This window comes from Mycobacterium sp. SMC-15, assembly GCF_045310925.1.
GTDB lineage: Bacteria > Actinomycetota > Actinomycetes > Mycobacteriales > Mycobacteriaceae > Mycobacterium.
On record NZ_JBJIAJ010000006.1, the window covers coordinates 1 to 114,355 of the forward strand.

Consider the following 114,355-nt stretch of genomic DNA (forward strand, 5'->3'; position numbering starts at 1 on the left):
CCCCCCCCCCCCCCCCCCCCCCCCCCCCCCCCCCCCCCCCCCCCCCCCCCCCCCCCCCCCCCCCCCCCCCCCCCCCCACCGTTAGCGCTTGAGCCGGATCTTCCACCACACCAGCACGGTGTAGAACACCGACAACAGCGCCAGCATCCCCATGTCGAGCAGCCAGATGCCCTTGGTGTGGTCCCACAGGTGATCTTTGGGGATCTGCGGGACGTTGACCAGCTTGTTGAAGTCGATCGCCGAGGCGCCCGCGGCATATCCCCACCGGCCCGGTGTCACCCAGGCGGCCTCGGCCAGCCCGGCGCGCCCGGTCACCGGGATCATGCCGCCGGCCAGCACCAGCTGCGACATGATCGAGACCACCAGCATCGGCATGATCTGCTCATTGGACTGCGCGAACGCCGACAGGGCCAACCCCAGCACCGCCGAGGCCACACAGGTCCCGGCCACGGCCAGGAACAAGTCGAAATTGGCGCTGCCGAACATCACGGCGCCCTGCGTCGGCCCGCCCTTGCCCAGGATCACGATGGTGGTGGCGACCGCCCCCTGCACCGTGGCGAATGCGCAGAACACCGTGACCTTGGCCAGCAGATAGGCCACGGTCGACAGGCCCACCGCCTGTTCTCGTTTGAAGATCGGGCGTTCGCCGATCAGATCTCGAATGGTCAGCGCGGTGCCCATGAAGACCGCGCCGATGATGAGCAGCACCATGATGTACTGCGGCTCGGTCGGCGCATCAGGCCCGGGCATCCCGAGCCCACCGTTGCCCTTCACCGTCAGTGACAGTGCGCCCACGATGAAGGGAAGCACGGCCAAGAAGACCGAATAGCCGCGGTCGGAGATGATCAGCCGGACTTGACGGCGTGCGATTGTCGACAGCTGCTTGCGCAGGCTTTCCGGGGGCGGGCTGCCCAAGTCGGCCGGGGGCGTCGAGGGGACCGCAGCGGCCGGGCCCTTGGGGCCGCCGTCGCGCTCCAGGAACCGCCGGTTGGCTTCGTCCGGGTCGGCTCCGACGTTGGCGAAGATGTCGGCGTAGTTGTCCGCCCCCATCGCCGGAAAGACCTCTTTGGGCGGGCCGGAGAACGCAGTCTTGCCGCCCGGGGCGATCAGCAGAATCTGGTCGCACACGTCGAGGTAGGACACCGAGTGGGTGACCACCATGACCACGCGGCCGGCGTCTGCCAGACCGCGCAGCATCAGCATCACCTGACGGTCCAGGGCCGGATCCAGCCCCGAGGTCGGCTCGTCGAGCAACAGCAGGGACGGTCCGGTCAGCAGCTCCAGGGCCACCGAGGCGCGCTTGCGCTGGCCGCCGGAGAGCTTGTCCACTCGGGTGTCGGCGTGCTTGGTCAGCTCGAGTTCCTCGAGCACCTGCGCCACTGCCTTGTCCCGGTCGGCTTTGCTGCTGTCCGGCGGCAGGCGCAGCTCGGCGGCGTAGCCCAGGGCCTGGTTGACGGTGAGCTGCCGGTGCACCACATCGTCCTGCGGCACCATCCCGATCCGGCTGCGCAACGAGGCGTACTCGGTGTGGATGTTGTGGCCCTCGAAGGTGACCGATCCGGCGGTGGGCTTGGTGTAGCCGGCGATCAGTCGTGACAGCGTCGTCTTGCCGGCACCCGAGCCGCCGATGATCGCGGTCAGGGTGCCGGGGCGGGCCGTCAGTGTGATGTCGTTGAGCAGTCGTTTGCCGCCCTCGACGTCGAAGCAGACATCCCGAACCTCAAGCCCTCCAGTCCGCGAGGCGGCTTCGGTGCGGCGTAGCAGGGTTCCGCCGGTGAATTCCAGGTCGACGTTGCCGATCGTGACTAGGTCGCCTTCGGACAGGATCGCCGAGCCGATCCGGACGCCGTTGACGAATGTGCCGTTGATGCTTCGGCTGTCGCGGATCTCGGTGCCCAGCGGCGTGGCGATCAGCATGGCGTGGTGGCGCGAGGCCAGCACATCGGAGATCACCACGTCGTTGTCGGTGGCGCGGCCGATGGTCAGGGCCCCGACCGGGGCGTCCGGCGCGGAGCTGGAGGCCGGCCGCAGGATGTCGATCATGCGGGTGGCGATGTTGCCGACTTCGGGCGGCGTAGCCGACACCGGGGCCATCCGAGTGGAGGGCTGGTGCGGGGCGAACACCTCGGCGGGTGCCACCGGGGGCGCGGGCGGTTGGGCGGGAGATTGGTAGCCGGGGCGCAGTCCTGCATCGGAGGCAGGGCTGGGGGGACCGGACTGATATGCCGGCGGCCGGTGCGGGGCGGGCGGCGGTGGATACGGCGCCGGTCCGGATTGCGGCCGGTAGGGCTGTTGCACGCCGGGGTGCCCGGCCGACCGCAGGTCCGGGTGGTGCCCGAGATCGGGAGCAGCCGCATACGGCGCGGGTTCGGGCGGCGATGGCCAGCCAGACGGCTGTGGCGGCCGGCTCGGTCGTGCGATTCCTGGCTGGCCGGGCTGCGGCACCTGGATCGAGACGGTCTGCGGCGGCCGGCCGGCCTGGCCCTGGTGCCGTCCCACCTCGAAGGAGACCCGCGGTCCGTCCGGGTTGCCGAGGTTGACTGCCTGCCCGTCGCGGATATCGACGACGGGCACCCGCTGGCCGTTGACGTAAATGCCGTTCAGCGAGCCGTTGTCGATCCCCAACCACCGACCCTGCTCGAAGCGCAGTAGTAGGTGAGCGCGGGATACCAAGGGGTGCGGGATGCGGACGTCGGCCCGCAGGTCGCGCCCGATGACCACGTCGTGGCCTGCGGAGAACGTGCCTTGTGACCCGTCGTGGCGGACGGTCAGCACCGGCGGGGCTGGGTGACTCATTGACGTCAACTCTAGCGAGTTGCGTCCGGGGCGCCGGTAACGACGCAGTGCGTGCGCCGGTAGATCGTCGGCATGCACTGGTTGCAGTGCGTGCACTCCGACAGCGTCATCGAGTCTTCGGCGATCCGGTTGACCAGGTCCGGTTCGGCCAGCAGCGCCCGGGCCATCGCGACGAACTCGAATCCCTCGGCCATCGCCTGATCCATCGTCGCTCGGTTGGTGACACCGCCCAAAAGGATCAGCGGCATCGACAACTCGGCGCGAAACAGCCGGGCGTTGTCCAACAGGTAGGCGTCGGTATAGGGGTACTCACGCAGGAATCTGTTGCCGGTCATCCGCATGCCCCAGCTCAACGGCGGAGGGAATACGCTGGCGAACTCCTTCACCGGGGCGTGGCCGCGGAACAGGTACATCGGGTTGACCAGCGAGCTGCCGGCCGTGAGCTCCAATGCGTCCAGGCCGCCGTCGTCCTGCAGCCACCTCGCGGTGGTCAGCGACTCGTCCAGACTGATGCCGCCGCGGACTCCGTCGGCCATGTTCAGTTTGGCCGTCACCGCGATCTGTCCGCCCACCGCGCGATGCACGGCCGCCACGATGCCGCGGGCCACCTTGGCCCGGTTGGCCAGCGATCCGCCGAACTCATCGGACCGGCGGTTGATCAGCGGACTGAGAAACGAACTCGCCAGATAGTTGTGGCCGAGATGGATCTCCACGGCGTCGAACCCGGCGTCGACGGCGTAGCGGGCGGCGTCGGCGTGCTGGGCGATGACCTTGTCGATGTCGTCGCGGGTGGCCTTCTTGGCGAAGCGCATGCCGATCGGGTTGAAGAACCGCACCGGGGCCAGGGCGCGGGCCTTGTTGGAGCGCGCGTCGGCGACCGGGCCGGCATGGCCGATCTGAGCGCTGACCAGGGCGCCCTCGGCGTGTACCGCGTCGGTGAGTCGGCGCAGCCCCGCTACCGCCTCCGGGCGCATCCACAGCCCGTCGTTGGAGGTGCGACCGCCCTGCGAGACCGCGCAGTAAGCCACGGTGGTCATGCCCACTCCGCCGGCGGCCGGCAGCCGGTGATACTCGATCAGATCGTCGGAGGCCAGTGCACCAGGCGTGCGGTTCTCGAACGTCGCAGCCTTGATGATCCGGTTGCGCAACGTGATCGGGCCGAGTTTGGCGGGACTGAAGACGTCGGGAACTCCCATAGCGGGAGCCTACAAGCGGCGCGCTGCGAACAGGCGCCCTGCCGCACCGCAATATCTGTGCCGTCGCCGCCAACCGGCCGGAACTCGGCGGCTACATGCCACAATGTCCGGCGTGGGTGCGATGACGTTGGACGGCAAGGCCACGCGCGACGAGATCTTCGTCGACCTTCAGGCACGGGTGGCGGCGCTGACCGCCGCCGGGCGTACGCCCGGTCTGGGCACCATCCTGGTCGGTGACGACCCCGGCTCACACGCCTATGTGCGCGGCAAGCACGCCGACTGCGCCAAGGTCGGCATCACCTCGATCCGCCGTGACCTGCCCGCGGACTGCAGTCCGGCCCAGCTCAACGACACCATCGACGAGCTGAACGCCAACGACGAGTGCACGGGCTACATCGTGCAGCTGCCGTTGCCCAAACACCTGGACGAGAACGCGGCACTTGAGCGCGTCGATCCGGCCAAGGATGCCGACGGGCTGCATCCGACCAACCTGGGCCGGCTGGTGCTGGGCACGCCGGCGGCGCTGCCGTGCACCCCGCGCGGCATCGTGCACCTGCTGCGTCGCTACGAGGTGCCGATAGCCGGCGCCCATGTCGTGGTGATCGGACGTGGGGTGACGGTCGGGCGCCCGCTGGGACTGCTGCTGACCCGTCGGTCGGAGAACGCCACCGTCACGCTCTGCCACACCGGGACCCGCGATTTGGCGGAGCTGACTCGCCAGGCGGACATCATCGTCGCCGCGGTTGGGGTGCCGCACATGCTCACCGCCGACATGGTGCGTCCGGGTGCGGCCATCGTCGACGTCGGTGTTTCGCGTACCGACGCCGGACTGGTCGGCGACGTCCACCCCGACGTGTGGGAGGTGGCCGGCCACGTGTCCCCCAACCCCGGTGGGGTGGGTCCGCTGACCCGGGCTTTCCTGCTGACCAACGTCGTGGAACGAGTCGAGAGCACGCTGTGAAGGTTGCCGACGTTCGCCGGGTGATCGCCGCACAGTGGCCGATCCTGGTGGTCGGGCTGATCTTCACGGCGGCGTTCGTGCTGGCCGGAGCGAACTTCTGGCGGCGCGGTGCGCTGCTGATCGGGATCGGGACCGGGGTGGCTGCCGGGCTACGCCTGGTGTTGTCCGAGGACCGGGCCGGGCTGCTGGTGCTGCGGGACCGGGGGCTGGATTTCGCGACGATGACGACCGCGGCGACGGTGATGCTCTACGTGGCCGCGACGATCGACCCGCTCGGGACCAGCTAGTTCGTTTTTGACCGGCCCGACAATTGTTCGGCCGGGCGCGACGACGCGTATTCGCCCATCTCCCAACCAGATCGCGCCCCGTGTTTGATAGCCCTGCTCTGGGGGAACACGTGTGCGGTCGGCTGTGTCGCGGAGGGGGCGTTGCCCACAATGAGTTCATCGCAAAAGCAGTCCTCGTGAAATCGCTTGGTGCAGCGGAGGAACAGATGAGCGACGTCGAACTGATACCGGATGTGGATCACATTCGGTCGCACTACGACCGGTCCAACGAATTCTTCCGGCTGTGGCTGGATCCGACGATGACCTACAGCTGCGCATATTTCGAACGCGACGATATGACGCTGGAACAGGCTCAGATGGCCAAGGTGGACTTGGCGCTGGGCAAGTTGGGCCTGCGGCCCGGGATGACGTTGCTCGATATCGGGTCTGGCTGGGGCTCCACCATGCGGCGGGCCATCGAGAAGTACGACGTCAACGTCATCGGGCTGACGCTGAGCGAAAACCAGTTGACCCACTGCGAAGAGAAGTTCGCCGAGATGGACAGCCCGCGCCGCAAACAGGTGCGCCTGCAGGGCTGGGAGGAATTCGACGAACCGGTGGACCGCATCGTATCGCTGGGCGCCTTCGAGCACTTCGCCGATGGCGTCGGCACCTACGAGCGCTACGACGACTTCTTCACCATGTGCCACCGAGTGCTGCCCGACGACGGCGTCATGCTGCTGCATTCCATCGTGGTGCCCACCGCAGAAGAGGGCGAGCGGCGGGGGCTGAAGAAGACGATGTCGCTGCTGCGCTTCATCCACTTCATCCTGACCGAGATCTATCCAGGCGGGCGGTTGCCGCAGATCTCGATCGTCGACGAGCATGCGACCCGCTGCGGCTTCTCGATCACCCGTCATCAGTTGATCGGGTCGAACTACGTACGCACCTTGGACACCTGGGCAAAGGCACTCGAAGCGCACAGGGCCCAGGCGATTGAGCTCAAAGGCGAGCAGACGTACGAGACGTTCTTGAAGTACCTGACCGGTTGCCGGGAGCTGTTCCGGGACGGTTACACCGACGTCTGCCAATTCACGATGGAAAAGCCAGTGGCATAAGAGAACTCGAAGGGAGAGGGGTGGCGCGGATGACCGATCTCAAGCCGTACTACGAAGAGTCGCAAGCGGCATATGACATCTCCGATGACTTCTTCGCGTTGTTCCTCGATCCGACGATGGCCTACACCTGTGCGTACTTCGAGCGCGACGACATGACCTTGGAGGAAGCGCAGAACGCTAAGTACGACTTGGCATTACGCAAACTCAATCTCGAGCCGGGCATGACGGTGTTGGACGTTGGCTGCGGCTGGGGGGCGGGGCTGGCCCGGGCGGTGACCAAGTTCGACGTGAACGTCATCGGTATCACGCTCAGTCGCAACCATTGCGCGCGCAGCGCGGCCACGCTGGCGGCGATCGACACCGAGCGTCATGCGGAGGCTCGACTACAGGGCTGGGAGGAGTTTGACGAGAAGGTCGATCGGATCTTCACCATCGAGGCGTTCGACGCGTTCAAGAAAGCCCGCTATGCGGCGTTCTTCGAACGTGCCTACGAGATCCTGCCCGATGACGGCCGAATGTTGTTCCACAGCATCTTCACCTACCCCCAGACCTATTGGCGCGAGCACGGCATCAAAGTGACGATGAGCGACTTGCGCTTCGTCCGATTCCTCGGCAAGGAGATCTTTCCCGGCGGGGAGATGGCAGGCCGCGACGACATCTACGAATACTCCCAAGGCGCCGGATTTCGGATCCAGGACGCCCTTTTGATGCCGGAGCACTACATCCGGACCTTGGACATGTGGGCGGCCAATCTGCGGAACAACCGCGAACGTGCCATCGCCACCCAGTCCGAGGAAGTGTACGAGCGCTACCTGCGCTATCTGACCGGCTGCGCAGACCTCTTCCGCAGAGGGATCAGCAATGTCGGGCAGTTCATCCTGACCAAGTAGCGGCCCGAAGCGAGGCTTGGACATGGCTAGACGGACTCGGCTCTCCACCGGGAACGGCCTTCCCGAGGTCGTCGTCACCGGTGTCGCGATGACGACTGCGCTGGCGACGGACGCCGAGGACACTTGGAAGAAGCTGCTGGATGGACAAAGTGGCATCCGTAAGCTCGACGACCCCTTCGTCGAGCGGTTCGACCTCCCGGTACGGATCGGCGGGCATCTGCTCGAGGACTTCGACCACGAGCTGAACCGCAAGGAACTCCACCGGCTGTCATACCTGCAGAAGATGGCGGTGATCCTGGGTCGACGGGTCTGGGCGAATGCCGGCTCGCCGGAGGTGGATCCACGCCGACTGCTGGTGTCGATCGGCACCGGGCTCGGCTCCCCGGAGGAACTGGTCTGGGGCTACCAAGGCATGGTGGAACGCGGCATGAAGGCGGTCTCTCCGCTGGGCGTGCAGAAATACATGCCCAATGCGGCTGCCGCTGCCGTCGGCCTGGAACGCGGCGCCAAAGCAGGTGTCTTCACCCCGATCTCGGCATGTGCTTCCGGTGCCGAAGGTATCGCTCAGGCCTGGCGCAACATCGTCTACGACGAGGCTGACATCGCCATCTGCGGCGGAGTCGAGACCAAGATCGAAGCGGTCCCGATCGCGGGATTCGCCGCGATGCGTATCGTGTTGTCCACCCACAACGACGACCCGGCCGGTGCCTGCCGGCCGTTCGACGTCGACCGCAGCGGGTTCGTGTTCGGCGAGGCCGGCGCCTTGTTGGTCATCGAGACTCTTGAGCACGCAAAGGCGCGTGGCGCAACCATTCTCGGCCGGTTGATGGGCGCTGGTATCAGCTCGGACGGCCACCACATCGTGGCGCCCGATCCGCAGGGGGAGCGCGCGGGCTACGCCATGACCCGGGCGATGGACCTTGCGGGTCTGGCTCCGACCGACATCGACCACATCAATGCCCACGCCACCGGAACCCGGATCGGGGATCTGGCCGAGGCCCAGGCGATCAACAACGCCATGGGCGGGCACCTCGCCGCGGTGTATGCACCGAAATCCGCTCTCGGTCATTCGGTCGGGGCGGTCGGTGCGGTGGAGGCGATTCTGACAGTGCTGGCGCTGCGGGACGGCGTGGTTCCGCCGACGCTGAATCTGCACCGCATCGACCCAGAGATCGACCTGGATGTCGTGGCCGGTGACGTACGGGTGGGGGACTACCGATACGCGATCAGCAATTCCTTCGGATTCGGTGGCCACAACGTGGCCCTCGCGTTCGGAAAATACTAGAAGAGGGGGGGTGCTTTCGGCCGCCAGCCGAGAGCACATTGTCATGCCGAAAAATCTGACACCGCATTTCAAAGACGTGCAGGCGCACTACGACCTGTCCGACGAGTTCTTCCAGCTCTTTCTCGACCCGACCCAGACCTACAGCTGCGCCTACTTCGAGCGTGACGACATGACGCTGGAGCAAGCCCAGATCGCCAAGATCGACCTTGCCCTGGGCAAGCTGGGCCTGCGACCGGGTATGACGCTGCTCGACATCGGCTGCGGCTGGGGGGCCACCATGCGGCGAGCCGTTGAAACCCATGACGTCAACGTCATCGGACTGACCTTGAGCAAGAATCAGGCGGTCCATGTGGAGGCCATGTTCGCCGGCATGGACAGCCAGCGCACCAAGCGCGTTCTACTGGAGGGCTGGGAGAACTTCAGCGAGCCGGTCGATCGGATCGTGTCCATCGGCGCTTTCGAGCACTTCGGGCATGAACGCTATGAGGACTTCTTCACCATGGCCCACGCCGTTCTGCCGGCCGACGGAGTGATGCTGCTGCACACCATCTCCGGATTGACGCTGCCGCAGATGGCCGAACGTGGCATGCCGCTGACCTTCGCGATGGCCCGGTTCATCAAGTTCATCGCCACCGAGATCTTTCCCGGCGGCCGGCTGCCCACCATCGAGATGGTTGAAGAGCACTCGGCCCAAGCGGGTTTCACCCTAACCCGACGGCATTCGCTGCAGCCGCATTACGCCAGGACCCTGGACTGCTGGGCGGCAGCGCTGGAAGGCAACAAAGACAAGGCCATCGAGATCCAAGGACAAGAGGTCTATGACCGCTACATGCATTACCTGACCGGGTGCGCCAACGGCTTTCGCACCGGATACATCGACGTCAACCAGTACACGTTGCAGAAGCAGGTCGGCGATGACTGATACTCCGGCTGCCCGGACCTTACGGCCGCATTTCGCCGACGTCCAGGCTCACTATGACCTCTCCGATGACTTCTTCGCGCTGTTTCAGGACCCGACCCGTACCTACAGTTGTGCCTATTTCGAGCCACCGGAGCTGTCACTGGCACAGGCCCAGATCGCCAAGATCGACCTCAACCTCGACAAGCTCGACCTGAAGCCCGGAATGACGTTGCTCGATATCGGCTGCGGCTGGGGGTCGACGATGAAGCGGGCGCTGGAGAAGTACGACGTCAACGTCGTCGGCCTCACCCTGTCGAAGAATCAGCACGCCTACACCCAGCGACTGCTGGACACCGTCGACACCGATCGTGAGCGCCGAGTACTGCTGCACGGGTGGGAAGAGTTCGATCTGCCGGTCGATCGGATCGTTTCCATTGAGGCGTTCGAGCACTTCGGCCATGAACGCTACGACGACTTCTTCGCGCGGTGTTTCGACATCCTGCCCGCCAACGGGCGAATGACGATCCAGAGCAGCGTGAGCTATCACCCCTATGATCTGAATGCGCGAGGTAAGAAGCTGACGTTCGAGACCGCGCGGTTCATCAAGTTCATCCTCACCGAGATCTTCCCCGGCGGGCGACTGCCCACCACCGACATGATGGTGGAGCATGGCCAGAAAGCCGGTTTCGCTGTTCCCGAAGCGCTTTCGCTGCGGCCGCACTACATCAAGACCTTGCGGATCTGGGCCGATGCGCTGGAAGCCAAGAAGGACATGGCCATCGCGATTCAGTCCGACGAGGTGTATCAGCGCTACCTGAAGTACCTGCGCGGGTGCGAGTACTACTTCATCGACGAGGTACTCGACGTCAGCCTGGTCAGCTACCTCAAGCCGGCCGCTGCGACGGCCGGTTAGAACCCGGGGATGGCCGGAATTGCCGGAACCCCGCCGGATAGGCCGGGGATACCGACCGACATCCCCGGGATCTGCGGCAGATCCGGCACCTGACCGCTGGCCAGCTGAGACAGCATCTGCGGGCAATAGATCTGTACGGCGATCTCGGTGAACAGCTGCGCCATCTGCGGCGACATGGTGGGCCCGCCGCCCAGGCCGGCTACCGGGGCCGCCACGGACGCGGCGGTGCCCGCGGGCTCGGACAGCATGGGACACACTGACTGGCCGAGGGCCGCCGTTGCGGCTGGGTCGGCGACCGGGATGCCCGCCCCGGTCAGATCGGACAGGAACGAGGTGTCGACCGGGCTCGCCTGCGCAGGTGCCGCGAATCCGGTGACGGCCATCAGGCCTGCGAGTCCCACCCCGGTGCCCGCCTTGATCATGAAGCCTTGCATGCATCCCCCTCGTCGTGGTCCGGAGCCGAGCGGTTACCCGGGACGTGTCCGAACGTTCTGGTTGAAATCCTGCATCAAAGCGGTAACACCGGCGAGTCGGCCGGGTCACGGTTTGCCTACGACGCTGTCTCGCCCTGGCCAATGCCGCGGTTTCGGCACTTTGAGCCGAACCCGCCACTCCGACCGCTAGGTTGTTGGAATCATTCATTAAGCACACATGCAACGCTCAGTTTTTATGGGGACGAAGAGAGGCCCACGGCAGATGGCTCGACGTCGCAGCGGCAAGGTCAATCGTCGGGTGGTCGGGCTGGGCGCCGCAATGGGCTCGGCCTTGGTGTTCGGCGTGGCATTGCCGGCCCCGGCGGGCGCCGAGGTGTTCGACGACGTGCTGGAGCAGGCGATGGCCCCGTTCGTGGACGCGGCAACGCACACCGTCGACTGGTCCGCGCTGTCGAGCCTGGCGGCTTGGGACGCGTTCTTCGATCCGGCGCACTGGAACGATGTCCTGACCGGGATCGCCGGAGCGCCGAGCGTGGGCGCAGCCGATGCGACGGAGTGGATGCAGCAGCTCATCTACACGCCGCTGCACACCGGCATCGAAAACTGGATCCATGCCGCCGGACCCACTCCAATCCTGGACGGGCTCAACGAGTTCAGCAGGGCACTGGGTTGGGGCGCGATGATCGCCGACGGCACGGCAGGAACCGAGGCCCACCCTGACGGCGGTGACGGGGGCTGGCTGTTCGGCGATGGCGGTGCCGGCTGGGACAACACCGCTGGCGGTGGCGGCGGGGCCGGGGGAGCGGCCGGCATGTTCGGCAACGGCGGTGCCGGTGGTGCCGGGGGCGAGGGTGGACTCGGCGGAAATGGCGGAGACGGCGGTGCCGGCGGCTGGTTGATAGGCGTCGGCGGTGCCGGCGGCGACGCCGGCAACGGGGTCTATAGCGGTGCCGGAAGCTTGCCCGCGCTGGGCGGTGCCGGTGGAGCGGCCGGCATGTTCGGCATCCACGGCGCGGTCGGGCACTTCGGCACCCTGGCCGGCGCCCCGGACGGCGGCCCCTACACCGGCCTGTCCACCGCGGGCTCTTGGATCACCGACAGCGACGGCAAGGTGGTGATCCTGCACGGGGTCAATCAGGTCTACAAGATCGCGCCCTACACCCCGGGTGCCGACGGGTTCGGCGACGACGACGCGGCGTTCCTGGCCGCCAACGGCTTCAACGCCGTTCGGGTAGGAGTGCTCTGGGCCGGAGTGGAGCCGCAGCCGGGTGTCTTCGACGCCGACTACCTCGCCGCGATCAAACAGACCGTGCAAACCCTGGCCGACCACGGCATCTACAGCGTTCTCGACTTCCATCAAGATTTCTACAGCGCGGGCTTCGGCGGTGACGGCGCGCCGGACTGGGCGGTGCTGACCGGTGGGCTGCCCAACCCCGACGTGGGTCAGATCGGCACCTACCTGTTCAACCCCGCGCAGCTTCATGCCTGGGATGCGTTCTGGTCCAACGCCAAAGCCGAAGATGGGATCGGTCTGGCCAACCACTACGCGCGGTCGTGGCAATACGTCGCCGACTACTTCAAGGACGACGCCAGCGTGGCCGGCTACGGCATCATCAACGAGCCGTGGCCGGGTTCGCCGTGGCTGTCGAGCGTGCTGGGAAGCCCGCAGTTCGACGCCCAGACCCTGACTCCGTTCTACAACCAGATGGCCGCGGCGATTCGCTCGGTCGACCCGAACACGCCGGTGCTGTTCGAACCGACTTTCCTGTTCAACACGGTGGTACCGACGTCGTTGGGCGCCGTGGACGATCCACACGGGATCTTCGCGTTCCACAACTACTGCCTGGCGAATTCGGTGCTCGAGATCGACTTCGGTTGTGGGCTCAACTTCGACATCCTGTTGAACAACGCCGCGACATATGCCGACTCACACAACATTCCGGCGCTGATGACCGAGTTCGGTGCCACCGCCAACGTCAGTGTCATCGCCAATACCCTGGCGCACACCAATCCCTTCCGGTACGGCTGGCTGGAGTGGGCCTATACCGGCGGTGATGTCGCCAGCAGCTCTCCGGAGGGCCAGGCGCTGGTCTTCGACACGAATCTGCCGCCGGTCGGCGACAACGTCGACGCCGCCAAGCTGGCAGCGCTGGCCGAGCCGTACCCGCAGACGATCGCCGGCGTGCCGAATGCCTGGTCGTTCGCGGGCGGGATCTTCCACTTCAGCTACTCCACCGCGATGGCTGACGGCTCGGGCAGCTTCGCCGCCGACGCGCAGACCCGAATCGTGGTGCCGGCTCTGCAGTACCCGAACGGCTATCAGGTGGACGTCATCGGCGGGCACGTGGTGTCGGGACCGGGGTCCTCGGTGTTGGTCATCGCGGCCGACCACGGCGCCACCATCGTCGACGTACAGGTGAAGCCGGCGTAAGGCCGGTGGGCGCGGGCACTCCGGGGCCCGCTGGTCAAACCTTGGCGTTTCCTCTCAGTGCGCGGACGGCTATCAACATAAGTCGCATCATGGACATTAGGCCGGAGAAAATGCCTGTTCGGCGGAAGTTTCTACAGTAGAAAGTTTGAATTATTCAGAATTGCTTCAGGTTTTCATCATGTCGGCGTTAAGGTGCTGCGAGCAATTAGCAGTCCCGCGTTCGCTGCCGGAGGTCGCCATGAAGGTCAACCCCACATTCCACTCCCTGGGCGTTGCGGCAGTGGCCGTGACCAGCGCCGCGGCGGTGGTTGCCCCGCCAGTCATGACGCCGGCCTTGGCGTCCTCGATCGCTGGGGCCCGCACGGTGGTCGCCGACGTGGCGCTGCTCGACAACGTCGCGCTGGTCATGGGCGGCAGCGGCACGCCCATCCCGGGGACGTGGGACTTTCACTGGGCCGATCAATACCTTTCGCACCTCGGGTACGACGGCTACACCATGCAGGGCGTCTTCACCCCCGAAGGCCTGTACCCGGGCACCGGCGTCAAGAGCCTGCCGCTGGACACCTCGGTCGACCAGGGTGTGCGGATGCTCGACTCGACCATCCGCGATCACATCGCGGCCGGCGACAACCTGGTGGTCTACGGCGTCTCGCAGAGTGCCGTTCTCTCCTCGATCGAGATGAATCAGCTGCTCGCCTCCGGCAACGCCCCCGACCCCGACCAGCTGTCGTTCGTCTTGATCGCCAATGAGATGTTCCCCAACGGCGGCCTGTTGTCGCGCTTCGCCGTCCCCGAAGTCCCGCTGTACATCCCGTCGATGGGCATCGACTTCTACGGGGCGACGCCCGACACCCCGTACGCGACCGACATCTACATCGCCGAATACGACGGATTCGCCGACTTTCCGCGCTATCCGCTGAACTTCCTGTCGGTGCTCAACGCCGTGCTGGGAATCGCGCTGGTCCACGGCCCCGGCTACAGCCGGCCGGACTCCATCGACAGCGCACAGCTGTTGCTGGGATCCACCAACTACGACGGGCCCCTGACGCTGCCCGACGGCGCCTCGGCCGCCCTCAACACCGACTACTACATGATCCCGACGGAGATCCTGCCGCTGCTGCAGCCGTTGCTCGGCATCCCGGTGTTGGGCGAGCCGCTCTATGACCTGCTGGAGCCCGTCACCCGGATCCTGGTCGATCTGGGCTACGGCAACGTCGACACCTACGTCGACGGAGAACTGACCCATGGCGGCTGGGACATGGGTCCGGCCAATGTGCTCACCACCTACGGCGTGCTGCCGGATATCGATGTCATGACGTTGCTGAGCTCGCTGTGGCAGGGAGCGCAGCACGGATTCGACGACTTCATCTACGACCTCGGGCACCTGTCGCTGGGGAGCCCGGCGGACGCGCTCGGTTCGGGGATGGACTTCTCGCTGCCCAGTCTCCTCGACGTGGTCAACACGTTCTCGAGCGCGGCCGCCACGCTGTATTCGGTGCTGCTGCCGACCGCGGACATCATCAACGCCTTGCTGACCACCATGCCCGCCTACGACATCAGCATGTTCTTCAACGCATTCGGCAACGGCGACGACCTGCTGACCACACTGACGAACGCCATCGGAATGCCGATCGCGGCCGACGCCGGGCTGATCCCCACAGCCATCGGGTTCGAGCTGATGAGTGTGATGAGCGCCTTCCAGTCGATCGCCAACGACTTCACCGACCTGTTCAGCGCGTAGCGGGGAATCGCTGGCGCGGGAACGGCTTTGGCTTCGGTTACTTGGCCAGCGTGAACTGGTTGACGTCGAAGCGGCCCTCCCGGAATTCCTCGGCGCAGCCGGTCAGGTAACGCATGTAGCGCTCGTAGACCTCCTCGGACTGAAGCGCGATGGCCTCACACTCGTGCGCTTCCAATGCCTGCGCCCAGTGGTCGAGGGTCATTGCGTAGTGCTGCTGCAGTGACTGGATGCGGTTCACCGTGAATCCGGCTTTGACGGCGTGCTCCTTGACCAGCGCCACCGACGGCAGCTGCCCGCCGGGGAAGATCTCGGTCATGAGGAAGATCTGAAAGGCGGCCAGTTCGGCCGTCAGCTGCATGCCGTATTCGACTATCTGTTGCGGGGACAAGCCACAAATGGTGTGCAGCATCATCACCCCGTCGCTGGGCAGTGCCCGGTGGGCCATCGCGAAGAAGTCGTCGTAGCGGTCGTAGCCGAAGTGCTCGAACGCCCCGATGGACACGATCCGGTCGACCGGCTCGTCGAACTCCTCCCACCCGGCCAACAGCACTCGTCGGCTGCGCGGGGAGTCCATCGCGGCGAACATCGATTGCACATGGATGGCCTGGTGCTTGCTCAACGTCAGACCGACCACGCTGACGTCGTACTGTTCGATCGCCTGCTGCATGGTGGCGCCCCAGCCGCAGCCCACGTCGAGCAGCGTCATACCCGGGCGCAGGCCGAGCTTGCCGAGCGAAAGATCGATCTTGGCGAGTTGAGCCTCCTCCAGCGTCCAGTCGTAGTGCCGGAAGTAGGCGCAGCTGTAGGTCTGAGTCGGATCCAGGAAGAGCCGAAAGAAATCATCGGACAGGTCGTAATGGGCTTGTACATCAGCGAAATGTGGAGTCAGGCGGTGAGTCATGCGGATCGGCCCTTCGGGCAGCCGGGGCCTTGATGGATGCCAACCGTAGGGCCCCCCGGTTCCGGCCGACCGGAGCCGCATACCCGATGTCGGCGGGCATAAACACCTGCCGGTGTTAAGAATCCGAAAGTGTGGCGCGCGCGCACACCGTGATGTAGGGCAGCGCAAGCCCGGTGGACCCGACCAACGCCGGATGGGTGGCCAGTAGGTTGCGGACCTGGTCCAGGGTCTTGGTGCGTACCGCGTCCGGTGAGGTGATGCAGTAGCTGCGGGACGCGACCAGATCGATCAGGGCCTGCGGCGTCAGGTAGTTGGTCCACTCCACGTGGTGGCTTTCGATGTCACCGAAGGGCGCGGGCAGGCTCACCCCGGCGTCGACCACGTCGCGGGCATCTTCGCGGCCGATGATATTGCCGAGTTCCTTGACCCAGCCCAGCCGCTCATCGCGGGTGTTCCACACCAGCCCCAGCCGGCCGCCGGGGCGCAGCACCCGCACCAGCTCCGGGATGGCCCGGGCGGGGTCGAACCAATGCCAGGCCTGGGCCACCAGCACCGCGTCGACGCTGTTGTCCGGCAGCGGGATCTGCTCGGCCGACCCGAGCAGTGCCGGGGTGCCGGGCAGGGCGGCCGCCAGGACCTCGAGCATCTCGGCGATCGGGTCCACCGCCACCACGTCCAGGCCGCGTTCTACCAGGCGTGCGGTGAGTTTGCCGGTGCCGGCGCCCAGGTCAAGGACATCGCGGGCGCCCGGCGGCAGCAGCCAGTCGATGGCCTCCGGCGGGTAGGACGGACGACCCCGCTCGTAGGCGGCGGCTTGCGAACCGAACGACAGCGAACGGTCGCGGCGGCCCTGCTCGGACGGGCTCACCGCCGGCGGTCCCGCGCCGAGCTCGCCAAGTCCAGGGTCTGGCGGATCAGCTCGCCGACTCGGGCGGTGTCCAGCAGGAAGCCGTCGTGCCCGCAGTCGGAGTCGAGCACCTGCAGTCCGTCGCAGCCGGGCAGCAGCTCGGCCAGCTCGGCCTGCAACCGCAGCGGGTACAGCCGGTCCGAGGTGATCCCGGCGACCACCGCGGGGACCGGGCAGCCACGCAACGCCGCGGCCACGCCGCCGCGTCCGGCGCCCACGTCGTAGCTCGACAGCGAGTCGCTCAGGGTCACGTAACTGCCTGCGTCGAACCGCGACACCAGCTTGGCGCCCTGATGCTCCAAGTAGCTCTGCACCGCGTAACGCCCACCGTCGGCCGGGTCCTCCCCGTCCTGGGCGGCATTGCCGAAGCGCTGGTCCAGCTCGGCCTCGCCGCGGTAGGTCAGGTGCGCGATGCGCCGGGCGATCGCCAGGCCGGCCTCGGGACTGCGGCCGGTGCCGTGGTAGTCGCCGCCCTGCCAGTCCGGGTCGGCCTTGATGGCCGCGATCTGGGTGCTCTGCGTGCCGATCTGGTCGGCGGTGGCCCGGGCGCCGACAGCCAGCAGCAGGCCCGCGCCCACCCGGTCCGGGTGGCCGACCATCCACTCCAGTCCGCGGGCGCCACCCATCGAACCGCCCAGCACGGCGGCCACCTCGGTGACGCCCAGGGCGGCCAGCGCGGCGATGTCGGCCTGCACCTGGTCGCGAATCGTGATCGCGGGAAACTTTGAGCCCCAAGGCTTCCCGTTGCGGGCCAGGGATCCCGGACCGGTAGACCCGCGGCAACCGCCCAGCACGTTGGTGGCCACCGCGCACCAGCGATCGGTGTCGATCGGAGCGCCGGGGCCGATCACCCCGTCCCACCAGCCCGGAGTGGGATGGCCCGGCCCGGCGGGCCCGGTGACGTGGGAATCCCCGGTCAGTGCATGCAGCACCATGACGACGTTGTCGCGCTCGGGCGAGAGTTCGCCCCAGCGCTGCACAGCGATGTGCACGTCATCGAGCACCGCGCCGCTCTGCAGCGTCAGCGACCCGATGGCGACCACGCCGGTCTCTCCCTCGGCGGGCAATAGCTGCCTGGACACGTCGGAGATTGTCACCGGGGACCGCCTCAACGGGCCGCCAGCGCCGACGAGCCGCCGAGCTGTGTCGATGCCGCGGCGAAACCGAGCTCCAGGTCCGCCAGGATGTCCGCGATGCCCTCGATGCCGACCGCCAGCCGAACCAGGCCCGGGGTCACACCGCTGGCCAGCTGCTCTTCGGCACTGAGCTGGCCGTGCGTCGTCGACGCCGGGTGAATCACCAGCGAACGCACGTCACCGATGTTGGCGACGTGGCTGTGCAGCTTCAGTGCGTCGACGAAGGCCCGGCCGGCCTCGATGCCGCCGGCAAGCTCGAACGAGAGCACACCGCCGACACCCTTCGGTGCCAGCTGCTGCGCCCGGGCATGCCACGGCGAGCTGGCCAGCCCGGCGTAGTTGACGCTCAGCACGTCGTCGCGGGCCTCCAGGAACTCCGCAACCCGCTGGGCGTTGGCCACGTGCCGCTCGACCCGCAGACTCAACGTCTCCAGGCCCTGGGCGATCAGGAAGGCATTGAACGGCGAGATCGCCGAACCCAGGTCACGCAGCAGCTGCACGCGGGCCTTGAGTGCGAACGCCGGTGCTCCCAGGTCGGCGAAGACCACCCCGTGGTAGCTCGGGTCGGGAGTGGTGAAACCCGGGTGGCGGCCCTGCGTCCAGTCGAAGGTCCCGCCGTCGACGATGACGCCTGCGATCGCCGCGCCGTGCCCACCCAGGTACTTGGTGGCCGAGTGCACCACGATGTCGGCGCCGTGGGCCAGTGGCTGGATCAGGTAGGGGGTCGCCACGGTGTTGTCGACGATCAGCGGCACCCCGTTGTCGTGGGCCACGCCCGCCACGCCGGGAATGTCGAGCACGTCGATCTTCGGGTTCGAGATGGTCTCGGCGAAGAAGGCCTTGGTGTTCGGCCGCACCGCCGCCCGCCAGGACTCCAGGTCATCGGGGTCCTCGACGAAGGTGGTTTCGATGCCCAGCTTGGTCAGCGAGTAGTGGAACAGGTTGTACGTGCCACCGTAGAGCCGCGGGCTGGAAACGATGTGGTCGCCGGCGCCGGCGAGATTGAGGATCGCGAAGGTCGCCGCGGCGGACCCGGAGGCCACCAGCAGCGCCGCGACCCCGCCTTCGAGTGCGGCGATCCGCTGCTCGACGACGTCATTGGTCGGGTTCATGATCCGGGTGTAGATGTTGCCCGGAACCTCCAGCCCGAACAGCTTGGCCGCGTGATCGGTGTTGTCGAACGTGTAGGAGGTGGTCTGGTAGATCGGCAACGCGCGGGCATTGGTGGTCGCGTCGGGAACCTGCCCGGCGTGGACCTGCTTAGTCTCGAACGACCAGTGCGAACTTGGGTCGATGTTGTTGTCGGCGGTCATTGCTGAATGGTTTCCTCGGGTTTGTTGTCGCTGGTGACGAGCGGATTAGGCCTGGGTTCAGCGACAACAGCAACGGGTGAGCGGGCGCAAGGAGGCACGCATCAGGTTCCCCTGTCTACTCGGGGGGCCCGTTGTGGCGGACCCGCGCTTGCCGCGTAGCCGATTATGGCTACTCAACCCGGTCATCACCCGGGGCACCCCACCGCGGTTGGAGGGTTGCCGGCCAGCAAGCCGGGGCTTCGCGCTGGCACTCATGACCGTCACGCAGCCTATCGCATCCCGTATAGCTGTCGCCACCTGCTCACCGGCGGTGAACGCCGTGGACCGGTACGCGATACTGATGCCGCCGTGTACAACGCGGGACAATCGAACACCTAAGAACCTGACGCCGGGAGAACAGCCATGTGCGCCGACCAGCCGACCATCATCTACACGCTGACTGACGAGGCGCCGCTGTTGGCGACGTACTCGTTCCTGCCGATCGTGCAGGCCTTCACCGGGCCCGCGGGTATCGACGTCCAAGCCAGTGACATCTCGCTTGCGGCCCGCATCCTGGCCGCCTTCCCTGACTGTCTGACCGACGAGCAGCGGGTGCCGGACAACCTGGCCGAACTCGGCCGGCTGACCCAGCTGCCGGACACCACGATCATCAAGCTCCCCAACATCAGCGCTTCGGTGCCGCAGCTGGTCTCCGCCATCAAGGAGCTGCAGGGCAAGGGCTTCAAGCTGCCGGACTACCCCGAGGACCCCAAGTCTGAGCAGGAGCGAGACGTTCACGACCGCTATGCCAAGTGCCTGGGCTCTGCGGTGAATCCGGTACTGCGGGAAGGTAACTCGGACCGTCGTGCGCCCAAGGCGGTCAAGGAGTACGCGCGTAAGCACCCGCACAGCATGGGCGAGTGGTCACAGGCCTCGCGCACGCACGTGGCGACCATGAAGCACGGCGACTTCTACCACGGTGAGAAGTCGATGACGCTGGACCGCGACCGCGACGTCAAGATGCAGCTGACGACCAAGAGCGGCAACACGATTGTGCTCAAGGAGAAGGTGTCGCTGCTGGACGGCACGGTCATCGACTCGATGTTCATGAGCGTGGCAGCGCTACGTGAGTTCTACGAGGAGCAGATGGAGGACGCCCGCAAGACCGGCGTGATGTTCTCCCTGCACGTCAAGGCGACCATGATGAAGGTCAGCCACCCGATCGTGTTCGGCCACGCCATCAAGGTGTTCTACAAGGACGCATTCGCCAAGCACCAGAAGCTCTTCGACGACCTGGGCGTCAACGTCAACAACGGCATGGTCGACCTGTACAGCAAGATCGAGACGCTGCCGGCCTCCCAGCGCGACGAGATCATCGAGGACCTGCACGCCTGTCGGGAGCACCGTCCGGAGCTGGCGATGGTGGATTCGGCGCACGGGATCACCAACTTCCACTCGCCTTCGGATGTCATCGTGGACGCCTCGATGCCGGCGATGATCCGGGCCGGCGGCAAGATGTACGGCGCCGATGGACGGACCAAGGACACCAAGGCGGTCAACCCGGAGTCGACGTTCGCCCGGATCTACCAGGAGATCATCAACTTCTGCAAGACCCACGGGCAGTTCGACCCGGCCACCATGGGCACCGTCCCCAACGTCGGGCTGATGGCGCAGAAGGCCGAGGAGTACGGCAGCCACGACAAGACCTTCGAGGTCCCCGAGGCCGGCGTCGCCGACATCGTGGACCTGGCCACCGGTGAGGTGCTGCTGACCCAGAACGTGGAGGCCGGTGACATCTGGCGGCTGTGCACGGTCACCGACGCCGCCATCAGGGACTGGGTGAAGCTGGCCGTTCAGCGGGCCCGGGCGTCGGGCATGACGGTGGTGTTCTGGCTCGACACCGAGCGTCCGCACGAGGCCGAGCTGCGCAAGAAGGTCAAGGCCTACCTGTTGGATTACGACACCGAAGGCCTGGAGATCCAGATCATGCCGCAGGTGTGGGCCATGCGGTACACCCTGGAGCGGCTGATCCGCGGTCAGGACACCATCGCCGCCACCGGCAACATCCTGCGCGACTACCTCACCGACCTGTTCCCGATCCTGGAGCTGGGCACCAGCGCCAAGATGCTGTCGATCGTGCCGCTGATGGCCGGCGGCGGCATGTACGAGACGGGTGCGGGCGGTTCGGCCCCCAAGCACGTCAAGCAGCTGGTGGAGGAGAACCACCTGCGCTGGGACTCGCTCGGCGAATTCCTGGCGCTGGGTGCCAGCTTCGACGACCTGGGTGCCAAGACCGGCAATGTCCGCGCCAAGATCCTGGGCGAGACGCTGGACTCGGCGATCGGCAAGCTGCTGGACGCCAACCAGAGCCCGTCGCGCAAGACCGGCGAGCTCGACAACCGCGGTAGCCAGTTCTACCTGGCCAAGCACTGGGCGGATGAGCTCGCGGCGCAGACCGAGGACGCCGAGCTGGCCAAGCACTTCGCGGGGCTGGCGAACACGCTGGCCAAGAACGAGGACGTCATCCTGGGTGAGCTGAATGTGGTGCAGGGCAACGCGGTGGACATCGGCGGCTACTACGCGCCGGACCACGACCTGACCTCGGCAGTGATGCGGCCCAGCGCGACGCTGAACGCCGCGATCGACGCCAAGGACTGAGGTTCCCCGCCGAGTGTGAATCCGCCGACGGAAACGCCGGAGGATCCGTCGTAGATTTCACACTCGGCGGCGCTCAGGGCGCCTGGCGTGCGACAATTCGCCGGTAAGGCGATGGCGATGTAGGAAGCCGGTGCGAATCCGGAGCGGTCCCGCCACTGTGATCGGGGGAGTGAACTCGCCCGAGAGCCAGAAACTCACGTCGTTGCAACCTCCGATTCGGGGCGGGTAACCCGAGAGAGCTGACGACCGTGACCGCTCCGATCTGGATCGCGTCTCCACCCGAGGTCCACTCGACCTTGCTGTCGGCCGGTCCTGGGGCAGGCCCGCTGCTGGCGTCGGCGGCGGCGTTGACCACGCTGAGCACCGAGTACGCCGAGATCGCCGACGAGCTGGCAGCGCTGCTGGGTGCGATGCAGGCCGGAGCGTGGCAGGGCCCGAGCGCCGAAGCCTATGTGGCGGCGAATGTGCCGTATCTGGCCTGGCTGCTGCACGCCGGCATCACCAGCGCGGTGATGGCCGCCCAGCAGCAGACCGCGGCCGCTGCCTACAGCTCGGCGTTGGCGGCAATGCCGACCCTGGCCGAGCTGGCGGCCAACCACGCCACCCACGCGGTGCTGGTGGCCACCAACTTCTTCGGCGTCAACACCATCCCGATCACCCTCAACGAGGCCGACTACGGCCGGATGTGGTTGCAGGCCGCCACGGTGATGACCACATATCAGGCCGTCGCGGGCACCGCGGTGGCGTCGAGCCCGCAGACCTCTGCGGCGCCGCAGATCGCCAAGGCCCAGTCCGCCGACGCCAGCCAGCCGCAGCTCCCGCCGGATCGGCAGAACGAGATCATGGAGTGGCTGCAGAACAGCGGCTACACCGACTTCTACAACAAAGTGCTGCAGCCGATGATCGACCAGCTGGCGAGCAACCCCTTCTTCCAGTCGATGTTCGGCGGGTTCGATCCCTGGCTGCCGGTCCTGGGCAACCCGCTGAGCTTTCTGAGTCCCTACAACCTCGCGTTCGCGATCGGTTATCCGATGGACTTCGGATCGTTCGCTGCCTACCTGTCGCAGACGTTCGCATTCATCGGCGCCGACATCGCCGCGGCGTTCGCGTCCGGCAATCCCAGCACCATTGCTTTCACGCTGATGTTCGCCGCGGTGGAAGCGGTCGGCACGATCATCACCGACGTGATCGCGCTGCTCAAGACGCTGCTGGAGCAGGCTCTGGTGTTGATTCCGGTGGTGCTGCCGATGCTGACTGCCGCTCTGGCGCCACTGGCCGCGGCACCGTTGGCCGGACTGGCGGGGTTGTCCGGGCTGGCCGCGCTGCATGCCGTTCCGGTGCCGGTGGTTCCGATCATGCCCCCGCCGTTCGCCGGGGTGACGGTGGCCCCCACGCCTCCGGTTCCCGCGCCGGCCCCGGCTCCCGCGCCGGCGCCCGCTCTGGCGCCCGCGCCGCCCGGTGCGCCGCCGGCGCCCCCTCCGCCGCCCGCGCCGCCGTTGGCCCCGGGGGACAGTCTGGCCGCCATGTATCTGGTCGCCGGCGCGAGCCAGCAGTCCCGCCGGGCCGCGGGCACCAGTGCGCGTCGACGCAAAGCGCCCGAACCCGACGCCGCCGCGGCACCGGCGGAGGCCGCCGTCGCCGAGGAGAAGGCCAAGGCCCGTCGGCGACGACGTGTGAAGGCCGACATGCTCGGCCGCGGGTATGAGTACATGGACCTAGAAGACGATGTCGAGCCGAGCGGACTCACCGCCCTTGCCGCCGACGCATTCGGTGGCGGTGCCACCACCCCGATGACGCCGGGCACCTGGATGCCGGAGTACGGCAGGCAGGCGACGTAGGTCACCGCGCTAACTCACCGCGGCCTGCGGTAGGACTCCAGGTAGGGCGGCAGCGCGATGGCCGGGTCGAGGTCGGCGGCCGGCTCCGGGCACCCGGCGACCATCCGCAGCGGAACCACGCCCGCCCAGTGCGGCAACGCGATGTCTTCGGGTTCGTCGTTGGGTCCGCCGTCGCGCACTGAGGCGGACACCTTCACGAGGTCGAGGGCCAGCACCGCGGTGGCCGCCAGCTCCCGGCGGTTGGGTGGCCGGGCATCGGCGGCCCGGCCGGGTGCGACGTGATCGAGCAGCGCATCGAGCCCGAGCCGCTTCTCGGCCTCGTCCTGGACCAGGCGGGCGGCGCCGATGACGACCACCGAGCGGTAGGCCATCGAATGGTGTAGCGCCGAGCGGGCCAGCACCAACCCGTCGACCAGGGTGGCGGTGACGCAGACCGGTAGCCCGGTGGGGCCGGCGGCCAGCACCGGGCCGCTGCCGGTGGAGCCATGCAGATACAGCGTCTCGTCGACTCGGGCGTGCGTGGTGGGCAGCACCACCGGATGGCCGTCGCGGGCGTAACCCAGATGGCAGATCAGCGCCTCGTCCAGGATGTGGTGCACGGTGTCGCGGTCATAGCGGGCCCGTTCCCGATACCGGGTGGGGGTGGTCTGCGGCGTCGGTGCGTAGGACACGAGCTTGCCTCCGTTAATGTACTAGTGCAATATTGGAGTTGTGTCAGTACAATACAGCATTGCCGGCGAGGGTGCCGAGGCCATCGCGGCCAGCGTTGAGGAGGGCATCGCGCAAGGTGCGTTGGCGCCGGGGGCCGCGCTGCCGCCGATTCGCGCGCTGGCCCAGCAACTCGGGGTGAATCCGAACACCGTGGCTGCCGCCTACCGGCTGTTGCGCGACCGCGGCGCTGTCGAAAGCTCGGGACGGCGAGGTACCAGGGTGCGCGATCGGCCGGCGACCACACCGCGGTCGCTGCGCGGGCTGGCGGTGCCCCCAGGCGTGCGAGACCTATCCACGGGAAACCCCAATCCGGCGCTGCTGCCCGTAATCGCCGCAGCTCCGGGACCCGTTGTGCTCTACGGGAACCCGCCGATCACGCCGGCGCTGGCCGAGCATGCCGCGGCCGAACTGGCCGCCGACGGTGTGCCGGCCGATCACCTGGCGGTCACCTCCGGAGCGCTGGACGGAATCGAGCGGGTGCTCTGCGCCCACCTGCGTCCCGGCGACCGGGTGGCCGTCGAAGATCCGGGGTGGCCCAACCTGCTCGACCTACTCGGTGCGCTGGGCCTCACTCCGGAGCCGGTCGCGGTCGACGACGACGGTCCGCTGCCTGCCGAATTGGCTCGCGCGCTGGGGCGCGGAGTGCGCGCTGTGGTGGTGACCAGCCGTGCTCAGAACCCCACCGGCGCCGCGGTTTCCGCGGATCGTGCGAATGCGCTATGGGCATTGCTGGCCGATTCGGAGGTGCTGCTGGTCGAAGACGACCACGGTGCGGCCATCGCCGGGGTGCCGCTGCACTCGCTGGCAGGGGTGACCCGGCACTGGGCGTTCATTCGGTCGGTGGCCAAGGCGTATGGCCCGGATCTGCGGCTGGCGGTATTGGCCGGTGACCCGCGCACCGTCGAACGGGTGCAGGGTCGCCAGCGGCTGGGGCCGGGCTGGGTCAGTCACCTGCTGCAGAACCTGTCGGTCGAACTGTGGCGCGACGCCGCGGCGACGCAGCGGGTGACCGACGCCGAAGCCGCTTACCGTGCGGCCCGCGACGGGCTGTGCACGGCACTGGCCGACCGGGGCGTGCTCGCGCACGGCCGATCCGGGCTCAACGTGTGGATCCCGGTACCCGACGAGGCGGTGGCGATGACGGCGTTGTTCGCCGCGGGCTGGGCCGCGGCGCCGGGCGCGCGGTTCCGGATCCGGGCCGCCCCGGGCCTGCGGATCACCATCGCCGAGTTGGCCCCGGCCGACATCGAACCGCTGGCCGATGCGGTCGCCGAAGCCGTGCACGGCCCCGGCCGCGCCAGCGTGTAGTTGCGCTTTAGGGGCGTTACGCGTCGCAGCGTGCGATAATGCACCAGTACGGCAACGATGGTGCAGGAAGCCGGTGTGAATCCGGCACGGTCCCGCCACTGTGATCGGGGAGCGACCCTCAACTGCCACGGCTCTGACGGAGCTGGAAGGCGAGGCGAGCGTTGATCCGAGAGTCAGGACACTCACATCGTCGCATCCTGCGACCCGGGGCGGTGTACCCCGAGAGAGCTGACAAACTCCCATGTTGCGCCCTTTTCGGGTGGCATCCGGTGGTCTGCGATGACTGCGCCGATCTGGATGGCCTCTCCGCCAGAAGTACATTCGACGTCACTGTCGGCCGGCCCGGGTGCCGGTCCCTTGCTGTCATCGGCCGCCGCGTGGAGCGCGCTGAGCACTGAATATGCCGCGATCGCCGACGATCTGACGGCGGTGCTGGGCGCAGTGCAGGCCGGGTCGTGGCAGGGGCCGTCCGCCGAGGCGTTCGTGACCGCCCACGCGCCGTATCTGGCCTGGCTGCTGCGCGCCGTCGCCAACAGCGCCGCCACGGCGGCTCAGCAGGAGACGGCTGCCGCGGGGTACACCGCCGCGTTGGCGGCGATGCCGACCATGGCCGAGCTGGTCGCCAACCACGTCACGCACGCGGTGCTGGTGGGCACAAACTTCTTCGGCGTCAACACGATTCCGATCGCGTTGAACGAGGCCGACTACGCACGGATGTGGGCGCAGGCCGCCGCCGTGATGACCGCCTATCAGGCGGTGGCCGGCGCAGCGGTGGCGACCGCGGCGACAGCTCAGACCGAACCGGCGCCAGTGGTGCTCAAGACACCCGGCAGTGCGGCGGACACCGCGCCGGCGCCACCGCAGTGGTTTCTGGACTTCGCCAAATGGCTCGAAAGCCTGGTCCCGCATCCGCCCTATCCCGATGTCAGTCAGTATCCGGCGTATGTCGAGTGGCAGGAGTTCTTCACCAAGATCGGCTTCACCGGCTTCGCGGACCCGCTGGCTGAGTTCTTCGCCGGCCTGCAAGGCGGGTCATCGTTACTGCCACCGCCGGGGGTGCCCGGGTCGTGGCTGGCGTGGACGGGGAACCCGTTGAGTTTTTTCAACCCGGCGAGCCTGGCCTACGTCTTCTCGGTGCCGCTGGACCCGGGGTCCTACTTCGCCTTCACCAGCATCGTCATCATCGACGACCTGATCGCGATCATGTACACGGCCCTGTTCAACCCTCAGGGCCTGGGCCTGGTCGTCCCGCTGGCGATGGTCGAGATCGTCACCTCGACGATCGGCAACACCATCCAGGCAATGAACTACCTGATCACCCAGACGGCGCTGCTGCCGGCGCTGGCCGCCACGATGGCCGGCACGACCGTGCTCGGATCGGCGGGAGTGATCGGCGGTCTGGGTATCGGGGCGATGGCACATCATGCGTTAGCCGCTGCGGTGCCGCCGCCTCCCGCGCCCCCGCCGGGACTGGCCCTAGCCCAGCCCCCGGCACCGGCTCCCGCACCGGCGCCTGCCCCGGCTCCTGCGCCCGCCCCGGCACCGGCACCGGCAGCAGCTGCCCCACCGCCGCCCGCCGCCCCGCCGCCGACTCCGGCGGGACCGCCGTCGGTCACCATGCCGGCCTACATGTACATGGTCGGTGGCCTGGACATGGGCGCTCGTCGGGGCTCGGGTACCAGCTCCCGCAAGAGGGCGGCGTCGAAACCGGCCAGCGCGGCGGCACCCGCAGAGGAGCCGGTGGAGCAGAAGGCCGCGCAGCGACGTCGGCGTAAGGCCAAGGTCGGCATGCTGGGCCGGGGCTACGAGTACATGGACTTGGAGCCGGATCCGATGGAACTTGCCGGGGCGGTCGCCTCGAGTAGAGGCGCTGGATCGCAGGGCTTCGCCGGTGCTACCCACCGGGTGACCAGTGCGCGGCCGAGCGGGCTGACCGCCCTGGCCGACGATGGTTTCGGCGGTGGTGCGGTCAGCCCGATGATGCCCAACACCTGGCCGGTCGAACCGGACTAGCCGGGCTGGCCGGACCTCGGCCATGTTGATTTAGGCTGCTTCATCTAGGTCAGTGTCGCGGGGAGGTAGATGGTGAGGCGTGAAGGAGCGTCGCGCCATCCCGTGCCTGGGGTCGTGTCGATCTGATGGGTCATCACTCCCGCGTTGGAAACCGGTCGTGAGACCGTTGTCGACAACCGCAGCGAGTGCACAGCCGCGCACCAATCACAATGCAGACCGATGACATCCCGCTCAGCCCGAATTGATTTCATCCGGTTGACTGAGGTTCCGCTCTGGGAAGTGTTGTCGCTGCTCAACGAGCCGCGGAACGCCCGGCACATGCCGCTGGCCGGAACCTTCAGTGACGAGTCCGCCGCCGCCTGGGTGCAGGAGAAGGACGCCCAGTGGGAGTTGCACGGCTACGGGCCGTGGGCCGTGCTGGTGGACGGCCGGTTCGCCGGCTGGGGCGGCTTCCAGAAGGAAGATGGCGAGGCCGACTTCGCGTTGGTGCTGCTGCCCGAGCACTGGGGCGCGGGTGCCGGGATTGCCCGGGCGGCTCTGGACCGGGGCTTCTCCGTGCTCGGCATCGACGTGGTCACCATCGCTCTCCCCTTCTCGAGGAGCCCGACCCGCGCGGTCGCTCGGCTCGGGTTCGTCCCCGACGGCGAGGTCTCCTACGGCGGGTCGTCGTTCCGGAAGTACCTGCTAACTCGGGAGGCGTGGAACGCCGTCAGCGCGGGCGACTCTCACAGCCAGGGTTGCTGATGAGCGGTGCCGCACAGTGAGGTCCCGAACTGTGGGTGGACTGCGATGGTTCGGCTGGTGCCGACGGCGTCCGGACGCTCACGGCCACGGACAGCTCACCGATGCTCGACGACGTGCAGCAGCAGGCCGATGCGTCCGTCACCATGATCAAGTTCAAGATCGAACTTGATCAACACCACCTAACCGCCGCAGCGGATCCGATTCCCGCCGCGGTCCAGCGGGTCCGGCCCCAGGCCGAGGTACTTGTCGCGCAGCTTGTCCCACAACTCCAGCTGGCCCCACTCGGGCTCGTCGCGCATCTGCTGGTCGTTGGTGAGGAACGGGTTCGGCAGCATCACCGTCATCATCTGCTCGTCACGCCCGTTGAACAGGCGCACGCCCCACGACTGCGGGTTGCCGTCCTTGCCGATTCGGCGGTACAACTCGGCCCGGGTGCAGCGGCGAATGCGTCCCAGCTCCGAGCCGCTGGCCCGGTGCTTGCCGATGCACAGGTGGAAGTGCCAGCGGCCGAAATCGATGGTGGCGTAGCCGTCGAGCATGGAGATCTTGCGTGGTGCGCTGGGGGCCGCCACTTCCCAGGCCGCGCCCTCCATGATGATGCCGAACCAGATCTCGTCCCAGTACTCGTCGAAGCACAGGTGCAGCAGATCCAGCAGGCTCTGCTGATCGGTCGGCAGCGGCCAGCGTTGTTCGCGGCCGCGGTCTTCGGTGTCGACGATCGGGGGATCGGCGACGACGGTTCCGGTGTTCTCGGTCATGGGAATCCCTTCCTTCATGGGTTCAGGCGAACCTGGGGCTTGTGGGTCAGTGCGCAGTCGCCGCACAGTCCGCCGCCGGGCGTGCGGTAGAACAGGCAGCAGCTGGCTCGGCGGTAGTCGGTCCCGGAATCGCTGAAACATACTGCGCCAGCGAGCCGCTCGTCATCGCAGATGGTGCGTGCGAGATCCCAGCTCGGCTGGTCTGCAAGGTCCCCGCCGTGATGCCAGCGCAGGGCACGGGCGGCGCCCAAAGCTGCGGAGGCGATATTGCCGCGCAGCAGCCCTTCCGATATCGGGCCGAGCCGGCGTACCGCGGCGGCCAACGGCTCCAGGTGGCCGGTCAGGATCATGTCGGCCAGCGCCGGCTCCAGATCATCGATTGTCGAAGACCCCTGCCAAGCAACTGGATTCGGCAGATGCAGGCGGACTGGACCGCCCGAATCGGTGTACCAGAGCTGATCGGGATCCAGATCGATCAAGAGTCGGTGCTCGGCGAGTCCGCCCAGCCCGACCGACCACAGTCGTGCCGCGAATCCGAGGTAGAAGGTGGACACCGCCACGCGAAGATCCGCTGTTCCGATGCGGTCCTGCACTCCGGCGATAGCGTCCGCGAGCAGATCGGGGTCGGTGTAGAGCTGTGTCACCGGATGCCAGTCGGCGTCGTCCGCCACCCCGGTGTTGACCGCGAAATAGGCACTGACAGATGACAACTCGGCCAGCGCCGCGATCGTCTGGTCCTGAGAGGCGCAGCGGTGGGTGGTCGCCGGCAGGGCACGCAGTCGCTGCGGTAGGTCGCGTAGCGCCATGACCTGATTGCCGGAAGTGGAACGCAGCATGACGGCGGCCGGATCGGTTGCCGTGAGCACGATTTCGGCGGAATCGCCGAGCCCCCAGCCCTCCCGGGACAGCACCCGGGTCAGTGCCGAGCGCAACGGCTCCTCGGCGTCGACCCGGGCGGTGCGCTCGTTGGCGTCCCCGACGAAGGTGAACATGCCGCTGGCCGGGTCGAAGCGCAGGGTGTCGTTGCCGAACATCTCCCCGATGCGCCCGGACACCATCAGCTCTTCGCCGACCGTATCCACCAACGTCCCCGCTGGATCCATCAGCCACACCCGGTCGGCCACCCGCAGCGCCAATTCCAGATCGTGGGTGCTCAACACCACCGCCAACTGCTGGTCGCGGGCGAGCTCGCGCAGCAGCCCGAACAGTGCTGCCCGCGAGGACACATCCAGGAACGCGGTCGGCTCGTCAAGGATCAGCAGGCCCGGCTGCTGGGCCAGCGCCCGGGCGGTCAGGACCCGTTGGCATTCGCCGTCGGACAGTTCGGTGGCCGGCCGTGACGCCAGATGCTGGGCGCCGGTCGCCGCCAGCGCCCAGTCGATGATCTCCTCGTCGGCCGGGCGCAGCCGGCCACCCAAACCCAGGTGTGGGATGCGGCCCAGCCCGACGAGCTCCCGCGCCGACAGCAGGCCCGGATCGACGCGCTCGGTCAGCACCACCGCGACCCGGCGGGCCAGCTCGTCTCGGGGCAGTGCGGTCAGGTCGGTGCCGTCCAGCAGGACACTTCCGCCGAGCGCGGGCTGCAACCCGGCCAGTGTGCGGATCAGGGTGGACTTACCGGCGCCGTTGGGCCCGATCAGCACGGTCAGTTCGCCCCGGCGGGCCTGGGCGGCCAGTCCGGTCGCCACCGTGGTCGACCGGCGCCGGCTGCGATAGCCGATGACCAGGCCGGCGAGTTCTACGGCCGCCGGTGCCATACGGCGGTCCCAGCTTCGGCTCTCATCCGTAACCGCCGGCGTCATGACGGCAACCCCGATCCGCGACGGGCCCGCAACAGCACGGCGATCACCACCGGCGCCCCGACCAGCGCGGTGACCGCGTTGATCGGGATGACCAGGTCGCTGCCGGGCACCTGGCTGACGATGCCGCAGCCCAGCGCCGCGACCGCGCCCAGCAGCATCACCGCCGGGACCACCACGCGATGGTCGGAGGTGCCGACCACGATGCGGGCGATGTGCGGCACCACCAGGCCGAGGAACGCGATCGGTCCGCAGAACGCGGTCGTGACACCCGCCAGCAGCGACGCCGAGATGACCGTGACCACCCGGGCCCGGTGCACGTTGATGCCCATCGTCGCCGCGTAACTCTCACCGAGCAGCAGGGCGTTGAGCGGGCGGATCGTCAGCGCCGCGGTCAGTAGCCCGACCGCCACCAGCGGCAGCAGCAGTTCCAGATCGGCCCAGCCGGTACCGGCGAAACTGCCCAGGCCCCACAGCAGGTACTGCTGCACCCGCTGCGGATCGGAGTACACCATCGCCAGGCTCACCAGAGCGGTGCTGGCCGCACCGATCATCACCCCGATCAGCAGCAGCGTCGCGGCCGAGCGGGTCCACCGCGACAAGACCAGCACCAGCGTGAGCATCGCCGCCGCCCCCAGGGCCGCCGCGATCACCTCCGCGGCGCGGCTGGCTCCGGCCACCGCGGTGGTGAATCCGCCGCCTGCCGCGCCACCGAGCAGCACCACCACCGCGACGCCGAGGCTGGCCCCGGAACTCACGCCCAGGATGTAGGGGTCGGCGAGGGTGTTGCGGAACAGGGTTTGCAGCTGCAGTCCGGCGACCCCGAGCGCGGACCCGGCGGCCAGCGCGGTGAGCACCCGCGGCAACCGCATGTTCCACACGATCACCTGCCAGCGCGGGTCGGAGGGCTCGGCGCCGAACAGCACCTGCACGGTGTCGAGCACCGGCACCCGCACCGGCCCGAGCACCAACCCCAGCACGGCCAGCAGAACCACCGCAGCGCTCAGCGCGGTCAGTACCAGGGCGATACGTGGCTTCATCGCGGCACCCGCCGGTAGAACTCGAACGCGTGGTTGGCGGCCAGCGCGGGATGCAGGATCGCGACCAGGTCGCCGAGCAGCAGATCCGGGCGCGCGGTGCCGCGTTCCCAGTAGAGGTTGCCGCCCCCGGGGGTCATTGCCTTGGTCGCCGACCACACGTGGCCGATCCGCAGTGCGGTCAGCTCGCCGTAGCGGCTGTCGCGGGCCACCGCGTCGCCCAGGGTCTGCCAGTCGTCGGTGACCAGCCATACCGGCGCGGTGCCGGCACTGGCGTACACCGACTCGAAGTTCAGTTGCCGGTTTTCGGCGCCGGTGTCCGACAGCCAGGGGTAGGTGCCTCCGGCGTCGGCGACCAGACGCCCCGAGTAGCTGTCGCCGGTGGGCATCGACCAGCTGCCCGAATACATGGTGCCGACCAGAACCTCGGCGGGCTTCGCCTCAGCGGCTTGAGCGGCCAGGGCACGGTAACGGTTGCGGATGTCCTGGTAGGTCTGCGCGGCCTGACGTTCGGTCCCGGTCAGCGCGGCGAACACCTTGATCCACTCGGCCCGGCCCAGGGGAGTGGATTCCAGCCATTCGGCGTCGGCCAGTACGGGCAGACCGGCCTCGCGCAGCTTGGGATAGCCGGGATCGTCGATACCTTCGGTGACCAGCAGGTCGGGGCCGGCACTGAGCACCCGCTCGACGTTGAGCTGCCCGCCGGGGGCGTACCCGACGATCGCACCGGTCTCGATGCGGGCGCGAATCTGCGGATCGGCGACGGCGGCCGGGCTCGCCACTCCGGTGACCACGCCGGCTTGCCCGAGTTCGGTGATCATCGCCAGGTGCGTCGTCGAGCCCGAGTAGAGGCTGCGTACCGGGACGGTGATCTGTTGGGCGTGGGCCAGCTCGCCGCTCAGTGCCGGTGCGGGCGCACCACAACGCACCAGCACATAGGACACCGGCTTGCCGCCGAGGTAGGGCCGTTTGACGGTCAGGACCTGGTAGCTGCCGTGGTATTCGAGGACGAAGTTGGTGGCCTCGGTCAGCGTCGACTTGTCGGGAAAGTAGTCGGCGGCCGGATCGAAGTCGGTGATGCAGCCGGCGCGCGCCTGCGGGGTGCGGGAAGCGGGTTCGCCAGAGCAGCCGGCCAATGCGGTGGCCAGGGCTACCAAGAGCGCAGGAACTACCCGCAACGCACGGGGCATGGGCGTGAGTCAGCTTCCTCGGGGTACACCGCCCCGGTACGCAGGACGCGTTGACGTGAGTCTCCTGGCTCTCGGATCACTGCTTGCCTCGCCTTCCAACCCCACAAGTGGCGGGCCGTGGCTGATGAGGGTCGCTCCCCGATGACAGTGGCGGGACCGCGCCGGATTCGCACCGGCTTCCTCAATCGTCATCGCCTTACCGGCGACATTGTTGCATGCCGTGCTGCGTTAGGCTGGCCGCCGTCTCGTGGCGTCAGGAACCCGGTGCGAATCCGGGGCGGTTCCGCCACTGTGAAGGGCCATCGGCGCAGCCGGGCCCGTTAGCCAGATACGGCCACGAGACATCCGACGACGAGGGGCGAGAACCCCGAGGAGGCCCCTGATGGTGCAGGCACGCCGTATCGCGCTGTTGTCCACGTCCGACACCGACCTGCTGTCCGCGCGGGCCAGTGGCGCGGCGTACCGGCTCGGTAACCCCGCACGCCACGACATCGAACCGTTGGTGGCCGGCACCGACGTCGTGGTGCTGCGCATCCTGGGGTCGTCGGCCGAGATCGCCGACGAACTGAAGCTGCTGCGCGCGACGGGCCTGCCGCTGGTGGTGCTCGGCGGGGAGCGCTCGCCCAACGCCGAGCTGATGGAGTGCTCGACGGTCCCGATCGGCCTGGCCGCGCAGGCGCACGCCTATCTCGCCGAGGGTGGGCCGGCCAATCTCGCGCAGCTGCACGCGTTCTTGTGTGACACGGTGCTGCTCACCGGGGAGGGTTTCGATGAGCCGACGGTGATCCCGGAGTGGGGTTACGGCAAGCGAGAGTCTGTCGAGTCTCCCGACGCGGTGCGGATCGGGGTGCTGTACTACCGGGCCCATGAGGTCAGCGGCAACGCCGGTTTCGCACACGCGCTGGCCGACGCCATCGATGCGACTGGCCGGGCGGCCGGGGTGCCGATCTTCGCCGCGTCGTTGCGCAACGCCCCCGACGAGCTCTTCGCCGCGCTGGGGCAGCTCGACGCGCTGGTGGTCTGCATGCTGGCGGCCGGCGGGGCGATGAACGCCACCGCCGGTGTCAGCGCCGGCGACGACGACGGCGCGTGGGACATCGAACGAATCGCGGCGCTGGACATCCCGGTGTTCCAGGGACTGTGCCTGGCGTCGTCGCGCGCGGACTGGGCGGCCAACGACGACGGCGTGACCCCGCTGGATTCGGCCACCCAGATCGCCATCCCGGAATTCGACGGACGGATCATCACCGTCCCGTTCTCCTTCAAGGAGATCGACGACGACGGGCTGCCGCACTACGCCGCCGACCCCGAGCGCTGCGCCCGCGTGGCTGGAGTCGCGGTGAATCACGCAGTGCTGCGCCGCATCCCGAATGCGCAGAAGAAGCTGGCGCTGGTGCTGTCGGCCTACCCCACCAAGCACTCCCGGGTGGGCAACGCCGTCGGTCTGGACACCCCGGTGTCGGCCGTGCGGCTACTGCAGCGGCTGGCGGCGGAGGGGTATGACGTCGGAGACGGCTTCGGGGTCCTGGACGTCGCCTTGGAGAACGAAGGGGAGACCGAGGCCGGCGATCGCCTCATACACACCCTGATCGAGGCCGGCGGTCAGGACGAGAACTGGCTGTCCGCCGCGCAGCTGGACGGCGCGCAGGTGCGGGTCGCCGGGCGGCAGTACGCGCAGTGGACCGCCGAGTTGCCCGACGATCTGCGCAATGCCATGTCAACGGCGTGGGGTCCGGCGCCGGGCAAGTTGTTCGTCAACGATGCCGGCGAGATTGTGCTGGCCGCACTGCAATCCGGCAATGTCGTGCTGATGATCCAGCCGCCCCGTGGGTTCGGGGAGAACCCGGTGGCGATCTACCACGACCCGGAGTTGCCGCCCAGCCACCACTATCTGGCCGCATACCGTTGGCTGGCACATGGTTTCGGCGCGCACGCGGTGATCCACCTGGGCAAGCACGGATCGATGGAATGGCTGCCCGGTAAGACCGCGGCGTTGTCTTCCGCGTGCGCCACCGACGCGATGATCGCCGACCTGCCGTTGATCTACCCGTTCCTGGTCAACGATCCCGGCGAGGGTGCTCAGGCCAAGCGGCGGGCGCACGCCACGATCGTCGACCACTTGATCCCGCCGATGGCACGGGCGGAGTCCTACGGCGACATCGCGCGCCTCGAGCAACTGCTCGACGAGTACGGCAACATCGCGACCATGGACCCGGCCAAGCTGCCGGCCATCCGCGGTGAGATCTGGAACCTGATGCGGGCCGCGGAGATGCACCGCGACCTGGGCCTGGATGAGCGACCCGAGGACGAGGAATTCGACGATTTCCTGCTGCACGTCGACGGCTGGCTCTGTGAGATCAAAGACGCCCAGATCCGTGACGGCCTGCACGTGCTCGGCGGCGCTCCGACTGGACCGGAGCGGGTGAACCTGGTGCTGGCGATCCTGCGCGCCCCGCAGGTGTGGGGCGGGGTGGACCATGCGGTGCCCGGCTTGCGCGCCGCCTTGGGGCTCAAGGAAGACGCCGCTGCCGCGGTCGTCGACGAGATCGAGGGTCGCGCCCGCGCATTGGTCGAAGCCATGGAGGCTGGCGATTGGGAGGCCGGCATGGCTGACACGCTGCATCCCGACCCCGAGGTCTGCCGGGTGCTGAGATTCGCCGCCACCGAGGTGGTTCCGCGGCTGGCCGGCACGTCGGCCGAACTCGACGCGGTGCTGCACGCGCTGGCCGGCGGGTTCGTGCGTCCGGGGCCGAGTGGTTCGCCGCTGCGCGGTCTGGTCAACGTGCTGCCCACCGGGCGCAACTTCTACACGGTCGACCCCCGCGCGGTGCCGTCCCGGCTGGCGTGGCAGACCGGACAGGCGATGGCCGACTCGCTGGTGCGGCGCTACCTCGACGAGACCGGCGGCTATCCGGAGTCGGTCGGGCTGTCGGTGTGGGGAACTTCGGCGATGCGCACCTCGGGTGACGACGTCGCCGAGGTGCTGGCCCTGCTCGGCGTGCGTCCCGAGTGGGATGAGGCGTCCCGGCGGGTGTCCGGGCTGGCGGTCATCTCACCTGAGGAGCTCGGCCGGCCCAGAATCGACGTGACGGTGCGCATCTCGGGGTTCTTCCGCGACGCTTTCCCGCACGTGGTGTCGATGCTTGACGACGCGGTGCAGATGGTCGCCACCCTCGACGAGCCCGACGACGCGAACTTCGTCGCCGCGCACGCCCGCGCCGATCTGGCCGAACACGGGGATCTGCGCCGCGCCACCACCCGGATCTTCGGTTCGGCGCCCGGTTCCTACGGGGCGGGAATCCTGCAGGTGATCGAATCCGGGACCTGGCGTGACGACAAGGACCTGGCGGAGGTCTACACCACCTGGGGCGGGTTCGCCTACGGCCGTGGGCTCGGCGGTGCGCCGGCTGCCGACGACATGCGCACCAACTACCGCCGGATCAAGGTGGCCGCCAAGAACATCGACACCCGTGAGCATGACATCGCCGACTCCGATGACTACTTCGTCTATCACGGCGGCATGGTCGCGACCGTGCGTGCCCTGACTGGCGCCGACCCGAAAGCCTATGTGGGCGACTCGACCTCGCCGGATGCGATCCGCACCCGCACGCTGGCCGAAGAGACCGCCCGGGTGTTCCGGGCACGGGTGGTCAACCCGCGCTGGATCTCCGCGATGCGCCGACACGGTTACAAGGGTGCGTTCGAACTGGCCGCCACCGTCGACTACCTGTTCGGCTTCGACGCCACCGCGGGCGTGGTGCACGACTGGATGTACGAAAAGCTCGCGGCCGAGTACGTCTTGGACCCGCAGACCCGGGAGTTCCTCGACAAATCCAACCCGTGGGCGCTCCACGGAATCGTGGAACGGCTGACCGAGGCCGCCGATCGCGGCCTGTGGGAGCACCCCGACCCGGAGACCCTGGCGGCGTTGCGGCAGGCTTACCTGGACGTGGAAGGCGACCTGGAGGACCGGTGAGGGTCTGGATTCTCGGAGTGGGGATGGGGCCACAGCACGTGACTGCCGAAGTGGCAGAAATACTGCGAACCGTTGACTACGTAGTGGCATCCGAGAAGTCCTCCGACGACGGTCTTTTGGCATTGCGGCGCACCATCGTCGGCACCTACGCCCCCTCGACCCCTATCGTCGCGGTCGCCGACCCGGCTCGCGACCGTTCCCCGGGGCTGACTGAGCCCGGCTATGCCCACGCCGTGGCGGACTGGCATGCGGCCCGGGCGCAGCGCTACGCGGACGTGCTGCGGTCCCGCGGCGGCACCGCAGCCTTCCTGGTCTGGGGCGATCCGGCGCTGTATGACTCGACCATCCGGATCGTCGAGCGGGTGAAAGCCCTTGGGGTCGAGCTGGATTACGAGGTGCTGCCAGGAATCAGCGCCCCGCAACTGCTGGCCGCCCGGCATCGGATCGTGCTGCATGAAGTGGGCCGGCCGGTGCACATCACCACCGGCCGGCGGCTGGCGGAGGCGGTCGCCGCCGGTGAAGACAACATCGTGGCGATGCTCAACCCGGACAGTCTCGATCTGTCCACGGTGGCCGAGTGGACGATCTGGTGGGGCGCCAACCTCGGTGCGGCGGGGGAGCGGCTGGTCACCGGACGGGTTTGTGACGTCGTCGAGGAGATCACGGCCGCCCGCGATGCGGCCAGGACCGAGGCGGGTTGGGTGATGGATGTGTTCCTGGTGCGGCGAACCTGATGGCGGGCATCCTGATCGCCGGAACCACCAGCGACGCCGGTAAGACGGTGGTGGCCACCGGGGTGTGCCGTGCGCTGGCGCGCCGCGGTGTGCGGGTGGCGCCGTACAAGGCGCAGAACATGTCGAACAACTCCATGGTGTGCGTCGGCGCCGGCGGTGCGACGACGGAGATCGGTCGGGCGCAATGGATTCAGGCTTGCGCTGCGCGGGTCGAACCGGAGCCGGCGATGAACCCGGTACTGCTCAAGCCCGGCAGTGACCAGCAGAGTCATGTGGTGCTCATGGGCCGGCCGTGGGGGGCCCTGTCGTCGTCGAACTGGATGCACGGGCGCGCGGAGTTGGCTGCGGCCGCGCACCGTGCCTACGACGATCTCGCCGGGCGCTACGACGTGATTGTTGCCGAGGGGGCAGGCAGCCCGACCGAGATCAATTTGCGCGCCGGCGATTACGTGAACATGGGGCTGGCGCGGCACGCCGGTCTGCCGGTGGTGGTGGTCGGCGACGTGGACCGCGGCGGGGTGTTCGCGGCGTTCTTCGGCACCGTGGCCCTGCTCTCGGCCGAGGATCAGGCATTGGTGGCGGGGTTCATCGTCAACAAGTTCCGCGGGCAGCTGCGGTTGCTGGAGCCCGGCCTGGCCGATCTGGAGCGCCTCACCGGTCGGCGGGTGTTCGGCACCCTGCCGTGGCATCCGGAGCTGTGGCTGGACTCCGAGGACGCGCTCGATCTCGACGGCCGGCGCTCGGGGCGCACCGGGGCGCGACGGGTCGCGGTGATCCGGTTGCCGCGGATCAGCAACTTCACCGACTTGGACGCTTTGGGGCTCGAACCCGATCTGGACGTGGTGTTCGCTGCCGACCCGCGTGGGGTGTCCGACGCGGATCTGGTGGTGCTGCCCGGAACCCGCGCAACCATCAGCGATCTGGCCTGGCTGCGTTCACGCGGGATCGATGCCGCGATCGCTGCCCACGCCGCCGCGGGCAAGCCCGTACTGGGGATCTGCGGGGGATTCCAGATGCTGGGCCAGATGATCCGCGATCCCGAGGGGATCGAGGGAGCGCCCGGCGAGGTGCCAGGGCTGGGCCTATTGGACGTCGAAACATCTTTCGCGGCAGAGAAAACACTGCGGCTGTCCGATGGCGGCTACGAGATCCACCACGGCCGGATCAGCCGCGGATACGTCGCCGATGCGTTTCCCGGCGGTGTCCGCGCCGGCCAGGTATTCGGCACCATGCGGCACGGGTGCTTGGAGGTCGACGCGTTGCGTTCGGCGTTCCTGGCCGACACCCTCGGGCTGGCACCGTCGCAGGTGTCCTTTCCCGCCGCCCGGGAGCGCCGGCTGGACCTGCTCGGGGATCTGATCGAAGAGCACCTGGACGTCGAGGCCCTGTTGGAGCTGGCGGGCGGCGGCGCTCCGTCGGGGCTGGCGTTCCTACCGCCGGGGGCGCCGTGACGCGCGTGCTGCTGCTCGGCGGCACCGCCGAAGCCCGAGCACTCGCCGATCGGCTGGTGGGTGCGGGCGTCGACGTCACGACGTCACTGGCCGGCCGGGTCGCCGATCCCCGGTTGCCGGTCGGAGCGGTGCGGATCGGCGGGTTCGGCGGAATCGCCGGTCTGCGAGCGGTATTGGCCGACTACGACATGGTCGTGGACGCCACCCATCCGTTCGCGACGAGGATGTCGGCCAATGCGGCCGCCGCCTGTGCCGCGGCCGGCCGACCACTGCTGCGGCTGGAGCGGCCCGGCTGGTCGCAGCGGGCCGGGCAGTCGTGGCATTGGGCCGACTCACACGAGCAGGCCGCACAGATCGCGGCCCGGCTGGGCCGGCGGCCGGTGCTGACCATCGGGCGCCAGCAGTTGGCGTCATACCTACCGGCGCTGGCCGACGCTGCAGTGCTGGCGCGGGTGGTCGAGCCGCCGTCGATCGACCTGCCGTCCGGCTGGTCGGTGATCAGGGACCGTGGGCCCTACGCGCTGCCCGGAGAACTATCAGTGCTGCGCGATCACCGCGCCGACGTCGTCGTCACGAAAGACTCCGGGGGGCAATACACCTGGCCCAAGATGCTGGCCGCCGAGGAACTCGGCCTGCCGGTGGTCATCGTGCGGCGTCCGGCCCGTCCGGCGGGCGTGGCCACGGTGAACGACATCGAGCGGGCGTTGGACTGGGTGCTAACCGGCGACTGAGGCGAGCTGCAAGGCGGCACCCGCGGTCAGCAGTGCGGCGACCTTGACCACCTCCAGCCCCGCATAGGCGTAGTGGGCGCGGGAGCGCTCGACGATTCCGCCGGGCGGGGCGGTCTGCGCGGCCAGCACCGCGTCCGAGCGGCGGCGCAGCCGTGGCCGGACCACCAGCACCTGGACGGTCAGCACCGCCACCGCAATGCAGACCCCCGCCAGCGAAATCGGTCCGGGGGGAGCGGTGGCCACCGCCAACACCACTACCGTGGCCAGCACGATCTCCACCGCATTAAGCGCCCGGAACACCAGCCGACCGATCCCCAACCCGAGTGGGATGGTGATCCCCGGTGCCCGGAACTTCAATGGGGCTTCCAGGAACGAGATCGCCAACACCATGCCCAACCAGGCAAAGACGACTGCCGCCGCGAGAGCGCTCACCCCGCACCTCCAGGAGTATCTGTGTCTATCAGTTGCAGGTAACCTATCTGTGTCATTCGGTAACAGACAAGAGTCTTTAGGCGGTAATCCTGGCCACACGCCGTCGGGCAGACTGGCAGCGTGATTGTGGAACATGGAGTACTGCCCATCCGGCCCGGCAGCGAAGCCGACTTCGAAGCCGCGTTCGCCAAGGCGCGCCCGTTGATCTCGGCCCAGCCCGGATTCCTGGGGATTTCGATGTCCCGGTCGGTCGAGTCGCCGAACCTCTACCTGTTGCTGGTGCAGTGGGAGAACATTGAGGCGCACACCGAGGGGTTTCGTAAGTCGCCGGAATTCGAACAGTGGCGTGCGTTGTTGCACGGTTTCTACGACTCACCGCCGGTGATCGAGCACTTCGTGGGTATCGACTAAGGAGATGGTCGCCCGTGGACGCACAGCGAACCCTGGAGTTCAACGCCCGTAATATCGCGGAGTTCCGCAGCAGCGGCGGAAAACTGGGCGGACGGTTCGAAGGGGCTCCGGTCCTGTTGCTGACCACCACCGGGGCCAAATCCGGACAGCAGCGCACCAGTCCGATGATGTATCTCCCCGAAGGGGACCGGATCATCGTGTTCGCCTCCAACGAGGGCAAGGACAACCATCCGAGCTGGTATCACAACCTGCGGGCGAATCCCTCGGCGACTGTCGAACTCGGTACCGACACCTTCGCGGTCACGGCCACCGAGATCACCGGCGCCGAACATGACCGGCTCTATGGGATCCAGGCGCAGCGTTACCCGGGTTTCGCCACCTACCGCGAACGCACCCAGCGGGTCATCCCGGTCGTCGAGCTGATCAGAACCGACGCCTGAGCAGCGTCAGGCTGCGGGCGGGTCGGGATCACCGCGTAGGAGTTCGTCGGGGTGGTGGGCGTGGTTGACCTGTGGTGGTGTGGTGCTGTCGGTCCAGCCGAGGCGCCCGGTGGTGGTGATGATGGTGTGTTGGTGGCCGTCGGTGGTGTCGGTGTGGTCGCAACCGCAGGCGAAGAACAGTTCGTCGGCGTTGGTGCGTCCGCCGTGTGCCCAGGGGTTGGCGTGGTGCACGTCGCAGTGATAGCCCGGTTCGAGGCAGTTTGGTCGGGTGCAGCCGCGGTCGCGGGCGTGGCAGATGAGGCGTTGGTCGGCGGTGGCGATGCGTTTTTGTCGGCCGAGGTAGAGCGGGCGTTTGGTGTGGTCGTCGAAGACGGCGAGGTAGTGAATCGATTGGGCGGCCATGGCGATCAGGTCGCGCATCGGCAGCCGGGATCCGCCGCCGGTGAGCGCTGGTGGTGGCATCGGGACCGATGGATCGCTTGCGGCGTGGGCGGCTTGGTTGAGTTCGGCCAGGGTGGTGGTGACCACGACGGTGACGGGGTGGCCGCGGTGGGTGCCGAGTTTTCCCGAGGCGATGGCGGTGGATAGGGCTAGGCGCAGGGCGTCGTGGCAGCGCTGCGCGGCCGTGCGGTCATCACCGGAGGCCGGGGCGGTGGCATCGGGGTTGTGTCGTCCGGGGCGTACCGCGGCCGCAACTGCTTCGAAGTAGGCGCGGGTTTGGGGGTCCAGGAGGCCGGTGAGTTTGGACATGCCGTCGGGGCCTTGGCGGCCCAGTGTCAGGGCGCGGCGTCGTGCGCGGTCGCGGTCGCTGAACAGCCCATCGGGGTTGAGGTGATCGGCGATGCGTTGCCCGATCTTGCTGAGCACCCCGGCATCGACTCCGCTGGCGTGGGCGACCAGGGCGGCTTCAGCCTGCGCGACCTGGTGCGGGGTCACTGATCCGGGCAGGACGTCGACGGCTTGGCAGATCGCGCGGATGTGGTCCTCCCCAATCGAACCGGATTCGACCGCGGCGGCCAGGGCCGGGAGTTCGGGTGGGATCGCCGCTCCGGTCAGGGAGCGTCGGGGCCTAATGCGGGCGGCCAGGCGGCAGCGGCGGGTGATCTCGCGTGGGGTGATCCGCAAGCGTTTCCAAAGGGATGCCCGTGCTGCGGCGATCGAACCGCAGCCATCAGGCGGGTCGGCGAGTTCCCCGAAGGTCCGGTACATCAACCCACGATTCACCCGGTCCTGTCTTTCCAGCCGCTCGGCGACCTCGACCCGAAAGTCATTGCCCACCAGATCCGTCGGCGTCGCCCGCAACACTTCCTGGGCGGCATCAATGGCATCAAGGGCAGCGCAGACCTGCTCCCGTGCCGCTGCCGCACCCAAGACCGTTGCCATACCCCGACGCTAAAAACCACCCCCGACAACACCACCGGAAGACAGCCCAGGAAAGGCCACCCTGTGGATCAACCCACAACTGTGGATGAATCCCGTAGCATCGCCACCCGTGGCTCGCCATGCTTACGCTCACGATGCGGTCGTGGTGATGGACCCGGGTGGTAGCCCGGATGCGCCCGGCGGAGCCATCACCAAAACACTGTGCGGCAGCTGGGATCACCGGCCGCCGTGCCCACTGGCGCCGCACCACGTCGCCCACCATGTTGTCGGCGACGAATTGGTACTGCGGGTGCTGTTCGCCACGGAAGCCGCCGACGAGCCACGCGTGCGACGCCTGATCGGTGAAGCGCTCGCTGCCGGCGAACAGACCGGCCCCGACGGGCTGGTCAGCACCTGGCGGCTGAAATCTAGCGATGCCAGCGATATCCGGCCGAGCGAGAAGAGCCACGCAGCGGACCTGATGCACACCTGAAGGTGTCAGTCCCGGATATGCGCCAGCCGCGACGGCCGCTCCATATAGGTCGCGTCGGGCGCAGCAAAGCCGAATTGCTCATACAACCCATGCGCGTCAGCGGTGTGCAACGTCCAGCGGAAGTCTCGACCCGGGCCCTCGTCGATCATCGTCCGCAGCAATCCCTTGCCGATCTTCTGTCCGCGCTGATCGCGAGAGACATAGACGTCCGCCAGGTAGGCGAAGGCCGCGCCGTCCGAGACCGCGCGGCAGAAACCGATCATCGCCCCGTCGTCGGTCCGGTAGGCGCCCACCATGCGCCACGCGCTGTCGAGCTGGCGGTCGAACATGACGCGGGTGCGGTACTTCGCCCAGTAGGTGTGCTCGACCAGCTCGTTCCAGAGCCAATCCCGATCCACGCGCGCCGCATCGGTCGAGAACTCGATACCCTCGACGGCCGCCACAGCTACCTCCTCATCCGCCCTCGACCCAGGTACCACGCCACCGCGGTGAGCAGGGCGCCCACGCCCACTCGCCGGGCCAGCCGGGTCGTGCGCGGAATGTCGGACGGCGCAGGCGCTCGACCGTAGCCCATCCGCGCGCGATCTTCACGCCGATTTCCGTAGTAGGTGTTGACCCCGCCGAGCTGCAGCCCCAGCGCCCCGGCGAAGGCGGCCTCGACCACCCCGGCATTGGGGCTGGGGTGGTGGCGGGCGTCGTGGTGCCACGCCCGCAGCGCGCCGGCGGGGTCGGGCCCCAGGGCGGCGGCCAGTGCCCCGCTCAGCCGGGAGGCCGGCAATCCCAGCAGGTCATCCAATCGTGCTGCCGCCCAGCCGAACCGGTCATAACGGGCGTTGCGGTGCCCGATCATGGCATCCAGTGTGTTGGCGGCGCGGTGTGCGACCAGACCCGGAACACCCGCCACCGCACCCCATACAAGCGACGCCACCACCGCATCGGAGGTGTTCTCCGCCACGGATTCGACGACGGCACGCGCCACCTCGTCGGGACCCAGAGCGGTCGTGTCACGGCCGACCAGGTTGCGGACCTGGGCCCGGGCCGAGTCCAGGTCGCCGGCGGACAGGAAGGCGTGCACGGTTTCGGCTTCGCGTTCCAGGGACCGGCCGCCGAGCACCGCCCAGGTGACGGCGGCGGTCAGTGCCGTGCGCGCCAACGGATTCCGGGCTGCACGCTCACCGGCGTACGCCAGCCCGACGGCGCCGCCGACCAGTATCAGAACGTGGGCGGCCCCGGTTGCTCGATCGTCGCGGTAAATCCGCCGCTCCAACGCTAGCGCGCATGTCCCGAATCCGGCGACCGGATGCAGCCGGCGCGGATCGCCCCAGACGCGGTCGGCGGCGTAGCCGAGAGCCAGCCCGAGTGCCCGGGAAGCAATCATCGCCGCGTCCGGTCGAGCACGGCCAGCAGCTGATCGGTCAGGCCCGGGGGCCGCACCGCGATCCGCACCCAGCTGTCATCCAGCCCCGGAAAAGTGTCGGCACGGCGCACGGCAATGCCGTTCTCGCGCAACACCGTATGTACCCCGCGGCCGACCTGGGCCAGCACGAAAGGAGCCACACCCGCCACAGCCCGCACCTCGCGCGCGGCAAGTCCCTCATCCAGGTGCGCCCGCCAGGCAGCCAATTGCTGAGCCCGGAGCTCACTTTCGCGCACCGCTCGCTCATCCGAGCAGGCCAGCATGGCGGCCAACGCCGATGCGGACACCGACCAGGGGATCTGCAGTCGTGCCGCGTCGGCGAGCAGTGCGGGATCGCCGAGCAGATACCCGGCGCGAATGCCGGGGATCGACCAATGCTTGGTCAGACTGCGGCTCACCAGCAGCCCCGAATGCCGCTCTTTGGACAGGGTTTCGGGCTCGCCGGGAATGGCATCGAGGAACGCCTCGTCGACCAGCACCACCCGGCCGGGACGCAGCAACTGGCGCAGCGTCTGCGCCGGATGCAACACCCCGGTGGGATTGGTCGGATTGCCGATGACGACGAGGTCGGCGTCCTCAGGCACCGCGCTCGGGTGCAGTGCGAAACCGTCGTCGGCCCGGCACAGCACCGTGCCGACGGTGTGTCCGGCGGCGGTCAGCGCGGCATGCGGGCCGGTGTACTGCGGGTGCACCACCACCGGGGCGCGCCACGGTCGCATTCGAGCGACCAGGTCGAAGGCCTCCGACGCGCCCGCGGTGGGCAGTACCTCCGCGGCGGTGCGACCGTGCCGGGCGGCCAACGCGGCACGGGCCGCTGACGTTTCGGGGTAGGCCACGGCCTCGTCCAGGGAGGCATGCAAGGCGCGCTCGAGCCAGTCCGGTCGTGGCCCGGCATAGACGTTGACCGCGAAATCGAGTAGCCCGGGCCCGGCCTCGACATCGCCGTGATGGTGCAGATCCGGGCCGGTGAAACCGTGTACCGCGTCGGCGAAACGCTGAGCCAGCCCGGGATACCCGGCCCAATGGGTGTGCAGGTAGGACGCATGCAGGCTGGCAGAGGCAAAGCCGTCCGGTCCGTCGGGAAGCCGCCAGGCCGCGCTGACGGCGTGATCGAAAATGACCTGGGTGCGGTGGAATTCGTGCCCGGTGACCTGCTCTCCGGTACGCGCCAGCAGGTTGTCGGCCGCCGCGGTGGCCTCTCGATAACCCAGCTCCAGGCGTGGGGTCATCGCGGCGTGGCCCGGCAGCGCCCCGACCCCGGCGTCCTCGCCCACCCGGCGGCATAGGTACGCCAGCCCGCCACACTCGGCGACGGTCGGCACTCCCGCCGCGATCGACGCCCCCAGCGCGCTCAACAGTGCGGTGTTGGCGCCCAACGGTTCTGCGTAGACCTGCGGGAATCCGCCGCCCAGATAGATACCGGCGGTGCCGGCCGGCAGGCACGTGTCGGTGAGCGGGTCGAAGGTCACCACCTCGCAACCGGCGGCACGCAGCAGCTCGAACGTCTCGGTATAGCCGAACGTAAACGCCCGCCCTGCGGCGACGGCAACCACCGGCCGGCGTCCGGAGGCCGCGGTGATCTCGGCAGCGGGATCCCAGGGGCTGCCGGTCAATTCCGGAGCCTGGTGCGCGACCGCCAATACCGCGTCCACATCCACGTACCGCTCCATCAGCCCGGCAAGTCGAGCCGCCATGGCCGCCGATTCGTCACGCTCGGCCGCCGGCACCAGCCCGAGATGCCGCGACGGAGTCTCCACGCCCGCGTCGCGGGGGAGCACTCCGAGCACCGGAATACCGCTGGGGCGCAACGCGTCAACGACCTCATCGGCGTGGCGTGCGCTGCCGGCCTTGTTCAGCACCACCCCCGCGACGCGCACCGCCGGATCGAAACCGGCCAGGCCCGCCACCACCGCCGCATGCGTGCGGGAGGCATGCGAGACATCGGCGACCAGCACCACCGGGGTCGCCGTCAACGCCGCGACATGAGCGGTGGAGGCCTCGCCGCCGGTGCCCAGGCGCCCGTCGAAAAGCCCCATCACGCCTTCGATCACGGCGACATCCGCGCCCGTTGCGCCGTGCAGCAGCAGCGGCACGATCCGGTCGGCACCGACCAGATACGGATCCAGGTTGCGGGCCGACCGTCCGGTCGCCAGTGTGTGGTAACCGGGGTCGATGTAGTCCGGGCCCACCTTGTGGCCGCTGACCTGCAGGCCGCGGGCGGACAGCGCCGCCATCACTCCGACCGCCACCGTGGTCTTGCCGTGCCCGGACGCGGGCGCGGCGATGGCCAGGCGGGGAAGGGAAACGCCCACCACGCTCACCATTCGATGCCGCGCTGACCTTTCTGGCCGGCATCCATCGGGTGCTTGATGTTGCCCATCTCGGTGACCAGGTCGGCGATCTCGATCAGCCGCGGATCGGCGCGCCGGCCGGTGATCACGACGTGCTGGTGGCCCGGCCGGTTGGCCAAGGTCTCCACCACGTCGTCGACGTCCACCCAGCCCCAGCCCATCGGGTAGGTGAACTCGTCGAGGATGTACAGGTCGTGGGTCTGCGCCGCCAGGCGCTCCTTGATCTGGGCCCAGCCCTCGGCGGCGTCGCCGGCGTGGTCCTCCACGCCACCGGCCTTGCGGCTCCACGACCAGCCCGAACCCATCTTGTGCCACTGCACCGGGCCGCCCTCACCGGTCTCGGTGTGCAGGGCGCCCAGGCGTTCGAGCACGGTCTGTTCGCCGACCCGCCACTTCGCGGATTTCACGAACTGGAAGACCCCGATGTCGAAGCCCTGGTTCCAGCCGCGCAGTGCCAATCCGAACGCGGCGGTGGACTTCCCCTTGCCGTCGCCGGTGTGCACCATCAGCAGCGGCCGGTTGCGGCGCTGGCGGGTGGTCAGGTTGTCATCGGGCACCGTCAACGGTTGTCCCTGCGGCATCAGGCGGCTCCTCTTCCGGTGGCATCGCGGACGACGTCGGTCAGCGCCTCGGCGCTCACCTGCGGCAGCGGCACGTACTCGGCACGCAAGTGCTCGGCCAGCGCCCGGGCCAGCCCGAGTCGCATTCGACCGCTCTCGCAATCCACCACGACCGCCGAAAATCCCTGGGAAGCAAGATGGTCGGCGGCGAGAAGAGAACGCGGCACCGGGTCGGCGCCGGCGGTTGCCCGGCCGTCTGTCAACACCACCAACAACGGGCGGCAGGCGGGCTCGCGCAGCCGCTCCCGGCGAATCACCTCGGCGGCCTCCAGCAGGCCTTCGGCCAGTGGGGTGCGGCCGCCCGCAGGCAATTCGTCGAGCCGCACGGCGGCGATCTCCACCGAGCCGGTCGCGGGCAACACCAACTCCGCCTTGGTATCCCGGAATGTCACCACCGCCACCCGATCCCGGCGCCGGTAGGCGTCCAGCAAAAGAGACAGGATCGCGGTCTTGACATGGCGCATCCGCTCGGCGGCGGCCATCGACCCGGAGGTGTCGACCACGAACAGCACCAGGTTGGCCTCCCGGCCCTCCCGAACCGCGCGCCGCAGATCGCCGGCCGCCAGGATCATCCGGCCCTGAGCCCGGCCCCGCACGCCCTGATGCGGGGCGGCCGCACGCAGCGTCTCGAACAGGTGCAGGCCGCCTGAATTGCCGGAAGCGGTGGCGCCCACCCGTCGTCCGGAACTGGTGCGGGCCCTGCTGCGCCGGCCCGCACGTCCTTCACCCACGCCGTCGACAGAGAAAAGTCTTGCCCGGTAAGGGGAGTCGGCGGCAGCTGTCGACGTAGAACCCGGCTGAGAGTTCCCAGACGGCGCCGGACCGCTCTGCTCGGGCGATGGTGCGCCATCCCCGCCGTCCGGTGGACCCTCGGGTTCGGGACCGTCGGGTCCCGGACCGTCCGGGTCGGGCTCGGGACCGGAATCCTCCGGGGGCAACAGCTCGTCGAGTTCGGTCTCATCGAGACCCGGGGCGTCGAACGGCTTGCGCCGCCGTCGATGCGGCAGGGCCAGCCGGGCGGCCACCCGTAGGTCCTCGATGTTGACCGCGTCGCGCCCCTGCCACGCCGCATGCGCCACCGCGGTGCGGGCACAGACGATGTCGCCACGCAGACCGTCTACGTCGAACGCCGCGCAGATCTCACCGATCTTCACCAGCGCAGCGTCGGTGAGCGCCACCTTGGGCAGCAGTTCCTGGGCCTGGCGGATCCGGGCCCGCAGCCGGTCTTCGGCCTCGGCGTAGTTCCCGGCAAAACCCTCCGGGTCGGCGTCGAACGCCAGCCGCCGCCGCACCGCCTCGGCCCGCAAAACCGGATCACGCGGCGCGGACACCTCGACGGTCAACCCGAACCGGTCGAGCAGTTGGGGGCGCAGCTCGCCCTCCTCGGGATTCATCGTCCCGACGATCACGAACCGCGCGGCATGGGTGACCGAGACCGAGTCGCGTTCCACGGTCAGCCGGCCCATAGCCGCGGCGTCCAGCAGCAGGTCCACCAGGTGGTCGGCGAGCAGGTTGACCTCGTCGACGTAGAGGATGCCGCGGTTGGCGCGGGCCAACAGCCCGGGTTCGAAGTCGAGGGTGCCGGAGCTGAGCGCCCGCTCCAGATGGATCGAACCCACCACTCGGTCCTCGGTGGCGCCGACCGGCAGTTCCACCAGGCGCACGGGGCGGGTCTCGACGGGGGCGTCGCTGGGGAACGGGCCGTCGGGGGAGAGCGGGTTCGCCTCAGCGGGATCGGAAGAGAACCGGTCGCCGGCCAGCACGTCGATGGGCGGCAGCACCTGGGCCAGCGCCCGGACCAGTGTCGACTTGGCGGTGCCCTTCTCGCCGCGGATGAGCACCCCGCCGATGCCGGGGGAGATCGCGCTCAGGACAAGCGCCAGCGCCATGTCGTCGAGGCCGCCCGGGGCATCCGGGTCGCCGCCGAGGACAGCGGGGAAGGGGTACAGCTGTTGCATTGAGGCTCCGCTCGTGTGGCCGACACCTCTGTGTCGGCGACGCGAAGCCGGTATTCGGACTGACCGTGGCGCACCGAAATGCGCCGCGGAACACCGTAGCGGGCCTGCGTCGGAGTCACACCGACTTCCCTGGCGCTTCGCGCCGATACCCTAACACTCGGGGCGCGAGACGCCGACCTGGGCGAAAGGACACCGAAGACAGTGAGTGCACCTGAAGCAGATCTGACCGGATGGGTCGCCGAGCCGTTCACCGGCGGCGAATTCACCCACGACGTTTACCGCAGGGGCAAAGGTCCCGGTGTGGTGCTGATCCCGGAGATTCCGGGGATTCACCCCGGGGTGCTGGCGCTGGGAAATCACCTGGTGGACAACGGGTTCACCGTAGCGATTCCTTCGCTGTTCGGCGAGCCGGGTAAGGCGATCACACCCGGCTACGCGCTGACCACGATCAGTCGCGCCTGCGTGACCCGCGAGTTCGCCGCGTTCGCCACCGACAAGCAGCGCCCGGTCACCCAGTTCCTGCGGGCGCTGGCCCGCGACCTCAACGAGAAGACCCCCGGCAAGGGCGTCGGGGTGATCGGCCAGTGCTTCACCGGCGGGTTCGCGCTGGCCGCGGCCGTCGACGACGCTGTGCTGGCCCCGGTGCTGAGCCAGCCGTCGGTGCCCATTCCGCTGACGCTCAAACAACGCCGCGACCCCGGGCTCTCCGAGGTCGAGCTGGGCGTTGTCGCCGACCGGGCCGCCAAGGACGGCCTGTGCGCGCTCGGCCTGCGGTTCAGCGAGGACAAGATGGCCCCCGGTGACCGCTTCGCGACGCTGAAAGCGCGGCTCGGGGACGCTTTCGAGGTCATCGAGATCGATTCCTCGTCGGGCAACCCGCACGGTCTGTCCCGGATGGCGCACTCGGTGCTCACCGACCAGGTCCGCGAGGTCGACGGCCATCCTGCCTACGAGGCGCGCAAGCGGGTGGTGGAATTCCTCACCGAGCGATTGACCTAGCTACGATCGCCGCTGTGCCAGCCCAGCCCAGCCCCGCCGAACGCATCGCCGTAGTGGGCATCGGCGCCGACGGCTGGGCCGGTCTGGGCGGGCCGGTGCGGGAGACCGTGCTGGCGGCCGACGTCGTACTCGGCGCGCCCCGCCAACTGGACCTGCTGCCCGAAGCCGATGGCCAGCGGCGGCTCAAGTGGCCGGCCCCGCTGCACGCCGGGCTGCCGGCGCTGTTCGAGGAACTGGCAGGACAGCGGATCGTGGCGCTGGCATCCGGGGACCCGCTGCTCAGCGGCATCGGCAGCACCCTGATCGCGCTGCTGGGCACCGAACGGGTGACGGTAGTGCCGGCGATCTCCTCGGTGACCCTGGCTCGCGCCCGGTTGGGCTGGCCGGTGGAGTCCGCCGCGGTCGTCAGCGTGGTCGGCCGCGACGTGCACGCGGTGCTGCGCGAGCTGGCATCGAACCGGCGGGTGCTGGTGCTGTCGTCGGACGAGCGCACCCCGGGACAGCTGGCCGCACTGCTGTCCGAGCGCGGCTACGGAGCGAGTCGGATGGTGGTGCTGGGCGATCTCGGCGGAGCGGCCGAAAGCATGCTCGACACCACCGCCGCAGCCTTTCAAGGCCCGGCCCCACGGCTCAATATCGTCGCGCTGGAGCTGGCCGGCCCGTCGGCGTACGGCTGGGTGAGCGGCCTGCCTGATCAGGCTTACGAGCACGACGGGCAGCTCACCAAACGTGACCTGCGGGCCGCCGCGCTGGCGCGGCTGGCCCCGGCGCCCGGGCAGCTGCTGTGGGACGTCGGCGCGGGCGCCGGCTCGGTGGGCATCGAATGGATGCGCGCGCATCCCGCCTGCCGCGCCATCGCCGTTGAGGCGAACGACACTAGGGCGCAACGCATCTCGTACAACGCCCGCAACCTCGGCGTGCCCGCGTTGCAGGTTGTGCGCGGCGCGGCCCCGCAGGTGTTGGCGGACCTGCCCACCCCGGATGCGGTGTTTATCGGCGGCGGTCTGAGCCGGCCAGGGGTGCTGACGGCCTGCCTGGCGGCGCTGGCGCCGGGCGGGCGGATGGTGGCCCACGGTGTCACGCTGGAGACCGAGACTCTGCTGCTGGAGGCCTACCGCGAACACGGCGGCGAGCTGACCCGCATCCATGTCGAGCACGCCGCACCGCTGGGGTCCTTGACCGGATGGACACCCGGCCGGGCGGTCACCCAGTGGGCGTTAGCCCGGCCCTGAGCGGTCCCGCGCGGGGTCATAGAGATGGCTCTGGCCGCCGCACGGATCGGGCAGGTCGGCCACCGCCCGGCCGACCAGGATGACTGCGGCAGACCGCAGGCCTGCCTCCTCGACCGCGTCGGCGATGTCGGTGATCGTTCCGCGCAGCACCAGCTCCTCGGGCTGTGACGCGCGATAGACCACCGCGACCGGGCAGTCTGGGCCGTACTCGGGGGCCAGCTCGGCCATCAGCGCCCGGACGCGGGTGATCGCCAGGTGCAACACCAGCGTGGCTCCGGTCGCGGCGAATGCGGAGAGCGCTTCGCGTTGCGGCATCGCGGTGGACGCGACTTGAGTCCGGGTCAACACCACCGACTGCGTCACCAGGGGCACCGTGAGCTCACGGCCCAGCGCCGCCGCGGCCGCCGCATATGCCGGCACACCGGGCGTCACCTCCCAGGGCACCCCGGCGGCATCGAGGCGGCGGGTCTGCTCGAAAACCGCGCTGTACAGCGACGGGTCTCCGGAGACCAGCCGCACCACCGCACGGCCCGCCCAATGCGCGGTGACCAGGCGGTCGGTTATCGCATCCAGATCCAGGTCGGCGGTGTCGACGAGTTCTGCTGTGCTGGAGCACTGTTCGAGCACTCGCGGGTCCAGGTAGCTGCCCGGGTAGAGCACCACGTCGGCGGTGGCCAGCAGGCCCACAGCCCGCACGGTCAGCAGGTCCGCCGCGCCGGGACCGGCACCGACGAACTGGACCGCTAACGCACCCATCGCGGCGTCCATACCCGTCCAGCCGTCACCTGTGTCGATGACGCCCCCACCAGGACAAGGCATTTCATGTCGATGGAGTCGGTGTCCAGCTCGCCCAGGGTGGTCACGGTGAGTGCTTCGGACTCCCGGCCGATGTCGCGGCCGACGACCACCACGGTCGTCGCGTCCCGGTGTTCCAGCAGCACCTTGCGCGCGATCGCGATCTGGTCGGGCCGCGCGCGAGAGGCTGGGTTGTAGATCGCCAGCACCAGATCGGCCTCGGCGATCGCCCGCAGCCGCGACTCGATCACCGACCACGGTTTGAGTCGATCCGACAGGCTCAGCACCGCGAAGTCGGCCCCGATCGGGGCGCCGGCCGCCGCGGCCACCGCCTGTACCGCCGACACCCCGGGCAGCACCCGCACCGAAACATGTTGATACTGAACATCGGAGGCGGCCTCGAACACCGCAGATGCCATCCCGAACACCCCGGCGTCCCCTCCGGAGACCACCGCCACCTTCTCACCGCGGGAAGCCAGGTCCAGGGCGAAACGGGCCCGGTCCAGCTCGACGGTGTTGCCCGAGGTGTGTCGCTGCAGCCCCTCGCGCTGCGGAACCCGCGCGACGTAGGGGCCGTAGCCCACCACGTGGTCGACGGTGGCCAGCGCCGCGGCCGCCTCGCCGGTCAGCCAGCCCTCGGGTCCCGGGCCGAGGCCGACTACCAGCAGCTCGGCGGCCGCGCGCACCGGCTCAACGACCACAGCGACCTGATCGCCCGGCGTCCGGGAACGCTGCCCGTTGCGGGAATCCCCGTCCACCACGATCAGCGATAGGTAGGGGACGCTGGCCTCCTCCACCTCGGCGACCGGCAGCCAGCGCTGTTGCGGATGGCTGGCCCGCTCGACGTAGTAGGCGTGCTCGAGGCGGCCCGCGGCGACCAGGGCCCGGCGCACGGCCGGGAAGGTGCGGCCCAGCTTCATGATGATGGCGCCGTCGGTGTCGGCCAGTCGCATCGCGAGCTCGTGTTCGGGCAGGGTGCCCGGGAGCACGGTCAGCACGTCGGTCTGGCGTACCAGCGGCATCCCGAGCGCGGCGGTGGCGGCGCTGAACGCCGGAATACCGGGGATGATCTCGGTGTCGAAGCGCGCCGACAGCCGGTCGTGCATGTACATGAACGAGCCGTAGAACAGCGGATCGCCCTCGGTCAGCAGCGCCACCGTGCGACCCGCGTCCAGGTGAGCGGCCAGCCGTGAGGCCGACGCCTCGTAGAAGTCGGCGAGTGCTCCGGCATAGCCGCCGGGGTGATCGGTGACCCCGGTGGTGACCGGGTAGCGCAGCTCCTCCTCGATCACCCCGTCTCGGATCAGGTCGGCGGCGATGGTGCGGGCATAGGACGCCTTGTTGACCCCGGCGTGGTAGGCCACCACGTCGGCGTCGGCGATGATCCGGGCTGCCTTGCGGGTGATCAGCTCGGGGTCACCGGGCCCCAGGCCCACCCCGTAGAACGTGCCGGTCATTCGGCATCCGAGGCGAGTGCGTTCAACGCCGACGAGGTGATCGCCGAGCCGCCACGCCGGCCGCGCACCGTCACGAACGGGATGTCGATGCCGTGATCGGCATGCAGTGCGGCCAACGCGGCTTTGGACTCGGCCGCGCCGATGAAGCCCACCGGGCAGCCGACGATCACCGCGGGGCGCGGCCCCCCGTCGATGATCAGCTCCAGCAGGTGGAACAGCGCGGTGGGGGCGTTGCCGATCGCGACGACGGCACCGGCCAGTTCGGGTTCCCACAGTGAGACGGCCGCCGCCGAACGGGTGGTTCCCCATTCCTTCGCCAGGTCCGGAACCCGTTCGTCGCGCAGGTAGCAGTGCACCTCGTTGCCGGCCGGCAGCCGCCCGGCGGTCACCCCGACCGCCACCATCCGGGCATCGCAGAGGATCGGCGCTCCGCCGTCGAGTGCGGCCCGGCCGGCGGGCACTGCGTCGGGGTGGATCAGCAGGTCTTTGGCGACGTCGGTCTGTCCGGCGCCGTGGATCATCCGCACCGCGAGCCGTTCCGCGCTTGCCGGGATGTGGGACAGGTCGGACTCGCGGCGGATGGTCGCAAACGATTCGACGTAGATGGCCGGTCCGTCGGCGATGTAGTCGTAGCGCCGAGACGGGCGCTTGGGCCTGCTCACCGATTCGCCTCCTGGGCTTGGGGGATGAAGACACCCTGCCACGGCGTCACCACGAGCTCGGTGTGCTCCACCAGCGACCGCCCGTGGTCCGGCGTGAGGACGCCGTCTGGCACGTGCACGTGGGTTCCGCCGGGCACGCTGCCAAACGGTAACGGACCCGACGGGGCCGGGACACGCGGGTCGGCCGCACCGAGCGGCGCCAGCGGCCGGGACAACTCGCGAACGTGCCACGGTGCGTCCGGCTGCCCGCCGCGGGCGGCCTGGAACGCTCTGGCCAGTTCGGCGAGCCGGCCGGCGGCGTCCTCGACGTCGATCACAGCACCCCAGTGTTCGCCGATCCGCAGCTGCGCCGTCGTGGCGTTCAGCACGACAAGGCCGGCATCGGCGGAGCGATCCAGCAGGTCGCCGCGGCCGTCGTCGAGGACGAACAGGAACCGGCCGGGCAGCCCGGCAAGCCGTGGATCGGCGCACAGCAGCGCGTCCAGTCGCGTCGCCACCGGTCGCAGGTCCGCCCGCCCGCCGGCATGGCCGGTCTGCGGCGAGACCAGGATGTTGCGGACCAGCTCGTGGCTGCGCGACGGCAACAGCCCGGTCGCCTCCAGGGCGGCCACCGCGTCGGGAGCGAGTTCACCCCCGTGATCGGCCAACCCGCGCAGCTGCAGGTTGGCCCGCTTGGTCAGGTAGACCGAACCGTCGGCGAACTCGGCGCTGACCTGCAGCAAGCGGGCCAGCGACGCGGCCGGCAGTCGGCCACCGACCAGTCGCAGCCGCACCAGCAACCCGTCGTCGGCCACCCAGGGCCGCAGCACGCCGGGGCACCGGTCGGCACGGGTGCGCTGGTTAGTGGTGGGATTCTTTGACACTGGGGACCGAATGACCTCTCGCGTTCGCCGAAACCCTACCGTCCGGGGGAAGCTCGCTGATTCCGCGATGTCCGCGGACCGCTTTCGCTACCGTCAAAAGTGCGCTGTCGCCCGGGCAGAAGAGGTGGATCGACATGAACCAGGACCATGTCGTCGAACCGGCCATCATCGCTCTCGAAGATGGTGGCAGGGAACAGATCTGGCCGCTGCCCGTCGGCAAGGCGAACCTCCTGAAGCTGCTGCACCTGTGCTTCGACGAGTACTGGAACGAGATCTGGTTCGGCACCATCATCCAGGGCGCCGCATGGGAGGTGGCTGCTCCGAACCCGCCCAAGAAAATCTCGATGGCGGATGGGTACGCCACCATCGACTTCGGCCGCTGGCATTTCCACTTGTGCATCGGCAACCACGTGGCGGCGCCACGGGAATTGCGGAAGATCCGCAAATGTGCGCGCGCGGAGCTATATCGCTACTTCGGTCACGACGACGCTCCCTCGTCGTGGGGCGTAAGGCTCTTCAACGGGCGTGACGAACAGATGACGACGGTGCTGCTACCGAACCCCTTTCTCACCAACGACCAGCAGATCCGTTCCGAACCGGCATGGAAGCAACTGGAACTGTGGGACCGGTTGCGGTCGGAATTTCTCGGCCTGGGACCCGATCCACGAGACCGGACCGGCACACGCATCACCTGCGGTGGAGAGGGTCGATCAGCGGAAAACTAATCGGGTCATTTGCGGGCACCCGGGGTTACTATCGAAACTTAGCGCGTGACAAGTGAGGCCGTGGGCCGTTAGTCAGTGCGGTCGGCGACCGTTATCAAGGATCGCCCATGACAACTGCTGCCGAACGTGAAGAACGCCTCTCGCTTATTTCGAGGCTGCACACCACCTTTCCGGAAGATCCGGAATGGCCCATGCCGGATCAGGTCGGTCAAGACCATTACTGGGCCTATCTGAAGACCTGCCACGACGTCGGCGGTGAGTTGGACACGCCGAAGACCTATGAGAACAAGGAAGAAGAGCACTGGGAGCTGATGACCTATGTGCTCTGCGAAACGCTTGGCTGGCGCGGAATCTGGGTCTCCGAGGAACGTCGGCGCATTGGCAACGTCGACGTGGGCCGCCCGATCTATCTCGGGCTGCCCTACTACGCCCGCTGGTTGTGGTCGGTGGGCCGGGTGCTGATCGAGAAGAAGCACATCAGCTGGGGCGAGCTGACCGATCGCTTGGCGCAGGTGCAGGAACGCTATGCCGGCCGACCGGCGGGAACCCACTTGAATGCCGAGCCGAAATTCCAGGGCGACGGGTCAGACGTCGTCCGCAACAAGCACCACCTCGATGCGGTGGGTATCGGCGATCCGCAGAAATTCGCCGGACTCGCCGACCCGGCACGGTTCGCGGTCGGTGATCGAGTACGCGTCCGCAACCTGCCCGCGATGTTCTACACCCGCACCCCGGAGTACGTGCGGAGCGCGCGCGGCACGATCGCCGAACTGGCCTACGAGAGCCCGGCCCCCGAGGACGAGACCTGGGACCGCGAGGACGCCAAGCCCGAATGGTTCTACATCGTGCGGTTCAACCAGACCGAGTTGTGGGATTCCTACACCGGGCCGGCCACCGACACCTTGCAGACCGAGATCCCCGAACGCTGGCTGGAGCCGGCCTAACCACCACATCCGACGGAAAGAACAGACCATGGCCGATCACGATCACGACCACGCCCGCACGGTCAAACCGATGGTCGACGAGATCACCGACTTCGAAATTCTGGAAATCGCGTTGCGCGAGCTGTGTATTGAAAAGGGTTTGTTCACCGCCGAACAGCACCGTCACCTCACCGAGTTCGCCGAGCAGATCGGCCCGACGGCCGCGGCTCGGCTGGTCGCAAAGGCGTGGCTCGACCCGGATTTCAAGGCGCTGGCCCTGAGCGACCCGATCGCCGCCTGCAAACACGTCGGTGTCGACTGGCTCGAACCCACCGGATTCGGCACTCCCAGTGACTTCGTCGCCTTCAAGATCCTCGAGGACACCCCGACCGTGCACCATGTCATCTGTTGCGCACTGTGCTCCTGCTACCCGCGGCCGATCCTCGGCAACTCACCGGAGTGGTATCGGACCCCGAACTACCGGCGTCGCATTGTGCGCTGGCCCCGTCAGGTGCTTTCCGAGTTCGGCCTCGAACTGGCCGAGGGCGTGCAGGTGCGCGTCGAGGACTCCAACCAGAAGCACCGGTTCATGGTGATGCCGATGCGGCCGGAGGGCACCGAAGGCTGGTCGGAGGACCAGCTGGTCGAGATCCTCACCCGCGACTCACTGATCGGAGTCGCGCTGCCCAAGCCGGGGGTCACCACCAACGTCATCACCAAAACCCGGCCGGCGAACAACCCGATCTCCGCCAGCAGCGCGACACCGTGAACGCGTCATCGCCCGACGGCTTTGCGGGCCGGCCCATTAAAATCCTGGACCGCCTTGCCGACCCCAACCAGACCTGGCCCGTGATGGCGGCCAAGTACGGCGTGGACAACCCGCTTCCGCCGTGGAAGACAAGCCTCGACGGATTGTGCGATGCGCTTGACACCGCGTCGTGCCCGATCGAGGACTTCGGCTTCACCTTCAAGGACCGCCGTGACGAGGAAGACGAGTTGTCGACGACCCGTTATCAGAGCGTGCCGTACCCGGAAAGCCAGCTCCTCTCGCTGGCGCATTCGCTGATCGCCCGGGGCGTGATCGACGAGGCCGAACTTCGGCAGCGCCTGGCGGTGATTCGCGCCCGGCTGGAAGCGGGGTAGCGCGGGTTCTACCCGCCCAGCGCCGCCACCGCCGGGCCGAACATGCCCGCCTTGATCGCGCCCAGCGTGCCCGAGTCCTTGCCGGCCAGCGGCCGCAGCACCTCGGTCGCGGCCGGGGTCACCGCGCCCTCGGGGGCGGTGGTGTCCACAATGCCGAAGGTCGCGGCATCTACCCCGCCGAATCGGCGGCCGGTCGTCATCGACGCCACCTGAGCCTGCGGGGTGAGCTTGGCCTGGATCAACGCGGTCATCCCCGCGGTGAACGGAATCCGGATGTCGACCTCGGGGAAGCAGAAGAAGCCGCGGTCGGCGCGCATTACCCGGAAGTCGTGGGCGACCGCCAGCATGGCGCCGGCCCCGAACGCGTGGCCGACGACGGCTGCCGCGGTCGGGATCGGCAGTGTCAGCACCCGCGCGAGCAGGGCGTGCACCCGGCCGACGTACCAGTCGGTGCGGTCGCCGTTGGCCATCAGCCAGTCCAGGTCCAGGCCGTTGGTGTAGAACTTGCCGCCCGCGGTGGTCACCAGGCCGTGCGCACCCGCAGCCAGCACGTCGTCGAGTACCCGGTTGATCTCGTCGAGAAAGTCAGGGGAGAAGCGGTTTTCGTCGTCGCCGAGGTCCAGCACGGCAATCTTGTCGTCATAGGTCAGGTTCACTTCGAGGGATCCTTTCTAGAGGGTGGCCCGACCGACAGCACGGCGCGGACCGCCGCGTGCAGGTGGGACCGGGCGATGGTGCTGCCCAACCGATTCCGGCTGAGCACGAGAGCGGTGGGCAGATCGACGACGCAGGTGGTGATGGTGTCGACGGCGTCGGCGTCGCGACGTTCCCACAGGCCGTCCGCAAGCCGGATGAGCAAGCCGACCAGTTCGGCGTCGGCGCCGCGCAGCTGCTTGGCCAGCTCCGGAGACAGGTCGTCGTCGGGCAGTTCGTCGCGCCGGATCGCGAACAGCAACTTGCAGGCGTCGGGATGACGCTGCGCGAACACCACCGGGGCGTCGGCGGCGGCAACCACGGCCTCGAGCGGGTCCGAGACGGCGTTCACCAGTTCACCCTGGACCGCCAGGAAGCGCCGGGTGGCCCGCAGCCAGGCGGCGGCGACGAGCCCAGCTCGGGAGCCGAAGCCGTGGTAGACCGCGCCGTTGGAGGCGCCGGTGGCCTCGCCGATCGCGCGAATCGTCACCGCGGTGGGCCCGGACCGCGCGGCCAGCGACTCGACGGCGTCCAGCACCTGCTCGGGGTCGTACACGCGCGGGCGGGGCATGGCCGTCACCGTAACAGAGCGGGCGCTCTGTTACCAGGTGCGGTCATCCGGTCCCCGGCGTGACAGGATCGAGCAATCATGAGCACTCCCGGATCCCGTCCCGTCGTATTCTCCGGCGCCCAGCCGACCTCCGACTCGCTGCACCTCGGAAACGCCCTCGGTGCGGTCGCTCAGTGGACCAGCCTGCAGGACGATCACGAGGCGTTCTTCTGCGTCGTGGACCTGCACGCGATCACCGTGCCGCAGGACCCGGAGACCCTGCGCCGCCGCACGCTGGTGACGGCCGCCCAGTACCTCGCGCTGGGAATCGACCCGGCGCGCAGCACCGTCTTCGTGCAGAGTCATGTGCCCGCCCACGCCGAACTCGCCTGGGTGCTGGGCTGTTTCACCGGATTCGGGCAGGCGTCGCGGATGACGCAGTTCAAGGACAAGTCGCAGAAGCAGGGCGCCGACTCCACCACCGTGGGGCTGTTCACCTATCCGGTGCTGATGGCCGCCGACGTGCTGCTCTATGACACCGAGGTGGTCCCGGTCGGGGAAGACCAGCGCCAGCACCTGGAGCTGGCGCGCGATGTCGCGCAGCGCGTCAACGCGCGCTTCCCGGACACCTTCGTCGTCCCCGAGCCGATGATCCCGAAGGCCACCGCCAAGATCTATGACCTGCAGGACCCGACCGCCAAGATGAGCAAATCGGCGGCCACCGACGCCGGTTTGATCAGCCTGCTCGACGACCCGGCGAAAAGCGCCAAGAAGATCCGCTCGGCGGTCACCGACTCCGAGCGCGAGATCCGCTACGACCCGGAGTCCAAGCCCGGGATTTCCAACCTGCTGACCATTCAGGCCGCCGTCACCGGCTCGGACGTCGACACCCTGGTGGACGGCTATGCGGGGCGCGGCTACGGCGACCTGAAAAAGGAGACCGCCGAGGCGGTGGCTGAATTCGTCACCCCGATCAAGGCCCGGGTGGATGAGCTGCTCGCCGACCCGGCCGAGCTGCAGGCCGTGCTGGCCACCGGGGCGAGCCGGGCGCGCGCGGCGGCCGCCGCAACCCTGACGCGGGTGTACGACCGGGTGGGACTCCTTCCGCCGCCGGCATGAGCAAGGCCGTGACGGAGCAGGATCAGTCCAAGCCGGGCGTCATCGACCGGCTGCGGGCCAGGTACGGCTGGTTCGACCACGTGGTGCGGGCCCAAGAGCGCTACGACGACTGCCAGGGAAACTTCTTCGCCGCCGGGATGAGCTACTACACCATCTTCGCGCTGTTCCCGCTGGCGATGGTCGGGTTCTCCATCGGCGGTTTCCTGTTGTCGCGACGGCCCGAGGTGCTCGACGAGATCGAGCGCCGGATCAAGCATTCGATCCCCGGCGAGTTCGGCAACGAGCTCGTCACGCTGATGGACAGCGCGATCTCCTCACGCGCCTCGGTCGGGGTGATCGGCCTGGCCACCGCCGCCTGGGTGGGGCTGACCTGGATGGCCAACCTGCGCGAAGCGCTCTCGGAGATGTGGGAAACCCGTTCGGACAAAAAAGGTTTCGTCTCATCGAAGCTGTCGGACCTGCTCGCGATGGTATGGGCGCTCGGCGCCATGCTGGTCACCCTGGCGCTGACCGCGCTGGCTGATCCGAAGCTGATGCGAAACGTCCTGCGCTGGCTGGGGGTCCCCGACTTCACCTTGTTGGGTGGGCTACTGCGGGTTGCGTCGCTGCTGATGGCGGCTACGGTGTCGTGGCTGCTGTTCACCTGGATGATCGCCCGATTGCCGAGGGAGTCGGTGAGTTTCAACAGCGCCATGGAGGCCGGTGCTATCGCCGCAGTCGGCTACGAACTGTTCAAGCAGGCCGGCTCGGTGTATCTGCAGTCGGTGATCAACGGCCCGGCCGGGGCGGTGTTCGGACCGGTCCTGGGCCTGCTGGTGTTCGCCTACGTCACCGCCCGGCTCATTCTGTTCGCCACCGCGTGGGCGGCGACGTCGGCGGATAACCTGCGCACCGCCTGACTGTGTGATTGGCTCCCGAAAGGGGTAGTAGGCACTACGGAGCGGACCGCCTGGTTCCAGCTCCGGTCTGCCCGACTGCTCGTGGAGGGAGACGATCGTGGCTGGCGAATCCGCAAGTACCTGGCCAAGTCTTCGTGTCGAGGACTGGGGTCCTACCCGGGACACCCTGCACATGTGGACCCAGATCGTCGGCAAGGTCCGGCTGGCGCACGCGCCCTTGGTGAACCACTGGTGGCAGGTGACGCTGTACGTCACCCCACGAGGGCTCACCACGTCGGCGATCCCTTACGGCTGCGATGTTTTCGACATCGCATTCGACTTCATCGACCACCAGTTGGTGATCCGAACCAGTTCCGGTGTGACCCGGGCCATGCCGCTGCGGGAACAGTCGGTGGCGGAGTTCTACGCCACGGTCATGTCGATGCTGGCCGAGTTGGGCCTGCAGACACATATCCAGTCTCACCCCAACGAGGTCGAGCCCGCCGTGCCGTTCGCCGACGATGTCGAGCACGCTTCCTATGACCCGCAGGCTGCCCACCTGTTCTGGCGGCAATTGGTACAGGCGAACCGCGTGCTGGGCCAGTTCAGGTCGCGTTTCATCGGCAAGGTAAGCCCCGTCCATTTCTTTTGGGGAGCAATGGATCTTGCCTGCACCCGATTCTCCGGCCGACGCGCTCCAACGCACCCCGGCGGGGCACCCAACTGCGGCGACTGGGTGATGGTCGAAGGCTACTCACACGAACTCAGCAGCTGCGGGTTCTGGCCGGGCGGCGGCGCCGAAGGCGGCTTCTATGCCTACGCCTACCCGGAACCCGATGGCTTCGCCGATCATCCGGTCCGCCCGGCAGAGGCGTTCTACAGCACGCAGATGGGGGAGTACGTGCTGCCCTACGAGGCGGTGCGGCAAGCACCCGAGCCGGACCGGGTGCTGCTGGACTTTCTGCAAGACACCTATGAAGCGGCGGCGGTGCGCAGCAACTGGGATCGCGCTGCCCTCGAAGCGGATCCGAATCGGTGGCAGCGGCAATCACGCGCCTGAACGTCGCCGGCCGTCACTCCGGGCGGTGGGCGGTCAGCAGGAAGCCGGGCATCTGACCGATCGTGGCGAACAGCGGCGCCGGCCGAACCTCGTCGACAACCCAGCACGTCGAAACCTCGTCGCGCAACTGCTCTGCGGTGAACTGGGTGGGTGCCGGTCCCTCGTGGTCGGTGAAAGCGCCGGCACCGAAGGCCAGAATGTAGAACGTCGCGCCCGGAGCCGCAGCGCGGTACATGGCCCGCAGATAGTTCTCCCGCAGTTCGTCGGGCAGAGCGTGCAGCAGCCCGCTGTCGAAGATGGTGGAGAACCGGCCGTCATAGCCCGTCAAGGTGGTGATGTCGGCCGCCGCGAAGGTTGCGGTGGTCAGGCCGCGCTCGGCGGCAGCAGCGGTGGCCGCCGCGACCGCGGTGGGGGACAGGTCGATGCCGACAACGGTATGACCGCGCGCGGCCAAGGCCAGGGACAGTTCGGCGTGACCGCACCCGGCGTCGAGCACGTCATCGCGCACCGTGCCCGGCCGCGCGATCAGCGCCGCGTATTCCGGTTGCGGCGCACCGATGTTCCAGGCGGGCACCTGCGGCTGCTGGTAGGCCTCATCCCAATCGATCTTGTGTGTCATGGTGTGTTCCTTTCGTTGTCGGTGATGTCGCGGGCACTGGTGCCAGCTGAGTCGAGCCCCCAGGCGACGATCCGCCGCGGGGTGATCCGGATGATGTCGCCGGAGAGTCCGCTTTCGGTGCTTCCCGCCCCGGGCAGTGCGGTGCCGATGCCGCGGATCTCGATGCCACGGGCCTGCGGCGGCTTCACCGAGATCACGGTGTCGACGATGAAGGCCACCTGGGGATCCCGGAGCACGTTGCGCCATTTCTGGGTTGTCGAGAGTGCGTGGCCGACGATGTCGATCGTGGCCTGGTCCGGACCGAGGTGGACACTGACCGGTCTGATCTGGGGATCGCCGGCCGGCCCGATCGTGGCCAGCCGACCGATCGATTCATCGCGCAGGTAGGCCAGTTCGGCGGGAGTGAACGTCATGTTCGGACCTTTCGTTCGTCGCCGAGTCGGTTACGTAGCCGACTGAAGATGCGTTCGACGCAAGCCAATTCGTCGGAGTCCAGGTCGTCGAGGAACAGCTCGCGAACCGAACAGGCATGTGCCGGCATCGCCTCCTGGAGTGCCTTCAGGCCGGTGGCGGTGAGCACGGCGCGGTAGCCCCGCCGGTCATCGGGTGCCGACTCGCGTACGGTCAGTCCGCGTTTGGTCATCGAATCGATCTGGTAGGTGATCCGGCTGCGGGAGAAGACCATCCGATCGGCCAACTCGCTCATCCGCATGCGCTGTTCCGGGGCCCCGGTGAGCAGCATCAGCAGGTGATAGTCGATCAGCGTGAGGCCGGTCCGCTCGCGCAGCAGCTCGTCGAGCCGGGTCTCGAGCTGGATGCTGCTCTCGATATAGGCACCCCAGGCCTGCGCCTGCCGGTCGGACAACTTCTGGTCGGACACCGGTCACCTCGTTTCGAGAGGAAAGTCATACGCATTTGGATCAACGATGGCCAAGCAAGTCGCTCTCCCTGCTGATCAGCTTTGTTGACACCACCATAGCCATGTTCGCTAGATAATTCAAATTTTAACTATATGGGCGAGACTGGTCGGGTGATACCCCAGAGGGTGACGCGGTTTCTTACTGTTCGGCCCGCACCGGGTAGCGGCTCATGATCGAAACCCGGTTGAACGCGTTGATCGTGATCGCCGACCAGATCAGCAGCGAGACCTGGTCGTCGGTGAGGTGCTCGCGCAGCAGCGCGTACTCGTCGTCGTCCAGGTGGGTGTCGGAGATCCACGTGACCGCTTCGGCGAGCTCCAGGGCGGCCCGTTCGGTGTCGGAGAACAGTTGGGTGTCCCGCCAGGCCGGCAGCACCGCAATCCGCTGCACGGTGTCACCGGTCTCCAGCAGCGCCTTGCTGTGCATGTTCAGGCAGAAAGCGCACCCATTGATCTGGGATACCCGCAGATTCACCAGCTCCAGGACGGTCCGCGACAACCCGGCCTCTTCGGCACGCGCCCGCACCTCGGCTGCGGCGTCCAGGTAGGCCCGGTAGACCGAGGCGGACTGCTTGTTGAGGGGGATCCGCGTCACTGTTCGCCGGCCGGGTCGACGAGGTCGGCGAACTCCGGGTGCTTGGTGATGTAGGCCTCCACGAACGAGCAGGTCGGTACGACGCGTTTGCCGGCCGCGCGGGTGTCGGCCAGGGCCTTACCGACCAGAATGCCGGCCAGGCCGCGGCCGCCGAATGCCTTGTCGATCACGGTGTGGTGGAAAATCCGCTGATCGCCGCGTTCGATGTAGTCGGCGAACCCGGCCTGTTCGCCGTCGACGGTGATCTTGTATTGCCCGTTGTCGTGGGTGACGGTCGGTTCGCTCATCTTCGCAGCCTATCGGAGCCAGGCGCCGCGCCGCATTACTCGCGAGACCCGCCAATCGCGATCCAGCACAACCAGGTCGGCGTCACGTCCGGCGGCCAGAACACCGGCTCGGTGCAGCCCGAGGGTGCGCGCCGGGGTGGACGAGGTCATGCGCGCGGTGTCCGCCAGAGCCGCATCGTCGCCGCCGAGCAGTCGCACCACGGAACCGAACAGTCCGCCCATGGTGGCGGTGCTGCCGGCGATCGTCGTCGTGCCGTGCAGCCGGGCCACCCCGTCGGTGACATCGACGTCGAGCCCGCCCAGGGTGAACGCGCCGTCACCGGCGCCGGCGGCGGCCATCGCATCGGTGACCAGGGCGACCCGGTCCGGGCCGGCGGTGGCCACGACGTGCCGGATCACACCCGCGTGCAGGTGCACGCCGTCGGCGATCAGCTCGACGGTCACCCGCGGATCGGACAACAGCGCGGGAACCGGTCCCGGCTCGCGATGGTGCAGGGCTCGCATCGCGTTGAACAGGTGCGTGCCGACCGTCGCGCCGGCTTCGACCGCCTCCTGCGTCAGTTCGTAGCCCGCGTCGGTGTGGCCCACGGCCACCACGATTCCCGCATCCACCAAGCGCCGGATAACCGTGATGGCGCCGGGCAGCTCGGGTGCCAGCGTGACCATCCGGATCGTGCCCTCACCGGCGGCCAGCAGCGCGTCGACCTCAGCGTCGTCGGGGGCGCGCAGCGCTTCGCTGTCGTGTGCGCCGCAGTGCAACCGGCTCAACCACGGCCCTTCCAGGTGGATGCCGTCCACCACGCCGCGCCGGACCGCGGCAGCCAGCGTGCGCACCTGCGCCAGCAGGGCTTCCCGGGAGGTGGTCACCAAGCTGGCCAGGCCCGCGGTGGTGCCGTGCGACGCGTGCAAGGCGGCCGCCCGGTCCGGATCGTCGGCGTAGGAGACACCGGCGCCACCGTGGCAGTGCATGTCGACGAAGCCGGGCACCACCACACAGTCGCCGAAATCGGTGTCCGCGCGAACCTGCCCAGACCCGCAATCGGCGATTCGCCCACCGGCCACCGACACCCAACCCGGCCGGTGCACCCGGCCGTCGAGCACGACGGTGCCGGCGGCGATGACGCTCATGCCGACGCCTCACTGTCCGGCACCAGGGCCCCGGCGTCCCGGCCGTTCTCGGCTGGCCAGCGTCCGCCGTTCTCCCAGAAGTGCCGGATGTCTTCCAACTGCCGGCCCTTGGTCTCCGGGGCGTAGCGATAGACGAACGCCAGGCCGAGGATCGCCAGCACGCCGAACACCGCGAACGTCCCGGCGCCGCCCAGCGAGGTGAGCATGGTCAGGAACACCGCGGCGACGATCGCGTTGGCCACCAGGTCCGAGGTCAACATCGCCGACGCCCCCATAGACCGCATTCGGGCCGGCAGGCTCTCCCCGGCATACACCCAGACCAGTGAACCGAATCCGAACGTGTAGCCGACGGTGAACAGCAGCACCCCGCCGAACTTGACCGCCGTCAGGGCGTTGCCGAACGCGTCACCGGCGGCGAACACCGCGATCAGCAGTAGGTTGGCCGCGACCATGGTGGCAATACCGGACAGCAGGATCGGTCGCCGGCCGACCCGGTCGATGATCACCAGCGAGACGACCATTGCCGCCAGGGCGGCGACCTGCACCAGCGCCGGCAGGACCAGCAATGCGAAATCGCCCTCGAAGCCCATCTTCTCGAACAGCCGCGGGCTGTAGTAGACGATCGCGTTGATCCCGGTGATCTGGATGAAGAAGCCCAGCGTCACCACGAACAGCGTCGCCCGCAGATACGGCGGCCGCAGCATCTCGCGCAGCACGCCGACCCCGCCGGCCTGTTCCTCGGCCAAGGTGCGGTTGATCTCGGCCAGCTCGCGCTGTGCGTCGGCGCCAGGTTCGATGCGCCGCAGGGTGCGTTCCGCGTCGTCGACGCGGCCTTTGAGCAGATACCAGCGGGCCGTGTCGGGGATGCGTGCCAGCAGTAGGGCGACGAGCACCGCCGGTACCGCGGCCAGGCCCAGCATCGCCCGCCAGTTGCCGGTGCCGGCCAGTAGGTAGGCGCACAGATAGCCGGCGATGATCCCGATCACCGTGGCCACCCCGTAGGTCACCAGCAGTGCGCCGCGGGCGTGGGCCGGCGCCGACTCGGCCACGAACACCGGCACCACCACTACCGATATGCCGATGGTGATGCCGAGCAGCAGTCGTGCCACGGTCAGTGTCGACACCGACGTCGATGCCGCCCCCAGCAACGCGAAACCCGCGTAGCCCAGCGTCACCACGACCATGGAGCGCTTCCGGCCGATCGCGTTGGCCAACCACCCGCCGGCCACGGCGCCGGCGATCTCGCCGATCACCGTCGCGGTCGCGATCATCTCCTGCTGGGCTTCGGTCAGCCCGAAATCACGCTCGATGAACAACAGCGCGCCGGCGATATTGGACAGGTCGTAGCCGTAGATGACGCCGACGCTGGCGGCGGCCACTCCCACCAGCAGCGCCAGCGGCGAGGAGCGGCGCAGTTCCTCGAATCGGCCCATCTGGCCCACGGTAGGGGATGCGGTCAGTTACCGAATGCCCGAGTCGGGCCGTTCGGCCAGGGTGGCATACCAATAGGTCAACCCGGCCGCGACGAACTCGACGGCGCACGCGGCGGTGAAGGCCGGATGCGGCATGCCGACATCGACCATGGACATCAGCCGGGACACCCCGAGCAGGGCCATGGTGGCGGCCAGCAGGCGCACGGCTCCGGCCGGGATCACGGAGCGCCGAAAGGCCTCGAGGTAGCCGACTCCGAAGCCGATCAGCAGGGCGCCGGCTGCGCGGCTCTCGCTGTCCACCGTCGCGTTGACGGTCTGGCCGTCGGGAATGGAGTCCAGTGAGAACGCCATCCGGCTGATCCCCAGCGCTATCAGCAGCAGCCCGGTGAGCCAGCCGAATGCGCGCAGAGACTTGATCACCATGCCGAGCCCCTGCCGGGGCGGCGGTTCACCGCCCGGGCGCCCATGATGAGCGCGAACACAACGATCGTTCCGAAAATGCCCACCCCGACGCGCACCGGCACCGTGTCGTCGGACGGGGCCAGCAACATCGCCTGGGGGTTCGCGGCGTCGGCCGGGCTGCGGGGCGCCACCAGCGACGGGTCCGGTTCGATGAGCGTGCCGACGCGGGTGCCTGGCGGGACGGAGAAGCCGTAGTCGAGCAGCTGCGCGGCCTGCTGCCAGGGCGGGATCGGCTGCCGGGTGCCGCGCAGCAGCACGGCCACCAGCCGGCGCCCGTCCCGGGTCGCGGCGCCGACGAACGTCTGTCCGGCGTCGTCGGTGTAGCCGGTCTTGCCGCCCAGGGCGCCCGGGTAGTTGTAGAGCAGCTGGTTGTCGTTCTCCAGCTGGTAGCCGGGCGTATCGCCGTAGCCCGGGAAGTCGAAGCTGCGGGTCGCGACGATGTTGGTGAACGCCGGGTTGTTCCAGGCATAGCGGTAGAACAGCCCGATGTCGTAGGCCGAGGTGCTCATGCCCGGCCCGTCCAGCCCGGAGGGGGTGGCGGCGCGGGTGTCGCGGCCGCCGAGTCGCGCGGCCAGGGTGTTGATCTTGTGCAGCGCCACATCCCAGCCGCCGAGCTGCATGGCCAGGGCGTGCGCGGCGTCGTTGCCCGATCCCATCAGCAGTCCGTGCAGCAACTGGTCGACGGTGAAGCGGCCGCCGGGGCCGACGCCGACCCGGGTGCCTTCGGCGTTGGCGTCTTCTTGGGTCCCGGGAACCACCATGTTGGGGTCCAGTTCGTTCAGCGACGCCATCGCGGTCAGCACCTTGATCACGCTGGCCGGACGGTGCCGACCATGCGGATCGCGGGCGGCGATCACCGCGCCGCTGTCCAGGTCTGCCACCAGCCACGATTCGGCGGAGACCTCGCTGGGCACCGGTGGGGTGTCGGGTGCGGCCACGATCCCGCAGCCGGCCAGCGCCTCGCCGCCGACCGGGGTGGCCGGCACCGGCAGCGGCAACGGGGGAGGGCCGGCTTGCGGCACTTCGGAGGCGTCCACCGCGGGAGGAGTGCTGACCTGATACGGGCAGCCGACCGTTCCCGCGCCCCGGCCCGGGGTGGGATCTGCCGTCGCCAGTGGAGCGGAGGCGGCGAGGAAACCCGCGGCCACCAGGGCTGACACCGAGCGCAGAGAAGTCATCGTGTGTGCAGGGTAGGCCACGGGCCCCGCGAAACCGCGGAGCCACGCTGTGGCTGGTGGGGCGGAAGTTACAGCGGGAGGTTACAGCTGGAAATAGGCCAGGCCTGGCCCGGCGATCCGTCCCATCCACAGTCGATCGTCGGCCTCCACCACGCCGGTGGCCAGCCCGAAGCCGGGGTGCTCCGTGCGGTATTGGGTCAGTACCCGCCCGTCGTCGGCGTCGAAAGCGACCACCCACACCACCGGCGTCGGGTCGGGCAGCCAGCGATACGGCAACAGTCGCCACAACAGCCGGCGAAGCACCGGCGCACGCGGGCTCAGCCAGTCGGACAACGCGTTGCGATCGGAGACCATCGCGACCCAGATGCGTCCGTCGCGCCCGGTGGAGATGTTGTCGGGATGGCCGGGCAGTTCCTGCACCAGCGCAGTGATCGAACCGCGGTGGGAGCCGGTCAGCCAGTACTTGGACAGTCGCCGCCCGGTGCTCTCGGCGAACACCACCGCCGACTCGTCAGCGGTCAGCGTCACGCCGTTGGCGAAATGCAATCCCGTCGCCAGCACGCTCACAGTGCCGTCAGGATTGCGTTGCATCAATGACCCGCTGCCGCGGGCCTCGATCACCGAACCCTTGTAGTGCTCGTAGTGGAACCGGCTGGTGGATTCGGTGAAATAGATTGTGCCGTCGGCGGATTCGACGGCATTGGAGCAGAACGTCAGCGGCTGTCCGGCCACTTCGCTCACCAGGGTCTCCAGCTGATCGGTCTGCGGGTCATAGCGCAGCAGGCCGCGGTGGCTGTCACAGATCAGCAGCCGGTGATCGCCGGTGAAGGCCAACCCCAGTGGGCGCCCGCCGGTGTCGGTCACCACCCGTGGTGCGCCGCCTGCCGGGTCAACCGCGATGATGCGGCCGTCTTCCACCCCGGTCCAGATGGTGCCGTCGGCCGCCGCGACGACATCCTCGGGAGCGGTACCGGGAATCTCCACGAGTCGCAGTGCCGGGGTGGGATCGGGCGGGGGCAGCGGCCGTGATCCCGGGGGTTGCCAGCGGACGGGATCGATACGCGGCTTGGCCATTCCTGCATTGTGTCCGACAGGTCGCGCCCGGCACAGGCCTAGGCTGGTGGCGATGACGGCGTCGGTGGAGGACTTTGAGGCGTTGCGGCCTCATCTGCTGGCGGTGGCCTACCGGCTCACCGGCATGTTCGCCGACGCCGAGGACATCGTGCAGGACGCTTGGCTGCGCTTCGACGCCGCCGAGCGTGACCGCATCGTCGACCCGCGGGCCTGGTTGACCACGGTGGTGAGTCGGCTCGGCCTGGACCGGCTGCGTTCGGCGCCGCGGCGCCGCGAGACCTATGTCGGTGAGTGGTTGCCCGAGCCGGTGGTGACCGGTGACGACGCCGATCCGTTGTCGACGGTGGTGGCCGGCGAAGATGCCCGGTTCGCTGCCATGGTGGTGTTGGAGCGGCTGACTCCCGATCAGCGGGTGGCCTTCGTGCTGCACGACGGGTTCGCGGTGCCGTTCGGCGAGGTGGCTGGCGTGCTGAACACCACCGAAGCCGCGGCCCGTCAGCTGGCCTCGCGCGCCCGCAAGGCCGTCACCGCTGATCCGCCGCCGCAGCCCGATCCGCGCCACGACGAGGCGGTCGGCTCACTGATGGCCGCGATGGCATCCGGCGACCTGGCGGCCGTGGTGGCGCTGCTGCACCCCGACGTGACGTTCACCGGCGACGCCAACCGCCGGGCGCCGACCGCCCCGCGGGTCATTCGCGGTCCCGAGAAGGTGGCCCGGTTCCTGCTCGGCCTGGCGCGCCGCTACGGCCCGACCCTGGTCACCGCGAACCAACTGGCGCTGGTCAACGGCGAACTGGGCGCCTACACCCCGGGCGCGCCCGGCGCCGACGGGTTCCCCGAGCTGATGCCGCGCGTCACCGCGATGACGGTGCGCGACGGGCGGGTGGTGGCGATCTGGGATATCGCCAACCCGGATAAATTCACCGGATCCCCGCTGCGACCCGCCAGCCGATCGGAGGAAGAACGTGGCCACTAGCGTCTCAAAGAAAATGGGCGCGTTGATGTTTCGCGCAATGGACAAGATGCGCCACCGCGACGCCTTTGACATCGGTAATCCAACCGGCACGGACTTCACCGGCTTCGACAAGTCTCGGCAGATCCTGCTGGTCACGTTCAAACGGTCGGGGGAGGCGATGCCGAGCCCGATCAACCACGGCGTCGACGCCGGAAAGCTCTACGTCCGCACCGACGCATCCACCGGCAAGGTCAAACGAATCCGCAACAACCCGAACGTCGTCGTGGTCCCCAGCAGCCTGCGCGGGAAACCCGAGGGGCAACCGGTGGCCGCCATCGCCCGGATTCTGCCCGAGTCCGACCATGCGCAGGCCGAACGCGCGATCGCCGCCAACTGGAGCCCGGCGATGCGGATCTTCGAGCGCGGTCTGGACAAGGGGAGTGCGGCGGCCGGACTCCCGATCGCCTATATCGAGATCACTCCGGCGACTCAGTCTCGCTGATCTTCGGTGGCCCAGGGCACCCGGCAGGCATCCCCGGAGTTGAAGCCCTGCTCGGTGATGCCCAGCGCCGCGTACATCCGGGATCGCATGTTCTCCACCCCGATCTGGTAGGTCAGCTCGATCACCCCGGCGTCACCGAACCGGTGCTGCAGATCGGCGACCTGTTCGTCGGTGACCGAATGGGGGTCGGTGGTCATCGCGTCGGCGTAGGCGATCGCGGCCCGCTCGTCCTCGCTGTACAGCGGCGAGGTCGCGTAGTCCTCGATCTGCTTGAGCCGGTCGGTGTCGATCCCCTCCAGGCGTTGCAGCATGGATCCGAAGTCCACGCACCACGAGCAACCGACGGTGCGGGCGGTCCAGAACACCGCCAGATCCCGCGGGCCGGCAGGCAGCTTGCGCGACGCGGACTGCAACAGGCCCTCGTGCACCGCATTGGCCACCAGCAGCCGCGGATGATGCGCGGCGACGGCGAAGGGCTCCGGCACTTCACCGAAGCGACGCTTGGCGTAGCGGTACATGGCGCGCACCAGCATGTTGGTGCGTTTCGGCGGCAGCGGGTCGATGCGAGGTTTGGTAGTCATACCCCTAAGACGAGCCGGGCCGCCGAAGTGTGACAGCGCCCGCCGCCGAATGTGAAGATGGCTTCACGCTCGGCGGCCGAACGTGAAGGTGGCTTCACGCTCGGCGGGTCGGCGGCGGACCTCAGATCAGGAAGGGGACCAGCGCCTTGCGGTCGGTCGGGTAGTCGACGAACTTCTCCTGATACCACTTGTGGGTGCCCAGGGCGCGGGGGATCAGATTGCCCGCGGTGATCAGCAGGATGGCGACGCCGGGCAGCGCCCAGGTCAGGATCGCGAAGCCGGCCCACGCCGTCATCTCGCCCAGGTAGGCCGGGCTGGTGACGAAGCGGAAGCCGCCGCCGAACGGAATCCGGTACTCCGCGCCGCCGGGATTGTTCTTGTCGCGCAGGTTGCGCACGATCGACTCGGAGTTGACCAGCAGGGCGAATCCACACAGGTAGACCACCAGCCCGATCAGGAACCGCGGGTCGGTCAGCCAGCCGGTGCCGTACTGGCCGAAATAGTCGTGGCTGAACAGCGCACCGTTGAGGTAGCCGTGCATGGACGTGACGAGCATGCCCATCACCACCACCGAGATGTTGAAGGTGCTGCGCTTGCCGGGCACCTGGCGGATGGCCAGCGGGAAGAACCAGCCGCGGTTGGCGTAGTGCAGCGCCCAGATGCCGGCCAGCACCAGCGACGTCGGCTCGAAGCGGTGCGGCCCGCTCAGGTAGGCGACCAGAAACACCACGGTCGCCGGGATCTCCATCAACCACCAGCCGAACTTGGGGTTCAGGTTCAAGCCGAGCTTGGTCGTCGAGAACCGCCCGTAGGAACTCTGGCCGAAGAAGCCGCCGATGATCACGAACGCCGCGAAGGCGAACGCTGCGGTCAGGACGGTGTCGTAGACGGTGTTGCCGGTGTACCAGTGCATGCTCAGTGTCCTATCACGGTGGTGGTGATCGAACGCGAAAGCCCCCATTTCGTGGCGAAATTGGGGGCTTGCACGTCGAGTCGCGGACGAAGGTCAGCGGGCGAACATCAGCGCCCGCTTGACCTCCTGGATCGCCTTGGTGATCTCGATGCCACGGGGGCAGGCATCCGTGCAGTTGAACGTGGTACGGCAGCGCCACACCCCGTCGACCTCGTTGAGGATGTCCAGGCGCTCGGCGGCGGCCTCGTCGCGGCTGTCGAAGATGAACCGGTGGGCGTTGACGATCGCGGCCGGCCCGAAGTAGGCGCCCTCGCTCCAGTACACCGGGCAACTCGTGGTGCAGATGGCGCACAGGATGCACTTGGTGGTGTCGTCGTAGCGCGCACGGTCGGTCTGGCTCTGGATGTGCTCGCGGGTGGGGTGGTTGCCGGAGGTGATCAGGTACGGCTTGACCGCCTTGTAGGCATCCATGAACGGTTCCATGTTGACCACGAGGTCTTTTTCCACCGGAAGCCCGCGCAGCGGCTCGATGGTCAGCGTCAGCTCCTTGCCCGGCTTTTTGGGCAGGATGTCGCGCATCAGCAGCTTGCAGGCCAACTTGTTATTGCCGTTGACCCGCACGCCGTCGGAGCCGCACACCCCGTGGGCGCAGGACCGGCGGAAGGTCAGCGTGCCGTCCAGGTAGCTCTTCACGTAGATCAGCAGGTTGAGCAGCCGGTCGGTGGGCAGTGCCGGAACCCGGAAGCTCTGCCAGCCACCGGTGGCGGCGTAGGCGTCGGGGTTCTCCGGGTTGAACCGGGCGATCTTGAGCGTGACCATCTGCGCGCCCTCGGGGATCGCGGGCAGCGGCGGGTCACCGGCCGGGACAGTGTCGACCAGCGCCGCCGGTGCCGCGCTCGACGGTCCCGGCGAGCAGCACCCGCCCTCGGACGAGCAGCAACCGGAGTCAGCTGAGGAGGACATCAGTACTTCCGTTCCTTCGGTTCGTAGCGGGTCTGCACCACCGGTTTGTAGTCCAGCCGGATGTCGGCGATCAGGTCGGAGCCCTGCTTGTAGGCCATGGTGTGGCGCATGTAGTTGACGTCGTCCCGGTTGGGGTAGTCCTCGCGAGCGTGTCCGCCGCGCGATTCCTGGCGGTTCAACGCACCCAACACAGTGACCTCGGCCAGCTCCAGCAGGAAGCCCAGCTCGATGGCCTCGAGCAGGTCGGAGTTGAAGCGCTTGCCCTTGTCGTGCACGGTGATCCGGGCGTACCGCTCCTTGAGCGCGTGGATGTCGCTCAGCGCCTGCTTGAGGGTCTTTTCGGTGCGGAACACCGCGGCGTTGTTGTCCATCGACTGCTGCAGTGCGCCACGGATGTCGGCGACCCGCTCGTTGCCGTGCTCGGAGAGGATGTCGGACACCCAGCCGGTCACCATGTCTGCGGGGTTCTCCGGCAGGTCGACGAAGTCGTGCGCGTTGGCGTATTCGGCGGCGGCGATACCCGCGCGGCGGCCGAAGACGTTGATGTCCAGCAGCGAGTTGGTGCCGAGCCGGTTGGCGCCGTGCACCGAAACGCAGGCGCATTCGCCGGCGGCGTAGAGGCCCGGCACGGTGTTGGTGTTGTCGCGCAGCACCTGGCCGGTGTTCGTGGTCGGGATGCCGCCCATCACGTAGTGGCAGGTCGGGTAGACCGGCACCAGTTCCTTGACCGGGTCCACGCCCAGGTAGGTGCGGGCGAACTCGGTGATGTCGGGCAGCTTCTCCTCGAGCACCTCTTCGCCGAGGTGACGCACGTCGATGTAGACGTAGTCCTTGTTCGGTCCGGCGCCGCGGCCCTCGAGCACCTCGAGCACCATCGAGCGGGCCACGATGTCGCGCGGGGCCAGGTCGACGATCGTCGGTGCGTAGCGCTCCATGAACCGCTCACCGTCGGCGTTGAGCAACCGGCCGCCTTCGCCGCGGACGGCCTCGGAGATCAGGATGCCCAGGCCGGCCAGGCCGGTCGGGTGGAACTGGTGGAACTCCATGTCTTCGAGCGGGAGTCCCTTGCGGAACACGATGCCCAGGCCGTCGCCGGTCAGGGTGTGCGCGTTCGAGGTGGTCTTGTACATCCGGCCCGAGCCGCCGGTGGCGAACACGATCGCCTTGGCGTGGAAGACGTGGATGTCACCGGTCGCCAGCTCGTAGGCAACGATGCCGGTGGCCACCGGGCCCGACGGCGTCTCGGTGAGCACCAGGTCCAGGGCGTAGAACTCGTTGAAGAACTCGACGCCGTGCTTGACGCAGTTTTGGTACAGCGTCTGCAGGATCATGTGGCCGGTCCGGTCGGCGGCGTAACACGCGCGGCGCACCGGGGCCTTGCCGTGATCGCGGGTGTGCCCGCCGAACCGGCGCTGGTCGATACGGCCCTCCGGCGTCCGGGAGAACGGCATGCCCATGTTCTCCAGGTCCAGCACCGCGTCGATGGCCTCCTTGGCCATGATCTCCACGGCGTCCTGGTCGGCCAGGTAGTCGCCGCCCTTGACGGTGTCGAAGGCGTGCCACTCCCAGTTGTCGTCCTCGACGTTGGCCAGCGCCGCGCACATGCCGCCCTGGGCCGCGCCGGTGTGGCTGCGCGTGGGGTAGAGCTTGGTCAGGACCGCGGTGCGGGCCCGCGGGGCCGCCTCGACGGCCGCGCGCATCCCGGCGCCGCCGGCACCGACGATCACCACGTCGTATCGATGTTCTTGAATCACCGCGATATCACCCGTTCGCTACCGAATCTGCCGTCAAGAAATGTTCGCGTCGAAGCTCAGCAGCACGTAGCTGCCCAGTGCCAGCGTGAAGATGATCGACACCGCCAGCAGCGTCATCAGCCAGAACCGGCTGCGGGAGCTGCGGGTGTAGTCGCCGATGATCGTGCGCATGCCGTTGCCGCCGTGCAGTTGGGCCAGCCACAACAGGAGCAGGTCCCAGATCTGCCAGAACGGCGAGTGCCAGCGCTCCGCCACGTAGTTGAAGTCGATGCGGTACACGCCGTCCTGCCACATCAGCATCACGAACAGGTGCCCGAGCACCAGGAAGATCAAGACGGCACCGGAGAACCGCATGAACAGCCAGGTGTACTTCTCGAAGTTGGGCATCCCGCTGTGCCGCTGCGGCGCACGCGGGTCGCCGAGGCTGGCCGGGCGGTCGCGGTCCAGCCCGCGGACCGGGGCTATCGGGCCCCTGCTGCCTTGTACGTCAATTGTGCTCATAGGAACCGCTCCACCATGTGCATGCCGATGCGAACCACCACCGGAACCATCACCACCAGCCAGATGACGCCGACCGCCACCAGCATCTGGCGGTGCCAGCGGGTGCCCTGCCACCAGAAGTCGATCAGGATCAGCCGGACCCCGTTGAGACCGTGGAACAGCACCGCGGCCACCAGCCCCAGCTCCATCAGGCCGACGAGCGGGGTCTTGTAGGTCGCGATCACCTCGGTGTAGGCCTCCGGGCTCACCCGCACCAGGGCCGTGTCGAGCACGTGTACGAACAGGAAGAAGAAAATGGTCGCACCGGTGATCCGGTGCAGCGCGAACGCCCACATCCCCGGGTCACCCTTGTACAGACTCTGCCGCCGGAACCGCGTCCCATCCGTCCGGGTCCTCGGCGTCGCCGCATCCGCGGATGTCGCCGTCATCAGCGCCTCCAAATTTTCTGCAGCGGCCCGCTGCGCCCGGCCTATACCGTGCGTACGGTCGCTCCGCAACGCAATCGCTGTCAACAAACCTCGGCAAGGACTCTAAACCCATCAATAGGTCCGAAACGACCACGCAAAAGTTACTGACGAGTAGCCAGAGCCTGCGGCTACGCTGTTTTTTGATCGTTGCCGACGGACGGACGAGGTGATGTGGTGCGCTCGGATCGACAGGAGACCTGTTGAATGTCCCACCAAATCGACTGGGATATGTTGCGGCGCAACGCAATCAAGGTTTCATCTAACGCCTACGCGCCGTACTCGGGCCTGCGGGTCGGTGCAGCCGGACTGACCGATGACGGCCGGGTGGTCACCGGCTGCAATGTGGAGAATGTCTCATATGGGCTGGGCCTGTGTGCCGAGTGCGCGGTGGTCTGCGGGCTCTACGCGGCCGGTGGCGGGCGGCTGGTGGCGCTCTCCTGCAGCAATTCCGACGGGACCCTGCTGATGCCGTGCGGTCGCTGCCGCCAGGTGCTGCTGGAACACGGTGGTTCCGCACTGCTCATCGACCACCCGGCGGGGGCACGGTCGTTGGCCGAACTGCTGCCGGAGGCCTTCGGACCCGACGCGCTGCCATGAGCGTGCCGGCCTTCTTTGACGCCCCGACGCTGATCGCCACCAAGCGTGACGGCCACCGGCTGCCCGATGCCGGGATCGACTGGCTGATCGACGCCTACACCGCGGGCGTGGTCGCCGAAGAGCAGATGTCGGCGCTGCTGATGGCGATCTACCTGCGCGGGATGGATGCGGCCGAAACCGTCCGGTGGACCACGGCGATGATCGCCTCGGGGGAACGGATGGACTTCACCGACCTGAGCCGCGGCGGCAAGCCCCTCAAGACGGTGGACAAGCACTCCACCGGCGGGGTGGGCGACAAGATCACCCTGCCGCTGGTTGCCGTCGTTGCCGCCTGCGGAGCTGCGGTACCGAGCGCGTCGGGTCGTGGCTTGGGGCACACCGGTGGCACCTTGGACAAGCTGGAGGCGATACCGGGCTTCGATGTGGCGCTGTCCACCGCGCGGCTGCGTGAGCAACTGGCCGCCGTCGGCGCGGCGATCTTCGCTGCCGGCGCTCTGGCACCCGCCGACGCCAAGATCTACGCGTTGCGTGACGTCACCGCCACCGTGGAATCGCTGCCGCTGATCGCCAGCTCGGTGATGAGCAAAAAGCTCGCCGAGGGCACCGGAGCCCTGATCTTGGACGTCAAGGTCGGGTCGGGCGCGTTCATGCGGTCCGCTGAGCAGGCCCGGGAACTGGCCCAGATGATGGTCGGGCTGGGTGCGGCGCACGGTGTGCCGACCCGTGCCCTGCTCACCGACATGAGCGTGCCGCTGGGGTGCACGGTCGGCAACGCGATCGAGGTGGCCGAAGCCCTCGAGGTGCTGGCCGGCGGCGGCCCGGCCGATGTGGTGGCGCTGACGGTGCGGCTGGCCGAAGAGATGCTGGAGCTGGCCGGAATCGACGGTGTCGACCCGGCGCAGGCCCTGCGGGACGGCAGCGCGATGGACCGATTCGCCGCGATGGTCGCCGCCCAGGGCGGGGATCTGGACGCGCCACTGCCGGTGGGGGCGTGCAGCGAGACCGTGACTGCTGATCGGGGCGGCGTCATGGGGGCCATCGACGCGATGGCGGTGGCCCTGGCGGCGTGGCGGCTCGGCGCGGGCCGGTCCAGGCCGGGGGAGCGGGTGCAGCACGGGGCGGGGGTGCGGATTCACCGCCGGCCGGGCGACCCGGTGGCGGCCGGCGAAACCTTGTTCACGCTGTACACCGATACCCCCGAGCGGCTCGCCGCCGCGTTGGCTGAGCTCGACGGCGGCTACCGCATCGGCGACACACCGCCGCAGCCGCGTCCCCTGATCATCGAGGCGACGCCATGATGAAGTCATGAGCACACCGGTGAGCCTGGAGACCATCGGGCAGGTCCCCAAGGCGCTGCTGCACGATCACCTGGATGGCGGCCTGCGCCCGGCCACCGTCGTCGACATCGCCGGGCAGGTCGGCTACGACGGGCTTCCGGAGACCGACCCCGACGAGCTGGCGACCTGGTTCCGAACTCGCTCGCACAGCGGCTCGCTGGAGCGCTATCTCGAACCTTTCAGCCACACCGTGGCCGTGATGCAGACCCCCGAGGCGCTGCACCGCGTGGCCCGAGAATGCGTCGAGGATCTGGCCGCCGACGCCGTCGTCTATGCCGAGGTGCGGTTCGCCCCCGAACTGCACATCGAGGGCGGGCTGTCGTTCGACGAGGTGACCGATGCGGTGCTGGCCGGTTTCGCCGACGGCGAGCGCGACGCCGCGGCAGCGGGCCGGGAGATCACGGTGCGCTGCCTGGTGACCGCGATGCGCCACGCCGCGCTGTCCCGGGAGATCGCCGAGCTGGCCATCCGGTTCCGCGACAACGGTGTGGTCGGGTTCGATATCGCCGGCGCCGAGGCCGGCTATCCGCCGAGCCGGCACCTGGATGCGTTCGAGTACATGCGTGACCACAACGCCCGGTTCACCATCCACGCCGGCGAGGCGTTCGGGTTGCCCTCCATCCACGAGGCGATCGCATTCTGCGGTGCCGACCGGCTGGGGCACGGGGTGCGGATCACCGACGACATCACCGTCGACGACGACGGCAGCGTGCGGTTGGGGCGGCTGGCGGCGATCCTGCGCGACAAGCGGGTCCCCTTGGAGCTGTGCCCGAGCTCCAATGTGCAGACCGGCGCGGTCGACAGCATCGCCGAGCACCCGTTCGATCTGCTGGCCCGCGCCCGGCTGCGGGTGACGATCAACACCGACAACCGGCTGATGAGCGACACCACCATGAGCAGGGAGATGTGGGTGCTGGCCGAGACCTTCGGGTATGGCTGGGCCGATCTGCAGCGATTCACGGTGAACGCGATGAAGTCGGCGTTCATCCCGTTCGACCAGCGGGTGCAGATCATCGAAGAAGTGATCAAGCCGCAATATGCGGTACTGATCGACTGATTCACACCGGGAGCAAAACTGACGAAGGCCGGACAATCGCGGTGGCGATTGCCCGGCCTTCGATCCTCCGAATCAGTGCTCGGTGACGGTGGCCTCGGCGTCGCCCTGCTTCCAGGTGATGATGCCGTGCTCGAAGGTGGTCTGCTTGGACCCGTCAGCGTTGGTGGTCTCGTCGCTGGTCGGGTAGCCGAGCTTGCCCTGCGAACCGCCCAGCTCGTTCCACTTGTCGCGGATCTTGCCCCACACCACGTAGGACCGGGTGGTGTGAACGATCACGCCGCCGTCGAACTGCTGGTAGGTGCCGCCGTCAGGGTTCTTCTGCTCGGCGCCGGTGGGCTCGCCCAGATCCTGCTTGGCGGTCGCGTCCAGTGAGTCGAGTTTGGCCAGGATCGGTCCGGCGACGGTGTACTCCTTGCCGTCGGCCCCGGTGATCACGGTGGAGCTGGCGGCGCTCTCGTCCTCGGAGGGGGTGTTGACCGCGGACGAGATCACCGAGCTGGCCGAGGACGCAACCGAGCTGGCCGAGCTGAGGGCTTCGCTGGTCTTCTCCTTGGCGGTGCCATTGCAACCCGTGCCGATCAGCGCGACTCCCAAAACTGCTGCGGATACTGCTGCGGCCCGCTGTGTTGCCTTGCGCATGTGTAGTCCTTTCGAATTGGAAGGCCCCCGCAAACCGCACGGCTCGGCCCGAGTGTTATCGGGCCAGATGTTAGTCGTGAATATGACCACTCGGCAGTGAAATGAGGCAAATGATTGCCGCATTTCCAGTGAATTTCCGCAGTACCGCGCACGTCGCGGCGGGCGCAACCGGGCGGAAAATCGTTATTCGCGCCGCAGTCGCGACTGCACGAACTGTTCGAGCTGTTCCCATTCCTTGACGGCGGGCGCGTACGGGCGTTGCGGTTCGTTCACCGATTCCCGGTCGAGCACGTAGCTGACCATGCGGCCCAGCGGACGGTCCGGCTTGAGGGTGTCGGCGACCACGCCGTCCTCGGCGTAGGTGCCCACATCCTGCAGGAATTCGACCGCCAGATCGAGCTGCTCGCGGTCTACCGCGTCCGGCCCATCGGTGATGTCGTCGGACATCCCGGAGAGCACGTAGACATTGTCATCGGTGATGTCGATCGTCAGAGAACCGTCGGTGGCGGCGGTCCGGATGTCGTCGTAGGTGCTCAGATCCGACAGGTCGTGGTCGTGCTCGTCGGCCAGGTACCGGGCCAGAGCGCGCTCGGACCCGAACACGCTGATCCGGCCGTTGCGGCCCAGGAACACCGGCTGGTCCCCGAGATAGCAGCGCAGCGTGAAGAACGTCCCGTTGTCGGTGATGACCCGAATCGGGTCGATGCCCACCTTGGTCCAGAAGTTCGCGTCGCCGCCAAGCACCACCCGGTCGCCCGAGGCCCGCTCAGTCGCCGCGGCGGCCGATTCGTCGTCGCCGTCCTGCTCGTCGGTGTCTTCGATGTCCTCCGCCGGCTCCGGTTCGGCCGGGGCGTCTGCGGCCAGCTCATCGGCCGCCCGCGAGGCCGCGGCGGCGTCGACGTCGGGCGTGCTGATGATCTCTTCAACGGCGGCCAACACCGCGCCCCAGTTGCGGCCGATGATCTCGGCGATCGTCTCCCAGCGCTTGCGGCCGGCCCGACCGGCGAAGTTGTCGACGCCGCCGGCCAGCCACCCCAGGTTGGGGTTGCCGTTGAAGAACTTGGTCACCGCCGGAAGGTCGCACACCGATCCGATCGCCGAGACGATCTCCATCGCCTGGGCCAGCGACTGGACGGACTGCTTGGTCGGCTTCTCGGTCAGCAGTTCTTCGACCGCGATCAGGTCATACTGCCTGCCCCGGCCCGGGTCCAGCTTGTGGGCGTTGGCCTGGACAAGCTGCGGCCAGCTCGGGTGGTCGGCCAGGTCGTTGTTGGCGTTGACCCGTACGAATGCCACCAGGTCGGCCACGGTGGCGAACCCGTAGAGGTCTTCGTCCCTGCCCAGGAACGCCTGCCACTCGTCACCGGAGTCGCGCCAGCTCGGCGCCCACAGGGTGTAACGGTCACCATCGGTCACCGCGAGGCGGATCGGTACGAGGTCAGCTGCCATGGCGCACAGAATAACGATGCAGCCCGCGAGGCCTGAAGGCGGGATTGCGCCGGGATTGGCGGCGCGTCGGCTCGCATCGCGGATGAGAGAACCCTGAATTTTGCGGTGATCGGGTTGGCGGCTTCCGCCGGATGGCTAGCGTCGCTGCTGTTGGAAAACCGGGGCCGGGGGAGGTCGCCATGACGACTGGTCGGTTGCGCCCAGCGGGCGCCATGCTGCTGGCGGTGCTGTGCGCCGCGGTACTGGGCCTGACATCGGCGTTGTCCTCGGCGGTGGCTTACAGCGTGGACCAGCTGGCGATCCGGTTGCGGCTGCTGGCCGACCACGGCTGGATCATGAGCGGCACCGGTGTGCCCGATCCCAGCGTCGGCCCCTACCTGGGTCAGATCCTCGCCGGTTACCTGCAGCCGTCGTCGCCGCTTTTCCCCGGCCAGCCGACGTTTCCCGGCTACACCTTCGGAGGCCTGACCACACCGGAGCAGTTCTGCCCGTTCGTGTGCATCCCCGGACAGCCGGCGCTCAACTTCGGACAGTCCCTGAACGCCGGTGTGGGCTTGCTGAATCAGGGGATCCTGCCGCAGTTGCTGGCCGGCGACAACGTGGCGGTGTTCGGCTACTCGCAGAGCGCCGCCATCGCGACCATCGAGATGAACAATCTGATCGCCAACGCCGGGACCGCCGGTTACCCGACCCTGGATCAGCTGGGCAACATGCACGTCGTGCTGATCGGTGACCCGAACAATCCGATCGGTGGGATCCTCGACCGCTTCCAATTCCCCGACGACCAACACCTGCCGTTCGTCAACATTCCGCTCAGCCTGGACGCCACCCCGACCGACCACATCGCCTCGGACATCTACACCGGTGAGTACGACGGCTGGGCCAACTTCCCGCAGGACCCGACCAACATCCTGGCCGTCATCAACGCGCTCATCGGCATCCTCACCGTGCACCCGTACTACCCGGACTACACCGCAGAGCAGTTGGCCAGCGCCATCAACGTCGGCACGATCGGCGACGCGAACTTCTACATGATTCCGCAGAACCTGCCGATCCTGCAGTTCATGTTCAACGGGGGGACTGCTGGGCAGTTCTTCGGCGACTTCTTCTCACCGTGGGCCAGGCTGGTCATCGACTGGGGCTACGGCAATGCCGGCGACCCGGCCGTCAACGGGCTTTACCAGATCCCGGCCGGTGACTTCATCAGCGGCAGCGCCTACCAGCAGGCGTTCGGGGTGGCCGGCGGGCCGTGGGCGATGACACCGACCGGTGAGCTGTACGACGGCTCCAGCGTGATGGGCCTGTTCGAGCGGATGGACCCGCTGCAGATGCTGGCCGGTGCCCAGAATGCACTGATCCAGAGCCTCGTCGGCCCGTGGGCCGACGTCGCGGCTGCCGCCAACGGCGGTGCCCTCAGCGCCACGGACATCAGCACCATCACCGGGATCACCGACTTCCTGCAGACCATCACCGGCTACGACCTGATCAACTCCATCGACCAGTTCCTGATCAACGGGTGGAGCGACCTGGCCGCGGCGTTGGACCTGAGCGACGTGCTGGGCCCCGACGCCCTGCTGAGCGGGCCCGGGCTGCCCGGCGACGGGCTGCTGGATCTGATCGGTCTTGGCTTCAGCCTCTTTAACTTCTTCGGCGCGTAGACCGACCCGCCTGGAGCAAAAGCCAGGTCGATTGTCATCGATTTGACAACACGCGTTTTCTCAATGAAGGTCAACGCTGAAATCCACCTAATAGATTAATGTGATCTTGTCAGGTGGGGGTAATTGATCGCCGAGGACATATTCGATCCGGCCCGGGAGGTCTGCGATGACGATTAAGCGAGTGCATCCTTTTGGGGCGGCGTTGTTGGCCGCACTGTGCGCCGTTCTCCTGGGCGTGTCATCGCTGCTGAGTCCGGCGCTGGCGTCCCGGATCGAGAAGATGCTCGCCGACGTCACGCTGCTGGCCGGTCAGGCCTGGATCATGAGCGGCACCGGCCAGGCCGACCCGGCGGTCGGCATCTACGTGGACCTGGTGCGCGACTTCTACCTGCAGCCCGTCACACCGTGGTTCACCGGGCAGACGACCTACTCGGGTTACGCGCTGAACGGCCTGGTCACCCCCGAGCAGTTCTGCCCGATCGTCTGCCAGCCGCTGCCGGTCCCGCAGCTGAACTTCGGGGACTCGCTGGCGGAGGGCGTCGCCAATCTGGAGGGTGCGATCCGCCCGCAGCTGGAGGCCGGTGAGGAAGTCACGGTGTTCGGCTACTCGCAGAGCTCCGTCATCGCCACCCTGGCGATGCACAGCCTGCTCGCCAACGCGCCGGGTGGCGACTACGACCCGGACAACCTGCACTTCGTGCTGATCGGTGCCCCCAACAGCCCGATCGGCGGCATGCTGTCCCGGTTGCACTTCGCCGATGGCTTCGACGGCAACATGCAGCACATCCCGTTCCTGAACATCCCGGTGGGCATCGACTCGACCCCGACCGTGCCGTTCGCGACCGACGTCTACAGCACCGAATACGACGGCTGGGCGGTGTTCCCGCAGGACCCCACCAACCTGCTGGCGGTGATCAACGCGATCATGGGGATCGGGGCGGTGCACAACGCCTACTTCACCGACAACCTCGCCAACGCCATCGACCTGGGCTCGATCGGCAACACCAACTACTTCATGCTGCCCGAGCAGCTGCCGATCCTCGGCCCGCTCTACGGGCTCGGCGACATCGGCAAATTCGCCGCCGACGCGCTGGCGCCCCTCCTGAAGACCTTCATCGACTGGTCCTACGGCAACCCCGGAGCCCCGGATGCCGGAATCACGGTGAACGGCGTCGACCCGATCGGCGCGGCCGGCGCTTGGGCGGTCACCGCGACCGGACAGCTGTCGGAGGACACCGGCGCCGCCGGGTTCCTGCTGCGGATGGACCCGCTGCAGATGCTGGCCGGCCTGCAATACGCCGGCGTGCAGAGCCTGACCAACACCATCAACAACCTGCTGGACTTCGCCGGGCAGGGCCCGCTGTCGGACTCGTTCGTCGACACGCTGCTGTCGGGCTACAACCTGACGCTCGGCCTGGACCAGGCCCTGCTCACCGGATGGCAAGACCTGGCCACCCAGTGGAACCTGCTCGACGTGCTGGGCCCGGACGCCATCTTCAACGGTGCCCCGCTGATCTCCGCTCAGCCGCTGCTGGACCTGGTCGGGGTGGGCTTCAGCTTGATCAACCTGCTCGACGCCTAGATCGATGCAGCACCGGCGATCGCTGGGGGCAGCACTGCTCGTGGCGGCGTCGGTGCTCTCGGTGACCTGCGGGCCAGGGGCTCCGGGACCCCGGGCGGCAGATCGGTCCGACGTGGCGCTGCTGGGCAACGAAGGCTGGATCATGGGGCCGACCAGCATTCCCGATCCCACGGTCGGCGGCTACATGGACGCAGTGTTGGACCTGTTCCTGCAGCCGGCCACGCCGTGGTTTCCGGGACAGCCGACGTTTCCCGGCTACGATTTCGCCGGTCTGGTCACCCCTAACCAGTTCTGCCCGCTGGTGTGCTTGCCCCCACCGAACCCCTATCTGACCTTCGCCCAATCGATAGCCCGCGGTACCGAGATCCTGCAGGCCGCGGTGGTACCGCAACTGGAGAATGGCGACGACGTCACGGTGTTCGGCTACTCGCAGAGCGCCACTGTCTCCACCCAGTTGATGATCGATCTGCTCGCCAACGCACCGGGCGGCGACTACGACCCGGACAACCTGAACTTCGTGCTGATCGGCAATCCCAGCAACCCGCTCGGCGGCGTGTTGACCCGCTTCCCCGCCTATCCGGTGTTGAGCGATCAGCCGATCACCCTGCCGTTCTTGGGCATCCCGTTGAGCATCGGGCCGACGCCGACCAGCGGCTTCGACACCGACATCTACACCGGCGAGTACGACGGCTTGGCCAACTTCCCGCAGGATCCCGCCAACCTGCTGGCCATGATCAATGCGCTGATCGGTACGGCGACCGTGCATTTCTCCTACGTCGACTTCGACAACCTGGCCGAGACCATCGATCTCGGCAGGATCGGGGACACCGACTTTTATCTGATTCCCCAGCAGTTGCCGATCCTGTGGCCGATCTACCAGCTCGGTGACGTCGGCAAGCTCATCGGGGATGCGCTGGCGCCGATGCTGAAACTGGTCATCGACTGGGGCTACGGCAACCCGGGTGACCCCTTCGTCGGGATCAACGGCACCGATGCCGTCGGGCCCTGGGCCGTTACCGCCGGCGGTCAGCTGGCCGACGGCTCTGATGTGGCCGGTTTCGTATTGCGAATGGACCCGCTGCAGATGCTGGCCGGCCTGCAGTACGCCGCGGTGCACAGCTTCGTGGATCCGGTCAATGACCTGTTGGGTTTCGCCGGGCTGTCCCCGCTGTCGGATTCGTTCGTCGACGTGCTGCTGACCGGCTATCACCTCACCAACGCCGTGGACGCCCATCTCCTGGACGCCTGGAACGAGCTGGCGGTGACGCTGAACGTCGCCGACTGGCTGGGCCCCGACGCGGTGTTCAACGGCGAGCCGTTGATCTCGCTGGCGCCGATGCTGGAGATGGGCGCGGTGGTCTTCGAGATCCTCAACTTCCTCGGCGCATGACCCGTAGGGTCCCAGGCGTGGATGTGTGCGTCGTCGACCACCCGTTGGCCGCGGCGCGGTTGACCGCGCTGCGCGACGTGCGCAGCGACAACGCAGCGTTCCGGTCGGCGCTGCGCGAGCTGACCTGGATGCTGGTCTATGAAGCCACCCGTGACGCGCCCCGCGAGCACATCTCCGTGCGCACCCCGCTGACCGACACCGGCGGGGCACGGCTGGCGCGGCCACCGCTGCTGGTGCCGGTGCTGCGCGCCGGACTGGGCATGGTGGACGCGGCGCACGCCCTGATCCCCGAAGCCGACGTCGGGTTCGTCGGCGTGGCGCGCGACGAGGCCACCCACCAACCGGTGCCCTATCTGGCATCGCTGCCGACGGACCTGAGCACCACACCGGTCATGGTCCTCGACCCGATGCTGGCCACCGGCGGCTCGCTGGTGCACACCCTGGGACTGCTGATCGACCGCGGCGCAACCGACATCACCGTGCTGTGCGTGGTGGCGGCACCGGAAGGCGTTGCGGCGCTGGCGCAAGCGGCTCCGGGGGTGCGGCTGTTCACCGCCACCGTTGACGACGGACTGAACGAGGACGCCTTTATTGTTCCGGGCCTCGGCGATGCCGGCGACCGTCAGTTCGGGCCGCGCTGAGATCCCCACCGTCACACCCGTAACCGGCGGGCAATCATCACGCCCTGTCGAGCTGGTGGCAGCCGAGTCGGGTGCGGCGGCTGGTAACGAATGGGGCGAATGGGTGCTACCAGGAACGGACCGCGTCGGCGAGGGCCCCACACACCCGCTGCGCCTCGGCGCGGTCCCCGGCAAGGTCATCCGACGGCGGCCGAGCTACCTCGAGATAGCACTTGAGCTTCGGCTCGGTCCCTGACGGTCGCACCACCACCCGCACCGAGCTACCGTCGCGCTCGCCGGTGAACTCCAGCGCGTCGGTCACCGGTCCGCTGCGGTGCAGCAGATCGTTTGCGGTGACGGCGAATCCGGCCAGCGCACCCGGTGGATCTGTACGTAGCCGGGCCATCACCGCGGCTGCCTCGGCGGGGCTGGGGACTCGGCGCGACACCGCGTCGGTGACGTGCATTCCGTGCCGACGGGCCAGCACGTCGAGGGCTTCGGGAATCGAGCTGCCCCGATCCCGCAGCGCCGCGACCAGATCGCAGACCAGCACCGCGGCGCTGATGCCGTCTTTGTCGCGCACCGCTTCCGGGTCGACGCAGTAGCCGATCGCCTCCTCGTAGGCGTAAGCCAAGGTGGCGCCCGGCAGACCGTTATCGGCGCGTGCCAGCCACTTGAATCCGGTCAGCGTCTCCACATGGCGGGCGCCGTAGCACTGCGCGATCCGCACCAGCATCCGCGACGACACCACGCTGCTGGCCACCACAGTGCCGGCCGCCCGGCCCGCCGGCAGCCGTGACAACAGGTAATCGCCCAACAGCCAACCGGTTTCGTTGCCGGTCAGCATCCGCCAGCCGTGCGGGCCGCAGATGCCGACCGCGCACCGGTCGGCGTCGGGGTCCAACGCGATCGCGACGTCGGCGTCGACCTTGGCGGCCAGCTTCAGCAGCGCGTCGGTGGCCCCCGGCTCTTCCGGGTTGGGGAACGCCACCGTGGGAAAATCCGGATCCGGATCGAACTGGGCTGCCACCGTGTGGATATCGGCAATCCCCGCGGCGCGTAGGACCTCGACCGCCACCTTGCCGCCCACGCCGTGCAGCGGCGTCAGCGCCACCCGAACCCGACCGCCGTGTCGTCGTACCATGGCGGCCCGCCCGATGTAGCGCGTGAGCAGCTCGTCTCCGGCCGGCGTAACGGGGCGGCGGGCAATTGCGTCGGCCGGAGGGGCGTCGGCCATCGCCGCCTCGATCTCGGTGTCGGTCGGCGAAACGATCTGCACGCCGCCGTCGAAGTACACCTTGTAGCCGTTGTCTGCGGCCGGGTTGTGTGAGGCGGTGATCTGGACGCCGGCCGCGGCGCCGGTGTGGCGCACCGCGAACGCCACCACCGGCGTCGGACACGGCTGGGGGAGAACCAATACCGAGAATCCGGCCGCAGCAAGCACTTCGGCTGTCGCGGTCGCGAACTCCGCCGAGCCGTGACGTGCGTCGCCGCCGACTACCACCGTCGAGCCGCTGCGCCGATGCGCGGACAACACCCGGGCCACCGCCCAGCTGGCCCGCAGCACTACAGCCAGATTCATCGCGTCCGGTCCGCCGCGCACCGGCCCGCGCAGCCCGGCGGTGCCGAACCGCAACGGTGCGGCGAACCGGGCGGCCAGCTCGCCCGGGCTGCAGGCGCGGAGCTCCGCGGCGGTCACCGGGTCGGGGTCGTGGGCGATCCACTCCTGGGGGGTCACCCGTTGATTGTGGCAAGCGGTAACTCGACATGTGTCAACTACTTGCTACGATGCCCGGGGTTTGTGCCCAACGTGACAATGGAGTGCCGGTGGCTGGTTCGACATCCTCGCTGGTGAGTCGTTCAACTGCCCCGTCGGTGAATCGGCGAACGCTCGCGCCGGTAGCCATCGTGGTTGCCGTGGCGGCGGCCGTCCACGGCGCCTTCGCCCTGAACTACGGCTGGCATCCCGACGAGTTCTACTACGTGATCTGCGGCCAACACCCCGCCTGGGGATACTTCGACCATCCTCCGCTGGTGCCGCTGCTGGCCCGGGTTGCCGCCCTGGGTGGCTTGTTGGGGCTCCGCTTGTTGGCCATCGCGGTTCACCTGGGCTGCATCGTGTTGGCGGCCCTGCTGGCCGCCGAATTCGGCGGGCGGCGCATTGCCCAGGTCATCACGGCGGCCGCCGTCGCGGCCAGCCCGCTGTTCATGGGTGCGGCGATGTTTTTCGGCACCACCGTCGTCGACCAGCTGATCTGGATCGCGGTGTTGCTGCTGGTGACTCGGGCGTTGCGGATCGGAACGGTGCCGGCCTGGCTGCCTGCCGGCGTGGTGGCCGGTATCGGGCTGGAAACCAAGCAGACCGTCGCGTTGTTGCTCATCGGTATCGGCGTCGGCCTGGCGATGTTCCGCCGCGACGCGTTGCGCACGGCCGGACCCTGGCTGGCCGGCGCCGTGGCGATGGCCCTGGCGGTCCCCAACCTGATCTGGCAGGCCGGGAATGGTTGGCCGAGTCTGATGTTCGCCCACGCGATGTCGGTGCGGATGGGCGGCCCGGCGGGGTCGCTGACCCAGCTGCCGCTACTGCTGCTGTTGTACGCGGGTCCGCTGCTGGTGCTGCTGTGGGCGATCGGGGCCCACTGGCTGGCTTCCGACGAGGCCCGGAAGTACCGCTGGGTCCTGGTGGTACCGGTGGTGGCATTGGTGCTGTGCATCGTCACCGGCGGTCGCTGCTACTACGCCGGGCCGGCGCTCGCGGCGCTGTTCGCCGCCGGGGCAGTGCGTATTGAGTCCCAGGATCGTGACCGGCCGCCGCGAGGCTGGGCGATTGCGCTGGTCGCGCTGTTCGCCGGCGCGGTGGTGTTCTGCCTGCCGGTGCTGCCGCCGGCGAACGCCACCACATTGCGCAAGGTCAATCCGATCCCGATGGAGACCTACGGATGGCCGCGATTCGTCGAGGATGTGGCGGCTGCCGCGGCTCCGCTGCCCGACGACGTGCCGATCTTCACCAGCAACTACGGCGAAGCCTCGGCGCTGCACATCCTCGGGCCGGCCGCCGGCATCAACCGTCCGGTGGTCAGTGGCGACAGCAGTTATGCCCAGTGGGGACCGCCGGCCGGCAGCGCCGACACCGTGCTGTGCGTCGGGCGATTCCCGGTGGTGAAGTTGACCCAGTATTGGCGGCACGTCACCTACCTGACGTCGATCCGGTTCCCCGCCGGGGTGCGCAACGGGGAGAGCACCGCGAAGATCTACCTGTGCGAGCAGCCGGTGGGCAGCTGGGCAACCATGTGGCCGCGGATGCGGCACAGTTCGGGTGTGAGCTACTGACCTGAAGGCGCCGGCAGCAGGGCGATGACGTCGGCCAGCAGCGCGCCCATGCGGGCCGCCGACTCCCGACCCGCGGCCAGCACCTCGGCGTGGCTGAGCGGCTCACCGGTGATGCCGGCCGCCAGGTTCGTCACCAGCGACAGGCCCAGGACCTGGGCCCCGGCCGCCCGGGCGGCGATCGCCTCGTGCACCGTCGACATGCCCACCAGGTCAGCGCCCAGGGTGCGCAGCATCCGGATCTCGGCGGGGGTCTCGTACTGGGGGCCGGCCATCCCGGCATAGACACCCTCGGCGAGGGTGGGATCGACTTGGTGAGCCAGCGCGCGCAGCGACGGGGTGTAGGCATCGACCATGTCGACGAAGTGCGCGCCCTCCAGGGGGGAGCGCCCGGTCATGTTCAGGTGGTCGCTGATCAGCACCGGTTGGCCGACGTGGTAACTGGCCCGCAGGCCGCCGGCCGCGTTGGTCAGCACCACGGTGTTGGCCCCGGCCGCGACGGCCGTGCGTACCGGACGGACGACGTCGACGAGTTGATGGCCCTCATAAGCGTGGATCCGGCCGACCAGCACCAGCACCCGGTGCGTGCCGATCTGCATGGACACCAGCTCGCCGGTGTGGCCCGCCGCGGTCGGCGTGCTGAACCCGGGCAGGTCGGCCATCGGCAGGGTCGCAGTCGCGGTGCCGAGGGCTGCCACCGCGGGCGCCCAACCGGAACCGAGCACGACCGCCACGTCATGCGCCTGCACGCCGGTGCGCCGGGCTACGACCGCGGCCGCCTGAGTTGCCAGCGGTACCGTCACAGCCACTGAGTTTAATAGCGCGCCGCGATGGGATACTGCCTGAATGTCTCCAACTCCCGTGTCGCACGCCGTCGAGGCGTGGCTGGCGGCCCATGCCGAGGAATTGGTGGCGTGGCGACGGCATCTACACCGGCACCCGGAGCTGAGTCGCCAAGAGTTCGCCACCACTCAGTTCATCGCCGAACGCCTCGCCAGCGCCGGACTCAACCCCAAGGTGTTGCCCAGCGGAACCGGTTTGACCTGCGACTTCGGTCCGGAGGATGGGCCGCGCGTCGCATTGCGGGCCGATATCGACGCGTTGCCGATGACCGAACAGACCGGGGCGCCGTACGCCTCGCTGGTGCCGGGGGTGACGCACGCCTGCGGCCACGACGCGCATACCGCGATCCTGTTGGGTGCGGCGCTGGCGCTGGCTTCGGCGCCAGAATTGCCGGTCGGTGTGCGGCTGGTGTTCCAGGCCGCGGAAGAACTGATGCCCGGTGGCGCGATCGACGCGATCGCCGCGGGCGTGTTGAGCGGGGTCAGCCGGATTTTCGCGCTGCACTGCGATCCACGGCTGGAGGTCGGCCGGGTGGCCACCATTCCTGGGCCGATCACCTCGGCGGCCGACACCATCGAGATCACCGTCAGCGGTCCCGGCGGACACACCTCGCGACCGCACCTGACCGCCGACCTGGTCTACGGGCTGGGCACGCTGATCACCGGGCTGCCGGGAGTGTTGTCCCGGCGCATCGACCCGCGTAACAGCACGGTGATGGTCTGGGGTGCAGTGAATTCCGGCGCCGCAGCCAATGCCATACCGCAGTCGGGGCGCCTGGCCGGAACGGTGCGCACGGCCAGCCGGGACACCTGGGTGGCGATGGAGGGCATCGTCGAGGAGGCGGTGGCCTCCCTGCTGGAGCCGCTGAATATCGAGCACACGCTGAACTATCACCGCGGAGTACCGCCGGTGGTCAACGAAGCGGTGTCGACGCGAATGCTGACCCACGCGATCGAGGCCATCGGGCCCGAGGTGCTGGCGGAGACCCAGCAGTCCGGTGGCGGGGAGGACTTCTCCTGGTATCTGGAGCAGGTGCCCGGTGCCATGGGCCGGCTCGGCGTGTGGCCGGGCACCGGGCCGCAACTGGATCTGCACCAGCCGACGTTCGATCTCGACGAGCGGGCGCTGGCCGTCGGCGTGCGGGTGATGGCCGGCGTCGTCGACCAGACCGATCTGCTCTAGCCCCCTTCGGGCGCGCCCCTTCAGGCGCGCCCCTTCAGGCGCGAGGGTGCGTGTTTGCACGCCGACACGCCGCAGGTTGCGTACAACGATGCACCCTCGTGGGTCCCGAAAATTGCACAGTCCGGCCGTTGTCCACAGTTGGGGCCGGCCGGGCCGAATGAGGGAACCGGCTTTCGCTCCCGGCGTCGACGATCGGCCGCATGGATCAACGATTGCACCAACTACTCGATCGCCAGGGCGGCGTGGTTACGTCCGCCCAGGCGCTGACCTTCCTGACCCGCCGCGGATTTGACGCGGAGCTGAAACACGGCTCTCTGCAAAAGATTTGGTACGGAATCTACGGCTCCGGACAAATCACGACCGAGCTCCGGTTACGTGGGCTCGACCTGGCGACAGGCACCCCTGTTGCGGTCTGTCTGGGGACCGCGGCCGCCGCATACGGCTTTGACACCGAGGAGCCCGTCGACCTGCATGTGCTCAACCCACCGGACCAGCAACTGCGGTCGGCCGACGGCCTGGTGGTGCACCGGCGTGCGGGTGCCCCGTTGAGCGAAGTCGCGGGCCGACCGGCGACCACTCCGGAGTGGACGGCGATCGAGGTGGCTCGCGCGCTTCGTCGCCCAAGGGCGTTGGCAACATTGGATGCCGCGCTGCGCAGCGGGACCTGTACCCGCCGCATGGCTGCAACGTGCCGCGATCCGCCAGGCGGGCCGGCGCGGCATCGTGGCCGTGCGCGAGCTGCTTCCGCTCGCCGATCCGCTGGCCGAGTCTGCCATGGAGAGCGAATCGCGGCTGATGATCGTCGACGGCGGCCTGCCGACCCCGGTCCTGCAGCATCAGATCGTGGATCGCGATCACCGGGTCTGGCGAGTCGACTTTGCCTGGCCGGGCCAGCGGGTGGCGGTCGAATATGACGGCGTCTTCTGGCATGAGGGGCCGGACGCGTTCGTCTACGAACGTCAGCGGCGCGCCGCGTTGCACGAGATGGGCTGGGTGGTGGTCTCGATCATCGCCGATGATGTTCGACGCCGGCCGTGGGAGACCGTCCGCCGTATCGAAACTCAGCTGTGGCGCGCTGCCGCCTGACCGGGCCGCCCTTCCGCGAGGGGGCGCAGTTGTACAACCGCGGCGGCGTGTCGCCGTGCAAACACGCACACTCGCGCCAAATGGCGGGGGCGCCAAATGGCGAGCGGGGGGCTAGGAGCCGGGGCCGATGTTGCGGGCCGGGCGGGTCCGCAGGTTTCGCACGTATTCGTCTGGGGCACCGGCGATCTGGGCGGCCTCGGCCACCACGCCCAAGTATCTCGCCGACGGTAGTCCGCGCTCCCAGGCGTCAACGACATACAGCCACGCCAACACCGGCGCGGGCTCGCTGTCGACCGGGTCCGAGGTGATCCCGTCCACCCGGTCCACCCGGAGGCGGATCTTCTTGTGGATCCCGAACTCCGAGCCTTCCCAGCTGTCCATGTTCTTCTCGTCCTCGGGAGTCACGTCGTAGAGGACGACGAAAACACTCGAGTCCGGGTCCTCGACCACGGTCGCCAGGGCGCCCTCCCAGCCGATGTCCTCGCCGGCGAACGTCAGGCGCCAGCCGTGCAACCAGCCGGTGCCGGTCATCGGGGAGTGCGGAGCCCGCTGCAGCATCTGTTCGGGATGCATGTTCGACCCGTAGGCGGCGTAGAGCGGCACGGCAGAAATCTTAAACGCAGCGCTGCGGATAGGTTAGTCGCTGTGACTTCTCCCTCGACGCGCATCGTGATCGTCGGCGGTGGCCCGGCCGGCTACGAGGCGGCGCTGGTGGCGGCGGCCAAGGGCCCCGAAGTGGTAACGGTGACGGTGGTCGACGCCGACGGCCTCGGCGGCGCCTGCGTGTTGTGGGACTGCGTGCCGTCCAAGACGTTCATCGCCTCGTCCGGGGTCCGCACCGAGCTGCGACGCGCCCCGCACCTGGGTTTCGACATCCACTTCACCGATGCCGAGATCGAGCTGGACAAGATCCACGAGCGAGTGAAATCCCTGGCTGCGGCGCAGTCCGCCGATATCCGCACCCAGCTGGTCAACTCCGGCGTCGAGGTCATCGCCGGCCACGGGGAGCTGATCGACCCCGAACCCGGCCTGGCGCATCACCGAGTGCGGGTCACCGAGCACGACGGTGCGCAACGGGTGCTCGACGCCGACGTGGTGTTGATCGCCACCGGCGCCAGCCCGCGCACCGTGGCCGGTGCGGAGCCGGACGGCGAACGGATTCTGACTTGGCGCCAGCTCTATGACCTGCACACGCTGCCCGAACACTTGGTGGTGGTGGGTTCCGGGGTCACCGGCGCGGAGTTCGCCAACGCCTATACCGAACTCGGGGTCAAGGTGACGGTGGTGGCCAGCCGTGACCGGGTGCTGCCGCACGAGGATCCCGACGCGGCGCGGGTGCTGGAGAGTGTGTTCGCCGAACGCGGCGTCACGCTGGTCAAGAACGCCCGGGCCGCCTCGGTGACCCGCTCCGGCGACGGCGTGCTGGTCACCATGACCGACGGCCGCACCGTGGCGGCAAGCCATGCGCTGATGACGGTCGGGTCGGTGCCCAACACCTCCGGACTGGGCCTGGAGCGGGTCGGGATCGAGCTCGGACCGGGTAACTACCTACAGGTGGACCGGGTGTCGCGCACGTCGGTGCCCGGCATCTACGCCGCCGGTGACTGCACCGGACTGCTGCCGCTGGCGTCCGTCGCGGCCATGCAGGGCCGGATCGCGATGTATCACGCGCTGGGCGATGCGGTGGCCCCGATCCGGCTGCGCACGGTGGCCGCCGCGGTGTTCACCCGCCCCGAGATCGCCGCGGTGGGGGTGCCGCAGTCCCAGATCGACGACGGCACGGTGCCTGCCCGCACCGTCATGCTGCCGTTGCAGACCAACGCGCGGGCCAAGATGAGCCGGATGCGCTACGGGTTCCTCAAGCTGTTCTGCCGGCCGGCCACCGGCACGGTGATCGGCGGGGTGGTGGTGGCCCCGATCGCCTCGGAGCTGATCCTGCCGATCGCGCTGGCGGTGCAGAACCGGATCACCGTCGCCGACTTGGCGCAGACGCTGGCGGTGTACCCGTCGCTGTCGGGCTCGCTCACCGAAGCGGCCCGCCGGCTGATGACGCACGACGACCTCGACTGAGCCGTGGTGCTGAAGCGAGCGTCACAGCGTGTTTGGGCGGGCGGCCACGTAGCCTGGCACACGTGAGCACGCTGGGACCGGACCAACGAGCACGAGCCTGGGAACGACTGGGCAGTGAGCAGTTCGACGTAGTGGTGATCGGCGCCGGAGTGGTGGGCGCCGGCTGTGCGCTCGACGCCGCCACTCGCGGCCTCAAGGTGGCACTGGTGGAGGCGCGTGACTTCGCCGCCGGGACGTCGAGCCGAAGCTCCAAGATGTTCCACGGTGGCCTGCGCTACCTCGAGCAGCTGGAGTTCGGGCTGGTGCGCGAGGCGCTGCACGAACGCGAGCTGTCGCTGACCACCCTGGCGCCACATCTGGTCAAGCCACTGCCGTTTCTGTATCCCCTGACCCGGCGTTGGTGGGAGCGGCCATACGTGGCCAGCGGGATCTTCCTCTACGACCAATTGGGCGGCGCGAAATCTGTTCCCGCGCAACGGCATCTGACTCGCGCCGGCGCCCTGCGCCTGTGCCCGGGGCTCAAGCGCAGCGCCCTGATCGGCGGCATCCGCTACTACGACACCGTTGTCGACGACGCCCGCCACACCCTGACCGTCGCGCGCACCGCGGCGCACTACGGGGCGGTCATCCGCACCTCCAGCCAAGTCGTCGCGCTGCTGCGCGAAGGCGACCGGGTGACCGGGGTGCGGGTCCGCGACTCCGAGGACGGCGCAGTCACCGAGGTCCGTGGACACGTCGTGGTCAACGCCACCGGGGTGTGGACCGATGAGATCCAGGCGCTCTCGCGCCAGCGTGGCCGGTTCCACGTCCGGGCCTCCAAGGGCGTGCACATCGTGGTGCCGCGGGATCGGATCGTGTCGGAAGCGGCGATCATTCTGCGGACCGAGAAGTCGGTGCTGTTCGTCATTCCGTGGGGCACCCACTGGATCATCGGCACCACCGACACCGACTGGAATCTGGACCTGGCCCATCCCGCGGCCACCAAGGCCGACATCGACTACATCCTGACCAACGTCAACACCGCGCTGGCCACGCCACTGACCCATGCCGACATCGAGGGTGTGTACGCCGGACTGCGGCCGCTGCTGGCGGGGGAGAACGACGACACCTCGAAGCTGTCGCGCGAGCATGCGGTGGCCGTTCCCTCGCCGGGGCTGGTGGCCATCGCCGGCGGCAAGTACACCACCTACCGGGTGATGGCCGCCGACGCTATCGACGCCGCCGCCGAGTACATCCCGACGCGGGTGGCGCCCTCGATCACCGAGAAAGTGCCGCTGTTGGGCGCCGACGGCTACTTCGCGCTGGTCAACCAGGCCGAGCATGTGGGCGCTCACCAGGGTCTGCACCCGTATCGAGTGCGGCATCTGCTGGACCGTTACGGCTCGCTGATCCACGACGTGCTGGCGGTGGCCGACGGTCAGCCGGATCTGCTGGACCCGATCGCCGAGGCGCCCACTTACCTGAAAGTGGAAGTGGCCTATGCGGCCGTCGCGGAGGGCGCTCTGCATCTGGAGGACGTGCTGGCCCGGCGGACCCGGATCTCCATCGAGTACGCCCACCGCGGGGTGAACTGTGCGCGCGAGGTCGCCGAGGTGATGGCGGCGGTGCTCGGCTGGGACGACGCTTGCGTCGACCGCGAGGTGGCCAACTACACCGCACGGGTGGAAGCCGAGATCCTCTCGCAGGAGCAGCCCGACGACGCATCGGCGGATGCGCTGCGAGTCAGCGCCCCCGAGGCGCGGGCCGAAATACTGGAGCCGATTCCGCTTACCTGAACAGGACTTCATTACTGCGGGTATGATTCAGGGAATCTTTCCGATCATTTAGGCTGATATCAGCATTCACATGTGTTTGACACACATTTCTGGCGGGGTTAGTTTCTGCCCATGGGCTGGATCACATGGGGATCCGGGCGTGGGGAAGGGGCGGCTCATGTCGGGTGGGATCGGGGGGTGGCGCTCGCGTGAGCTGTCCGTAAGGGGCGGTGCGCTAGTCGCTTCTGTCGTCGTCGCCGGGGCGGGCCTGCTCGGTGCCGGTGCACTCGGGCCGCGGCTCTCGAGCCCGCAGACCGCGTCGGCGCAGCACGATGTGGTGTTGACGGCCTATCCGACGTTCACGCAGAGCCTGCAGTCCCTGCTGGACACGATGTCGCTGGGGGACCTCAACCAGGTGCTGGCTGCGCTGGGCGATGTGCCCGGGACCACCACGCCGCTGAGTGTCAGTTCGGACGTCTCGGCGCTGCTGGCCGCCTTCAACCCCGATGCCACCACCCTGGCGGGCATCGCCGACATCTTCGGGATCTCGCTCACCGAGCCGCTCTACAGCTCGAACGCCGCCGTGCAGTCGTTGCTGGGCACCGGCAGCCTGTTCCTGGTGGACGGCGTGCCGATCGGCAACGTGGACCTCGGTGAGCTGGTGGATGTCGTTCTGGGCGACGGCGCCGGTACGCATTCGCTGACCGATCTGGCCACCGCGGTGGGCCTGGGAACGCTGCTCGGTCAGTTCGCGAGCATGATCAACGCGCTGGGCCTGGAAAACCTGAACGTGGAGAACTGCACTTTGGCCTGCGGCGCACTTCTCAACATCACCAGCCATCCCGATCTGACGGTCAACAGCTCGCTGGTCGACTGGTTGAGCGCGATACTGACTGTTCCCACCGCCGACGTCACCCAACACGCGTACTCGGGTCTCGGCTCGACCACGGTGGTGGCCGGTAGCGCCTACACGCTGGGCGAATATCTGCACATCCTGCCCGTCAGCTCCACCAACAGCACCACCATGGACAACGCCACCCTGGCGCTGCTGTTCACCCTGAACCCCGCCCAGACCTGGGACAAGTACCTCGACGGCCTGCCGTTCGGCGGGACGCTGCTCGACCCCTCCGGCGAAACATGGGGTGAGCAGAGCCTGGGCACCTTCCTGGCCAGCTTCCTGCCCGACGGCAGCACCCTGGCGATCACCGGCGACACGCTGGTCACCGACTTCTTGGAAGCCTTCGGTCTGCTGGCCCCGTAGCGGCCCCGCCCTTCTCGCCACGCTCGGTCTGTCCCCGCGGACCGGGCGTGGCTTTTTGCCTGGAATCGATGCGCGATAAACGCACCTGTTAATTTGCTGGGGCGAAATATAGCGCCCCGTGCGCATTTCGCTCCATGTCGCAAAATAGCTCAAGTATTTTTACCCCGTAAATTTCATACTGATTGACTGTTACGGCAGGATGTTAATGCCGGTTAGGCATTGGCTGGTTGTGTGGCGCGATCGGCCCGGATGAAAATGCCGAGAAAAGCCTGAGCTTCTTGCTGCTGTTGGGAAGGTCTCCGGTCTCCGCGGCATCACCCGTGGTCGTTGCCCATGGCGGGCCGCTAAGCGGATGAACTGGAAATTTACTGTGAGCATGCGTTGCTGGTTCTAGAGAAACGGCCAGTGAAACCGTTGACACAAGCCTGAGCCCATAATAAGTTAATGGCGATGTGGGAATCGCATCGTCTTAATGTTCGATCCCAGAAGGGGGACCTATTCATGTCTACTTGTTCCACTGTTGCCGCACCGATAGGGGCGCGCGGCTTTGTGGTCAAAGCCGGCGCCCTAGTGGCCGGAACTGTTTTTGCCGGTACGGCTCTGCTGGGCGGTACGGCTGTCGCTCCGACGATTGCCGCCGGCCTTACCGCGTCGGTGCAACACGAGGTCATGCTGACCGCCGCCTTCCCGACGTTCAGTGAGAGCCTGCAGAGCCTGCTGAACGCCCTCGACTTCGGCAACATGGGTCAGGTCTTGGGGATATTCGGTGACAACATCTCCACCACGTCGAGCCTGGCGGCCCTGCTGGCCGCGCTGAACCCGGACGGCATGACCCTGGACGCCGCTACCCTGGGCATGCTTTCCACCGACATCACGGCCCTGCTCAACGATGTCGATTTCGGCGGGGCTCCACTGGGCTCGATCCCGATCGACACGTTGATCGGCGGCTTCATCGGTGGCGACGGCGCCGCCACGGAACTCGGTACGCTGCTGGGCTACTTCGGTCTCGGCGAGTTCGCCGGCCTGCTGAACATCCCGTTCACCGACTTCTCGCCGGAGATGACCGTGGCGCAGCTGCTCGACGTCCTGATGGGGATCGACGGCACCACCACGCTGAACGGCCTGCTGGACCAGAACGGGATGCAAGACGCCACTATTGGCGGCCTGCTGGGAATCACCCCCGAGCAGCTCGACGCGGGCTGGGACAAGTTCGTCGACGGCATGGTTGTCGGCGGCACGCTCGCCGACCCGGACGGCAGCGGCGTCCTGGGCGACGAGACGCTGGGAGCCCTGTTGACCGCCCTGCTGGGCACGGGCGCCGACCCGGTGACCGATGCCACCACGCTGACCGCCTTCCTGGATGATCTGGGCGTCTTTGCGATGCTCGGCGTCAGCTGAGCGGGTAGCAATACCGCCTCACCAAGCCACATCGGCCACAGCCCCCCGACGGTTGTGGCCGATGTGTCGTTGTGCGCCCAGCGCGGGCGGGCCGCGCTGACCTGGCGGAATGTCGGTAGGCCCCGGTACGGTGGGCACCATGTCCGCGCAGCCCGGCCGCACCGGAACGGGTGCCATTGCGCGGCCGGCCGACAGCGGCGTACGGCCTCGGAACACCAACGGCAACGTGACGTTCCGGAGCAACCATGCGCACGGCATACGTGCCGGCTGCCCTCCGGCGCCGCACTGAACCGCAACGACTGTCGTCTGCCAGGCCCGTGACCTCTGGCGCTCCATCACTCGAATCAAAGGCTCTCCCTTGACCTCTGGTCGCCCCCCGCTCTTCGGCCGCGGATCGTCGGCCGAAGCCAGTCGACTCGCCGACGTGCTCCGCAAGGAGACCGTGGGCGGGGCGCTGCTGCTTGTCGCGGCTACCCTCGCGATCGCGTGGGCCAATTCGCCGTGGTCGGCCGCCTATTACCGGCTCGGTGACATCACGTTCGGTCCCCGCGCCTGGGATCTGCATCTCTCGGTGTCGGCGTGGGCCGCCGACGGCCTGCTGGCGATCTTCTTCTTCGTGGTCGGGCTGGAGCTCAAGTACGAAGTGCTTGCCGGCGACCTGCGTGACCCGCGTCGCGCAGCGCTTCCGGTGGTCGCCGCGATCGGCGGAATGGTCATGCCCGCAGCGATATTCGTCGCCGTCAACGCTCACACCGGGGGTGGAGCGCTACGCGGGTGGGCCATTCCCACCGCCACCGACATCGCTTTCGCGCTGGCCGTACTGGCCGTGATCTCCTCACACCTGCCCTCGGCGTTGCGCACTTTCCTGCTCACCTTGGCCGTGGTCGACGACCTGTTGGCGGTCACCGTGATCGCGGTGTTCTACACCGATGACCTCAACCTCGCCGCTCTTGCGCTCGCGCTCGTCCCGTTGGCGTTGTTCGCGGTGGCGGCCAGGCGTCTCGACAACGCTGCGGTGCTGCTCGTGTTGGCCGCAGCCACCTGGTATCTAGTCCACGAATCCGGTGTGCACGCCACCATTGCCGGCGTCCTGCTCGGCCTGACCGTTCCGGTCCGGGAGGCGGGCAGGCGCGGCACGTCAGCGCGCCGCCGGCTGAACGCCAAGGACCTCGAACACCGCATTCGCCCGCTGTCCGCCGGCCTCGCGGTGCCGGTGTTCGCGTTCTTCGCGGCCGGTGTGACCTTTGGTGGGCTCCACGGATTGGCTGCCTCACTGCACGATCCCGTCGCCATCGGGATTGCCGCCGGCCTGGTCATCGGAAAAGCTGTGGGCATCGCCGGCGCCGCGGTGCTGACCGCAGTGTTGACCCGAGCCGAACTCGATGCCTCGCTGAAGTGGATCGACGTGGTCGCTCTGGCCTTACTCGGTGGCATCGGGTTCACCGTCGCACTGTTCATCGGCGACCTCGCCTTCGGTGATCCTGTCCGCCAACAACACGTCAAGTTGGGCGTGCTGATCGGCACCCTGACCGCAGCCGCGCTGGCGACAGTACTGCTGACCATCCGCGACCGCGCCTATGCCCGCGACGCCGACAGCGTGCGGCCGTTCGACCTCAAAATGCGATGACCCGCCGACGTCCCGCCCCGCTGCCGGTCCGCGACGGCCTGGGGCCGGCCCGGCTGCGCCTGCACGGCGGTCTGGTCGCCGCCGAGCTGCGTGCCCGGTTCGGTGCGGCTGTTGCGGCGAAAGTGGCTGCCGGCGAAGTGGTTACCGCGGGCGGGGAGGTGGTCGACGACACCACGGCGTTGCCGGCCGGGGCGCACGTGTTCTTGTATCGGGACCTGCCCGACGAGGTCCCGGTACCCTTCGACATCCCGGTGCTGCACCGCGACCAGGACCTGGTGGTGGTCGACAAGCCGCACTTCCTGGCGACCATGCCGCGCGGCAGCCATGTGGCTCAGACCGCGTTGGTACGGCTGCGGCGCGAGTTGGATCTGCCGGAGCTGAGTCCGGCGCACCGGTTGGACCGGCTCACCGCCGGAGTGTTGTTGTTCACCACCCGTCGAGAGCTGCGCGGGGCCTATCAGACCCTGTTCGCCCGTGGCGCGGTGCGCAAGCACTACCTGGCGCGGTCCTCCGCCGAGCCGACCGTCGCGTTCCCGCAGCTAGTACGCAGCCGGATCGTCAAAGAGCGCGGCTGCCTGCAGGCTCGCGAAGAGTTCGGTGAACCGAACGCCGAGACCCTGGTCGAATCATTGGGCGCTGGCCGCTACCGGCTCACCCCCCGCACTGGCCGTACCCACCAGTTGCGGGTGCACCTGGCCTCACTCGGTCTGCCGATCGACGGAGACCCGCTGTATCCGCAGGTCATCGATGTTGCCCCCGATGACTTCTCGCAGCCGTTGCAACTGCTGGCCCACCGGCTGGAGTTCGACGACCCGTTCACCGGACGGCCCCGCGGTTTCGTAAGCGAACGCGTCCTCGACGCGAACTGACTTCGGCTGCCGGGGTTTCGGCTGTGACAGTCCTGGGTACAGGTAGGCACGACCAGAGCAGAGGGGAGTCTGATTCTGATGAAGGCACACAGCAAGATGACGATCGCAGTGCTCGGCAGTGCAGTCGCGCTGGTAGCAGCCGGCTGCAACGGCACCAAAGAAGAGGGGCCGAGCACCACCACGACCACGACCACGACGACGACCACCACCACGAGCGAGACCACCCTCGAACCGGTCCCAGGTGGGCCGGGACCAGAAAACCCGGGCGAACCGGGCGAGCCTGGTGGCCCGACCGGCGGTGGCGGGCCCGGCGGAGGCGGTGGTCAGATTCCCGGTGGCCCGACCGGTGGCGGTGGGCCCGGCGGTGGCGGCGGCCAGATTCCCGGCGGCCCGACCGGTGGTGGTGGTCCTGGCGGGGGTAGCGGCACGATCCCCGGCGGCCCCACCGGCTGGGGCGGACCCGGCGGCGGAGGGGGTTGCGTGCCCGGTGTGGGTTGCGGCGGGTGGCCGTGATCGACCAACCCTTCGAGTAGACACAGCCGAAAGTCGGCCAGCCTGATGGCTGGCCGGCTTTGGTTGTGGTCAATAGCCGGAAGGTTGCGGCGTTACCGCTGACATGACGGGCACCAGAAGCGAATCCGCTCACCGTTGCGGTCGGACTCCACACCGGTACCGCATCGCCGACACGGCAGTTCGGCTCGGCCATATACCCACAGCTGTCGGCCCGGCCGGGTATCGCCGGTGGTGCAGCGCGACCACCGCAACCGATTCGCCCACAACATTTCGCGGGCCCGTGACATCAGCCGACCCGGATCATTCAGATCCACGACGGGTGTAGTCGGCAGCCGGCCGACTACGAAGCACAACTCGTTGCAGTAGACATTGCCGATCCCGGCCAGCACCGTCTGGTCCAACAATGCCGATGCCAGCGGGCGCTGCGGATCGGCCACCAGCCGGGCGGCGGCCACAGCCGGGTCCCAATCGGGGCCCAGCAGATCCGGTCCGAGGTGCGCGACGGCATCGCCGTCATGATGGCGTTCCAGCACCTCGAGCACACCCAGATCGATACCGGTGGCGCGAACGGAGCCGGCCTCTAAGATGATTCGTACCCGATGATCGACTGGGCTGTGTCTGGCAAGACGTCGACCGACCCGCCAACTGCCCTCCATCTTCAGATGCGAATGGATGCTGGCTGGCCCGACCCGGATGAACAGATGCTTGCCGCGGCTGATCACCTCGTCAACGCGTTGTCCGCTCAGATCCACACCGGCATATCGGGGAACCCGGATATCGCAGCGAGTCAAGGTCTTTCCCGCCAGCGCGGTGGCCAGCACCGTCGCGGTGTGAAAAACCGTGTCCCCCTCGGGCATCAGCGCATTCGCAATCCGCGCGGCGTGCGGGAGAACCCGGCCTCGGTCAACGCGTCCAGCGTCGGCGAATCGTGAAGCTCCAGCACCGGAACGCCGTCCACCCGCTCGACGAGAATCCCGTCAACCCGCCGGTCGGCGATCAGCCGAGCCAGTGCCCCGGCGGCGGCACGCTGCCCCTCGGCGGCATCGGCGAAGTTCAGCAGCGTCCGGCCGCCCCGCTCGACAAACCAGGCCAGTTCACCGTCGACCAGGACCACCAGCGCTCCTGCCTTGCGGCCCGGACGGGCCGTCCCGGAGTGTGCCGGCCAGCTCAGCGCCGCGCCGTACGGATTAGCCGGGTCGGCGGCGGCCAGTGCCACCGCGTGGTACTCGGGCCTGGTCGGGTCCACACCATCGAGGTAGCCGCGCAGCCGGTCCACGGTGGAGGCCAGCGCGAACTGCGCGGCCCCCAACGACTCGATGAAATAGCCACGCTGGCATCGCCCGGCCTCCTCGAACGCGGTCAGCACCTTGTAGACGGTGGCGAAACCGCCGGGCACGGCCTCGGCGGCAACCGCGCCCCGAGTCAGCACGCCATAGCGGTGCAGCAGCAACTCGGCGGTGTGGTGCGCCCGAAGGGTGGAATCGGATTGCGGGGCAGGCAAAGCCGACCAGCGACCGGACACCGCCGGGTCGGCAGCGCGGGCACTGGCGTGCGCGACACTGTAACGACTGAGCCGGGGCGGGCGTCTGCTGCGGTGCGCAGGGGTGGCGCGCCGGGTGCCGGCCAGCACCGCGCGCACTGGAGCGAACGTATCGCCGGTGACCCATCCCGCCCAGATCAGCTCCCACAGTGCGGCTTTGCGTTCCGCCTCGCTCGCGTCGCCGCACAGGTGGCGGAAGAAAAACGCACCGCCACCGCCGAGGGCATCCAGAATCGCCCGGTGCGCGTCGCCGAATTCGATCGGCGTCCCGGGCGCCAATGTCAGCGGCGCCGAATCCGCGGTGTGAAAGCTGATCCAGCCGTCGGTCGCCGGGGCGCTGCCGGCTGGGGCGCCCGCGCCCGACCACAGCACCTCTCCGGAGGCCAGCAGTTCGTCGAGCATGGCCGGTGCGTAGTCGCGCACCCGCGGGCCGAAGATCAACGGTTCGACCGCCGACGCGGGCAGCGCCACTCCGGCCAGTTGCTCGATCACCCCGGCCAACCCGTCGGCGCCGGTCGCGGCAACCTCGGAAGAGCCGATCTGCTGCCAGGCCGGCAGGAAACGCCCGTAGGCAGCCGGCGACACCGGCTCGATCGCCGAGCGCAGCGCGGCCAGGGACCGGCGCCGCAGGATCCGCAGCACCTCGGTGTCGCACCACTGTTCACCGGGGGAGTCCGAGAAGTCGGTGAACTCGCCGCGCACCACCCGTCCGTCGGCGGCCAGTCGGCCCAGCGCATCGGCCGCCACCCGCACTCCCAGCCCGAACCGGTTCGCGGCGTGCCGGGTGGTGAACGGCCCCCGGGTGCGGGCGAATCGGCCCAGCAGCTCGCCCAACGGGTCGGCGACCGGTTCGGTGAAGCCCGTCGGCACCCCGGGCGGCACCGCAACCCCGAGGCCGTCGCGCAGCCGACCGATGTCCTCGATCGCCACCCACCAGCGGTGCCCGCCGAACGCCACCGTCAGCACCCGCCGGGCGGCCAGCAGATGTTCCAGCCACCCGCCCACGTCAGCCCCCGCGGCCCGGGCGCTGATCTCTTCGGTGGTGAGCGGACCGAGCAGCCGTAGCAGGTCGGCCACCCCCTCCGCGTCACGGGCGGCCTTCTCCGGCGTCAGGTGCTGCAGCTGCGCGGTGAGACCGGTGATCACCTCGGTGTCGAGCAGTTCGCGCAGCTCGACCCGGCCCAGCAGCTGCGCCAGCAGTGTGGGGTCCAGTGCCAAGGCCGCCGCGCGGCGCTCCGCCAGCGGGCTGTCGCCTTCGTACATGAACGCCCCGACGTAGCCGAACAGCAGCGACGCCGCGAACGGTGACGGGGTGGCCGTCTCGACCTGGGACAACCGCACCCGGCGTTGGGCGATCTGCGCCATCAGTGTTGTCAACGCCGGGACGTCGTAGACGTCCTGCAGGCACTCGCGCACCGTCTCCAGCACGATCGGGAACGTCGGGTATTTGCGGGCCACGTCGAGCAATTGGGCCGCCCGCTGGCGTTGCTGCCATAACGGCGTGCGGCGGCCGGGGTGCCGGCGCGGCAACAGCAATGCCCGCGCTGCGCATTCCCGGAACCGAGAGGCGAACAACGCCGAGCCGCCCACCTCGGCGGTGACGACCGGCTCGACCTCGTCCGGGTCGAACACGAACAGTTCGGCGCCGGGCGCTTCCGCCCCGGAGTCGGTGTCGGGCAGCCTGACCACGATGCCGTCGTCGGAGGCCGTCGGCTTCTCGTCGATGCCGTAGCGGTCGCGCAGTCGCTTGCCCACCGCCAGTGCCAAAGGCCCGTGCACGCGCAGCCCGTACGGTGAGTGCAGCACCACCCGCCAGTCCCCGAGCTCGTCGCGGAACCGCTCCACCACCAGCGTGGTGTCGGTGGGCACTATTGCCGTGGCGGTGCGCTGATCGTCGAGTAGTCGCCTCAGGTTGTCGATCGCATAGTCGTCGAAACCCAGCCCCGTGCAGCGCTTGTCGAACGCATTTGGGTCAAGGGCGGCCAATTCGCCGGTGAATGCGCCGAGCGCGGCACCCAGCTCGGCTGGCCGCCCGACACCGTCGCCGTGCCAGAACGGCAGTCGGCCCGGCTGGCCGGGTGCCGGCGTGACCAGTACTCGGTCGTGGGTGATCTCGGTGATCCGCCACGTGGTGGCGCCCAGCGAGATCACGTCGCCGGGACGCGACTCGTACACCATCTCCTCGTCGAGTTCGCCGACGCGGGAAGGCTTCCGCGTTTCGTCAGTGCCGGCCAGATACACCGCGAACAGTCCGCGGTCCGGGATGGCGCCGCCGGAGGTGACGGCCAGCCGCTGCGCGCCGGGCCGGCCGGTCAGGGTCCCGTTGTCACGGTCGTAGACCAAACGCGGCCGCAGCTCGGCGAATTCGGTCGACGGATACTTGCCGGAGAGCAGGTCCAGCGTTGCCTCGAAAACACCGCGCGACAACGTCGCGAACGGAGCGCTGCGGCGCACGCTGTCGAACCAGGCTTCGGCATCGATTGGCTCCAGCGCGGCCGCCGCTACCGTGTGTTGGGCCAGGATGTCCAGCGGATTGGCCGGTACCGTCAGGGTTTCGATCTGGCCGGCGAGCATCCGTTCCACTGCGACGGCGCACCCGATCAGATCGGTGCGATGCTTGGGAATCAGTACGCCGGAGGAGATCTCGCCGACCTGATGACCGGCCCGACCGACGCGCTGCAGGCCGCTGGCCACCGACGGCGGCGCCTCGATCTGGATGACCAGATCTACCGCACCCATATCGATGCCCAGTTCGAGGCTGGAGGTCGCCACCACCGCGCGCAGCCGCCCGCTCTTGAGGTCCTCCTCGACGTCGGCTCGGGTCTGCAGGGAGACCGAACCGTGGTGGGCTCGTGCCAGCGGCGCCGGCGCCTGATCGCCGTCAACGTGGCGTTCCGCGTGAATCTCGTTGAGCCGCCCCGTCAGGCGCTCGGCGAGTCGCCGTGAGTTGGCGAACACGATCGAGGACCGGTGGGCTTCGATCAGGTCGACGATGCGTTCTTCGACCTCGGGCCAGACGGTGCCCTCGGCCGGATTGGCCATGTCGGGCACCGGGACCTGAACCGTCAGCTCGAATGTCTTGGCGGCCGGGGGAGCCACGATTGTGGTGGGGGACTGCCCGGACAGAAACCGGGCTACCTCTTCGGCGGGGCGCACGGTGGCGCTCAACCCGATCCGCTGGGCGGGCCGGGTGAGCATCGCGTCCAGGCGCTCCAAAGACAGTGCCAGGTGGGCACCCCGTTTGGTTCCCGCCACCGCGTGCACCTCGTCGACGATCACCGTGCGCACCGCGGTCAACGTCTCGCGCGCTGCCGAGGTCAGCATCAGAAACAACGATTCCGGTGTGGTGATCAAGATGTCGGGCGGCTTGGCGACCAGTTCGCGGCGCCGCGCCGGGGAGGTGTCGCCGGAGCGCACGCCCACGGTGATGCCGGGAGCGGGCAGCTCGCGCTGTGCGGCCATCCGGGCGATGCCGGCCAACGGGGTACGCAGGTTGCGCTCGACGTCGACGGCCAGAGCCTTGAGCGGCGAGATGTACAGCACTCGGGTGCCGCTACCGGGCTGTGCTGCGGCCAGTTGGTCCAGTGCCCACAGGAATGCCGCCAGCGTCTTGCCGGAGCCGGTCGGAGCGACCACGAGTGTGTTGTGGCCGTCGGCGATCGCCGCCCAGGCCTGCTCCTGCGCCGGGGTCGGTGCGATGAAGGTGCCGGCGAACCAGTCCCGGGTCAGCGCCGAGAACCGCGCCAGCGCGGCTGGGGTTGCTCGGTCGGGTGGGCTCACCCAGCCATGGTGCCAAGTTCGGAGCCGGAATGCTCCCGCGCTGCGGTTTTGTGCCCGCCGTCGCCGGGTATCCGCCAACGGTGATTTCGGTGAGCGGAGGCGGGGGATGACCATTCTGGATGACGGGGCGACGGCGGTCCGGCCGATATTCGCCGACGCCCGCCCCCGTGCGGCGGGGACGTCGGCGCCGGAAGCGCTGCCCCGCGATTGGACGTGGGCCAACTGGGCGCTGTCGCTGCTGACTGCGCCGGCTGCGGCGCTGCTGATGGCATTCGCGCTGACCAGGGTGTCCGGCTCCGCGTTGTGCAACAGGGTGGCTTGCCCGGAGCTCAAGGTGCACGGGTCCCTGTTCGGTGTGCTCTACCACGGAGCGGCCGGCGTAGCGGCCCTGACGCTCTTTCTGGCCTTTTTCCTGGCGACGCACCGCGGCGGGATCGCGGTCTGGGCGTGCGGGTGGGCCCTGCTGTTCGCTGATCTGGCGGTCTTGGTCCTGATGTTTTGACCTACCTGCGGCGGCTCTACAGAGGGGAACGCGAGATGTTTGGCCTGATCAGATTGTCCGCCGCGGTTGGGTTTGCCGCCGTGGCGCTGACCGCTGGGCAGGTGGTGGCTTCGGCCGACCCGGACACCGATCCGGTGGTCAATACGACCTGCACTTACGCGCAGGTGGTGTCGGCGATGAACGATCAGTCACCGGGGGACGCCGAGCAGTTCAACGCGACACCGGCGGCACGATCCTGGTTGCAGAACTTTCTGGCTGCCCCGCCGCCACAGCGCCAGCAGATAGTCGACCAGGCGCAGGACACCCCCGATGCCGCGCACTACGTTGCGCTCTTCAGCCCGTTGGCAAACGCCTGCGACAACTACTACTGAGCTCACTCTTCGACGGCGAAGAATGAGCCGCCGTCTTCGGGACTTCCGGACACCTGCGCGCGGTGGCGCTCGCCCCCGACGGCTTCGTCGGGATCATGCTGAGGGCCTGCGACGTCGGGTTGCTCGGCGGCCAGCTTGTCATCCAACGACTCATGGGCCGTCTCGTTGTCGGCGGCCTGCCAGTGGTCCGGTGCGGTGACTGCCGCGTCGCCGTCGTCGTTGCGCAGCTCGTCGGAGTCGGTGGCCTCACTCGGCGGTAGCGTGTCGTCGCCGGTGGTGTCGGTGGCCGCTGAATCGAAATCGGGTTGTCCAGTCATGGCCTGTGGCCCTCTCAGTTGGCGATGGCCCATTGCGGCTGCGGCGATTCCGGCGTCATGTACCCGACGCCGCGGACCGTGTCGACGATCGAGTCGTGGTCGGCCCCGAGCTTCGCGCGCAACCGCTGCACGTGAACGTCGACCTTGCGACGGCCGCCCTCGCCGCCCCAGATCTCACGCAGCAGCCGGGCCCGGGTGAACGCTTGGCCGGCGTGCTGCACCAGATAGCTGAGCAGTTTGAATTCGGTGAGCGTGAGGTCGAGATCGCGATCCGACAATGACGCCGTGAAGCTGTCCGGGTGGATGACCAAGGCGCCGAATTGCAACCTGTGGGGGGCGGATTCGTCCCGACGTGCCAGGGCCAGTAGCAGCCGCGCGTTCGCCTCGGCGGGGCCTGCGGTGGCGATCAGGACATCGTCGACGTGCCAGTCCAGGCCGACTGCGGCGAGGTCTTCGGCAGCAACCACGGCCAGCACGGCAGCCGACGGCTCCCAGGCTCCGAGTTTGCGGCAGGTCTCCCGCGCTACCGGCACGTCAGAACAGCCATCGACCAGAACGGCGTTCGCCCCGTGGCAGTCGGCTCGCGTGGTGAGGGTCAGTGAACTACGGACGATCGAATGCCCGAAGACACCAATCCCCGACAATGACCGTGCGAATTCGTCGCGGTCGGTCAGTAACAGGATCTTCATCGCGTGGCTCCAACCCATGGATGCTATGTCGCCTCAAGGCTTTTACTACCCGTTGCTCGCAGGAAGTAACCCGATCACGTAGCGACAGGCCCGGCCCGCCAAGCGGACCGGGCCTGCCCTCCCCTCGGGCTACTGGTGAGACTGCTCGCGCGCCTCGGCCGCCTTCGCGCCCGCTCGGGCCGATTCGGCCTCGGCTTGGTGCTTGGCGGCGTCGCGCTGCGCTTCGCCCTTGTCCTGCTGCGCCCGGCCCTCCCGGGCCAGCTCGTCGTTGCCGGTCACGGCCCCTAACGCTTCCTTGGCCTTGCCCTTGACGCCTTCCACGGTGCCGCGGATGCCGTCTTCGGTAGCGCTGCTCTTGTCGTCCGACATGAGCCCTCCCTTCGTGTTCTTGTGGCAGCCCCACACGGTGTAGAGGCCCGCCACAACGGCAAGGCTTCCCGGGCTGCCGCGCGCCCAAACGTTGACGCAGATGAATGAATCGCCTTGACGCAGAGCTCATCAGCGCGGACGGTGGGAGATGTGGAATCGCGCACACCGTCGCGCTCTACTTCCGGTGGCGACCGGCTGGGCCAAGAGGACCGGGAGGTCCGCGCGGCCGCTCGATTTGCCGGGTTGATCGTCGCCACCGCGCTGGCGTTTGTCGTCATAGCCGTGTTGTGGGTGGGTTCGTGCGACCCCCAGTCGGCCACCGCGGGGTGCGGACGGCCCTACCGGACCGTACTTGCCGTTGGTGCCCCGCTGATTCTGGCTGCCGGTGGGCTGCGGGCGTTTGTGCGCACGTACCGGGTGTGGCGCGCCCGGGGCACCTGGTGGGGTTGGCAGGGCGCCGGGTGGTTCCTGCTGACGCTGATGCTGGTCGTCTTGCTCATGAGCGCTGTACCGATCATGGGCAGCGGCTGATCGCCCGCCGTGGCATGGGCATCGCTGTTGCATGACTGTGAACATCCTGTTAAGGAGGCGGCGTCTTCAACGTATCGGCATACGATAGTTTTGGGTCGCGGACGGGTCCACCTCATACCGGTCGACCGCTTGGGGCGGCTTCTGAAATCGCTGTTCAGGAGGAGGAATCGCAATGGGTGACACTTTTCATGACCCGGTCGACCATGTCCGGACGACCCGGCCCCACGCGGGTCGCGCCATGATCGACGTCATGGGCTGGCCGGGCTATTCCTTGCTGGTGGTGGGCATGGTGGCCGGAATCGGCTGCCTCGCCGCATTCGGGACCGGCCACGACCGTCAGGGCGTGGAAGTCGCGGTCGTCGCAGTGCTCGCCGCCGCCCTGGGCACCGTCTGGCTGCTGCTCGAGCATCGCCGGATCGGCAAGGTGAACCATCAGTGGCACTTGGCGCACGCCGAGATGCGTCAGCAGGCCTCCACGAGTTAACCCGAGGGGTCAAGTCGGCCCGGCCGGTATTCCGGCCGGGCCGCGCTACGACTACGTGCCGAAATCGATGATTGAGTTCCCCGGCGATCGGGTACAGACTTCCCATGACTGATCTCCGGGCAGCCGGCGTGCGATGGTGACGGTGCCGGCTGCGGGCGAAATGCACGAGGGTGCCTGCAGGCGAGGGTGGTGAGCAGTCGATTGACACGCAGCAGTAGTCTCGGTCCGATTTCGCCGGGAGGCCTTATGACCGACATTCACAGTGACCGGGCTCAGCGATCGTGCAGCGAACGGGCCGTCGAACTGCGGGTTACGCCCAGGCTGGAAAGCCTGGCGGTGGTACGCATGCTGGTCGGTGCGATCGCTACCTACGAGGATCTTGACGTCGACACCGTCGCTGATCTGCGGCTGGCGATCGACGAGCTGTGCACCCAGCTGATCCGTAGTGCCGCGCCCGGCGCGATGCTGACTGTCGTCATCGACCCGCACGACGACTATGTGACGATTCAGGCGTCGGCAGCCGGTGACGGGGCCGGCGTGCTGACCCCGGGAAGCTTCAGCTGGCACGTGCTCACGTCGCTGGTCGATGACGTCCAGGCATTCCGCGACGGGCATGAATCCAACGGTGCGGGTGAGGTATTCGGGGTCAGGTTGACAACCCGCCGGGCGGACTCCGGGAGGTGAGTCCGCGTGCCGCCGGCAGCGGCTCACAGTCCGGATCGGAGTACGCCGACGTCGGCGACATGTTTCGTGAGCTCGCCCAATACGACGCCGACTCGCCCGACTTCCGCAACCGCAAAGACAAGATCGTGGAGCGGTGTCTGCCGCTGGCCGACCATATCGCTCGCCGGTTCGAGGGCCGCGGAGAGTTGCGGGACGACCTGGTCCAAGTCGCCCGGGTCGGTCTGGTCAACGCCGTAACACGCTTCGACGTCGAAACCGGCTCGGACTTCGTCTCGTTCGCGGTTCCGACGATCATGGGCGAGGTCCGCCGCCACTTCCGCGACAACAGCTGGTCGGTCAAGGTGCCCCGCCGGCTCAAAGAGCTGCACCTTCGGCTGGGGGTGGCCACAGCCGAACTGTCGCAACGCCTGGGGCGAGCGCCGACCGCCTCCGAGCTCGCGGCCGAGCTCGAGTTGAGCCGCGACGAGGTGGTCGAAGGGTTGGTCGCGGGCAGCTCGTACAACACGCTCTCGATTGACGGCGGCGGCAGTTCGGATGAAGACGACGTCCGTTCGATCGCTGACACCCTCGGCGAGGTCGACGCCCGGATGGACCGGATCGAGGACCGAGAGGCGTTGCGGCCCTTGTTGGATGCACTCCCCGAGCGGGAACGCACCGTGCTGGTGCTGCGGTTCTTCGAATCGATGACCCAGACCCAGATCGCCGAGCGGGTCGGCATCTCGCAGATGCACGTGTCCCGCCTGCTGGCCAAGTCGCTGGCGAAACTACGTGATCAGCTGCAGTAGCCCTGCTCAGTGCAGCCCGTAGATGTCCGACCACAACCGGCTGAGTTCTGCTTCGTGGGCGTCGCCGAACATGTAGTCCGGTGAGGCGATCGGCAGCACACGTTCGACCCGTACCAGTACGGCTTCACGACACGGAAACTGTGGTCCGTGGGTGTCGATGACCCATTGCTGCAGCCACTCGTAGACCTCGTCGCCGGGGGGTCGCAGCTGCGCGGTGCCTTTGAAGCGGTAGCCGCGTCGTTTGAGGAAGTCCACCACGTTGACCTCGATACGCGGGTCACGGCGCAGATCGGCCACCGTCGTCGGCGACGCCATGTGCATGAACACCAGGTGTTCGTCACCGTAGACCAGCAGTGACTCCTTCGGTGACAGGTTCGGCGAGCCGTCCTCGCAGACGGTGGCCACGAACGCCAGCTTTGCGCTCTCGACGATCTGGCGCATGTCATGGTCGATGATGCACACCGCTCACCCCGTCGTTTCGCAGCCGTCTTTCACCGCCCAGCGGTCGATTACCCGCCCCGGCGTGCGGTAAACGACGGCCGCCGGCTCGTCAGTCGCCGGCGGTCAGGCCGCGGGTGGCCGGGCCTTCCAGAAGGGTGCCGTCAGGGGCGAAGCGCGACCCGTGCAGCGGGCACTCCCAAGCCCGGTCGGCATCGTTCCAGGTGACAATGCCGCCCAGGTGAGGGCAGACCGGGGAGAGGCGATGTTCGACGCCGTCCACCCGGCACTGGGCCTGCAGGCGCCAGGGTGGCCCGCTGACCACACCGGAGTCCGTGCCCAGGCATTGCCGCCCGATGTGGGCCGTCGGAGTGATCCAGCCTTTCGCCAGATTGACGCCGACCGCAAGATTGGCCGTCAGAGCCGCCGGCAGGCCGCGCAGCTCGCGGGGACTCCAACTTGCGAACGCCCGCTCCCACCCCGGTCGCTCGCCGAGCAGCCGGCCCGACAACACCAATGCGGCAGCCGCCCCGTTGGTCATGCCCCACTTGTTGAAACCCGTTGCCACGTAGATGG

Annotated in this window: 106 protein-coding genes, 2 pseudogenes and 6 riboswitches (1 of these 114 cut by a window edge); of the genes and pseudogenes, 55 read left to right on the plus strand and 53 right to left on the minus strand. The window is 68.2% G+C overall.

Annotated elements, in window-relative coordinates; all coding sequences use genetic code 11:
• Positions 1–81: 81 nt before the first annotated feature.
• Together ACJH71_RS10375 and ACJH71_RS10380 are read right to left on the minus strand one after the other, a co-directional pair.
• Entirely contained in the window at positions 82–2,796 is a 2,715-nt protein-coding gene (locus ACJH71_RS10375; protein ID WP_406757935.1) for an ATP-binding cassette domain-containing protein, read from the minus strand.
• Positions 2,797–2,807: 11 nt separating this feature from the next.
• Positions 2,808–3,992, minus strand: a complete 1,185-nt coding sequence (locus ACJH71_RS10380) for an NADH:flavin oxidoreductase (protein ID WP_406757936.1) — start codon at positions 3,990–3,992, stop codon at positions 2,808–2,810.
• 112 nt (positions 3,993–4,104) lie between these two features.
• Here ACJH71_RS10380 and ACJH71_RS10385 point away from each other — a divergent pair, with 112 nt between their 5' ends.
• The 7 genes from ACJH71_RS10385 (at position 4,105) to ACJH71_RS10415 (ending at position 10,326) form a co-directional block, all read left to right on the plus strand.
• Positions 4,105–4,953 carry a bifunctional methylenetetrahydrofolate dehydrogenase/methenyltetrahydrofolate cyclohydrolase gene (locus tag ACJH71_RS10385; protein ID WP_406757937.1) on the plus strand — a complete coding sequence of 283 codons (849 nt, stop codon included), beginning with the start codon at positions 4,105–4,107 and terminating at the stop codon, positions 4,951–4,953.
• Positions 4,950–5,240 (plus strand): DUF3017 domain-containing protein, encoded by a 291-nt coding sequence (locus ACJH71_RS10390; RefSeq protein WP_406757938.1) that lies wholly within the window; start codon positions 4,950–4,952, stop codon positions 5,238–5,240. The genes ACJH71_RS10385 and ACJH71_RS10390 overlap by 4 nt, the downstream gene beginning before the upstream one ends.
• Positions 5,241–5,446: 206 nt before the next feature.
• Entirely contained in the window at positions 5,447–6,337 is an 891-nt protein-coding gene (locus tag ACJH71_RS10395) for a cyclopropane mycolic acid synthase family methyltransferase (protein WP_406757939.1), read from the plus strand.
• A 29-nt stretch (positions 6,338–6,366) separates the two neighbouring features.
• A complete protein-coding gene (locus ACJH71_RS10400; protein ID WP_406757940.1) occupies positions 6,367–7,227 on the plus strand; it encodes a cyclopropane mycolic acid synthase family methyltransferase in 861 nt (286 codons plus the stop codon).
• Between the two features lie 22 nt (positions 7,228–7,249).
• A complete protein-coding gene (gene kasB, locus ACJH71_RS10405; protein ID WP_406757941.1) occupies positions 7,250–8,512 on the plus strand; it encodes a 3-oxoacyl-ACP synthase KasB in 1,263 nt (420 codons plus the stop codon).
• 43 nt (positions 8,513–8,555) lie between these two features.
• Positions 8,556–9,434, plus strand: coding sequence for a cyclopropane mycolic acid synthase family methyltransferase (locus tag ACJH71_RS10410; protein WP_406757942.1), 879 nt, complete (start codon positions 8,556–8,558; stop codon positions 9,432–9,434).
• Entirely contained in the window at positions 9,427–10,326 is a 900-nt protein-coding gene (locus ACJH71_RS10415; protein ID WP_406757943.1) for a cyclopropane mycolic acid synthase family methyltransferase, read from the plus strand. The genes ACJH71_RS10410 and ACJH71_RS10415 overlap by 8 nt, the downstream gene beginning before the upstream one ends.
• Here ACJH71_RS10415 and ACJH71_RS10420 read toward each other — a convergent pair.
• A complete protein-coding gene (locus ACJH71_RS10420; protein WP_406757944.1) occupies positions 10,323–10,760 on the minus strand; it encodes a DUF732 domain-containing protein in 438 nt (145 codons plus the stop codon). The two genes, ACJH71_RS10415 and ACJH71_RS10420, sit on opposite strands and share 4 nt — an antisense overlap.
• Before the next feature lie 262 nt (positions 10,761–11,022).
• Between ACJH71_RS10420 and ACJH71_RS10425 the strand changes: the two genes are divergently transcribed.
• Both ACJH71_RS10425 and ACJH71_RS10430 read left to right on the plus strand, forming a co-directional pair.
• Positions 11,023–13,191, plus strand: a complete 2,169-nt coding sequence (locus ACJH71_RS10425) for a cellulase family glycosylhydrolase (protein WP_406757945.1) — start codon at positions 11,023–11,025, stop codon at positions 13,189–13,191.
• A gap of 238 nt (positions 13,192–13,429) precedes the next feature.
• Entirely contained in the window at positions 13,430–14,932 is a 1,503-nt protein-coding gene (locus ACJH71_RS10430; protein ID WP_406757946.1) for a PE-PPE domain-containing protein, read from the plus strand.
• Between the two features lie 37 nt (positions 14,933–14,969).
• On the opposite strand, the gene ACJH71_RS10435 is transcribed toward ACJH71_RS10430, so the two are convergent.
• The 4 genes from ACJH71_RS10435 to ACJH71_RS10450 all read right to left on the minus strand — a co-directional run bounded on the left by ACJH71_RS10435 (position 14,970) and on the right by ACJH71_RS10450 (position 19,189).
• Positions 14,970–15,833: a cyclopropane mycolic acid synthase family methyltransferase gene (locus tag ACJH71_RS10435; RefSeq protein WP_406757947.1), complete on the minus strand. Its 864-nt coding sequence runs from the start codon at positions 15,831–15,833 to the stop codon at positions 14,970–14,972.
• A gap of 115 nt (positions 15,834–15,948) precedes the next feature.
• Positions 15,949–16,701 carry a class I SAM-dependent methyltransferase gene (locus tag ACJH71_RS10440; RefSeq protein ID WP_406757948.1) on the minus strand — a complete coding sequence of 251 codons (753 nt, stop codon included), beginning with the start codon at positions 16,699–16,701 and terminating at the stop codon, positions 15,949–15,951.
• Complete coding sequence (locus ACJH71_RS10445; RefSeq protein WP_406757949.1) at positions 16,698–17,837, minus strand: homoserine O-acetyltransferase; 1,140 nt, start codon at positions 17,835–17,837, stop codon at positions 16,698–16,700. The genes ACJH71_RS10440 and ACJH71_RS10445 overlap by 4 nt, the downstream gene beginning before the upstream one ends.
• An 11-nt stretch (positions 17,838–17,848) precedes the next feature.
• Positions 17,849–19,189, minus strand: coding sequence for a bifunctional o-acetylhomoserine/o-acetylserine sulfhydrylase (locus ACJH71_RS10450; protein WP_406757950.1), 1,341 nt, complete (start codon positions 19,187–19,189; stop codon positions 17,849–17,851).
• 139 nt (positions 19,190–19,328) lie between these two features.
• Positions 19,329–19,448, minus strand: a riboswitch (SAM riboswitch).
• A gap of 143 nt (positions 19,449–19,591) precedes the next feature.
• On the opposite strand from ACJH71_RS10450, the gene ACJH71_RS10455 reads away from it, so the two are divergent.
• Together ACJH71_RS10455 and ACJH71_RS10460 are read left to right on the plus strand one after the other, a co-directional pair.
• Positions 19,592–21,826: an NADP-dependent isocitrate dehydrogenase gene (locus ACJH71_RS10455; protein ID WP_406757951.1), complete on the plus strand. Its 2,235-nt coding sequence runs from the start codon at positions 19,592–19,594 to the stop codon at positions 21,824–21,826.
• A gap of 68 nt (positions 21,827–21,894) precedes the next feature.
• Positions 21,895–22,043: riboswitch (cobalamin riboswitch) on the plus strand.
• A 31-nt stretch (positions 22,044–22,074) separates the two neighbouring features.
• Complete coding sequence (locus ACJH71_RS10460; RefSeq protein WP_406757952.1) at positions 22,075–23,664, plus strand: PPE domain-containing protein; 1,590 nt, start codon at positions 22,075–22,077, stop codon at positions 23,662–23,664.
• A 14-nt stretch (positions 23,665–23,678) separates the two neighbouring features.
• On the opposite strand, the gene ACJH71_RS10465 is transcribed toward ACJH71_RS10460, so the two are convergent.
• Complete coding sequence (locus tag ACJH71_RS10465) at positions 23,679–24,335, minus strand: pyridoxamine 5'-phosphate oxidase family protein (protein ID WP_406757953.1); 657 nt, start codon at positions 24,333–24,335, stop codon at positions 23,679–23,681.
• Between the two features lie 40 nt (positions 24,336–24,375).
• Here ACJH71_RS10465 and ACJH71_RS10470 point away from each other — a divergent pair, with 40 nt between their 5' ends.
• The 3 genes from ACJH71_RS10470 to ACJH71_RS10480 all read left to right on the plus strand — a co-directional run bounded on the left by ACJH71_RS10470 (position 24,376) and on the right by ACJH71_RS10480 (position 28,440).
• Positions 24,376–25,683: an aminotransferase class I/II-fold pyridoxal phosphate-dependent enzyme gene (locus tag ACJH71_RS10470; RefSeq protein WP_406757954.1), complete on the plus strand. Its 1,308-nt coding sequence runs from the start codon at positions 24,376–24,378 to the stop codon at positions 25,681–25,683.
• 21 nt (positions 25,684–25,704) lie between these two features.
• A riboswitch (cobalamin riboswitch) is annotated at positions 25,705–25,888 on the plus strand.
• A 74-nt stretch (positions 25,889–25,962) separates the two neighbouring features.
• Positions 25,963–27,696, plus strand: coding sequence for a PPE family protein (locus ACJH71_RS10475; protein WP_406757955.1), 1,734 nt, complete (start codon positions 25,963–25,965; stop codon positions 27,694–27,696).
• Positions 27,697–27,915: 219 nt separating this feature from the next.
• Entirely contained in the window at positions 27,916–28,440 is a 525-nt protein-coding gene (locus tag ACJH71_RS10480) for a GNAT family N-acetyltransferase (RefSeq protein WP_406757956.1), read from the plus strand.
• 179 nt (positions 28,441–28,619) lie between these two features.
• On the opposite strand, the gene ACJH71_RS10485 is transcribed toward ACJH71_RS10480, so the two are convergent.
• From ACJH71_RS10485 to ACJH71_RS10500, 4 genes are read right to left on the minus strand one after another with little or no spacing between them, the layout of a single operon-like run.
• Complete coding sequence (locus ACJH71_RS10485; protein ID WP_406757957.1) at positions 28,620–29,198, minus strand: hypothetical protein; 579 nt, start codon at positions 29,196–29,198, stop codon at positions 28,620–28,622.
• A gap of 14 nt (positions 29,199–29,212) precedes the next feature.
• Positions 29,213–30,955, minus strand: a complete 1,743-nt coding sequence (locus ACJH71_RS10490) for an ATP-binding cassette domain-containing protein (RefSeq protein ID WP_406757958.1) — start codon at positions 30,953–30,955, stop codon at positions 29,213–29,215.
• Positions 30,956–30,996: 41 nt separating this feature from the next.
• Entirely contained in the window at positions 30,997–32,037 is a 1,041-nt protein-coding gene (locus ACJH71_RS10495; RefSeq protein WP_406757959.1) for a FecCD family ABC transporter permease, read from the minus strand.
• Positions 32,034–33,224: an ABC transporter substrate-binding protein gene (locus ACJH71_RS10500; protein ID WP_406757960.1), complete on the minus strand. Its 1,191-nt coding sequence runs from the start codon at positions 33,222–33,224 to the stop codon at positions 32,034–32,036. Before ACJH71_RS10500 ends, ACJH71_RS10495 begins: the two co-directional genes overlap by 4 nt.
• Before the next feature lie 37 nt (positions 33,225–33,261).
• Positions 33,262–33,449, minus strand: a riboswitch (cobalamin riboswitch).
• A riboswitch (cobalamin riboswitch) is annotated at positions 33,442–33,578 on the plus strand. (Overlaps the previous riboswitch by 8 nt.)
• A gap of 28 nt (positions 33,579–33,606) precedes the next feature.
• On the opposite strand from ACJH71_RS10500, the gene cobN reads away from it, so the two are divergent.
• The 4 genes from cobN to ACJH71_RS10520 are packed head-to-tail and all read left to right on the plus strand — an operon-like array spanning position 33,607 to position 40,116.
• Positions 33,607–37,200: a cobaltochelatase subunit CobN gene (cobN, locus tag ACJH71_RS10505; protein ID WP_406757961.1), complete on the plus strand. Its 3,594-nt coding sequence runs from the start codon at positions 33,607–33,609 to the stop codon at positions 37,198–37,200.
• On the plus strand, positions 37,197–37,934 hold the full coding sequence (gene cobF, locus ACJH71_RS10510) for a precorrin-6A synthase (deacetylating) (protein ID WP_406757962.1): 738 nt from the start codon (positions 37,197–37,199) through the stop codon (positions 37,932–37,934). Before cobN ends, cobF begins: the two co-directional genes overlap by 4 nt.
• Complete coding sequence (locus ACJH71_RS10515) at positions 37,934–39,385, plus strand: cobyric acid synthase (protein ID WP_406757963.1); 1,452 nt, start codon at positions 37,934–37,936, stop codon at positions 39,383–39,385. Before cobF ends, ACJH71_RS10515 begins: the two co-directional genes overlap by 1 nt.
• On the plus strand, positions 39,382–40,116 hold the full coding sequence (locus ACJH71_RS10520) for a cobalt-precorrin-6A reductase (RefSeq protein ID WP_406757964.1): 735 nt from the start codon (positions 39,382–39,384) through the stop codon (positions 40,114–40,116). Before ACJH71_RS10515 ends, ACJH71_RS10520 begins: the two co-directional genes overlap by 4 nt.
• On the opposite strand, the gene ACJH71_RS10525 is transcribed toward ACJH71_RS10520, so the two are convergent.
• A complete protein-coding gene (locus tag ACJH71_RS10525) occupies positions 40,102–40,548 on the minus strand; it encodes a hypothetical protein (protein ID WP_406757965.1) in 447 nt (148 codons plus the stop codon). The two genes, ACJH71_RS10520 and ACJH71_RS10525, sit on opposite strands and share 15 nt — an antisense overlap.
• A gap of 120 nt (positions 40,549–40,668) precedes the next feature.
• Between ACJH71_RS10525 and ACJH71_RS10530 the strand changes: the two genes are divergently transcribed.
• Both ACJH71_RS10530 and ACJH71_RS10535 read left to right on the plus strand, forming a co-directional pair.
• Positions 40,669–40,959: an antibiotic biosynthesis monooxygenase family protein gene (locus ACJH71_RS10530; RefSeq protein ID WP_406757966.1), complete on the plus strand. Its 291-nt coding sequence runs from the start codon at positions 40,669–40,671 to the stop codon at positions 40,957–40,959.
• A 14-nt stretch (positions 40,960–40,973) separates the two neighbouring features.
• The gene (locus ACJH71_RS10535) at positions 40,974–41,399 is read left to right on the plus strand and encodes a nitroreductase family deazaflavin-dependent oxidoreductase (protein WP_406757967.1); all 426 of its coding nucleotides are present in this window, start codon (positions 40,974–40,976) and stop codon (positions 41,397–41,399) included.
• A 6-nt stretch (positions 41,400–41,405) separates the two neighbouring features.
• Here the strand turns inward: ACJH71_RS10535 and ACJH71_RS10540 are convergent, their stop codons facing one another.
• Positions 41,406–42,782, minus strand: coding sequence for a DUF222 domain-containing protein (locus tag ACJH71_RS10540; RefSeq protein WP_406757968.1), 1,377 nt, complete (start codon positions 42,780–42,782; stop codon positions 41,406–41,408).
• A gap of 109 nt (positions 42,783–42,891) precedes the next feature.
• On the opposite strand from ACJH71_RS10540, the gene ACJH71_RS10545 reads away from it, so the two are divergent.
• A complete protein-coding gene (locus ACJH71_RS10545; protein ID WP_406757969.1) occupies positions 42,892–43,254 on the plus strand; it encodes a hypothetical protein in 363 nt (120 codons plus the stop codon).
• A 5-nt stretch (positions 43,255–43,259) separates the two neighbouring features.
• Here ACJH71_RS10545 and ACJH71_RS10550 read toward each other — a convergent pair whose 3' ends face one another.
• From ACJH71_RS10550 to ACJH71_RS10570, 5 genes are read right to left on the minus strand one after another with little or no spacing between them, the layout of a single operon-like run.
• Positions 43,260–43,697, minus strand: coding sequence for a GNAT family N-acetyltransferase (locus tag ACJH71_RS10550; protein ID WP_406757970.1), 438 nt, complete (start codon positions 43,695–43,697; stop codon positions 43,260–43,262).
• 2 nt (positions 43,698–43,699) lie between these two features.
• On the minus strand, positions 43,700–44,632 hold the full coding sequence (locus ACJH71_RS10555; RefSeq protein ID WP_406757971.1) for a cobalamin biosynthesis protein: 933 nt from the start codon (positions 44,630–44,632) through the stop codon (positions 43,700–43,702).
• Entirely contained in the window at positions 44,629–46,986 is a 2,358-nt protein-coding gene (locus ACJH71_RS10560) for a cobyrinate a,c-diamide synthase (protein ID WP_406757972.1), read from the minus strand. The genes ACJH71_RS10555 and ACJH71_RS10560 overlap by 4 nt, the downstream gene beginning before the upstream one ends.
• A 2-nt stretch (positions 46,987–46,988) precedes the next feature.
• On the minus strand, positions 46,989–47,603 hold the full coding sequence (gene cobO / locus ACJH71_RS10565; protein WP_406757973.1) for a cob(I)yrinic acid a,c-diamide adenosyltransferase: 615 nt from the start codon (positions 47,601–47,603) through the stop codon (positions 46,989–46,991).
• A complete protein-coding gene (locus ACJH71_RS10570; RefSeq protein ID WP_406757974.1) occupies positions 47,603–49,600 on the minus strand; it encodes a magnesium chelatase subunit D family protein in 1,998 nt (665 codons plus the stop codon). The genes cobO and ACJH71_RS10570 overlap by 1 nt, the downstream gene beginning before the upstream one ends.
• Positions 49,601–49,627: 27 nt before the next feature.
• A riboswitch (cobalamin riboswitch) is annotated at positions 49,628–49,776 on the minus strand.
• Between the two features lie 25 nt (positions 49,777–49,801).
• Between ACJH71_RS10570 and ACJH71_RS10575 the strand changes: the two genes are divergently transcribed.
• Entirely contained in the window at positions 49,802–50,599 is a 798-nt protein-coding gene (locus ACJH71_RS10575) for a dienelactone hydrolase family protein (RefSeq protein WP_406757975.1), read from the plus strand.
• A gap of 14 nt (positions 50,600–50,613) precedes the next feature.
• Complete coding sequence (gene cbiE / locus ACJH71_RS10580; protein WP_406757976.1) at positions 50,614–51,831, plus strand: precorrin-6y C5,15-methyltransferase (decarboxylating) subunit CbiE; 1,218 nt, start codon at positions 50,614–50,616, stop codon at positions 51,829–51,831.
• Here the strand turns inward: cbiE and cobM are convergent.
• The 4 genes from cobM to ACJH71_RS10600 are packed head-to-tail and all read right to left on the minus strand — an operon-like array spanning position 51,817 to position 55,608.
• Positions 51,817–52,587, minus strand: coding sequence for a precorrin-4 C(11)-methyltransferase (gene cobM / locus ACJH71_RS10585; protein ID WP_406757977.1), 771 nt, complete (start codon positions 52,585–52,587; stop codon positions 51,817–51,819). The two genes, cbiE and cobM, sit on opposite strands and share 15 nt — an antisense overlap.
• Positions 52,575–54,083, minus strand: coding sequence for a precorrin-3B C(17)-methyltransferase (gene cobJ / locus ACJH71_RS10590; RefSeq protein ID WP_406757978.1), 1,509 nt, complete (start codon positions 54,081–54,083; stop codon positions 52,575–52,577). Before cobJ ends, cobM begins: the two co-directional genes overlap by 13 nt.
• On the minus strand, positions 54,080–54,745 hold the full coding sequence (locus tag ACJH71_RS10595; RefSeq protein WP_406757979.1) for a precorrin-8X methylmutase: 666 nt from the start codon (positions 54,743–54,745) through the stop codon (positions 54,080–54,082). Before ACJH71_RS10595 ends, cobJ begins: the two co-directional genes overlap by 4 nt.
• Entirely contained in the window at positions 54,742–55,608 is an 867-nt protein-coding gene (locus ACJH71_RS10600) for a nitrite reductase (protein WP_406757980.1), read from the minus strand. Before ACJH71_RS10600 ends, ACJH71_RS10595 begins: the two co-directional genes overlap by 4 nt.
• A gap of 134 nt (positions 55,609–55,742) precedes the next feature.
• Here ACJH71_RS10600 and ACJH71_RS10605 point away from each other — a divergent pair, with 134 nt between their 5' ends.
• From ACJH71_RS10605 to ACJH71_RS10620, 4 genes are all read left to right on the plus strand, one after another.
• Positions 55,743–56,333 (plus strand): hypothetical protein, encoded by a 591-nt coding sequence (locus ACJH71_RS10605; protein WP_406757981.1) that lies wholly within the window; start codon positions 55,743–55,745, stop codon positions 56,331–56,333.
• A 107-nt stretch (positions 56,334–56,440) separates the two neighbouring features.
• Positions 56,441–57,277: an SH3-like domain-containing protein gene (locus ACJH71_RS10610; protein WP_406757982.1), complete on the plus strand. Its 837-nt coding sequence runs from the start codon at positions 56,441–56,443 to the stop codon at positions 57,275–57,277.
• Positions 57,278–57,305: 28 nt separating this feature from the next.
• Entirely contained in the window at positions 57,306–58,025 is a 720-nt protein-coding gene (gene scnC, locus ACJH71_RS10615) for a thiocyanate hydrolase subunit gamma (RefSeq protein ID WP_406757983.1), read from the plus strand.
• Between the two features lie 83 nt (positions 58,026–58,108).
• On the plus strand, positions 58,109–58,399 hold the full coding sequence (locus tag ACJH71_RS10620; protein ID WP_406758186.1) for a thiocyanate hydrolase: 291 nt from the start codon (positions 58,109–58,111) through the stop codon (positions 58,397–58,399).
• An 8-nt stretch (positions 58,400–58,407) separates the two neighbouring features.
• Here the strand turns inward: ACJH71_RS10620 and ACJH71_RS10625 are convergent, their stop codons facing one another.
• Positions 58,408–59,055: an enoyl-CoA hydratase-related protein gene (locus tag ACJH71_RS10625; RefSeq protein WP_406757984.1), complete on the minus strand. Its 648-nt coding sequence runs from the start codon at positions 59,053–59,055 to the stop codon at positions 58,408–58,410.
• Positions 59,052–59,663: a TetR/AcrR family transcriptional regulator gene (locus ACJH71_RS10630; protein ID WP_406757985.1), complete on the minus strand. Its 612-nt coding sequence runs from the start codon at positions 59,661–59,663 to the stop codon at positions 59,052–59,054. The genes ACJH71_RS10625 and ACJH71_RS10630 overlap by 4 nt, the downstream gene beginning before the upstream one ends.
• 78 nt (positions 59,664–59,741) lie before the next feature.
• On the opposite strand from ACJH71_RS10630, the gene trpS reads away from it, so the two are divergent.
• The 3 genes from trpS to ACJH71_RS10645 all read left to right on the plus strand — a co-directional run bounded on the left by trpS (position 59,742) and on the right by ACJH71_RS10645 (position 62,699).
• Positions 59,742–60,761, plus strand: a complete 1,020-nt coding sequence (gene trpS, locus ACJH71_RS10635) for a tryptophan--tRNA ligase (protein WP_406757986.1) — start codon at positions 59,742–59,744, stop codon at positions 60,759–60,761.
• Positions 60,758–61,660, plus strand: coding sequence for an inner membrane protein YhjD (yhjD, locus tag ACJH71_RS10640; protein ID WP_406757987.1), 903 nt, complete (start codon positions 60,758–60,760; stop codon positions 61,658–61,660). The genes trpS and yhjD overlap by 4 nt, the downstream gene beginning before the upstream one ends.
• Positions 61,661–61,757: 97 nt before the next feature.
• Positions 61,758–62,699 carry a DUF5996 family protein gene (locus ACJH71_RS10645; RefSeq protein WP_406757988.1) on the plus strand — a complete coding sequence of 314 codons (942 nt, stop codon included), beginning with the start codon at positions 61,758–61,760 and terminating at the stop codon, positions 62,697–62,699.
• 13 nt (positions 62,700–62,712) lie between these two features.
• Here ACJH71_RS10645 and ACJH71_RS10650 read toward each other — a convergent pair whose 3' ends face one another.
• From ACJH71_RS10650 to ACJH71_RS10695, 10 genes are all read right to left on the minus strand, one after another.
• Entirely contained in the window at positions 62,713–63,318 is a 606-nt protein-coding gene (locus ACJH71_RS10650; protein ID WP_406757989.1) for a class I SAM-dependent methyltransferase, read from the minus strand.
• Positions 63,315–63,731 carry a PPOX class F420-dependent oxidoreductase gene (locus tag ACJH71_RS10655; protein WP_406757990.1) on the minus strand — a complete coding sequence of 139 codons (417 nt, stop codon included), beginning with the start codon at positions 63,729–63,731 and terminating at the stop codon, positions 63,315–63,317. Before ACJH71_RS10655 ends, ACJH71_RS10650 begins: the two co-directional genes overlap by 4 nt.
• Positions 63,728–64,198, minus strand: coding sequence for a MarR family winged helix-turn-helix transcriptional regulator (locus ACJH71_RS10660; protein ID WP_406757991.1), 471 nt, complete (start codon positions 64,196–64,198; stop codon positions 63,728–63,730). Before ACJH71_RS10660 ends, ACJH71_RS10655 begins: the two co-directional genes overlap by 4 nt.
• Before the next feature lie 178 nt (positions 64,199–64,376).
• Positions 64,377–64,832 (minus strand): carboxymuconolactone decarboxylase family protein, encoded by a 456-nt coding sequence (locus ACJH71_RS10665; protein ID WP_406757992.1) that lies wholly within the window; start codon positions 64,830–64,832, stop codon positions 64,377–64,379.
• Complete coding sequence (locus tag ACJH71_RS10670; protein WP_406757993.1) at positions 64,829–65,119, minus strand: GNAT family N-acetyltransferase; 291 nt, start codon at positions 65,117–65,119, stop codon at positions 64,829–64,831. Before ACJH71_RS10670 ends, ACJH71_RS10665 begins: the two co-directional genes overlap by 4 nt.
• A gap of 9 nt (positions 65,120–65,128) precedes the next feature.
• Positions 65,129–66,247, minus strand: coding sequence for an N-acetylglucosamine-6-phosphate deacetylase (gene nagA, locus ACJH71_RS10675; RefSeq protein ID WP_406757994.1), 1,119 nt, complete (start codon positions 66,245–66,247; stop codon positions 65,129–65,131).
• Positions 66,244–67,662, minus strand: a complete 1,419-nt coding sequence (locus ACJH71_RS10680) for a sugar porter family MFS transporter (RefSeq protein ID WP_406758187.1) — start codon at positions 67,660–67,662, stop codon at positions 66,244–66,246. Before ACJH71_RS10680 ends, nagA begins: the two co-directional genes overlap by 4 nt.
• Before the next feature lie 45 nt (positions 67,663–67,707).
• On the minus strand, positions 67,708–68,103 hold the full coding sequence (locus ACJH71_RS10685; RefSeq protein WP_406757995.1) for a DUF4345 domain-containing protein: 396 nt from the start codon (positions 68,101–68,103) through the stop codon (positions 67,708–67,710).
• The gene (locus tag ACJH71_RS10690; protein ID WP_406757996.1) at positions 68,097–69,320 is read right to left on the minus strand and encodes a D-alanyl-D-alanine carboxypeptidase family protein; all 1,224 of its coding nucleotides are present in this window, start codon (positions 69,318–69,320) and stop codon (positions 68,097–68,099) included. Before ACJH71_RS10690 ends, ACJH71_RS10685 begins: the two co-directional genes overlap by 7 nt.
• An 81-nt stretch (positions 69,321–69,401) precedes the next feature.
• Positions 69,402–70,394, minus strand: a complete 993-nt coding sequence (locus tag ACJH71_RS10695) for an SMP-30/gluconolactonase/LRE family protein (protein WP_406757997.1) — start codon at positions 70,392–70,394, stop codon at positions 69,402–69,404.
• Between the two features lie 52 nt (positions 70,395–70,446).
• Here ACJH71_RS10695 and ACJH71_RS10700 point away from each other — a divergent pair, with 52 nt between their 5' ends.
• Positions 70,447–71,370: a sigma-70 family RNA polymerase sigma factor gene (locus ACJH71_RS10700; protein WP_406757998.1), complete on the plus strand. Its 924-nt coding sequence runs from the start codon at positions 70,447–70,449 to the stop codon at positions 71,368–71,370.
• A gap of 13 nt (positions 71,371–71,383) precedes the next feature.
• A complete protein-coding gene (locus ACJH71_RS10705) occupies positions 71,384–71,851 on the plus strand; it encodes a PPOX class F420-dependent oxidoreductase (protein WP_406757999.1) in 468 nt (155 codons plus the stop codon).
• Here ACJH71_RS10705 and ACJH71_RS10710 read toward each other — a convergent pair.
• The 6 genes and pseudogenes from ACJH71_RS10710 to sdhC all read right to left on the minus strand — a co-directional run.
• Positions 71,839–72,465, minus strand: a pseudogene (locus tag ACJH71_RS10710) (carboxymuconolactone decarboxylase family protein); the annotation flags it as partial. The gene ACJH71_RS10705 and the pseudogene ACJH71_RS10710 overlap by 13 nt on opposite strands.
• Before the next feature lie 88 nt (positions 72,466–72,553).
• Positions 72,554–73,345, minus strand: coding sequence for a 3-oxo-5-alpha-steroid 4-dehydrogenase (locus ACJH71_RS10715; protein ID WP_406758000.1), 792 nt, complete (start codon positions 73,343–73,345; stop codon positions 72,554–72,556).
• A gap of 93 nt (positions 73,346–73,438) precedes the next feature.
• A complete protein-coding gene (locus ACJH71_RS10720; protein WP_406758001.1) occupies positions 73,439–74,308 on the minus strand; it encodes a succinate dehydrogenase iron-sulfur subunit in 870 nt (289 codons plus the stop codon).
• Positions 74,308–76,062, minus strand: coding sequence for a succinate dehydrogenase flavoprotein subunit (gene sdhA, locus ACJH71_RS10725; RefSeq protein WP_406758002.1), 1,755 nt, complete (start codon positions 76,060–76,062; stop codon positions 74,308–74,310). Before sdhA ends, ACJH71_RS10720 begins: the two co-directional genes overlap by 1 nt.
• 33 nt (positions 76,063–76,095) lie before the next feature.
• Positions 76,096–76,563: a succinate dehydrogenase hydrophobic membrane anchor subunit gene (locus ACJH71_RS10730; RefSeq protein ID WP_406758003.1), complete on the minus strand. Its 468-nt coding sequence runs from the start codon at positions 76,561–76,563 to the stop codon at positions 76,096–76,098.
• Positions 76,560–76,994, minus strand: a complete 435-nt coding sequence (gene sdhC, locus ACJH71_RS10735; RefSeq protein WP_406758188.1) for a succinate dehydrogenase, cytochrome b556 subunit — start codon at positions 76,992–76,994, stop codon at positions 76,560–76,562. Before sdhC ends, ACJH71_RS10730 begins: the two co-directional genes overlap by 4 nt.
• Before the next feature lie 240 nt (positions 76,995–77,234).
• Between sdhC and ACJH71_RS10740 the strand changes: the two genes are divergently transcribed.
• Genes ACJH71_RS10740 through ACJH71_RS10750 form a run of 3 tightly spaced genes read left to right on the plus strand, consistent with a single transcriptional unit; the run spans position 77,235 to position 80,021 of the window.
• Complete coding sequence (locus tag ACJH71_RS10740) at positions 77,235–77,627, plus strand: cytidine deaminase (protein WP_406758004.1); 393 nt, start codon at positions 77,235–77,237, stop codon at positions 77,625–77,627.
• Positions 77,624–78,925, plus strand: coding sequence for a thymidine phosphorylase (locus ACJH71_RS10745; RefSeq protein ID WP_406758005.1), 1,302 nt, complete (start codon positions 77,624–77,626; stop codon positions 78,923–78,925). The genes ACJH71_RS10740 and ACJH71_RS10745 overlap by 4 nt, the downstream gene beginning before the upstream one ends.
• 7 nt (positions 78,926–78,932) lie before the next feature.
• On the plus strand, positions 78,933–80,021 hold the full coding sequence (locus ACJH71_RS10750; RefSeq protein ID WP_406758006.1) for an adenosine deaminase: 1,089 nt from the start codon (positions 78,933–78,935) through the stop codon (positions 80,019–80,021).
• A 72-nt stretch (positions 80,022–80,093) separates the two neighbouring features.
• On the opposite strand, the gene ACJH71_RS10755 is transcribed toward ACJH71_RS10750, so the two are convergent.
• Together ACJH71_RS10755 and ACJH71_RS10760 are read right to left on the minus strand one after the other, a co-directional pair.
• Positions 80,094–80,660, minus strand: coding sequence for an LGFP repeat-containing protein (locus tag ACJH71_RS10755; protein ID WP_406758007.1), 567 nt, complete (start codon positions 80,658–80,660; stop codon positions 80,094–80,096).
• 183 nt (positions 80,661–80,843) lie between these two features.
• Positions 80,844–82,109, minus strand: a complete 1,266-nt coding sequence (locus ACJH71_RS10760; protein ID WP_406758008.1) for a primosomal protein — start codon at positions 82,107–82,109, stop codon at positions 80,844–80,846.
• 179 nt (positions 82,110–82,288) lie between these two features.
• On the opposite strand from ACJH71_RS10760, the gene ACJH71_RS10765 reads away from it, so the two are divergent.
• The 4 genes from ACJH71_RS10765 (at position 82,289) to upp (ending at position 87,380) form a co-directional block, all read left to right on the plus strand.
• On the plus strand, positions 82,289–83,767 hold the full coding sequence (locus ACJH71_RS10765) for a PE-PPE domain-containing protein (protein WP_406758009.1): 1,479 nt from the start codon (positions 82,289–82,291) through the stop codon (positions 83,765–83,767).
• A gap of 166 nt (positions 83,768–83,933) precedes the next feature.
• Entirely contained in the window at positions 83,934–85,349 is a 1,416-nt protein-coding gene (locus ACJH71_RS10770) for a PE-PPE domain-containing protein (RefSeq protein ID WP_406758010.1), read from the plus strand.
• Positions 85,350–85,353: 4 nt separating this feature from the next.
• Positions 85,354–86,739: a PE-PPE domain-containing protein gene (locus ACJH71_RS10775; RefSeq protein ID WP_406758011.1), complete on the plus strand. Its 1,386-nt coding sequence runs from the start codon at positions 85,354–85,356 to the stop codon at positions 86,737–86,739.
• A 17-nt stretch (positions 86,740–86,756) separates the two neighbouring features.
• The gene (gene upp, locus ACJH71_RS10780) at positions 86,757–87,380 is read left to right on the plus strand and encodes a uracil phosphoribosyltransferase (protein ID WP_406758012.1); all 624 of its coding nucleotides are present in this window, start codon (positions 86,757–86,759) and stop codon (positions 87,378–87,380) included.
• A gap of 106 nt (positions 87,381–87,486) precedes the next feature.
• Here upp and ACJH71_RS10785 read toward each other — a convergent pair whose 3' ends face one another.
• On the minus strand, positions 87,487–89,097 hold the full coding sequence (locus tag ACJH71_RS10785; RefSeq protein ID WP_406758013.1) for a phospho-sugar mutase: 1,611 nt from the start codon (positions 89,095–89,097) through the stop codon (positions 87,487–87,489).
• 113 nt (positions 89,098–89,210) lie between these two features.
• On the opposite strand from ACJH71_RS10785, the gene ACJH71_RS10790 reads away from it, so the two are divergent.
• Positions 89,211–90,689: a glycosyltransferase family 39 protein gene (locus ACJH71_RS10790; RefSeq protein ID WP_406758014.1), complete on the plus strand. Its 1,479-nt coding sequence runs from the start codon at positions 89,211–89,213 to the stop codon at positions 90,687–90,689.
• On the opposite strand, the gene ACJH71_RS10795 is transcribed toward ACJH71_RS10790, so the two are convergent.
• A complete protein-coding gene (locus ACJH71_RS10795) occupies positions 90,683–91,495 on the minus strand; it encodes a purine-nucleoside phosphorylase (protein ID WP_406758015.1) in 813 nt (270 codons plus the stop codon). The two genes, ACJH71_RS10790 and ACJH71_RS10795, sit on opposite strands and share 7 nt — an antisense overlap.
• 37 nt (positions 91,496–91,532) lie before the next feature.
• On the opposite strand from ACJH71_RS10795, the gene ACJH71_RS10800 reads away from it, so the two are divergent.
• Both ACJH71_RS10800 and ACJH71_RS10805 read left to right on the plus strand, forming a co-directional pair.
• Positions 91,533–92,711 carry a M20 family metallopeptidase gene (locus ACJH71_RS10800; protein ID WP_406758016.1) on the plus strand — a complete coding sequence of 393 codons (1,179 nt, stop codon included), beginning with the start codon at positions 91,533–91,535 and terminating at the stop codon, positions 92,709–92,711.
• Between the two features lie 200 nt (positions 92,712–92,911).
• A pseudogene (locus ACJH71_RS10805) lies at positions 92,912–93,797 on the plus strand (hypothetical protein).
• A gap of 111 nt (positions 93,798–93,908) precedes the next feature.
• On the opposite strand, the gene ACJH71_RS10810 reads toward ACJH71_RS10805, so the two are convergent.
• Entirely contained in the window at positions 93,909–94,400 is a 492-nt protein-coding gene (locus tag ACJH71_RS10810) for a gamma-glutamylcyclotransferase (RefSeq protein WP_406758017.1), read from the minus strand.
• A 42-nt stretch (positions 94,401–94,442) separates the two neighbouring features.
• Here ACJH71_RS10810 and ACJH71_RS10815 point away from each other — a divergent pair, with 42 nt between their 5' ends.
• The 7 genes from ACJH71_RS10815 (at position 94,443) to ACJH71_RS10845 (ending at position 103,289) form a co-directional block, all read left to right on the plus strand.
• Positions 94,443–95,867: an NAD(P)H-quinone dehydrogenase gene (locus tag ACJH71_RS10815; protein ID WP_406758018.1), complete on the plus strand. Its 1,425-nt coding sequence runs from the start codon at positions 94,443–94,445 to the stop codon at positions 95,865–95,867.
• A 32-nt stretch (positions 95,868–95,899) separates the two neighbouring features.
• Positions 95,900–97,642, plus strand: a complete 1,743-nt coding sequence (locus ACJH71_RS10820; RefSeq protein WP_406758019.1) for a glycerol-3-phosphate dehydrogenase/oxidase — start codon at positions 95,900–95,902, stop codon at positions 97,640–97,642.
• 157 nt (positions 97,643–97,799) lie between these two features.
• Positions 97,800–98,882, plus strand: a complete 1,083-nt coding sequence (locus ACJH71_RS10825) for a hypothetical protein (protein WP_406758020.1) — start codon at positions 97,800–97,802, stop codon at positions 98,880–98,882.
• 570 nt (positions 98,883–99,452) lie between these two features.
• Complete coding sequence (locus ACJH71_RS10830) at positions 99,453–100,280, plus strand: hypothetical protein (protein WP_406758021.1); 828 nt, start codon at positions 99,453–99,455, stop codon at positions 100,278–100,280.
• 358 nt (positions 100,281–100,638) lie between these two features.
• Complete coding sequence (nhaA, locus tag ACJH71_RS10835; RefSeq protein WP_406758022.1) at positions 100,639–101,907, plus strand: Na+/H+ antiporter NhaA; 1,269 nt, start codon at positions 100,639–100,641, stop codon at positions 101,905–101,907.
• Entirely contained in the window at positions 101,904–102,776 is an 873-nt protein-coding gene (locus ACJH71_RS10840; protein ID WP_406758023.1) for a pseudouridine synthase, read from the plus strand. The genes nhaA and ACJH71_RS10840 overlap by 4 nt, the downstream gene beginning before the upstream one ends.
• A gap of 78 nt (positions 102,777–102,854) precedes the next feature.
• Positions 102,855–103,289, plus strand: coding sequence for a hypothetical protein (locus tag ACJH71_RS10845; protein WP_406758024.1), 435 nt, complete (start codon positions 102,855–102,857; stop codon positions 103,287–103,289).
• Positions 103,290–103,381: 92 nt separating this feature from the next.
• On the opposite strand, the gene nei2 is transcribed toward ACJH71_RS10845, so the two are convergent.
• Positions 103,382–104,146, minus strand: coding sequence for an endonuclease VIII Nei2 (gene nei2, locus ACJH71_RS10850; protein WP_406758025.1), 765 nt, complete (start codon positions 104,144–104,146; stop codon positions 103,382–103,384).
• Positions 104,146–108,609 (minus strand): ATP-dependent helicase, encoded by a 4,464-nt coding sequence (locus tag ACJH71_RS10855; RefSeq protein ID WP_406758026.1) that lies wholly within the window; start codon positions 108,607–108,609, stop codon positions 104,146–104,148. The genes nei2 and ACJH71_RS10855 overlap by 1 nt, the downstream gene beginning before the upstream one ends.
• 106 nt (positions 108,610–108,715) lie before the next feature.
• Between ACJH71_RS10855 and ACJH71_RS10860 the strand changes: the two genes are divergently transcribed.
• Both ACJH71_RS10860 and ACJH71_RS10865 read left to right on the plus strand, forming a co-directional pair.
• Entirely contained in the window at positions 108,716–109,111 is a 396-nt protein-coding gene (locus ACJH71_RS10860) for a hypothetical protein (RefSeq protein WP_406758027.1), read from the plus strand.
• A 35-nt stretch (positions 109,112–109,146) separates the two neighbouring features.
• Entirely contained in the window at positions 109,147–109,482 is a 336-nt protein-coding gene (locus tag ACJH71_RS10865) for a hemophore-related protein (protein WP_406758028.1), read from the plus strand.
• Between the two features lie 2 nt (positions 109,483–109,484).
• Here the strand turns inward: ACJH71_RS10865 and ACJH71_RS10870 are convergent, their stop codons facing one another.
• From ACJH71_RS10870 to ACJH71_RS10880, 3 genes are all read right to left on the minus strand, one after another.
• Positions 109,485–109,799 carry a hypothetical protein gene (locus tag ACJH71_RS10870; RefSeq protein WP_406758029.1) on the minus strand — a complete coding sequence of 105 codons (315 nt, stop codon included), beginning with the start codon at positions 109,797–109,799 and terminating at the stop codon, positions 109,485–109,487.
• A gap of 14 nt (positions 109,800–109,813) precedes the next feature.
• Positions 109,814–110,488 carry a winged helix-turn-helix domain-containing protein gene (locus ACJH71_RS10875; RefSeq protein WP_406758030.1) on the minus strand — a complete coding sequence of 225 codons (675 nt, stop codon included), beginning with the start codon at positions 110,486–110,488 and terminating at the stop codon, positions 109,814–109,816.
• Positions 110,489–110,617: 129 nt separating this feature from the next.
• A complete protein-coding gene (locus tag ACJH71_RS10880) occupies positions 110,618–110,857 on the minus strand; it encodes a CsbD family protein (RefSeq protein WP_406758031.1) in 240 nt (79 codons plus the stop codon).
• Between the two features lie 150 nt (positions 110,858–111,007).
• On the opposite strand from ACJH71_RS10880, the gene ACJH71_RS10885 reads away from it, so the two are divergent.
• The 4 genes from ACJH71_RS10885 to ACJH71_RS10900 all read left to right on the plus strand — a co-directional run bounded on the left by ACJH71_RS10885 (position 111,008) and on the right by ACJH71_RS10900 (position 113,341).
• Complete coding sequence (locus tag ACJH71_RS10885; protein WP_406758032.1) at positions 111,008–111,388, plus strand: hypothetical protein; 381 nt, start codon at positions 111,008–111,010, stop codon at positions 111,386–111,388.
• A 172-nt stretch (positions 111,389–111,560) separates the two neighbouring features.
• Positions 111,561–111,872 carry a protein UsfY gene (gene usfY, locus ACJH71_RS10890; protein ID WP_406758033.1) on the plus strand — a complete coding sequence of 104 codons (312 nt, stop codon included), beginning with the start codon at positions 111,561–111,563 and terminating at the stop codon, positions 111,870–111,872.
• Between the two features lie 246 nt (positions 111,873–112,118).
• Entirely contained in the window at positions 112,119–112,556 is a 438-nt protein-coding gene (locus ACJH71_RS10895) for an ATP-binding protein (RefSeq protein ID WP_406758034.1), read from the plus strand.
• Positions 112,553–113,341 carry an RNA polymerase sigma factor SigF gene (locus ACJH71_RS10900; RefSeq protein WP_406758035.1) on the plus strand — a complete coding sequence of 263 codons (789 nt, stop codon included), beginning with the start codon at positions 112,553–112,555 and terminating at the stop codon, positions 113,339–113,341. The genes ACJH71_RS10895 and ACJH71_RS10900 overlap by 4 nt, the downstream gene beginning before the upstream one ends.
• A 6-nt stretch (positions 113,342–113,347) precedes the next feature.
• On the opposite strand, the gene ACJH71_RS10905 is transcribed toward ACJH71_RS10900, so the two are convergent.
• Complete coding sequence (locus ACJH71_RS10905) at positions 113,348–113,803, minus strand: pyridoxamine 5'-phosphate oxidase family protein (RefSeq protein ID WP_406758036.1); 456 nt, start codon at positions 113,801–113,803, stop codon at positions 113,348–113,350.
• Positions 113,804–113,891: 88 nt separating this feature from the next.
• Positions 113,892–114,355: the final stretch of an FAD-dependent oxidoreductase gene (locus ACJH71_RS10910; protein ID WP_406758037.1), read on the minus strand. 1,042 nt of this gene lie beyond the right edge of the window; only the last 464 of its 1,506 coding nucleotides appear in the window; the start codon falls outside the window, past its right edge — the gene reads right to left on this strand; it ends in the stop codon at positions 113,892–113,894.

Excerpts from the sequence above, each read along its gene's own strand:
- ACJH71_RS10775 (WP_406758011.1), top strand. The coding sequence starts at position 85,354 with ATGCAGCACCGGCGATCGCTGGGGGCAGCACTGCTCGTGGCGGCGTCG.
- ACJH71_RS10540 (WP_406757968.1), bottom strand. The coding sequence starts at position 42,782 with ATGGCAACGGTCTTGGGTGCGGCAGCGGCACGGGAGCAGGTCTGCGCT.
- ACJH71_RS10690 (WP_406757996.1), bottom strand. The coding sequence starts at position 69,320 with ATGACTTCTCTGCGCTCGGTGTCAGCCCTGGTGGCCGCGGGTTTCCTC.
- ACJH71_RS10630 (WP_406757985.1), bottom strand. The coding sequence starts at position 59,663 with ATGCCCCGCCCGCGCGTGTACGACCCCGAGCAGGTGCTGGACGCCGTC.
- ACJH71_RS10765 (WP_406758009.1), top strand. The coding sequence starts at position 82,289 with ATGACGACTGGTCGGTTGCGCCCAGCGGGCGCCATGCTGCTGGCGGTG.
- ACJH71_RS10515 (WP_406757963.1), top strand. The coding sequence starts at position 37,934 with ATGGCGGGCATCCTGATCGCCGGAACCACCAGCGACGCCGGTAAGACG.
- ACJH71_RS10860 (WP_406758027.1), top strand. The coding sequence starts at position 108,716 with ATGACCATTCTGGATGACGGGGCGACGGCGGTCCGGCCGATATTCGCC.
- trpS (WP_406757986.1), top strand. The coding sequence starts at position 59,742 with ATGAGCACTCCCGGATCCCGTCCCGTCGTATTCTCCGGCGCCCAGCCG.
- ACJH71_RS10485 (WP_406757957.1), bottom strand. The coding sequence starts at position 29,198 with ATGACCGAGAACACCGGAACCGTCGTCGCCGATCCCCCGATCGTCGAC.
- ACJH71_RS10435 (WP_406757947.1), bottom strand. The coding sequence starts at position 15,833 with ATGACTCACCGCCTGACTCCACATTTCGCTGATGTACAAGCCCATTAC.
- ACJH71_RS10570 (WP_406757974.1), bottom strand. The coding sequence starts at position 49,600 with ATGCAACAGCTGTACCCCTTCCCCGCTGTCCTCGGCGGCGACCCGGAT.
- ACJH71_RS10415 (WP_406757943.1), top strand. The coding sequence starts at position 9,427 with ATGACTGATACTCCGGCTGCCCGGACCTTACGGCCGCATTTCGCCGAC.
- ACJH71_RS10480 (WP_406757956.1), top strand. The coding sequence starts at position 27,916 with ATGACATCCCGCTCAGCCCGAATTGATTTCATCCGGTTGACTGAGGTT.
- ACJH71_RS10670 (WP_406757993.1), bottom strand. The coding sequence starts at position 65,119 with ATGAGCGAACCGACCGTCACCCACGACAACGGGCAATACAAGATCACC.
- ACJH71_RS10745 (WP_406758005.1), top strand. The coding sequence starts at position 77,624 with ATGAGCGTGCCGGCCTTCTTTGACGCCCCGACGCTGATCGCCACCAAG.
- ACJH71_RS10845 (WP_406758024.1), top strand. The coding sequence starts at position 102,855 with ATGAAGGCACACAGCAAGATGACGATCGCAGTGCTCGGCAGTGCAGTC.
- ACJH71_RS10455 (WP_406757951.1), top strand. The coding sequence starts at position 19,592 with ATGTGCGCCGACCAGCCGACCATCATCTACACGCTGACTGACGAGGCG.
- ACJH71_RS10770 (WP_406758010.1), top strand. The coding sequence starts at position 83,934 with ATGACGATTAAGCGAGTGCATCCTTTTGGGGCGGCGTTGTTGGCCGCA.
- ACJH71_RS10875 (WP_406758030.1), bottom strand. The coding sequence starts at position 110,488 with ATGAAGATCCTGTTACTGACCGACCGCGACGAATTCGCACGGTCATTG.
- ACJH71_RS10760 (WP_406758008.1), bottom strand. The coding sequence starts at position 82,109 with ATGGCAGCTGACCTCGTACCGATCCGCCTCGCGGTGACCGATGGTGAC.
- cobN (WP_406757961.1), top strand. The coding sequence starts at position 33,607 with ATGGTGCAGGCACGCCGTATCGCGCTGTTGTCCACGTCCGACACCGAC.
- ACJH71_RS10410 (WP_406757942.1), top strand. The coding sequence starts at position 8,556 with ATGCCGAAAAATCTGACACCGCATTTCAAAGACGTGCAGGCGCACTAC.
- ACJH71_RS10865 (WP_406758028.1), top strand. The coding sequence starts at position 109,147 with ATGTTTGGCCTGATCAGATTGTCCGCCGCGGTTGGGTTTGCCGCCGTG.
- ACJH71_RS10475 (WP_406757955.1), top strand. The coding sequence starts at position 25,963 with ATGACTGCGCCGATCTGGATGGCCTCTCCGCCAGAAGTACATTCGACG.
- ACJH71_RS10715 (WP_406758000.1), bottom strand. The coding sequence starts at position 73,345 with ATGCACTGGTACACCGGCAACACCGTCTACGACACCGTCCTGACCGCA.
- ACJH71_RS10740 (WP_406758004.1), top strand. The coding sequence starts at position 77,235 with ATGTCCCACCAAATCGACTGGGATATGTTGCGGCGCAACGCAATCAAG.
- ACJH71_RS10750 (WP_406758006.1), top strand. The coding sequence starts at position 78,933 with ATGAGCACACCGGTGAGCCTGGAGACCATCGGGCAGGTCCCCAAGGCG.
- nagA (WP_406757994.1), bottom strand. The coding sequence starts at position 66,247 with ATGAGCGTCATCGCCGCCGGCACCGTCGTGCTCGACGGCCGGGTGCAC.
- ACJH71_RS10375 (WP_406757935.1), bottom strand. The coding sequence starts at position 2,796 with ATGAGTCACCCAGCCCCGCCGGTGCTGACCGTCCGCCACGACGGGTCA.
- ACJH71_RS10730 (WP_406758003.1), bottom strand. The coding sequence starts at position 76,563 with ATGAGCACAATTGACGTACAAGGCAGCAGGGGCCCGATAGCCCCGGTC.
- ACJH71_RS10620 (WP_406758186.1), top strand. The coding sequence starts at position 58,109 with ATGGCGGCCAAGTACGGCGTGGACAACCCGCTTCCGCCGTGGAAGACA.
- ACJH71_RS10605 (WP_406757981.1), top strand. The coding sequence starts at position 55,743 with ATGAACCAGGACCATGTCGTCGAACCGGCCATCATCGCTCTCGAAGAT.
- cobM (WP_406757977.1), bottom strand. The coding sequence starts at position 52,587 with ATGGGTGCGTTAGCGGTCCAGTTCGTCGGTGCCGGTCCCGGCGCGGCG.
- ACJH71_RS10395 (WP_406757939.1), top strand. The coding sequence starts at position 5,447 with ATGAGCGACGTCGAACTGATACCGGATGTGGATCACATTCGGTCGCAC.
- ACJH71_RS10495 (WP_406757959.1), bottom strand. The coding sequence starts at position 32,037 with ATGAAGCCACGTATCGCCCTGGTACTGACCGCGCTGAGCGCTGCGGTG.
- ACJH71_RS10490 (WP_406757958.1), bottom strand. The coding sequence starts at position 30,955 with ATGGCACCGGCGGCCGTAGAACTCGCCGGCCTGGTCATCGGCTATCGC.
- ACJH71_RS10610 (WP_406757982.1), top strand. The coding sequence starts at position 56,441 with ATGACAACTGCTGCCGAACGTGAAGAACGCCTCTCGCTTATTTCGAGG.
- ACJH71_RS10870 (WP_406758029.1), bottom strand. The coding sequence starts at position 109,799 with ATGACTGGACAACCCGATTTCGATTCAGCGGCCACCGACACCACCGGC.
- ACJH71_RS10695 (WP_406757997.1), bottom strand. The coding sequence starts at position 70,394 with ATGGCCAAGCCGCGTATCGATCCCGTCCGCTGGCAACCCCCGGGATCA.
- usfY (WP_406758033.1), top strand. The coding sequence starts at position 111,561 with ATGGGTGACACTTTTCATGACCCGGTCGACCATGTCCGGACGACCCGG.
- nei2 (WP_406758025.1), bottom strand. The coding sequence starts at position 104,146 with ATGCCCGAGGGGGACACGGTTTTTCACACCGCGACGGTGCTGGCCACC.
- ACJH71_RS10400 (WP_406757940.1), top strand. The coding sequence starts at position 6,367 with ATGACCGATCTCAAGCCGTACTACGAAGAGTCGCAAGCGGCATATGAC.
- ACJH71_RS10685 (WP_406757995.1), bottom strand. The coding sequence starts at position 68,103 with ATGGTGATCAAGTCTCTGCGCGCATTCGGCTGGCTCACCGGGCTGCTG.
- ACJH71_RS10700 (WP_406757998.1), top strand. The coding sequence starts at position 70,447 with ATGACGGCGTCGGTGGAGGACTTTGAGGCGTTGCGGCCTCATCTGCTG.
- ACJH71_RS10650 (WP_406757989.1), bottom strand. The coding sequence starts at position 63,318 with ATGACACACAAGATCGATTGGGATGAGGCCTACCAGCAGCCGCAGGTG.
- yhjD (WP_406757987.1), top strand. The coding sequence starts at position 60,758 with ATGAGCAAGGCCGTGACGGAGCAGGATCAGTCCAAGCCGGGCGTCATC.
- ACJH71_RS10720 (WP_406758001.1), bottom strand. The coding sequence starts at position 74,308 with ATGTCCTCCTCAGCTGACTCCGGTTGCTGCTCGTCCGAGGGCGGGTGC.
- ACJH71_RS10895 (WP_406758034.1), top strand. The coding sequence starts at position 112,119 with ATGACCGACATTCACAGTGACCGGGCTCAGCGATCGTGCAGCGAACGG.
- ACJH71_RS10555 (WP_406757971.1), bottom strand. The coding sequence starts at position 44,632 with ATGATTGCTTCCCGGGCACTCGGGCTGGCTCTCGGCTACGCCGCCGAC.
- ACJH71_RS10825 (WP_406758020.1), top strand. The coding sequence starts at position 97,800 with ATGTCGGGTGGGATCGGGGGGTGGCGCTCGCGTGAGCTGTCCGTAAGG.
- ACJH71_RS10840 (WP_406758023.1), top strand. The coding sequence starts at position 101,904 with ATGACCCGCCGACGTCCCGCCCCGCTGCCGGTCCGCGACGGCCTGGGG.
- ACJH71_RS10500 (WP_406757960.1), bottom strand. The coding sequence starts at position 33,224 with ATGCCCCGTGCGTTGCGGGTAGTTCCTGCGCTCTTGGTAGCCCTGGCC.
- ACJH71_RS10450 (WP_406757950.1), bottom strand. The coding sequence starts at position 19,189 with ATGACCGCCGACAACAACATCGACCCAAGTTCGCACTGGTCGTTCGAG.
- kasB (WP_406757941.1), top strand. The coding sequence starts at position 7,250 with ATGGCTAGACGGACTCGGCTCTCCACCGGGAACGGCCTTCCCGAGGTC.
- ACJH71_RS10880 (WP_406758031.1), bottom strand. The coding sequence starts at position 110,857 with ATGTCGGACGACAAGAGCAGCGCTACCGAAGACGGCATCCGCGGCACC.
- cobO (WP_406757973.1), bottom strand. The coding sequence starts at position 47,603 with ATGCCGCAGGGACAACCGTTGACGGTGCCCGATGACAACCTGACCACC.
- ACJH71_RS10430 (WP_406757946.1), top strand. The coding sequence starts at position 13,430 with ATGAAGGTCAACCCCACATTCCACTCCCTGGGCGTTGCGGCAGTGGCC.
- ACJH71_RS10420 (WP_406757944.1), bottom strand. The coding sequence starts at position 10,760 with ATGCAAGGCTTCATGATCAAGGCGGGCACCGGGGTGGGACTCGCAGGC.
- ACJH71_RS10655 (WP_406757990.1), bottom strand. The coding sequence starts at position 63,731 with ATGACGTTCACTCCCGCCGAACTGGCCTACCTGCGCGATGAATCGATC.
- ACJH71_RS10755 (WP_406758007.1), bottom strand. The coding sequence starts at position 80,660 with ATGCGCAAGGCAACACAGCGGGCCGCAGCAGTATCCGCAGCAGTTTTG.
- ACJH71_RS10425 (WP_406757945.1), top strand. The coding sequence starts at position 11,023 with ATGGCTCGACGTCGCAGCGGCAAGGTCAATCGTCGGGTGGTCGGGCTG.
- ACJH71_RS10380 (WP_406757936.1), bottom strand. The coding sequence starts at position 3,992 with ATGGGAGTTCCCGACGTCTTCAGTCCCGCCAAACTCGGCCCGATCACG.
- ACJH71_RS10800 (WP_406758016.1), top strand. The coding sequence starts at position 91,533 with ATGTCTCCAACTCCCGTGTCGCACGCCGTCGAGGCGTGGCTGGCGGCC.
- cobJ (WP_406757978.1), bottom strand. The coding sequence starts at position 54,083 with ATGACCGGCACGTTCTACGGGGTGGGCCTGGGGCCCGGTGACCCCGAG.
- ACJH71_RS10705 (WP_406757999.1), top strand. The coding sequence starts at position 71,384 with ATGGGCGCGTTGATGTTTCGCGCAATGGACAAGATGCGCCACCGCGAC.
- scnC (WP_406757983.1), top strand. The coding sequence starts at position 57,306 with ATGGCCGATCACGATCACGACCACGCCCGCACGGTCAAACCGATGGTC.